General features: G+C 66.5%; 96 protein-coding genes (2 of these 96 running past the window's edge). 36 read left to right on the forward strand and 60 right to left on the reverse strand.

Features of this window, described 5'->3' with window-relative positions; translation table 11 throughout:
• The 5 genes from WJU17_RS09390 to WJU17_RS09410 form a co-directional block, all read right to left on the reverse strand.
• Positions 1–2 carry a 2-nt sliver of a xanthine dehydrogenase family protein subunit M gene (locus tag WJU17_RS09390; protein WP_346327061.1) on the reverse strand. 856 nt of this gene lie to the left of the window's left edge, so only 2 of the gene's 858 nt are visible here; the start codon is cut by the window's left edge — 2 of its three bases fall inside, at positions 1–2; its stop codon lies off the left edge, out of view.
• A 159-nt stretch (positions 3–161) separates the two neighbouring features.
• Positions 162–1,604, reverse strand: coding sequence for a phosphotransferase family protein (locus tag WJU17_RS09395; RefSeq protein ID WP_346327062.1), 1,443 nt, complete (start codon positions 1,602–1,604; stop codon positions 162–164).
• Between the two features lie 101 nt (positions 1,605–1,705).
• Positions 1,706–2,206 carry a hypothetical protein gene (locus WJU17_RS09400; RefSeq protein ID WP_346327063.1) on the reverse strand — a complete coding sequence of 167 codons (501 nt, stop codon included), beginning with the start codon at positions 2,204–2,206 and terminating at the stop codon, positions 1,706–1,708.
• Positions 2,207–2,371: 165 nt separating this feature from the next.
• A complete protein-coding gene (locus WJU17_RS09405) occupies positions 2,372–2,830 on the reverse strand; it encodes a nuclear transport factor 2 family protein (RefSeq protein ID WP_346327064.1) in 459 nt (152 codons plus the stop codon).
• Between the two features lie 138 nt (positions 2,831–2,968).
• On the reverse strand, positions 2,969–3,589 hold the full coding sequence (locus WJU17_RS09410; RefSeq protein ID WP_346327065.1) for a peptidoglycan-binding domain-containing protein: 621 nt from the start codon (positions 3,587–3,589) through the stop codon (positions 2,969–2,971).
• 564 nt (positions 3,590–4,153) lie between these two features.
• Here WJU17_RS09410 and WJU17_RS09415 point away from each other — a divergent pair.
• The 3 genes from WJU17_RS09415 to WJU17_RS09425 all read left to right on the forward strand — a co-directional run bounded on the left by WJU17_RS09415 (position 4,154) and on the right by WJU17_RS09425 (position 7,426).
• On the forward strand, positions 4,154–5,287 hold the full coding sequence (locus WJU17_RS09415) for a type III PLP-dependent enzyme (RefSeq protein ID WP_346327066.1): 1,134 nt from the start codon (positions 4,154–4,156) through the stop codon (positions 5,285–5,287).
• Between the two features lie 9 nt (positions 5,288–5,296).
• Entirely contained in the window at positions 5,297–5,866 is a 570-nt protein-coding gene (locus tag WJU17_RS09420) for an N-acetyltransferase (protein WP_346327067.1), read from the forward strand.
• Positions 5,867–5,992: 126 nt separating this feature from the next.
• The gene (locus WJU17_RS09425; protein WP_346327068.1) at positions 5,993–7,426 is read left to right on the forward strand and encodes a saccharopine dehydrogenase C-terminal domain-containing protein; all 1,434 of its coding nucleotides are present in this window, start codon (positions 5,993–5,995) and stop codon (positions 7,424–7,426) included.
• A gap of 13 nt (positions 7,427–7,439) precedes the next feature.
• On the opposite strand, the gene WJU17_RS09430 is transcribed toward WJU17_RS09425, so the two are convergent.
• From WJU17_RS09430 to WJU17_RS09450, 5 genes are all read right to left on the reverse strand, one after another.
• Positions 7,440–7,775, reverse strand: a complete 336-nt coding sequence (locus tag WJU17_RS09430) for a MerR family transcriptional regulator (protein ID WP_346327069.1) — start codon at positions 7,773–7,775, stop codon at positions 7,440–7,442.
• Positions 7,776–7,778: 3 nt separating this feature from the next.
• Positions 7,779–8,705 (reverse strand): DnaJ C-terminal domain-containing protein, encoded by a 927-nt coding sequence (locus WJU17_RS09435; RefSeq protein ID WP_346327070.1) that lies wholly within the window; start codon positions 8,703–8,705, stop codon positions 7,779–7,781.
• A gap of 141 nt (positions 8,706–8,846) precedes the next feature.
• Complete coding sequence (locus WJU17_RS09440; protein ID WP_346327071.1) at positions 8,847–11,225, reverse strand: TonB-dependent receptor; 2,379 nt, start codon at positions 11,223–11,225, stop codon at positions 8,847–8,849.
• 80 nt (positions 11,226–11,305) lie between these two features.
• A complete protein-coding gene (locus WJU17_RS09445) occupies positions 11,306–12,328 on the reverse strand; it encodes a hypothetical protein (protein WP_346327072.1) in 1,023 nt (340 codons plus the stop codon).
• Entirely contained in the window at positions 12,325–13,551 is a 1,227-nt protein-coding gene (locus tag WJU17_RS09450; RefSeq protein ID WP_346327073.1) for a phosphotransferase family protein, read from the reverse strand. Before WJU17_RS09450 ends, WJU17_RS09445 begins: the two co-directional genes overlap by 4 nt.
• A 144-nt stretch (positions 13,552–13,695) precedes the next feature.
• On the opposite strand from WJU17_RS09450, the gene WJU17_RS09455 reads away from it, so the two are divergent.
• Positions 13,696–14,427, forward strand: coding sequence for an SDR family oxidoreductase (locus WJU17_RS09455; protein WP_346327074.1), 732 nt, complete (start codon positions 13,696–13,698; stop codon positions 14,425–14,427).
• Here WJU17_RS09455 and WJU17_RS09460 read toward each other — a convergent pair.
• A complete protein-coding gene (locus tag WJU17_RS09460; RefSeq protein WP_346327075.1) occupies positions 14,424–15,137 on the reverse strand; it encodes a LuxR C-terminal-related transcriptional regulator in 714 nt (237 codons plus the stop codon). The genes WJU17_RS09455 and WJU17_RS09460 overlap by 4 nt on opposite strands.
• 129 nt (positions 15,138–15,266) lie before the next feature.
• Here WJU17_RS09460 and WJU17_RS09465 point away from each other — a divergent pair, with 129 nt between their 5' ends.
• The 10 genes from WJU17_RS09465 to WJU17_RS09510 all read left to right on the forward strand — a co-directional run bounded on the left by WJU17_RS09465 (position 15,267) and on the right by WJU17_RS09510 (position 29,025).
• Positions 15,267–18,239 carry a YdbH domain-containing protein gene (locus WJU17_RS09465; protein ID WP_346327076.1) on the forward strand — a complete coding sequence of 991 codons (2,973 nt, stop codon included), beginning with the start codon at positions 15,267–15,269 and terminating at the stop codon, positions 18,237–18,239.
• A 76-nt stretch (positions 18,240–18,315) separates the two neighbouring features.
• Positions 18,316–18,519, forward strand: a complete 204-nt coding sequence (locus tag WJU17_RS09470; RefSeq protein WP_346327077.1) for a YnbE family lipoprotein — start codon at positions 18,316–18,318, stop codon at positions 18,517–18,519.
• 43 nt (positions 18,520–18,562) lie between these two features.
• Positions 18,563–18,910 (forward strand): YdbL family protein, encoded by a 348-nt coding sequence (locus WJU17_RS09475; protein ID WP_346327078.1) that lies wholly within the window; start codon positions 18,563–18,565, stop codon positions 18,908–18,910.
• A 167-nt stretch (positions 18,911–19,077) separates the two neighbouring features.
• Positions 19,078–22,377 carry a transglutaminase family protein gene (locus WJU17_RS09480; RefSeq protein WP_346327079.1) on the forward strand — a complete coding sequence of 1,100 codons (3,300 nt, stop codon included), beginning with the start codon at positions 19,078–19,080 and terminating at the stop codon, positions 22,375–22,377.
• Between the two features lie 9 nt (positions 22,378–22,386).
• The gene (locus tag WJU17_RS09485; RefSeq protein ID WP_346327080.1) at positions 22,387–24,873 is read left to right on the forward strand and encodes a circularly permuted type 2 ATP-grasp protein; all 2,487 of its coding nucleotides are present in this window, start codon (positions 22,387–22,389) and stop codon (positions 24,871–24,873) included.
• Positions 24,874–24,876: 3 nt separating this feature from the next.
• Positions 24,877–25,791, forward strand: coding sequence for a transglutaminase family protein (locus WJU17_RS09490; protein WP_346327081.1), 915 nt, complete (start codon positions 24,877–24,879; stop codon positions 25,789–25,791).
• 103 nt (positions 25,792–25,894) lie between these two features.
• Positions 25,895–26,539 (forward strand): hemerythrin domain-containing protein, encoded by a 645-nt coding sequence (locus WJU17_RS09495; protein WP_346327082.1) that lies wholly within the window; start codon positions 25,895–25,897, stop codon positions 26,537–26,539.
• 44 nt (positions 26,540–26,583) lie between these two features.
• Positions 26,584–27,447 carry an oxygenase MpaB family protein gene (locus WJU17_RS09500; protein WP_346327083.1) on the forward strand — a complete coding sequence of 288 codons (864 nt, stop codon included), beginning with the start codon at positions 26,584–26,586 and terminating at the stop codon, positions 27,445–27,447.
• A 122-nt stretch (positions 27,448–27,569) separates the two neighbouring features.
• A complete protein-coding gene (locus WJU17_RS09505; protein ID WP_346327084.1) occupies positions 27,570–28,781 on the forward strand; it encodes an acetyl-CoA C-acetyltransferase in 1,212 nt (403 codons plus the stop codon).
• A gap of 7 nt (positions 28,782–28,788) precedes the next feature.
• The gene (locus WJU17_RS09510) at positions 28,789–29,025 is read left to right on the forward strand and encodes a tautomerase family protein (protein ID WP_346327085.1); all 237 of its coding nucleotides are present in this window, start codon (positions 28,789–28,791) and stop codon (positions 29,023–29,025) included.
• A gap of 74 nt (positions 29,026–29,099) precedes the next feature.
• On the opposite strand, the gene WJU17_RS09515 is transcribed toward WJU17_RS09510, so the two are convergent.
• Together WJU17_RS09515 and WJU17_RS09520 are read right to left on the reverse strand one after the other, a co-directional pair.
• A complete protein-coding gene (locus tag WJU17_RS09515; RefSeq protein WP_346327086.1) occupies positions 29,100–29,504 on the reverse strand; it encodes a hypothetical protein in 405 nt (134 codons plus the stop codon).
• A 13-nt stretch (positions 29,505–29,517) separates the two neighbouring features.
• On the reverse strand, positions 29,518–30,477 hold the full coding sequence (locus tag WJU17_RS09520) for an alpha/beta hydrolase (protein WP_346327087.1): 960 nt from the start codon (positions 30,475–30,477) through the stop codon (positions 29,518–29,520).
• A gap of 129 nt (positions 30,478–30,606) precedes the next feature.
• Here WJU17_RS09520 and WJU17_RS09525 point away from each other — a divergent pair, with 129 nt between their 5' ends.
• A complete protein-coding gene (locus WJU17_RS09525) occupies positions 30,607–31,704 on the forward strand; it encodes an NAD(P)-dependent alcohol dehydrogenase (protein WP_346327088.1) in 1,098 nt (365 codons plus the stop codon).
• Positions 31,705–31,879: 175 nt separating this feature from the next.
• Here WJU17_RS09525 and WJU17_RS09530 read toward each other — a convergent pair whose 3' ends face one another.
• From WJU17_RS09530 to urtA (WJU17_RS09630), 21 genes are all read right to left on the reverse strand, one after another.
• Entirely contained in the window at positions 31,880–32,401 is a 522-nt protein-coding gene (locus WJU17_RS09530; RefSeq protein WP_346327089.1) for a HupE/UreJ family protein, read from the reverse strand.
• A gap of 13 nt (positions 32,402–32,414) precedes the next feature.
• Positions 32,415–33,053: an urease accessory protein UreG gene (ureG, locus tag WJU17_RS09535; protein ID WP_346327090.1), complete on the reverse strand. Its 639-nt coding sequence runs from the start codon at positions 33,051–33,053 to the stop codon at positions 32,415–32,417.
• 10 nt (positions 33,054–33,063) lie between these two features.
• Entirely contained in the window at positions 33,064–33,993 is a 930-nt protein-coding gene (locus WJU17_RS09540) for an urease accessory protein UreF (RefSeq protein WP_346327091.1), read from the reverse strand.
• Complete coding sequence (ureE, locus tag WJU17_RS09545; protein WP_346327092.1) at positions 33,887–34,417, reverse strand: urease accessory protein UreE; 531 nt, start codon at positions 34,415–34,417, stop codon at positions 33,887–33,889. Before ureE ends, WJU17_RS09540 begins: the two co-directional genes overlap by 107 nt.
• An 11-nt stretch (positions 34,418–34,428) precedes the next feature.
• Positions 34,429–36,144 (reverse strand): urease subunit alpha, encoded by a 1,716-nt coding sequence (gene ureC, locus WJU17_RS09550; RefSeq protein WP_346327093.1) that lies wholly within the window; start codon positions 36,142–36,144, stop codon positions 34,429–34,431.
• A gap of 4 nt (positions 36,145–36,148) precedes the next feature.
• Positions 36,149–36,460, reverse strand: coding sequence for an urease subunit beta (locus tag WJU17_RS09555; RefSeq protein WP_346327094.1), 312 nt, complete (start codon positions 36,458–36,460; stop codon positions 36,149–36,151).
• A gap of 8 nt (positions 36,461–36,468) precedes the next feature.
• Positions 36,469–36,771, reverse strand: coding sequence for an urease subunit gamma (locus tag WJU17_RS09560; RefSeq protein ID WP_346327095.1), 303 nt, complete (start codon positions 36,769–36,771; stop codon positions 36,469–36,471).
• 19 nt (positions 36,772–36,790) lie between these two features.
• Complete coding sequence (locus WJU17_RS09565; RefSeq protein WP_346327096.1) at positions 36,791–37,606, reverse strand: urease accessory protein UreD; 816 nt, start codon at positions 37,604–37,606, stop codon at positions 36,791–36,793.
• A 25-nt stretch (positions 37,607–37,631) separates the two neighbouring features.
• Complete coding sequence (gene urtE, locus WJU17_RS09570; RefSeq protein WP_346327097.1) at positions 37,632–38,327, reverse strand: urea ABC transporter ATP-binding subunit UrtE; 696 nt, start codon at positions 38,325–38,327, stop codon at positions 37,632–37,634.
• A 2-nt stretch (positions 38,328–38,329) separates the two neighbouring features.
• Positions 38,330–39,109 (reverse strand): urea ABC transporter ATP-binding protein UrtD, encoded by a 780-nt coding sequence (gene urtD / locus WJU17_RS09575; RefSeq protein WP_346327098.1) that lies wholly within the window; start codon positions 39,107–39,109, stop codon positions 38,330–38,332.
• Positions 39,106–40,275, reverse strand: coding sequence for an urea ABC transporter permease subunit UrtC (urtC, locus tag WJU17_RS09580; protein ID WP_346327099.1), 1,170 nt, complete (start codon positions 40,273–40,275; stop codon positions 39,106–39,108). Before urtC (WJU17_RS09580) ends, urtD (WJU17_RS09575) begins: the two co-directional genes overlap by 4 nt.
• Positions 40,276–40,285: 10 nt before the next feature.
• Positions 40,286–41,899, reverse strand: a complete 1,614-nt coding sequence (gene urtB / locus WJU17_RS09585; RefSeq protein ID WP_346327100.1) for an urea ABC transporter permease subunit UrtB — start codon at positions 41,897–41,899, stop codon at positions 40,286–40,288.
• Positions 41,900–42,072: 173 nt separating this feature from the next.
• Positions 42,073–43,401, reverse strand: a complete 1,329-nt coding sequence (urtA, locus tag WJU17_RS09590) for an urea ABC transporter substrate-binding protein (protein WP_346327101.1) — start codon at positions 43,399–43,401, stop codon at positions 42,073–42,075.
• Positions 43,402–43,431: 30 nt separating this feature from the next.
• Positions 43,432–44,562, reverse strand: coding sequence for a porin (locus WJU17_RS09595; RefSeq protein ID WP_346327102.1), 1,131 nt, complete (start codon positions 44,560–44,562; stop codon positions 43,432–43,434).
• A 625-nt stretch (positions 44,563–45,187) separates the two neighbouring features.
• Positions 45,188–45,538 (reverse strand): zinc ribbon domain-containing protein, encoded by a 351-nt coding sequence (locus tag WJU17_RS09600; protein WP_346327103.1) that lies wholly within the window; start codon positions 45,536–45,538, stop codon positions 45,188–45,190.
• A 10-nt stretch (positions 45,539–45,548) separates the two neighbouring features.
• The gene (gene fmdA, locus WJU17_RS09605) at positions 45,549–46,778 is read right to left on the reverse strand and encodes a formamidase (RefSeq protein WP_346327104.1); all 1,230 of its coding nucleotides are present in this window, start codon (positions 46,776–46,778) and stop codon (positions 45,549–45,551) included.
• A gap of 48 nt (positions 46,779–46,826) precedes the next feature.
• Entirely contained in the window at positions 46,827–47,516 is a 690-nt protein-coding gene (urtE, locus tag WJU17_RS09610) for an urea ABC transporter ATP-binding subunit UrtE (protein ID WP_346327105.1), read from the reverse strand.
• A 10-nt stretch (positions 47,517–47,526) separates the two neighbouring features.
• Positions 47,527–48,282 (reverse strand): urea ABC transporter ATP-binding protein UrtD, encoded by a 756-nt coding sequence (urtD, locus tag WJU17_RS09615; RefSeq protein WP_346327106.1) that lies wholly within the window; start codon positions 48,280–48,282, stop codon positions 47,527–47,529.
• An 11-nt stretch (positions 48,283–48,293) separates the two neighbouring features.
• On the reverse strand, positions 48,294–49,523 hold the full coding sequence (gene urtC, locus WJU17_RS09620; protein WP_346327107.1) for an urea ABC transporter permease subunit UrtC: 1,230 nt from the start codon (positions 49,521–49,523) through the stop codon (positions 48,294–48,296).
• 12 nt (positions 49,524–49,535) lie between these two features.
• A complete protein-coding gene (gene urtB, locus WJU17_RS09625; RefSeq protein ID WP_346327108.1) occupies positions 49,536–50,462 on the reverse strand; it encodes an urea ABC transporter permease subunit UrtB in 927 nt (308 codons plus the stop codon).
• A 146-nt stretch (positions 50,463–50,608) separates the two neighbouring features.
• Positions 50,609–51,859, reverse strand: a complete 1,251-nt coding sequence (urtA, locus tag WJU17_RS09630) for an urea ABC transporter substrate-binding protein (protein WP_346327109.1) — start codon at positions 51,857–51,859, stop codon at positions 50,609–50,611.
• Between the two features lie 411 nt (positions 51,860–52,270).
• Here urtA (WJU17_RS09630) and WJU17_RS09635 point away from each other — a divergent pair, with 411 nt between their 5' ends.
• The 3 genes from WJU17_RS09635 to WJU17_RS09645 all read left to right on the forward strand — a co-directional run bounded on the left by WJU17_RS09635 (position 52,271) and on the right by WJU17_RS09645 (position 59,086).
• Entirely contained in the window at positions 52,271–55,651 is a 3,381-nt protein-coding gene (locus WJU17_RS09635) for an ATP-binding protein (protein WP_346327110.1), read from the forward strand.
• Entirely contained in the window at positions 55,641–56,558 is a 918-nt protein-coding gene (locus WJU17_RS09640) for a response regulator (RefSeq protein ID WP_346327111.1), read from the forward strand. The genes WJU17_RS09635 and WJU17_RS09640 overlap by 11 nt, the downstream gene beginning before the upstream one ends.
• Before the next feature lie 179 nt (positions 56,559–56,737).
• Positions 56,738–59,086, forward strand: a complete 2,349-nt coding sequence (locus tag WJU17_RS09645) for a heavy metal translocating P-type ATPase (RefSeq protein WP_346327112.1) — start codon at positions 56,738–56,740, stop codon at positions 59,084–59,086.
• On the opposite strand, the gene WJU17_RS09650 is transcribed toward WJU17_RS09645, so the two are convergent.
• The 6 genes from WJU17_RS09650 to WJU17_RS09675 form a co-directional block, all read right to left on the reverse strand.
• On the reverse strand, positions 59,057–60,241 hold the full coding sequence (locus WJU17_RS09650; protein WP_346327113.1) for an MFS transporter: 1,185 nt from the start codon (positions 60,239–60,241) through the stop codon (positions 59,057–59,059). The two genes, WJU17_RS09645 and WJU17_RS09650, sit on opposite strands and share 30 nt — an antisense overlap.
• An 81-nt stretch (positions 60,242–60,322) precedes the next feature.
• Positions 60,323–60,508, reverse strand: a complete 186-nt coding sequence (locus WJU17_RS09655; protein WP_346327114.1) for a hypothetical protein — start codon at positions 60,506–60,508, stop codon at positions 60,323–60,325.
• Positions 60,509–60,514: 6 nt separating this feature from the next.
• Positions 60,515–62,365: an acetyl-CoA hydrolase/transferase C-terminal domain-containing protein gene (locus tag WJU17_RS09660; RefSeq protein ID WP_346327115.1), complete on the reverse strand. Its 1,851-nt coding sequence runs from the start codon at positions 62,363–62,365 to the stop codon at positions 60,515–60,517.
• The gene (locus WJU17_RS09665; protein ID WP_346327116.1) at positions 62,362–64,458 is read right to left on the reverse strand and encodes a 3-hydroxyacyl-CoA dehydrogenase NAD-binding domain-containing protein; all 2,097 of its coding nucleotides are present in this window, start codon (positions 64,456–64,458) and stop codon (positions 62,362–62,364) included. The genes WJU17_RS09660 and WJU17_RS09665 overlap by 4 nt, the downstream gene beginning before the upstream one ends.
• A 2-nt stretch (positions 64,459–64,460) precedes the next feature.
• Positions 64,461–65,744 carry an acetyl-CoA C-acetyltransferase gene (locus tag WJU17_RS09670; RefSeq protein ID WP_346327428.1) on the reverse strand — a complete coding sequence of 428 codons (1,284 nt, stop codon included), beginning with the start codon at positions 65,742–65,744 and terminating at the stop codon, positions 64,461–64,463.
• The gene (locus WJU17_RS09675; protein WP_346327117.1) at positions 65,744–68,011 is read right to left on the reverse strand and encodes an acyl-CoA dehydrogenase; all 2,268 of its coding nucleotides are present in this window, start codon (positions 68,009–68,011) and stop codon (positions 65,744–65,746) included. Before WJU17_RS09675 ends, WJU17_RS09670 begins: the two co-directional genes overlap by 1 nt.
• 194 nt (positions 68,012–68,205) lie before the next feature.
• Here WJU17_RS09675 and egtB point away from each other — a divergent pair, with 194 nt between their 5' ends.
• From egtB to WJU17_RS09695, 4 genes are all read left to right on the forward strand, one after another.
• On the forward strand, positions 68,206–69,483 hold the full coding sequence (egtB, locus tag WJU17_RS09680; RefSeq protein WP_346327429.1) for an ergothioneine biosynthesis protein EgtB: 1,278 nt from the start codon (positions 68,206–68,208) through the stop codon (positions 69,481–69,483).
• A 78-nt stretch (positions 69,484–69,561) separates the two neighbouring features.
• A complete protein-coding gene (gene egtD / locus WJU17_RS09685) occupies positions 69,562–70,509 on the forward strand; it encodes an L-histidine N(alpha)-methyltransferase (RefSeq protein ID WP_346327118.1) in 948 nt (315 codons plus the stop codon).
• Positions 70,510–70,563: 54 nt separating this feature from the next.
• Positions 70,564–71,421 (forward strand): SDR family oxidoreductase, encoded by an 858-nt coding sequence (locus WJU17_RS09690; protein ID WP_346327119.1) that lies wholly within the window; start codon positions 70,564–70,566, stop codon positions 71,419–71,421.
• 67 nt (positions 71,422–71,488) lie between these two features.
• Complete coding sequence (locus WJU17_RS09695) at positions 71,489–71,800, forward strand: plasmid stabilization protein (protein WP_346327120.1); 312 nt, start codon at positions 71,489–71,491, stop codon at positions 71,798–71,800.
• Positions 71,801–71,845: 45 nt separating this feature from the next.
• Here WJU17_RS09695 and WJU17_RS09700 read toward each other — a convergent pair whose 3' ends face one another.
• The 4 genes from WJU17_RS09700 to WJU17_RS09715 all read right to left on the reverse strand — a co-directional run bounded on the left by WJU17_RS09700 (position 71,846) and on the right by WJU17_RS09715 (position 75,510).
• Complete coding sequence (locus WJU17_RS09700; RefSeq protein WP_346327121.1) at positions 71,846–72,451, reverse strand: superoxide dismutase family protein; 606 nt, start codon at positions 72,449–72,451, stop codon at positions 71,846–71,848.
• Positions 72,448–73,038: an MgtC/SapB family protein gene (locus WJU17_RS09705; protein WP_346327122.1), complete on the reverse strand. Its 591-nt coding sequence runs from the start codon at positions 73,036–73,038 to the stop codon at positions 72,448–72,450. Before WJU17_RS09705 ends, WJU17_RS09700 begins: the two co-directional genes overlap by 4 nt.
• A 6-nt stretch (positions 73,039–73,044) precedes the next feature.
• On the reverse strand, positions 73,045–73,647 hold the full coding sequence (gene wrbA, locus WJU17_RS09710) for an NAD(P)H:quinone oxidoreductase (protein WP_346327123.1): 603 nt from the start codon (positions 73,645–73,647) through the stop codon (positions 73,045–73,047).
• A 129-nt stretch (positions 73,648–73,776) separates the two neighbouring features.
• Positions 73,777–75,510 carry a diguanylate cyclase gene (locus tag WJU17_RS09715; RefSeq protein ID WP_346327124.1) on the reverse strand — a complete coding sequence of 578 codons (1,734 nt, stop codon included), beginning with the start codon at positions 75,508–75,510 and terminating at the stop codon, positions 73,777–73,779.
• A 341-nt stretch (positions 75,511–75,851) separates the two neighbouring features.
• Here WJU17_RS09715 and kdpF point away from each other — a divergent pair, with 341 nt between their 5' ends.
• The 7 genes from kdpF to WJU17_RS09750 are packed head-to-tail and all read left to right on the forward strand — an operon-like array spanning position 75,852 to position 85,097.
• Positions 75,852–75,941: a K(+)-transporting ATPase subunit F gene (gene kdpF / locus WJU17_RS09720; RefSeq protein WP_346327125.1), complete on the forward strand. Its 90-nt coding sequence runs from the start codon at positions 75,852–75,854 to the stop codon at positions 75,939–75,941.
• Positions 75,942–75,950: 9 nt separating this feature from the next.
• Positions 75,951–77,660 (forward strand): potassium-transporting ATPase subunit KdpA, encoded by a 1,710-nt coding sequence (gene kdpA, locus WJU17_RS09725; RefSeq protein WP_346327126.1) that lies wholly within the window; start codon positions 75,951–75,953, stop codon positions 77,658–77,660.
• Between the two features lie 12 nt (positions 77,661–77,672).
• Entirely contained in the window at positions 77,673–79,703 is a 2,031-nt protein-coding gene (gene kdpB, locus WJU17_RS09730) for a potassium-transporting ATPase subunit KdpB (RefSeq protein WP_346327127.1), read from the forward strand.
• A 9-nt stretch (positions 79,704–79,712) separates the two neighbouring features.
• On the forward strand, positions 79,713–80,303 hold the full coding sequence (kdpC, locus tag WJU17_RS09735) for a potassium-transporting ATPase subunit KdpC (protein WP_346327128.1): 591 nt from the start codon (positions 79,713–79,715) through the stop codon (positions 80,301–80,303).
• Positions 80,300–83,005, forward strand: coding sequence for a sensor histidine kinase KdpD (locus WJU17_RS09740; RefSeq protein ID WP_346327129.1), 2,706 nt, complete (start codon positions 80,300–80,302; stop codon positions 83,003–83,005). Before kdpC ends, WJU17_RS09740 begins: the two co-directional genes overlap by 4 nt.
• Entirely contained in the window at positions 83,002–83,700 is a 699-nt protein-coding gene (locus WJU17_RS09745; protein ID WP_346327130.1) for a response regulator transcription factor, read from the forward strand. Before WJU17_RS09740 ends, WJU17_RS09745 begins: the two co-directional genes overlap by 4 nt.
• Positions 83,701–83,711: 11 nt before the next feature.
• Positions 83,712–85,097 (forward strand): amino acid permease, encoded by a 1,386-nt coding sequence (locus tag WJU17_RS09750; RefSeq protein ID WP_346327131.1) that lies wholly within the window; start codon positions 83,712–83,714, stop codon positions 85,095–85,097.
• Here WJU17_RS09750 and WJU17_RS09755 read toward each other — a convergent pair.
• The 3 genes from WJU17_RS09755 to map all read right to left on the reverse strand — a co-directional run bounded on the left by WJU17_RS09755 (position 85,087) and on the right by map (position 88,214).
• On the reverse strand, positions 85,087–86,664 hold the full coding sequence (locus tag WJU17_RS09755) for an MFS transporter (protein WP_346327132.1): 1,578 nt from the start codon (positions 86,662–86,664) through the stop codon (positions 85,087–85,089). The genes WJU17_RS09750 and WJU17_RS09755 overlap by 11 nt on opposite strands.
• A 198-nt stretch (positions 86,665–86,862) precedes the next feature.
• Complete coding sequence (locus WJU17_RS09760; RefSeq protein WP_346327133.1) at positions 86,863–87,378, reverse strand: TIGR00645 family protein; 516 nt, start codon at positions 87,376–87,378, stop codon at positions 86,863–86,865.
• A gap of 83 nt (positions 87,379–87,461) precedes the next feature.
• A complete protein-coding gene (gene map / locus WJU17_RS09765; RefSeq protein ID WP_346327134.1) occupies positions 87,462–88,214 on the reverse strand; it encodes a type I methionyl aminopeptidase in 753 nt (250 codons plus the stop codon).
• Positions 88,215–88,296: 82 nt separating this feature from the next.
• Here map and WJU17_RS09770 point away from each other — a divergent pair, with 82 nt between their 5' ends.
• Positions 88,297–89,115 carry an N-formylglutamate amidohydrolase gene (locus WJU17_RS09770; RefSeq protein WP_346327135.1) on the forward strand — a complete coding sequence of 273 codons (819 nt, stop codon included), beginning with the start codon at positions 88,297–88,299 and terminating at the stop codon, positions 89,113–89,115.
• Here the strand turns inward: WJU17_RS09770 and WJU17_RS09775 are convergent.
• From WJU17_RS09775 to WJU17_RS09790, 4 genes are all read right to left on the reverse strand, one after another.
• Positions 89,076–89,411, reverse strand: a complete 336-nt coding sequence (locus WJU17_RS09775) for a hypothetical protein (RefSeq protein WP_346327136.1) — start codon at positions 89,409–89,411, stop codon at positions 89,076–89,078. The two genes, WJU17_RS09770 and WJU17_RS09775, sit on opposite strands and share 40 nt — an antisense overlap.
• A 64-nt stretch (positions 89,412–89,475) precedes the next feature.
• Positions 89,476–90,288 carry a transglutaminase family protein gene (locus tag WJU17_RS09780; protein WP_346327137.1) on the reverse strand — a complete coding sequence of 271 codons (813 nt, stop codon included), beginning with the start codon at positions 90,286–90,288 and terminating at the stop codon, positions 89,476–89,478.
• 157 nt (positions 90,289–90,445) lie between these two features.
• Positions 90,446–91,000 carry a type 1 glutamine amidotransferase domain-containing protein gene (locus tag WJU17_RS09785; RefSeq protein ID WP_346327138.1) on the reverse strand — a complete coding sequence of 185 codons (555 nt, stop codon included), beginning with the start codon at positions 90,998–91,000 and terminating at the stop codon, positions 90,446–90,448.
• Between the two features lie 90 nt (positions 91,001–91,090).
• The gene (locus WJU17_RS09790; protein ID WP_346327139.1) at positions 91,091–91,252 is read right to left on the reverse strand and encodes a YqaE/Pmp3 family membrane protein; all 162 of its coding nucleotides are present in this window, start codon (positions 91,250–91,252) and stop codon (positions 91,091–91,093) included.
• 95 nt (positions 91,253–91,347) lie between these two features.
• Here WJU17_RS09790 and WJU17_RS09795 point away from each other — a divergent pair, with 95 nt between their 5' ends.
• Positions 91,348–92,031, forward strand: a complete 684-nt coding sequence (locus WJU17_RS09795; RefSeq protein WP_346327140.1) for an extensin family protein — start codon at positions 91,348–91,350, stop codon at positions 92,029–92,031.
• Here WJU17_RS09795 and WJU17_RS09800 read toward each other — a convergent pair.
• The 9 genes from WJU17_RS09800 to WJU17_RS09840 form a co-directional block, all read right to left on the reverse strand.
• Positions 91,946–92,863, reverse strand: a complete 918-nt coding sequence (locus WJU17_RS09800) for a hypothetical protein (RefSeq protein WP_346327141.1) — start codon at positions 92,861–92,863, stop codon at positions 91,946–91,948. The two genes, WJU17_RS09795 and WJU17_RS09800, sit on opposite strands and share 86 nt — an antisense overlap.
• Positions 92,836–93,777 carry a hypothetical protein gene (locus WJU17_RS09805; RefSeq protein WP_346327142.1) on the reverse strand — a complete coding sequence of 314 codons (942 nt, stop codon included), beginning with the start codon at positions 93,775–93,777 and terminating at the stop codon, positions 92,836–92,838. The genes WJU17_RS09800 and WJU17_RS09805 overlap by 28 nt, the downstream gene beginning before the upstream one ends.
• Positions 93,774–96,878, reverse strand: a complete 3,105-nt coding sequence (locus tag WJU17_RS09810; RefSeq protein WP_346327143.1) for a hypothetical protein — start codon at positions 96,876–96,878, stop codon at positions 93,774–93,776. Before WJU17_RS09810 ends, WJU17_RS09805 begins: the two co-directional genes overlap by 4 nt.
• Positions 96,879–96,899: 21 nt before the next feature.
• On the reverse strand, positions 96,900–99,185 hold the full coding sequence (locus tag WJU17_RS09815) for a hypothetical protein (protein WP_346327144.1): 2,286 nt from the start codon (positions 99,183–99,185) through the stop codon (positions 96,900–96,902).
• Between the two features lie 25 nt (positions 99,186–99,210).
• Positions 99,211–101,397, reverse strand: a complete 2,187-nt coding sequence (locus tag WJU17_RS09820; RefSeq protein WP_346327145.1) for a hypothetical protein — start codon at positions 101,395–101,397, stop codon at positions 99,211–99,213.
• Positions 101,398–101,442: 45 nt separating this feature from the next.
• Positions 101,443–102,096, reverse strand: a complete 654-nt coding sequence (locus tag WJU17_RS09825) for a hypothetical protein (protein WP_346327146.1) — start codon at positions 102,094–102,096, stop codon at positions 101,443–101,445.
• A complete protein-coding gene (locus tag WJU17_RS09830) occupies positions 102,093–103,922 on the reverse strand; it encodes a hypothetical protein (RefSeq protein ID WP_346327147.1) in 1,830 nt (609 codons plus the stop codon). Before WJU17_RS09830 ends, WJU17_RS09825 begins: the two co-directional genes overlap by 4 nt.
• A 7-nt stretch (positions 103,923–103,929) precedes the next feature.
• Entirely contained in the window at positions 103,930–106,086 is a 2,157-nt protein-coding gene (locus WJU17_RS09835; protein WP_346327148.1) for a hypothetical protein, read from the reverse strand.
• Between the two features lie 652 nt (positions 106,087–106,738).
• Positions 106,739–108,139 carry an aromatic ring-hydroxylating dioxygenase subunit alpha gene (locus tag WJU17_RS09840; protein ID WP_346327149.1) on the reverse strand — a complete coding sequence of 467 codons (1,401 nt, stop codon included), beginning with the start codon at positions 108,137–108,139 and terminating at the stop codon, positions 106,739–106,741.
• 244 nt (positions 108,140–108,383) lie between these two features.
• Between WJU17_RS09840 and WJU17_RS09845 the strand changes: the two genes are divergently transcribed.
• From WJU17_RS09845 to WJU17_RS09865, 5 genes are all read left to right on the forward strand, one after another.
• The gene (locus WJU17_RS09845; protein WP_346327150.1) at positions 108,384–109,004 is read left to right on the forward strand and encodes a biliverdin-producing heme oxygenase; all 621 of its coding nucleotides are present in this window, start codon (positions 108,384–108,386) and stop codon (positions 109,002–109,004) included.
• Positions 108,988–111,177 carry an ATP-binding protein gene (locus tag WJU17_RS09850; protein ID WP_346327151.1) on the forward strand — a complete coding sequence of 730 codons (2,190 nt, stop codon included), beginning with the start codon at positions 108,988–108,990 and terminating at the stop codon, positions 111,175–111,177. Before WJU17_RS09845 ends, WJU17_RS09850 begins: the two co-directional genes overlap by 17 nt.
• Positions 111,178–111,193: 16 nt before the next feature.
• Complete coding sequence (locus WJU17_RS09855) at positions 111,194–111,643, forward strand: response regulator (RefSeq protein ID WP_346327152.1); 450 nt, start codon at positions 111,194–111,196, stop codon at positions 111,641–111,643.
• Positions 111,644–111,648: 5 nt separating this feature from the next.
• Positions 111,649–114,381 (forward strand): response regulator, encoded by a 2,733-nt coding sequence (locus WJU17_RS09860; protein ID WP_346327153.1) that lies wholly within the window; start codon positions 111,649–111,651, stop codon positions 114,379–114,381.
• 110 nt (positions 114,382–114,491) lie between these two features.
• On the forward strand, positions 114,492–115,343 hold the 5' portion of the coding sequence (locus tag WJU17_RS09865; protein ID WP_346327154.1) for a GMC family oxidoreductase N-terminal domain-containing protein. It continues 768 nt past the right edge of the window; the window shows 852 of its 1,620 coding nt (coding positions 1–852); it begins with the start codon at positions 114,492–114,494; its stop codon lies beyond the right edge, outside the window.

Below are 115,343 nucleotides of genomic sequence, written 5' to 3' on the forward strand. Positions count from 1 at the left end.
ATTGAGTTTATCCCACCCTGAGCTTCACTGAATCGCGCCATCCCCAGCGCGATCATCACATCTTCCGATCACGGCCGGTTGCACCCGGGCCTTGTGGCGCGCTTATCAGGCCCTGGAGCCGTGCCGCCTGACGCGAGTATGAGTCCCTTTGCGCCGCCGGATCAAGTGTCCTGCCGCGCCCACTCCCGCCGCAGCCTTTCCGCCGTGTCCCTGACATGGCGGCGATACAGCGGGATGCCGCGATAGGCCATGTCCAGCGCCGGATAGGCGCCACTGGTGAAACCACGCCAGGCGATGCAGCAGCACACGGCGTTCCGGACACCGCGCCAGATGGCGTAATAGGCGCTGCTGGCGGGGTCGGGATCCTGGCCGCCGGCGGAACGATAGGCCCTGAGAAATTCGGGCCAGGCGACAAGCGGCTCGACCCACGGCCGGCACGCGGCGAGATCCTCTGCCGGATCGCCCGGATGGGCGAATTCCCAATCCAGCAGGGCGGCGATCCGCGTCCCGTCCACGGCCAACGAACCGGCGCTCAGATCGCCATGCAGCAGCGAGGTGCGCGCGGCCCCCGGCGGCGTATGGTCCAGCAACCACAGGAACGCCGCCTGCAGCGTCGGCGACGGATGGGTTCGCAGCGCCAGCCAGCGGTCGCGCCAGGTCTCGACCGCCGCGCGGATTTCCCGGCGAGGATCGTCGGCCGGCGTGAACCCGGCCGCCGCGACCACACGCGCGTCGAGACTGTGCAGCCGTCCGAGGATGCGGGCAAGGGCGAGGCAGGCCTCGGCGCGGCTGTCGTCATCATCGGACTCGCTCCAGCGCGAATCGGCGCCCGGCGGCAGCGCGGCGGACAGCATGAAGGGCTGGCCCAATGGCGCCGCCTCGGTTTCGCACCAGAGCGGCTCCAGAACGGGAAAGCCCGCCTGGTGAAGAATGCGCAGCACCGCGAATTCACCGCTGACGGACATTCCCGGCGGCGTGAACGGATAGTCCCGGCGCAGCAGCATCTCCCGCCCGCGGCCGATGCCCGATGTCAGGAGAATCTGGGAGGTTTCCCGGCAATGGCCACGCGGCACGGCCCTGATCCGCGAGACCGAGGCCCCGGCATCGGCTGGAAACACCTCGCGCGCGTAGGCGGTGAGCCGTGTCTCCGACAGGGGCGTCAGTGATTCGGCGAGCCGGATCGGGGCGCGCTCGCGTTCCGAGCCGAGGAGACTGGCCTCCCGGTCGAACAGCAGCAGGTCGGCGCCGACCGCCTGGCTGATCGCGGTCTCGCGGCCACCGTCGCCATCCAGCGCCGCCAGTTCCGCGTCGAGCGCCCGCAGCAGGCCTTCGTAGTCCGGCAGAGAGCCAGCGATATCGGATGTCAGCGCCGCATCGCCGGTCGCGGCGGGCATGGCGGACTCCGGGCCGCGCAGGCGCGCGAGGGCTTCCGCCTGGGCGCGCGTCAGCGGCTCGACCTGTCCCGGCAGGTCACGCTGCCACACGGTGAGATAGGCCAGCAGCTCGCTCATCATGGCCGCGGCCTCGCGCGCGGCAGGCAACGCGAGCTCGGGCGCGATCACCGCGTCGAGGTCGCGGCGAATCGCGCTGAGCAGCGCAGCCATCGTGCTATTCCGATCCGACAATCCCGCCCCCAGAGACCGGCCAACTTATCCACAGACACTAGACGAGTTGCGAAACCGGCCAAAGCCCTTTGCGCAGGCGCTCAGGAACCGCCGGTCAAGGGCGCGTGGAGCGGGGCTTCGCGGTCGGCCTGCCGCTTCATGTAGCCCCGCAACGCCTTCACCAGACGCTGCGCCCGGCGCTCGCCCAGCGGCTCGGGGTCCGCCTCCGCGGTCGCGAGCGCCTTGTCTATCAGCGCACGCAGCCGCCGGTTCTCGGCCTGCAGCACGGCAAGCGCGGGATAATGGGCGGGCGTGTGCCAGACCCGGTCCAGTTCCTTGGCGATCTCCGCCGCCAGCCCGGACCAGTTCGGCGCGGGCAGATGGCCGGTTTCCTGCGCGATGGCCGCGAGCAGCAGGCGCTGATCGGCGATGTCGTTCCAGATGATCTCGCCCTCGCACTCGATTCGCACGGCGAGCGCGTCGAGCTGGGTGTTGATCTCGCGCAGATCGGCGGCAAGGCCCGGATCGCCCATGGCGGGCAGCACGCGCTGGCGGAGCGTGCGGGCGATGTTCTCGATGATGTCCCTGCTGGTCGTCTTCATGGCAGCCGCGCCCCGATGCCGGCGCGGCCTTCTAATGAATAGCGACGATCCCCGCCCATGCGGATCATCATGCCCTCCTCTGAAACGCTGGCGCGTTTCGCCCAATATCCGGCGACAGTAGCGCCGCCGCGCGAGGGGCAGCAACGAAAAAGCGGCGGGCGCCCGTCAGCCGTTCACGCCAGGCGTGCGGTAGCCGAAGAAGCTGCGGTTGGGCCACAGGAAGTCGATGCGGGTGCGGGCGATCAGCCATTTGCCGTCCACCTTGCGGTAGACGTCGTCATAGACACCGAACAGCGCCAGCGGATTCGCCGCGTCCTCGCGCAGGTTGAGATCGAGCAGATACCAGCGGCCATTGGCCTCGGTCGGCCCCAGCAGCCTGATCCACGGATTGGTGTTGGCGTGCATGAACGAGAACGGCCGGTCCGGCGCGGCGAACTTGGCGTAGTTGGTCCGGATCGTCTCGCGGCCGACCCAGTTGCCGCCATATTCCTCGGTGAACTCGCACACGGCGTCCTCGGTGAACAAGGCCGCGAGGTCGTCGATCTGCGCGCCATCGAAATAATGCGAGTACATGATGCGCAGATTCTTGATCTCTTCGATCTCGAGCAGTTCCTCGATGGTCATGGCATTCCCCGTGCTGAACGCGGCCACCCCGCGGCCGCGGCAGGAAGACTAGCGCGCGGCGCCTGCACAGTCACGCGCGCTTCCAACGAAAAAGGGCCGCCTCGCGGCGACCCTTTCCCGGTGTCGGATGTCCGGGTCTCAGGGCTTCTTGGCCCCGGTTTCCTTCTGGATGAAATGCGCCAGCGTGGTCGAATCCGGCACGCCGGTCTCGGCGATCTTGTTCGCCTTCTGGTACGCCACCAGCGCATCCTTGGTGCCGGCGCCGTAAAGACCGTCCGGCGTGCCCTTGAAGAAGCCCTGTTCCTTCATCTTCTGCTGCATCCACATCAGCGTCGACTGGCGCAGCGCCGCGTTGGCGTCGCCCACCGTGACCTCGACCAGCTGGGACTGTACCGGCACCCGGTACGGACCGAGCACCTTCATCAGTTCGAGAACCGCGGTCTCGAAGCGGAAGCTGGGCTGCAGGTTGCAATAGTTACGCACCATCTGGCCGATCACCGCCGCCGACGTGAACGGCGCCACGTCATAGGTCTGGGCCTGCAGCGCGTTCAGGCCGCTGAGATAGCCGTCCATCCACGACAGGAAGGGCCGCACGTCCTCGGCCGTGCCGCCCACCGCCTTGAGAAAATCCGAACAGGGCCGCGCGCCGACACCGCGCACGATGTAGTTCCCCTTGGCGTCGGCGGCCATGGCCTGCTGGCCGGTCATGGCAACCACCATCAGGAGGGCGGCGGCGGTGGTCCGGGAGAAAATGTTCATGTAGTCAGCACTCGCGCAGTGGGAATTCGGGGACCGCGCCGCCCCGGGAAAACACCGGAAACGCCGCGCGCCGCGTGTTCCGGAGGGAGTACAACGGCGGCCGGAGTGTATCCGCTGCCCCGCGGCGAAACAAGCCGAGCCGGGGCCGCGCTGGCCGTCGCGCGGTCCCCCGGGCAAAGCGTTGGGCGGCTTGGAAAATTGTCATAATTTTTTCGTTGATTTCGGGGGTCGAAACTCATATCTCACTGTCTGCCCATAGTCGCACGTGCCCATAGACGCCGGCACAACGTTCCGACAGGAATGAGGCGTCATATAGCAACGACGGTGAGGGCTTTTTTGGTCTCAGTCGGCTGTCCAAAAGCTGGCGACACTGAAGAGGCACACCATCCTTGCCGACGTGCGGAACGGTTCTCCCGCTCCAACCTGAAGGCACCCACCGGAGTTTTCGCCATGGTGTGGCGGGTTCTCCATTTCGGTCTGTAGGAATCTTCCCAGGTTCGGCGCCTCCATCGCGTCCCCTGTGCGGAAGCCTGCCGGCAGCAATGAAGGTAGGGGTTCGAGCTCATGGCCACCCAACGCGTTCTTGACTATCTCGCCACCGCACGTCCGGAAGGCCCGTGCCTCGTCGTCGATCTCGACGTCGTCCGTGACAATTACCGTGCGTTCGCGCGCGCGTTGCCGGAGACGCGTATCTTCTATGCCGTGAAGGCCAATCCGTCGCCGGAGGTCCTTCAGGCGCTGGCCGAGCTCGGCTCGTGCTTCGACACCGCGTCGGTGCCGGAGATCGAAATGGCGCTGGCCGCCGGCGCGACGCCGGACCGGATCTCGTTCGGCAACACCATCAAGAAGGAGCGAGACATCGCCCGCGCCCGCGCCCTCGGCATCGACCTCTACGCGGTCGATTGCATCGAGGAAGTGGAGAAGATCGCGCGCCAGGCGCCCGGCGCCCGCGTGTTCTGCCGCGTGCTGGCCGATGGCGAAGGCGCCGAATGGCCGCTCAGCCGCAAGTTCGGCTGCGTGCCGGCCATGGCCATCAACGTGCTGGAATCGGCGCGCGACCTGGGCCTGTCGCCCTACGGCATCTCGTTCCACGTCGGCTCGCAGCAGGGCAACGTGGAGGCGTGGGACCGTGCGCTGGCCGATGCCTCCATGGTGTTCCGCACCTTGGCCGAGCGTGGCATTCAGCTGGGCATGGTCAACATGGGCGGCGGTTTCCCGACCAAGTACCTGAAGGACGTGCCGCGCGTCGACGCCTATGCCCAGGCGATCTTCGGCGCGCTCCGACGACACTTCGGCAATCAGCTCCCGGAAACCATCATCGAACCGGGCCGCGGCATGGTTGGCGACGCGGGTGTGATCAAGGCCGAGGTGGTCCTGATCTCGCGCAAGTCGGACGAGGACAACGTGCGCTGGGTTTACCTGGACATCGGTAAATTCGGCGGCCTCGCGGAAACCATGGACGAGTCCATCCGTTATCCTATCCGCACCCCGCGGGATGGTGACGCGATGGCCCCCTGCGTGCTGGCCGGACCGACCTGCGATTCCGCGGATGTGCTGTATGAACGGACTCCGTACCCGCTCCCGATTTCGCTCGAGATCGGCGACGAGGTCCTGATCGAGGCAACGGGTGCGTACACCACCACCTATGCGTCGGTCGCCTTCAACGGATTTTCGCCCCTGCAGGCGATCGTCATCTAAGGCACGGCCATGATTACTATTAGGACCGAGACGGCGCTGGACATTCCGGCGCGGGAGAGTCTGCTGGACCGGGCCTTGCCCGGCCGGCACCTGAAGACCTGCGAGAAAATCCGGCGGGGCCAGAGCCCTGCCGAAGGCCTCGCCTTCAGCGCCTTCAAGGGCGACACGCTGGTCGGCACGGTGCGCCTGTGGCACATCCGCGCCGGCTCGGCCGACGCCCTGTTGCTCGGCCCCATCGGCGTCCTCCCGGAATGCCAGGGCCTGGGCATCGGCACGCTGCTGATGGACCACGCGCTGGCGGCCGCCACCGCGCGCGGCCACGGCGCGGTCATCCTCGTCGGTGACGCGCCCTATTATGAACGCTTCGGCTTCACCACCGAACTCGTCCGGGACCTGACACTGCCCGGCCCGGTGGAACGCGATCGCTTCCTGGCGATCGAGCTGATCGCCGGCGCGCTTGCCGGCGCATCGGGCATGATCGTCGCGGGCGCGGAGCTGGAGGACGACCGATGGAGTCCGCAGGCGCTGCCCGTCAACCCGTATCAAGACACCGAAACGGCGCGGCCACTCGCGGCGTAAGACACCATTTCCGGGCGAAGCGGCCGCAGAGCCGACGTCCGGTAAATGTGACACATCACCGAAATGGAACGGCTCCATAGTCCCCGGAGGACGAAGAGCCGTCCAATAATCATTGAGGAGTCCCCCATGACCGCATGGCCCATTCACGCCCGTTTCGACGGACCCATCGTCATGATCGGCTACGGCTCGATCGGCCGCGGCACCCTGCCGCTGATCCTGCGCCATATCGACGGCGACCGCTCGCGAATCACCGTGATCGATCCCGACGACAGCCATCGCCAGATGGTCGAGGCCGAAGGCGCCAACTTCATCAAGGCCGCCGTCCTGGAGGATTCCTACCTGGAGCTGCTGAGACCGCTGCTGACGGCCGGACCGGGCCGGGCCTTCATGGTCAACCTGTCCGTCGACGTGTCGTCCGTGGCGATGATGGAACTGTGCAAGGACGTGAACGCCCTGTACATCGACACCGTCGCCGAACCATGGCTGGGCTTCTACACCGACACCAGCAAGAGCGTGTCGCAGCGCTCGAACTATGCCCTGCGCGAACGCGTGCTCGATTTGCGCCGGCGCCGCCCCGGCGGCCCGACGGCCGTCAATTGCTGCGGCGCCAATCCCGGCATGGTTTCCTGGTTCGTCAAGCGCGCGCTGCTCAACCTGGCCGGCGATCTCGGCATCGACGCCGGCACGCCGGCGAGCCGCGAGGACTGGGCCGCGCTGATGCAGCGCGTTGGCGTGAAGGGCATTCACATCGCCGAGCGCGACACCCAGCGCGCCCGCACGCCAAAGCCGCGGAACGTCTTCGTCAACACCTGGTCCGTGGAAGGTTTCGTTTCGGAAGGCCTGCAGCCCGCCGAACTGGGCTGGGGCACCCATGAAAAGGCGCTGCCGCCGGAAGGCCGCACCCACGAGGGCGGCTGCGGCGCCGCCATCTATCTGCTGCGCCCGGGGGCCGGCACCCGCGTGCGGTCCTGGACGCCGACCGCCCAGGCCCAGCACGGCTTCCTGGTCACGCACAACGAGTCCATCTCCATCGCCGACTACTTCACCGTGCGCGAGGGCGACAAGGCCGTGTACCGCCCGACCTGCCATTACGCCTATCACCCCTGCGACGACGCGGTGCTGTCGCTGCACGAAATGGCCGGCTCCCAGTGGCAGCGCCAGGACTCGTGGGTGATTCTGGACGAGCACGACATCGTCGATGGCATCGACGAACTGGGCGTGCTGCTCTATGGCCATGGCAAGAACGCCTACTGGTACGGCTCGCAGCTGTCGATCGAGGAAACCCGCGAGATCGCGCCGCATCAGAACGCCACCGGCCTGCAAGTCACCTCGGCCGTGCTCGCCGGCATGATCTGGGCGCTGGAGAACCCGGAACGCGGTATCGTCGAAGCCGACGAAACCGATTTCGAGCGCTGCCTCGAGGTTCAGCTGCCCTATCTCGGCCCGGTCGTCGGCGTCTATACCGACTGGACGCCGCTGGCGCACCGCGACGCCGGACTGTTCCCCGACGAGCTCGATGCCCAGGATCCGTGGCAGTTCACCAACGTGATCGTCCGCTAACCGCCGGAAGGCCTCAGGCCGATCCGCGCAATTCCCGGAAGGTGCGGGCAATCTCCGCCCGCACCGCTTCCGGCTGGCTGTCGACGGCCCGGCCGAGGGTCCGCAGGGCGCTGCGTAGCCCGTAGACCTGATCCATCAGCGACAGGATCACCGGCACCTCGTCGTCGCTGACCTCGAGTTGCTGGGTCAGATGGTGCACGAAACGCACCCGGGCGACGTCCACATCCGTGAAGACACGGCGTCGCCCCTGCCGCGCCGGCTGGATCCAGCCGCGCCGGACCCAGGTCCGCAGCCGGGTGGCCGAGATCTCGCCCACCGCCGCGATCACATCCCGTTCCGTCAGTGTCATGGCTCAGTCCTTCATGCCCGCGCGCGGATTGTAGCCGTGCGCCTCACGCCAGCTTTTCATGAACGCTTCGAGGTCGGCGTCGATGGCGGGCGGCGAGACGATCTTGAGCTTCACCCGCTGATCTCCCGCCGCTCGGTCCTTGCCGGCCGGCACGCCCTTGCCGCGAAGGCGCAGGGTCTGGCCGCTGCTGGCGCCCTTCGGGACGCTCACGCTGACCTTGCCGCTGACGGTCGGCACCTCGACCTTCCCGCCCAGCACCGCTTCGTCGATGGAGATGGGCAGCTCGACGACGATGTCGTTGCCGTCGCGCTCGAACACCGGATGCGGCCGGACCTCGATCTCGACCAGCGCGTCGCCGTCCGGGCCGCCCGCCCCCGGCATTCCCTTGCCCCTGAGGCGCAGCGTCTGCCCGCCTCGCGTGCCCGGCGGAATCGCCAGGTCGAGGGTTCGGCCGTCCGGCATGGTCACCCGCTTCTTGGCGCCATTGACCGCCTCGAGGAAGTCGACCGCCATGTTGTAGCGCAGGTCCTGGCCCTTCATGCGCGCGCTCCGGCCACCGCCGCCGGGTCGGCCGGAGCGCTGGAACATGTCGGAAAACAGGTCCGACAGGTCGGCGAAATCCTCGAAACCCGCCGAGGATTGATAACGTCCGCCGCCCGCGCCATCGGCATACTGCCGATAATAATCCTGTTGCGGGGCGCGTTCGGTGCCCGAGGCATCGATCTCGCCCCGGTCATAGCGGGACCGCTTGTCGGGATCGCCGACAATGTCATAGGCGGCCGAAATGGCCTTGAACCGGTCTTCGGCCTTCTTGTCTCCCGGATTCAGATCGGGATGGGCCTCCTTCGCAAGCTTGCGGTAGGCCTTCCGGATGTCGTCCTGCGCGGCGTCCCGGGCGACGCCGAGGACCTTGTAGGGATCTTCACTCAAGGGGCGATACCTCTTTGGGACTCAACGTTTGCCAAGCATATGGTGCCTGATGCGCCAGACCCAAGAGGCGATGCGCCGCCGGAATAAAATCAGGCCCGCAGTGCTCGCGCTGCGGGCCTGAAATCCGCCGGTTTCGGAGGCCTAGAAGCGGTACTGCGCCTGCAGCACCAGTTCGCGGCCCCGTTCCAGGGTACCCAGCAGGTCGTTGCGCGACCCGCCCGGCTTGTCGGTGGCGCTGAGGATCGCCATCTCGTTGGTGAGGTTGCGGCCGATCAGCGCCAGTTCCCAGGTATCCTCCGGATTGTGGAGCCGGACGCTGGCATTGAGCTTGGCATAGCCTTTCTGTCGGCTGCCCGGTGCCTTGATGTCCTGCGCCCAATAGGCGCTGACATACTTGACGTCGCCGGTGAAACCGATGTTCAGCCAGTCGGCGATGGGCGTGTCGTAGCTGAAGCCCAGCGAGCCCGCGATCCGCGGCGCCAGGGCCAGCGGCGTGCCGCTGAGATCCTGGGTCCGCGACGTGGTGGAGCCGCCGACGCCGACGCAGCCCTCGGCGGCGGTCTGACCGTTGAAGCAGGGCGCGTTGGACCAATCGCTGAAGTTGGCGACATTGTAGGTGAACGACGCCCGGAAATTCAGGTCATCGGTCGCCTGGAAGAAGGCCTCGGCCTCGAAACCCTTGCTGACGGCGCTTGCCGCATTGAGCGTGCGGAACGAGGTCGTCGCGATGTCCAGCGAAGAGCGTTGCAGGCCCTTGAACTCGTAGTAGTACGCGTTCATGTCCAGCCGCAGCATGCCGTCGAGCAACAGGGCCTTGTAGCCGATTTCGCCGCCTTCCGCGGTTTCAGCCGCGAACGACAAGCTTTCGGCGGTGTTGAGCGGGTGCCGGAGCAGAATGGCCGTTTGCGAGACGCCGCCAGACTTGTAACCGGTACGGTAGGCCGCGTAGACCGACTGACCGGGCGTGAAGCGCCAGCTCAGCGTGGCCTCCGGCGACCAGTTGTCTTCCTTCAGGTCGATCAGCAGCGGATCGCCGGTCGGACGCAGCGCCGTGAAGGCCGGATTGGCATAGATGTTCACGTTGACGGCATTGAGTGTCTCGCGCGTGTAGCGAACGCCGCCCGCCAGTTCGAGAGCGTCGGTGATATCCCACAGGATCTGGCCGAATCCCGACCAGGTTTCCCGCTTGGCCAGATCGTTCGGCCAGTAGCCGATGATGAAATCCACGTTCGGGTCCACCGGTACGCGCGGACCGAAGCCGCCCCGGCCGACCGTGAAGCTTTCGCGTTCGTTATTCTCGTAATAACCGCCGATGACGAAATTGACCGGCCCATCGAACTGGGAGTTGAGACGCAGCTCCTCGCTCCATGTCGTCGTCTTCTCGCCGTTGACGCCGGGGAAATGGACTTGCGTGGTCATGGCGTAATTGCCAAGACCGCTCGTATCCAGATGATAGTAGCCGGTGACAGAATTGATCGAGAAGCTGCCGAAGTCGTATTCCAGATCCAGCGAGCCCAGCACCGTCTTGGTATCGGTGAAATACTCGCCATTCTTGGTCAGCGGATAGTTCTGAGCGATCCCTGCCGGCAGCGCGCCCGAGGAACGGTACTTGTCGGGTTTGCAGTCGTCATAGATATCCACCGCCGTGATCGTGCCGGCCGTCGTCGTCGGATGGGCCGCGCCTTCGCGGCACGAGACCACCTGCTGCCCGCCGGTCAGCTCGTTGTCCTTGTACTGGCTGCCCAGGATCTTCAGCGTCGCCTTGAACCGGTCATTGGGCGTCAGCACCGCGGTGAAGCGGCCGACCAGCGTTTCGGCGGCCGGCGTGCGCTTGTTGTTGGTCGCGCCGGGAAACGGAAACTCGGGCTCCCACGGATTGGCGATCGGACCCGAGGTGTTGTGCAGCCAGCCATCCATCTTGCTGGCGCGCACGGCGAGGCGGATACCGAGCACGTCGTTGATCGGTCCGCCGATGCCCGCCTCGATGAAGCGCTCATCGGCGCGGAACTCGAAGCCGCCCTTCACGAAACCTTCCCACTCGTCGCCTGGACCCTTGGAGCGCAGCGAGATCACGCCCGCCGGACTGTTCTTGCCGAAGAACAGCGCCTGTGGGCCCTTCAGGACCTCGACCTGCTCCAGGTCGAAGAAGGCAGCGCTGGCGATGTAGCCGCGGCTGACCTGGACGCCGTCCACATTGATGCTGACCGCCGATTCGATACCCGGATCGGTGGCCGCCGAGGAAATGCCGCGAATGGCGATGGTGCCGCCATTGCCCGACGACTGGCGGGTGATCTGGACCTGGGGAATCAGGTCGCCGATCTGCGCCAGATTGGTCGAGCCGTAGCGCTCGATTGCCGTGTTGTCGACGACGCTGACGGCCACGGGCACGTCGAGAATGGTCTCTTCCTGCTTTCGCGCCGTGGTGGTCACGGACTCGATGGCGGTGTTCTGGGCATAGGCCGGTCCGGCCACGCTCAGGGCCAGGCAAACGCTGCCCAGCAGCCTTGTCTTGTGGTTCATTGCGTTCGATCTCCCCTTGAAACGATCTGTTGTTGAGATTCCCGTTATCCTCGCCGGCGCGTTGAGTGGCCGGCGTTCGTCTAGAACCGGGCGAACCGGCGCACGAATTCGTTGTACTGAATGTCCTGTGTGTCGCCCCAGCCGATCCGGCCGTCGCATTCCCAGCGCGTCAGGCAGAAATAGACGTTCATGTTCTGCCAGGTCTGCCAGGGCATGCGGGCGTCGACGGTGCCCCGGATGCGGTGCACCTTGCCGCCCGCATCCTCGACCTCCATGGTCTTGGTGCGCGGCGCCAGGCCATCGGGCTCGCGCACCGTCAGCAGGCCGGCCCGGGTGACCGGAAACGTCTCGCCGTCCCGCCGCACATAACCCCAGATCAGGTTCTTGCCCGGCGGCGGTGAGGTGAACGTACCGGCCCATTCGGGCTCGAGCGCGGCATCGTCATAGGCGAGCACGTGGAACGCGAAGTCATCGCCGAACACGCCGACCATCCAGCTGATCGGCGGCGCGATCCGCGCGACCTCATGCCTTTCCTGTCCCCAGGACCGGTCACGGCTGAAATAGCCGTCGATGGTGAACGCCTCGCCGTGCAGGTTGAGCTCGCCATCCACCTTCATCGCCTGGGTGAAATGAAACCCGCCCGGCCGTCCCGCCGGCGGCATGATCGCGGTCTGCGTCATCCGGAACGACACATCCCTTTCCGGGTCCTTGCAGGTGATCTCGACGGATTTGAGCGGCTCGATGACGCGGATGCGCAGGCCCAGCGGCGCGATGGTGTAATCGTCGATATCCCCGTCGGGAAAAGGCAGGAAGTGAAAATGGTTGACGTACTCGCACGCGAGCGTCGACCGCTTGATGCCGCGCCAGATATAGACGCTGGCGCTCATCACCCGCAGCGCCGGGTGAAACCAGACATAGACCTCGCCATTAAGCCGCTTGTCCGGAATGTTGAACCCGAAATAGGACGTTTCCGTGCTGGCGTAACCGGCATCGGGTGCGACGGGATGGAGCAACTCGTCCTTCGGCGAGACCGTCGTCAGCGGCGCGCCGGCCATCTGGGCGGCAGGCTGGCCCCCCGCCGAGACCACGCGGGTTTCGCTCATGCGTTCATCCTTTCCAGCTTGTCGGCGACGTCCAGCACGAAGCGCCGATAAAGTGGTACGCCCTGATAGCCCATCTTGAGGGCCGGATACCGGTCGGTGAGAAAGCCGTTCCACGCCACCGAGCAGGAGACCGCGTTGCGCACGCCGCGCCACACTTCGTAAAAGCGCGCACCCGCGTCGCTGTAGCCGCCGCCACCGGCGGCCCGGTAGGCGGCGAGAAACGCGTCCCACGGCATCAGCGGCTCGACGAACTGGCGGCAATAGCCCAGATCCTCGGCCGGGTCGCCCAGATGGGAAAACTCCCAGTCCAGCAGGGCGGTGATCCGTCCCTCGTCCGTCAGGATGTTATGAAAGCCCACATCCGAATGGATGATCGACAGGCGCTCGAGATCGGCCGGCACGTTCGCGCGCAGCCAGGCGAACCCCCTCTCCAGGATCGGCGACTCGTGGATCTTGTGCCGCCGCCAGCGATCCTCCCATTCGGCCACATAAGCGAGGATCTGGGCCGCGGGATCACGATCCGGCGCCGCGCCCAGCACATCCGGCGAAATGGTGTGCAGGCGCGCCAGGATGACAGCGAGTTCACCGCATACCGAACGGCGGACAACCTCGTCCTGCTCCCATGCCCCGGTGCCGTTGTCCCCGGCCATCCGGCGGGACACGATGAAGGGCTGGCCCAGCCAGTGCGGGTCTGGCTCGCACCACAAGGGCTCCGCGAGCGGCAGGCCACGGCCTTCCAGCGCGCGCAGCAGCGCGAACTCGTCCACCACCGTATTCTCTCCGGGACCAAAAGGCAGGTCGCGACGGATCACCGCGTCCAGCACGTCACCGCCGGGCCGCGTCGCCCGGAACAGGAAGGTATCCTTCGAATATCCCGCCGTGGCCCGGTCGATATGCTCGACCACCGCACCGCCCCAGCCGGGAACCTTGGCGGCAAGGAAAGCCGCCAGACGCGTCGGGGTCACCTCGACTTCCAGCGCCGACAAGCGTGCGGGCGCCTCCGCGGCGTCACGGCGTGCCGACGTGAAATGTCCGCTGTAGCGGGCCTGCTCGGCGGTACCGGATTGCTCCTGATGCCAGGCGACCAGATGCCCCAGCATGTCGCTCATCATCGCCGCCTTCGTCCGCGATTCGGGCGAGGAAAGCTCCGGCTGAAGCACGAGCCCCAGATCGCGCCGGATGGCGCTGAGCGTCTGCGCGATGATGGCGCGCTCTTCGATCACATTCTCTCCCCTTGTCGCGCGTATGGCTCGCGCTTGAGGCAGCAATTATTCGGTGAGCGGGCCGTGACGCCTACCTGTCAACCCTGACAGGTCCGCGCCAGATGATCGGCCGCTAGAGTCGGCCCAGGGCAAAAGGAGACGGGCATGCGGATCGACGGCGCGTGCGTGCTGGTGACAGGCGCCAATCGCGGGCTGGGCAAGGCGCTGGCCGATGCCTTCGCCGCCCGCGGCGCCGCGTGCGTTTATGCGGCCGGACGCGATCGGGCGGCGCTCGAGACGGTCTTTTCGGGCCGTGACCGGATACGGCCCATCTCCCTCGACGTCACGTCCGACGCCAGCGTCGCCGAGGCGGCGCGGCTGTGTCCCGACACCACCATCCTCGTCAACAACGCCGGGATCGTCAGCCACTCCACGCTGATCGGGGCGCCCTCGCTCGACGATGCCCGGCTCGAGATGGAAACCAATTATTGGGGCATGCTGCGCCTGTGCCGCGCCTTTGCCCCCGTTCTGCGTGCCAACGGCGGCGGCGCCATCGCCAACATTCTGTCCATGGGGGCCCTCGCCAGCATGCCGTTCGTCGGCACCTATTGCGCCTCGAAAGCGGCGGCGCTGTCGCTGACCCAGGGCATTCGCGGCGAACTGGAAGGCCAGGGAACGCTGGTCGTGGGCGTCATCGCCGGCCCGATCCAGACCGACATGGCACGCGAGCATGAAAAGGACGGGCGTTTTCCGGCCGGCATGATCGCCGCGGCAACGCTGGACGGGATCGAGGCAAGGCAAACCACCATCTACCCCGATCCGAGGTCCGCCGATGTGGGCGCCGTCCACGCCCGTGATCCCGCCGCCATCGAGGCCGCGTTCGGCCTGATCCGCTAGACCCGGATCAGCCCCCTGCTCGCGGCGCGCAGCGTGGCCTGATGCTTGGAGACCGCGTTCAGCTTGGCGCAGGCATTGCGGATATGGAACTGCACCGTCCGCTCCGACACCTCCAGCAACCGGGAGACTTCCCAGGCGGTCTTGCCCTGCGCCGTCCAGTGCAGGCACTCCAGTTCCCGCCGGGTCAGCTCGGCCTCGCTCCCTTCGGCCGGATGCAGGACGCTGTGATACGCCGAGGACATGTAGGCGCCGATCAGCATGAACTCGTTTTTCCACAGATCCTTGCCGCGCGAGAACTCCCGCTCGCTCTGGCGCGACAGGCCGACGAAGATGTCGCATCCCCCCAACGGTCCGCGGACCGGCGCCGAGATGCCCCGCTCATAACCATGCTCCAGCGTCGATTCGAACAGCTGGACCTGATCCCTGCTGCAATGGGTGAGATAGTCCCTGGCGTCCCACGTGACAGGCAGCCAGCTTGATCGGACCTGCCGCGAGATGGGATCGACCAGATGATAGTCGTTCTCCTGGTAGCGCATGTACAGGTCCTGACCGCAACTGCACATCACGTGGGTGTGTGACTCGCGGTTAACGGAAAAGATGAAGCCTTCGAAACCATGGCTCGCCAGGTAGCCGGCGACGAGACGGCGCAACGCATCGTCATCGGCGACTTCGGTCAGATAGGCAAGCAGCGCGTCCAGCGATCGGTTCATCGGTCTCCACCCCGGAAAACTGTAACATGATTAAAATTCCAGCGCCAAGACCGGCGAACCGGGCGCGGTGATCGGCGTTCGTGCAGACACGTCCTATCGTGTCGATACCAAGCCGGATATTGTTGCCCCATGACGTTTCGCACCTCCTGGCATGCCAGACCCCGCGCCGCCCGCATCGCCATCGTCACGGCGGCCGGGTTGCTGCTCGTGCTGTTTCTGTTGTGGTTGACGCGCGCGGGCATCGCCGAATGGGCCATCGAGGGCGCCATCGACGATTTTGGCCTGGGCCCCGCCGAGGTCGAGATCACCCGGCTCGGCGCCGACGGCGCCGAGATGCGCCTCGCCGCCTCGGGCATGGGCACCATCGACCGGATCGAGCTGCGCTATGGGATCGGGCGGTTGCTCGGCGGGCAGGTCGACAGCGCGCGCATCGAAGGCGCGCGTCTGGCCTTCGCCTGGCGCGATGGCGCTCTGGTGCCGCCGTTCCGCTCCAGTGGCGGCCCCATCGTCCTGCCCGTCGCCACGGTCGAGATCGTGGATTCCCGCCTGACGCTGGACCTGGAAGGTCAAGAGGTCGTCGTCGACGTCGGGGGTACGCTGACCAGCGGCGACTCCATCGCGGCCGATCTGGCGCTGGCCCTGCGCGCGCCGCAGGGCGCGTTGACAGGCCGGCTCGCCGGCGTTCTGGCGCCATCCGGCGCGTTGTCGGGCGATTTCTCGGTGAAAGACGGCCATTTCGCCATGGGGGCGGTGAAAGCCGATGCCCTGTCGGGTCGGCTTCGGGTGTCCGGTAGCGCCGAGAGGATGGATCTGATCGAGGGCAGGTTCGCCTTCGAGCAGATTCAAAGCCGCGACACGCCGCTGGGGCCGGGAACGCTGACCGCCGCCCTGCGGCAGCCGGAGAACGTCCTGAACGTGGCGCTCGAGTCCAAGCCCATCACGGTCGCCTTTCGCGCGGACGGCCGGCGGCCCGACGCCGGCGTGCCGTTCACGGTCGCCGCGACGGCGGACACGGCATTTCTGGCCAGCTTGGCCGGCGCGGCGCAGGGCGCTGGCGGAACGCTGCGGCTGGACGCGTCCGGCACGTCCCCGGCGGCGGCGGACCTCGCCGGGGTCGGCGCGCTGGGCCTCGGCGACTGGCTGCGTCAGGGTACGGCCAAGGGAACGTTGACCGGCAGCGTGTCGGACCTGAACATTCCGGAGACACTCAGTCTGAACAAGGCGGCGCTCTCGCTCGAGGTCGCCCTGGCCTCCGGCACGCTGACCATGACCACCGCCGACGGTCTGTCCGTGAGCGGCTTGGAATGGGCCGATACCGCCGGAGACAGCCTTCTCGCCGGAGGCCTGAACCTCTCGATCCTCAAGGATGGCGACGCCCCCTTCCTCGCGATCACGCCGGGAACGGGCGACGATGCACTGGCCGTCGCCGGCCATGTGACCCTCGACACGCCGGCCCTGTCGCTGCGCGGCAGGATGCGCGGCGACGCCACGCTCGATCCCGCCCAATGGCAGGCCGCGTCGCGCGAAACGACGGCGGCCGGAACCTTTGCCCTGCGCGGCGACGGCGCGCTGAAGCTCAGCGAAAACCGGTCGCTGCCAGCCACGAATGTGACCCTCGCCGGGCGCTATTCGGTCGGCCCCGAGACGATCAGCCTGGCGCTGGACGAGGGGACTTTCAGCGCCAGCAAGATTCGCTGGGGCGACGGCCTGTCCATGCCCGGACCGGCGCGGGCGGAACTGGAAAGCGGCGCGGTCTTTCACCAGGATCGCGCGACCGGCACGGTGACGGGGACCGCCGTGCTGCGCCCGTTCTCGTGGAAGGGCACGATTGCCCGGGAAGACGCCGAGCCAGCGAGCGTCACGATCGCCGCGCGCCGCATGACCGTCGCGGCGGACGCGGACGGTCAGCGCCTCGTGCTGGACAATGGCCGCGTCGACTTGCCCGGCAACGAGATCGCGGCCACCGGTATCGCCGCCACCATCGCTCTTGGCGCGGAAACGATCACCGCCAAGGCCTCCATCGCCGAGCTCCGCAGCACCGCCGAGCCCGCGCTTTTTCCCGCGCTCCGGACGACCGTGGACGCTCGGGTGGCCGGCGACCGCGCCACCTTCAGCGCCACGGTCGCCGACAAGTCCCGGAAGCTCAACGCAACCGCCAAGGGCCGTCACGATCTGGCCAGCGGCAAGGGTGAGGCGAACGTGACGCTGCGGCCCATCGATCTGTCGGGTGAAGGCACCATCGAGACACTGTCTCCGTCCTTCGCCGAGGGCGTGAATTCCGCGACCGGCACGATTTCGGGCGAAGGCACCATTCATTGGGGCGAGAACGCCGCGCCCGGCACGCTGACCGTCACCATGGACGGCGTGGGCGTCGACGCCCGGTCGATCAAGGCCTCGTCCTTCAACGGCACGGTCCGGCTGGACAGCCTGATGCCGCTGACCACGCCCACCGGGCAGCGCATCACCGGCACGCTCCAATTGCCCACGGTCGATCTGGTGCCGATCGACGTCTCGTTCCGCCTGGAGCCGGGCAAGCTGATCCTGGAAAACGCCAGCGCCAAAGTCTTCGACGGCACCTTCAGCACGGAGAACGCTGTTCTGGATTCAGCCACCGGCGACGGCTCGCTGGAGCTTAAGATCAGCGACATGAACCTGGAGACGGCCTTTGCCGTGCTCGACCTCGAGCAGCTCAAGGGCACGGGTCGGATCGGCGGCACGTTGCCGCTGCGTATCGAAAACGGCGACGTGTCCATCGAGAAGGGCCACCTTGAATCCTCCGTTCCCGGCACCGTGCAGGTAGGCGTGACGGCGCTCGCCGACCAGTTGCAGGCCTATGGCGAGAACGTGGACATGGCGTTCCGCGCCCTGACCGACTTCCGCTACACCCGCATGACCATTGACGCCTCGAAGCCCTATGAAGGCGCCGGCACCGCGCTCTTCCGGCTGGAAGGAAACAACCCCGCGGTGATGGAGGGCCAGCCCTTCATCTTCAACATCAGCCTGGAGACCGACTTCGATTATCTCACCAGGCTGTTGCTTGAGTTGTCGGGCGCCGCAAACACCGCGCTCGGCTGGGGCGCGCGCGAACTGGTCGGCGATTGAACGGCCAATGTTGGCGAAGCGTATCGAGTTACCCTATGTTCTGGGAGAAGACCTTATGCAGATGAGAATGAAGCCCATGAATGGATTGGCGAAACGAGGCGGAATCATCGTGGCGACGGCGGCGACGGCCCTGTCGCTGCTGGCGTGCTCGCCCACGGTGAAGGTCCAGGCCCCCAAGGAGCCGATCACCATCAATCTGAATATCAAGCTCGACGCGGATGTCCGCGTGAAGCTGGAGCAGGAAGCGAAGCAGGATGTCGCCAGCAAACCCATCTTCTAGTTCGCCCGTTACTGCTACGCCTGTTGTTCGGAAGGGAATTGCCATGCTGAAGATCATCGCCTTGTGTCTCGTCGCCGCGGGCGGCATCGCCGTCTATCAGGCCGCGCCCGCCTACGCCCAGTCCCGTCCTCTCGATGCGCCGCGCGCCGCCGGCGTCATCGGCGAGCGCTATGACGGCTTCGCCGTGGTCCGCGACGCCAAGGGCGGCGCCGACATGCGCGCGCTGGTGGAAAGCACCAACGAGCAGCGCCGCGCGCTGTATGCCGAGAAGGCCAAGGAACAGGGCGCTCCCGTGGAAGAAGTCGGCAAGGTCTATGCCAAGGAAATCCTGGCCAAGGCGCCGGCAGGCACCTGGTTCCAGGGACCGGACGGCGGCTGGAGCCAGAAGTAGGCCTCGCCCGACCCGTCGCGTGGCCCCGGAAGGACGCGGGCCACGCGCGGCTTTTCGCTTATGCACAATAAACTACGCTGTCGTGACAAGATTCCCGTATCTGCGGGACGGCTTCGGTCAGTACACTTGCTGGCAACAATCGTGCGGCAACCGGAGCGTTCTTATCCATGGGCATCAAGGCAGCGATCCACCACGTCACCCGGTACAGTTACGATCGCCCCGTTACCTTGGGCCCGCAGATCATCCGTCTGCGCCCCGCCCCCCATTCCCGCACCCCGATCCTCAGCTATTCGCTGAAGGTCAGCCCCGACAATCACTTCATCAACTGGCAGCAGGACGCGCACAGCAACTGGCAGGCGCGGTACGTCTTTCCCGAAAAGGTGACCGAGTTCGCCATCGAGGTCGATCTTCTGGCCGACCTGTCGGTGGTCAACCCGTTCGACTTCTTCGTCGAGGAATATGCCGAGGAACTGCCCTTTACCCTGCCCGACGATCTGAAGGTCGATCTCGCGGCGTTCCTTGAGCCGGAGCCCGCCGGACCCGAGCTCGCGCGCTTTCTCAAGACCCTGCCCCGCCACAAGGTGCGCACCGTCGAATTCCTCGTCGAGCTCAACGCGCGGCTCCAGCGGGAAATTCGCTACCTGATCCGCCTCGAACCGGGCGTGCAGACGCCCGAGGAAACCCTGACCCTCAAGTCCGGTTCGTGCCGCGACACCAGCTGGCTGCTGGTGCAGGTCCTGCGTCATATGGGGCTGGCCGCGCGCTTCGTCTCCGGCTACCTGATCCAGCTCAAGCACGACCTTAAGGCGCTGGACGGCCCGTCGGGCACCGATGTGGATTTCACCGACCTGCATGCCTGGTGCGAGGTCTATCTGCCGGGCGCGGGCTGGATCGGCTTCGACCCCACCTCCGGCCTGCTCGCGGGCGAAGGCCACATTCCTTTGGCCGCGACGCCGCACTACCGGTCCGCCGCGCCGATCTCCGGCGGCGTCGACGAGGCCAAGGTCGAGTTCTTCTTCGAGATGACGGTGCGCCGCGTCGACGAGCGCCCGCGCATCACGGCGCCCTTCTCCGACGAGGAATGGGAAAAGCTGAACAAGGTCGGCGAACTGGTCGACCGGGACCTCGAGGCCCAGGACGTCCGCCTGACCATGGGCGGCGAGCCCACCTTCATTTCCATCGACGATTACCAGTCGCCCGAATGGAACACCGCGGCCGTCGGGCCGACCAAGCGCGACCGCGCCGACGTGCTCATCCGCAAGCTGCGCGAGAAGTTCGCGCCGGGCGGCATCCTGCATTACGGCCAGGGCAAGTGGTATCCGGGAGAATCGCTGCCGCGCTGGACCTTCTCGCTGTTCTGGCGTCGCGACGGCAAGCCGGTCTGGCGCAATCCCGACCTGATCGCCCGCGAAGGCAGGCGCGGCCACGTCACCACCGAGGACGCCCACCGCCTGTCCTCCGACTTCGCCGTCCGTCTCGGCCTGACGCCCGAATACGTGCTGCCGGCCTACGAGGATCCAGGGCACTGGCTGCTGAAGGAAGGCGAGCTGCCGCCCAATGTGGACCCGTCCAATTCCCGGCTGGAGAACCCCGAGGAGCGGGCCCGGATCGCCCGGGTGTTCGAGAACGGCCTGACCAGGCCGAGCGGCTACGTGCTGCCCATCCAGCGCTGGAACGCCAAGGCCGGCGAAGGCTGGATCAGCGAACGCTGGCACTTCCGGCGCGGCAAGCTGTTCCTCGCGCCGGGCGATTCTCCCGTGGGCTTTCGTCTGCCGCTCGCCTCGCTGCCCTATATTTCGCCGGGCGCGTATCCCTACATCTATCCGGCCGATCCGTCGGAGGAACGGCCGCCCCTGCCCGATCCCGACGACATGCTGCAGGCCTACCAGCGCGCCGCCGTGAGCGACCGGGTGCGCGAGCGCATGGTCGAGCAGCAGATGACCGGCGCGGCGGTGCGGACCGCCATGTCCTTCGAGGTGCGCGACGGCGTGCTGTGCGTGTTCATGCCGCCGGTCGAACGGCTCGAGGACTATCTCGAGCTGCTGACCGCGGTCGAGGCGTCCGCCGAGGAGCAGAACCTAACCGTCCATATCGAGGGGTACCTGCCGCCGCACGACCCGCGCCTCAACGTCATCAAGGTCGCGCCTGATCCGGGCGTGATCGAGGTGAACATCCATCCCGCCGCCTCGTGGCGGGACTGCGTCGAGACGACCAACATCGTGTACGAGGAAGCCCGCCAGAGCCGCCTCGGCACCGACAAGTTCATGATCGACGGCCGCCACACCGGCACCGGCGGCGGCAACCACGTGGTGATCGGCGGCGCGACGCCGAACGACAGCCCGTTCCTGCGCCGCCCGGACCTACTCAAGAGCCTGATCCTCTACTGGCAGCGCCATCCGTCCCTGTCCTACCTGTTCTCGGGCCTGTTCATCGGACCGACCAGCCAGGCGCCGCGCATCGACGAAGCGCGCCATGACGGGCTGTACGAGATGGAAATCGCCCTGGCCACCACGCCGGGACCCAATGACGGCCACGGCATCCCGCCATGGCTGGTCGACCGGCTGTACCGGAACCTGCTGATCGATGTCAGCGGTAACACCCACCGCTCGGAAATCTGCATCGACAAGCTCTATTCGCCCGACTCGCCCACCGGACGGCTCGGCCTGATCGAGTTCCGCTCGTTCGAGATGCCGCCGGATGCGCGCATGAGCCTGGCGCAGCAACTGTTGCTGCGCGCGCTGGTGTCCTGGTTCTGGCACCAGCCGCAGACCGGTGGTCTGGTCCGCTGGGGCACCCAGCTGCACGACAAGTACCTGCTGCCCCATTTCCTCTGGGCCGATTTCCAGGACGTGCTGGGCGACCTCAACCAGGCCGGATATCCGCTGGAGAGCACCTGGTACGAAGCTCAGCGCGAGTTCCGCTTTCCCTATTTCGGCGCGGTCAACTATGACGGCGTGCACCTCGAACTCCGCCAGGCGCTGGAGCCTTGGCACGTGATGGGCGAGGAAGGCGCGATCGGCGGCACCGTCCGCTTCGTCGATGCCTCGGTCGAGCGTCTGGAGATGCGCGCCGAGGGCTTCAACCCCAAGCGGCACGTGCTGGCCTGCAACGGCCGCCGCATGCCGATGACTTCGACGGGGCGGCACGGCGAGTACGTCGCCGGCGTTCGCTTCAAGGCATGGCAGCCGGCCTCCGGCCTGCATCCGACCATCCCGGTTCACGTGCCGCTGACCTTCGACCTCTACGATCAATGGAACGGACGCTCGCTGGGCGGCTGTGTCTATCACGCCGCCCATCCGGCCGGCCGCAACTATGAAACCTTCCCGGTGAACGCCTACGAAGCCGAGGCGCGGCGCCTTGCCCGCTTCCAGCCCCACGGCCATACGCCGGGCTGGTTTTTCCCGCAAGCCGAGAACAGGACAGAAGAATTTCCGATGACGCTGGACCTGCGGCGTCCGCCGGAATAGTGAAGAGGCATGAGCGCCGTCGAAAAATCCCTCGCCGATGAACCGGCCGTCAAGCGGAGCAATCTGCTGGACGGCTACGTCCCGCTGGCGGACACCTATGACGAGCTGATGGATGGCGAGGGCACCGTCAGGCCGCACTGGCGGGAACTGGTCGCCGCGTTCGAATCGCTGGAAAAGTCCGAGCTGGAGCGGCGCTTCGCCACCGCCGACCGCCACCTGCGCGACGCGGGCGTGTTCCACCGGGTCTATGGCGCCGACGAGGGCGAACGTATCTGGCCACTGAGCCACGTGCCGCTGGTGATCGACCCGGACGAATGGAGCGCGCTGGAAGCCGGCATCGCCCAGCGGGCCGAGCTGCTGGAAGCCCTGGTCGCCGATTTCTACGGTCCCGGCACCCTGGTGCGCGAAGGCCACCTGCCTGCCGCCGTCGTGGCCGGCAGCGACGATTTCCTGCGTCCGCTGGTGGGCATCGAACCCAAGGGCGGCTACCATCTCCGGGTCTACGCCTGCGATCTGGGCCGCGGGCCCGACGGGCGCTGGTGGGTGCTGTCGGACCGGACCCAGGCGCCGTCCGGGATGGGCTATGTGCTGGAGAACCGCATCGCCCTGTCGCGCTCGCTGCCCGACATCTACCGCAACATGCAGGTCAGCCGCGTCGCGCCCTTCTTCCAGGCCCTGCGCGACACGCTGAACTCGCTGCACGAGCGCGAGAACGCGCGCGTCTGCCTGCTGACCCCCGGTCCGCTCAACGAGACCTATTTCGAGCACGCCTATCTGTCGCGTTATCTCGGCTTCCTGCTGGTCGAGGGCGCCGATCTGGTGGTGCGCGACAGCAAGCTGGCCGTGCGCACGGTCGAGGGCGCACAGCCGGCGGACGTGATCTGGCGCCGCGTCGATTCCGACTTCATCGATCCGCTCGAACTCAATCCCCGCTCGCGGCTGGGCGTGCCCGGCCTGGTCGAGGCGGTGCGCGAGGGCAACGCCACCGTGGTCAACGCGCTGGGCTCGGCCGTGCTGGAATCCCGCGCGCTGATGAGCTTCCTGCCGGCCCTGTGCCAGCACGTCCTGGGCGAGGAACTGGCGCTGCCCAACGTGGCGACCTGGTGGTGCGGCCAGGAGCGCGAGCGTAACCACGTGCTCGAGACCTTCGACGATCTCGCCATCGCCCCCGCGTTCCACCCCTCCGCGCCCGGTCCCTTCGCCCATGGCCCGGTGATCGCCGCCGATCTGTCGCGCGGCGATCGCAAGACCATCATGGACGCCATGAAGCGGCGCGGCGTGGATTTCGTCGGCCAGGAAGTGGTGCGGCTCTCGACGACCCCGGTCTGGACCGGCGAGAAGCTGGAGCCCAGGCCCTGCGTGGTGCGCGCCTACGCGGTGCGCACGCCGGATGGCTGGACCGTCATGCCCGGCGCGTTCTCGCGCGTGTCCGAACGGATGGACGCCCGCGCCGTGACCATGCAGCAGGGCGGCCGCGCCGTCGATGTCTGGATCCCCGCCGAGGAAGAGGCGCCGCAGACCACGCTGCTGACCGAACCGGACGAGGTGCAGATCACCCGGCGCACCGGCACCCTGCCCGCCCGCGCCGCCGACAACCTGTTCTGGCTGGGCCGCTACATGGAACGGGCCGAGACCTGCCTGCGCCTGATCCGCGCCGTCGCCCAGCGCATGGCCGACCGGGACGAACTGGACGATCGGCTGATCGCGCGCCTGCGCGGCGCGTTGGTCGGCCTGGGGGCGGTCAAGCTGGCCGAGCGCCAGACCCTGACCAGCGCCGACATGGTCGGCGCCCTGTTCAACGCCGAATTGCCAGGCAGCGCCATTTCGCTGGTACGGTCCGCCCGCACCGCCGCCTCGGGCATCCGCGAGCGCCTGTCGCCGCAGGCCTGGCGCGAGCTGGCCAAGCTGGCCGGCCTGTTCGAGAAGCCGCTGCCGCCGACCGCGACCGATGGCGACATCATCGACGCCGCCGACGAAAGCCTCGACCTGCTGGCGGGCTTCGCCGGACTGAGCCAGGAGAACATGAACCGGCTCCTCGGCTGGCGTTTCCTCGAAATGGGCCGGCGCATCGAGCGGGCGAGCGCCACCTGTTCGGTGGTCGAGCGCTTCATTCGCGGCGAGATCGTGCGCGGCGGCCTCGACGTGCTGCTGGAATACGCCGACAGCCAGATTTCCTACCGGGTTCGCTACGCCACCTCGGCCGGGCGCCCCGCCGTGCTCGACATGGTGGTGCTGGACGCCAACAATCCGCGCTCCATCGCCTTCCAGATCGGCGTGATCGCCCGCACCCTCGACGCGCTGCCGATCCAGAAACCCGATGGCCTGCCGACGCCGGAGGAAAAGATCGTCGCCCTGCTGGTCGCGGAACTGGCGACCACCGCCGCCGCCGACGTGGACGCGGCCGCCCTGGGCTGGGTACGCATGCAGGTGATGAAGCTGTCCGAGCTGCTGACGTCGCGCTTCTTCGTCCAGGGCAACGTGGCGGCGCAGGGATAGATCATGACCGGCGTGCGCTACGAGATCAGCCAGACCACCCATTACGAATACGCCAACGACGTCGCCCTGTCGTCGCAGCTGGTGCGCCTGTCGCTGGTCGACCGGCCCGGCCTGACCGTGCTCCACCAGCGCGTCGATATCGACCCGACACCGACCACCCAGCGCGCCTATCTGGACTTCTTCGGCAACGAAAACCTCTGGCTGTCCTTCCTGGAGCCGCACGGCGCGCTGATCATCGAGACCCACGCCATCGTCGAGCGGGACGCGCCCGCGCCGCCGGCCGCCAAGGACACGCCGGCCTGGGAAGAAGTGCGCGATACCTGCGCCACCCAGTTCGACCCGGGTCCGGATTCCCCGGCCCACTTCCTGTTCCCCAGCCGCCGCGTCTCGCTGGATCCTCAGATCACCGCCTATGCCGCGCGCAGCTTCAAACCGGGCCGGCCGATCCTGGAAGCGGTGACCGAGCTCTCCAACCGCATCTATACCGGCTTCGAATACGCGCCGGGCGTGACCGACGTGGCCTCCGACCCGCGCGAGGCGTTCGACCTGCGCAAGGGCGTGTGCCAGGACTTCGCCCATGTGATGATCGCCGGCATGCGCGGCCTCGGCCTTGCCGCCGGCTATGTCAGCGGCTATCTGCGCACCATTCCGCCGCCCGGCAAGAAGCGGCTGCAGGGCGCCGACGCCATGCACGCCTGGGTGGCCGTCTGGTGCGGCGACGATCATGGCTGGGTCGAGATCGACCCGACCAATGCCCGGCTGGCCGGGAACGATCACATCCCGCTGGCCTGGGGCCGCGACTATGTCGACGTGGCGCCGGTCAAGGGCGTCATCCGCGTCTCCGGCGCCCACACGCTCAAGGCGACCGTGGACGTGCTGGAGCTGGAAACCGAGAAGCCGCTCATCCTGCCGGCGTAAATCCCGTCGGCTTCGGAACATCCCGCCCCGCGATTCAGTTAACGGGGGACAGGGCGTGTGCGCACGCCTGCATCCCGAAGACTGAACATAGCCGGAGCCAGACATGACCGCGAGAGCCGACGCGACCGCCAAGACCGCCAATCCGAAAGCCGCACAGAAGACCGCGACGACTGAAACCCGCGCCAAGCAGGCCGCCATCGCCGAGGCCCGCTCGGTCGCGCCCGATCTCGCCGCCCGCATCGGCAGCACCCCCGCGACCACGTTCCGCGGCAATCCGGACATTTTCGGGCGGCTGGTGGAGGATCACGACCGCCACCGCGCGCTGTTCGCCATGGTGCAGGACACCGACGCGAAATCGCCCCAGCGCGAAGCGCTGTTCGAGGAGCTGGTCAAGGAGATCCAGAGCCACGCCGCCGCCGAGGAACAGGCGCTGTGGTCGACGGTGCTGCGCAATCCCGAGACCACCGAGGACGCGCGCCATGCGGTCCACGAGCACAAGCAGATCGACGAGATGGTCGCCGACTTGGCGGCTCGCGATCCGGCGACGGCCGCGTGGATGACCCGCTTCGGCGAACTCAAGGAAAAGTACCTGCACCACATTCGCGAAGAGGAGCAGGAGCAGTTCGTCGCCGCCGAGGAGCATCTGTCCGCCAGCGACATCAGCCATATGAAGAGCGTCTTCAACCGGCGAAAGAAAGCCGAAAAGGCCGAGGCCGTGATCGAGGAAAAGATCCGGCTGAAGCACTGACCGTCGACTTTTCCATACATCTGGACCAAGCTGAGGGCTCCGCCATGCTGGCGGAGCCCTTCCTCATTCAGCATCTTGGGTCCATGCGCCTGGTGAAGGACATCCTGATCGGCCGCGTCCGCGCCGTCTTCAACGACCGCGCCCGGGGCGAGCGTCCGGTCCAGCGCCGCGAGGACGGGCTCTTCGGCTCCCGCGCCGTCGCCTGGCGCGTGAATGGGGACGTGACCTCCATGATGGTCGGCGGCGTCGCGGCCCTGCTGCTGCAGATGCTGCACCCGTCCGTGCTCGCGGGCGTGTGGGATCATTCCAACTTCCGCGAGGACATGCTGGGCCGGCTCCGCCGCACCGCCCGCTTCATCGCCCTGACCACCTATGGCAGCCGCGAGGAGGCCGAGGCCGCCATCGCCCGGGTACGCGCCGTGCACGGGAAGGTGCGCGGCACGCTGCCCGACGGCACGCCCTATTCGGCCGATGACCCCGAATTGCTGACCTGGGTCCACGTCACCGAGGCCCTATGCTTCCTCGACGCCTGGCGCCGCTATGCCGAGCCGGCCATGTCGCCCGCCGACCAGGACCGTTACTTCGCCGAGATCGCCGTGGTGGCGCACGGTCTCGGCGCGGCCGAAGTGCCGACAAGCCGCGCGGCGGCGCTCACCTATCTGCGGGACATGCGGCCCCGCCTCCGCGCCGACCAGCGCACGCGCGACGTCTCGCGCATTCTGCTCCATCACATGCCGGAGCACTGGGCCGCCCTGCCGGTCCAGCAGCTGACCTTCCAGGCCGCGATCGATCTGCTGCCGGACTGGGCGCGGCGCATGCACGACCTGCGCGCCTCCAGCCTGACCCGCCCCCTCGTCCAGGGCGGCACGCGCGGCGTCGCCGAAGTACTGCGCTGGGCGTTCCGCTAGGCGGCCGCGAAATACCCGGCGGATATCGAATTCTCGTCTCTCTTTCCGGCTCCATATGGGTCGACGACGGAGCTTCCCGGCGATAGGATCGCGCCCTCCACGATCAGACCGAAGGAAATGTCATGCGCGACGTAGTCATCTGTGAACCTCGGCGGACCGCCGTCGGCGGCTTCGGCGGCGCATTCAAGGCCACGCCGCTGCATGAACTGGGCGCCGCCGTCGTCAAGGACATCCTGGCGCGCACCAAGCTGAACCCCGAGCTGGTCGAAGACGTCATCTTCGCCAATTGCTACCCGACCATGGACGCGCCGGCGCTCGGCCGCGTCGTCGCGCTCGACGCGGGCCTGCCGATCACCTCCGGTGGCATCCAGATCGACCGCCGCTGCGGCTCGGGCCTGCAGGGCGTCATCTACGCCGTCATGCAGGTCGGCTCCGGCGGCAGCGACCTCGTGATCGCCGGCGGCGCCGAATCCATGAGCCGCGCCCCGTTCTATACCAACGAGACCCGCTGGGGCGTGCAGGGCCAGGGCATCATGCTGGAAGACGCGCTCGCACGCGGCCGCGTGACCGCCGGCGGCAAGAATTACCCCGTGCCGGGCGGCATGATCGAGACCGCCGAGAATCTGCGCCGCGACTATCAGATCAGCCGCGAGGCCCAGGACGAGCTGGCCGCCCGCTCGCACGCCCGCGCCGTCGCCGCCATGGAAGATGGCCGCTTCGCCCAGGAGATCGTCCCGGTCACCCTGAAGAGCCGCAAGGGCGACATCGTCGTCGACAAGGACGAGCATGCCCGCCCCGGCACCACGGTGGAAAAGCTGGCCACCCTGACGCCGATCCGCATCAAGCAGGACCCGGAATCAACGGTCACCGCCGGCAACGCCTCGGGCCAGAATGACGGCGCCTCGGCCTGCATCGTCACTACCCGCGAGATCGCCGAGCGCGAAGGCCTGAAGCCCATGGCACGCCTGAAATCCTGGTCGCTGGCCGGTGTCGGCCCCGAAGTCATGGGCATCGGCCCGGTCCCCGCCTCGCAAAAGGCGCTGGAGCGTGCCGGCCTCGCCCTGAAGGATCTCGACCTCATCGAGCTGAACGAGGCCTTCGCCGCCCAGGTGCTCGCCTGCACCAAGGCGCTCGGCCTGACCGACGAGGACCACGCCCAGCGCATCAACGTCAACGGCTCGGGCATCTCCATGGGCCACCCGGTCGGCGCCACCGGCGTGCGCATCCTGACCACCATGCTGATGGAAATGGAACGCCGCGGCGCCCGCTACGGCCTCGAGACCATGTGCATCGGCGGCGGCCAGGGCCTCGCGGCCATCTTCGAACGGGTCTGAGGGGGCAATGCCGCACGTCATCATCAAGCTGTGGCCCGGCAAGAGCGACGAGCAGAAAGCCCAGCTGTCGGAGGCGATCACCGCCAGCTTCGCCCAGATCATGGGCTCGAAGGAAAGCTCCGTCTCCGTCGCCTTCGAGGAAGTCCCCTCGGACCAATGGATGGACCAAGTCTACGGCCCCGACATCCAGGCCAAGTGGGACAGCCTGCAAAAACCGCCGGGATATGGGCCGGGACGGGAGTAGGCGAGGAAGCGGACTGTCTATGGCCCTCCCATGAAACTTAGGCTTGAAGAATCTATGGCCGGAAGTCAGCGGGACTACCGATCAAATCCGACATAGGCAATCAGCCCCTCCACGGAGGAGGGCAGTTCTCCGCGTTCCTCGAAACCGGCCAGCACTGCCTGCCCAAGCAGCGCCTTGGCACCACGGCTCGCAAGAACGGCGTGCGCATGCGCGGTCAGCCAGCCATGGACGATGTCCGGCCCATCGGGTGACGACAGCCGCTCGGCGACCACCACGCGCTGATTGCTGTCTACCGCCAGAATCATGCGGCGGCCCGTCGCGTCGAAGGCGCCCCCCTCGTCATTCTCGACCCACCAGTGCTCCAACTTGGCGCAGGCCTCGCCCTCGCTTCGGAATACGGACACGTCTCCAGGCTCGGCGAGGACAGCACTCTCGTTCACCACCACGATGTCGGCGAGCCATGACTGAACAGCCTTCATGTTGCCTGTCACCTCACGCCGGATACTTTCGCCCCAGCCAGTCCAGCATCGCCCGGGTCACTTCCTCCGGGTGCTCCTGCTGGATGCAGTGGCCGCAATCCTCCACGCGGTAGCGCTCGATGTCGTCGATATACTCCGCCATGTCGTCGCCGAATCCCGGCGGCACCGCCGGATCGTCGGCGGCCTGGATATAAAGGCACGGCACGTGGATTTCCTGCGTCACGTCGGCGGTGCTCTCCCAGTTCCACGACCAGTTGCGGTACCAGTCGATGGTCGAGGTGAAGCCGGTCCGCCGGTAGGTGTCGATATAGACCTGGCGCTCGGCATCGCTGAGGAAGACGCGGCCCGGGCGCGGGTCGATGCGCTTCTGGATGGTCCGGTTGCGCTCCTCCTTGGGCAGCGCCTGGTATTCGGCATAGGTGCGCGTCAGCTTGCGGAACTGGTTGGTGAAGATCGCCTCCACATTGGTCAGCATGGCCTCGTCGGCGCGGCGGGAATCCTGGAAGTCGCAGATGTACCAGTCCGGCCCCCACGCCTCGCGCATCACCTGTTCCGGATCGCGGCGGCTGCGCGGGAAGAACGGCACGCCCGCGCCGATCACGCCGGCGACGCGCCCCGGGTGCAGCAGCGCCATCTGCCAGACCATGATGCCGCCCCAGTCATGGCCGGCGAACACCGCCTTGTCGTGGCCGAAGGCGTCGAGCAGTCCGGCCATGTCGGCGGTCAGATGGTGGATGTCGTAATGACGCACCACACAGGGCTTCTCGGTCAGGCCATAGCCCCGCTGATCCGGCGCCATGACGTGATAGCCGGCCTCGCCCAGCGCCTTCAGCTGGTGGCGCCAGGCATAGGCCAGCTCGGGCCAGCCATGGGCCAGCACCACGGGCGGGCCGTCCTTGGGCCCGGCCTCGTAGACCGCCATGCGGATGCCGTTGGTGGTGATGAACGTTGGTTCCGGAAAATCCGCCGGCATGATCTGTCTCCTCTCCCCAGGAGCGCCCATCCTAACGGGCCGCCGCACCGACAGTCACGCCTGCATTTTGCTGATGCGCCGCGCCCGGGTTGCGGTAGGCTGCACGCCACAGCAAACGGGGAGGATGCCATGAAGGCGCTGGCGGCGGTGGTGCGTGAGGCGAAGGGCGATTTCATCATCGAGGAAGTGGACGTGGACGATCCGCGTCCCGACGAGGTGCTGGTGCGCATTGTCGCCAGCGGCATCTGCCACACCGACATCGCGGTAAAGAACCAGGACATCAACATTCCGCTGCCCATGGTGCTGGGCCACGAAGGCTCGGGCGTCATCGAGAAAATCGGCAGCGCGGTGACCCATCTGAAGGTGGGCGACCACGTGGTGCTGAGCGGCGACAGCTGCGGCCATTGCCACAGCTGCCTCGAGGCCAAGACCGCCTATTGCGACGAGTTCGTCGGCCGCAATTTGATGGGCCTGCGCGGCGACGGCACCTCGCCGCTGAACCAGCACGGCAAGCCGCTGCGCGGGCGGTTCGTGGGCCAGTCGTCCTTCGCCACCTATTCACTCACCCCGGCGCGCAGCGTGAACAAGATCCCGTCCGACCTGCCGCTGGAGCTGATGGGGCCGCTGGGCTGCGGCCTGACCACGGGCGCGGGCACGGTGCTGAACGCGCTGCGGCCGCCATCGGGCTCGTCGGTGGCGGTGTTCGGCGTCGGCACGGTCGGTCTTGCCGCCATCATGGGCGCGCGCCTTGCCGGCTGCGCCACCATCATCGCCGTCGATGTGCGCCGCTCGCGCCTCGACATGGCGGCCGAGCTGGGCGCGACCCACTGCATCGACGCTGGCAGCCAGAACCCGGTGTCGGAAATCCGCCGCATCACCGGGCGCGGCGCCGATTTCTCGGCCGAATGCTCGGGCGTGCCTGTCGCGGTGCGCCAGGCCGTCGACTGCCTCGCCCGTCCCGGCTGGTGCGCCCAGGTCGGCGCCACGCCCGGCGGCATCGAGATCCCGTTCAGCATGGACAATATCGGCCTCGGCCGAGGCATCAAGGGCGTGGTCATGGGCGACAGCGTCACCCAGACCTTCGTGCCCTATCTCGCCGAGCTCCACCGCAACGGCCAGCTACCGTACGACAAGTTCGTGAAATATTACGACTTCGCCGACATCAACCAGGCCGTCCACGACAGCGCCGTGACCGGCGAGGTGATCAAGCCGATCCTGCGGATGTAGCTGTTACACATCAATAATCTCGTCATCCCCGCGCACGCGGGGACCCAGATGGGGAAAGGGCGAACCGTTCACCACCCGCTCGGTCCACGAAAACTTCTTTGGTTGCCGGGACCCGTCCGCGGTCAACCAGCGCTCCGAAGAGCTGGGTCCACGCGCGCGGGGATGACGATAAAGGTTAGGCCAGAGCCCTGATCTTGAACCGCCGCGACACGCCCCCGGCAATCGCCGCGATGGCCAGCGTCGCGACCGTCAGGCCGGCGATGAAGTTGACGCCATAGCCGACCTCGGACGCCGCCATGCCATGGATGAAGCCCTGCATGCCGGCGGCGACCAGCACCAGCGCGGCGACGATCCAGTCCCGGCCCTTCATCATCCCCGCGACGACCGCGCCGAAGGCCGAGCCGACCAGCACCATGTCGAGCGCCGCGTTCTCGCCGCCCAGCCCGAGCAGCCCGGCGACGGCGATGCCGCCGCCATACAGGCCCAGCGCCAGCGCGGTGGACTTGAATGGCCGCCACGCCGCCCACAACCCGACGAGGACGGCGACGAACACATGATCGAGGCCGGTCGCGGCATGGGCGAGACCATCGGCGAAACTGTGATAATGGCCATCGCCCGGCACCACATGGGCGAAGGCGGCGGCGGGCGCCAGCACGGCGACAAGGGCGGCAGCGGCGAACAGACGGTTGCGGGACATGGCGGTTTCCCCCTCAGAGAATGGCGACGGGCGCCGGCGTCAGCCCGCCCATGCGAACGATGAAATCGATCACGGTCTGGACGCCCTGGCCCGACCGCAGATTGGTGAACACATAGGGACGCTCGCCGCGCATGCGGCGCGTGTCGGCCTCCATCACGTCCAGATCCGCGCCCACATGGGGCGCCAGATCGGTCTTGTTGACGATCAGCAGGTCGGACCGGGTGATGCCCGGGCCGCCCTTGCGCGGCACCTTCTCGCCGCCGGCCACATCGATGACGTAGAGCGTCAGGTCGGCCAGTTCGGGGCTGAAGGTGGCGGCCAGATTGTCGCCGCCGGATTCGATGAAGCACAGCTCGGCCTTGGGGAAGCGGGCCGACATCTGATCGATGGCCACCAGATTGATCGACGCGTCCTCGCGGATAGCGGTGTGCGGGCAGCCGCCCGTCTCCACCCCCATGATCCGGTCCTCGGGCAGGGCCTGGGCGCGGTTGAGGATCATCTGATCCTCCTTGGTGTAAATGTCGTTGGTGATCACGAACAGGTCATGATGGGCGCGCATGCGCTTGCACAGCACCTCGACCAGCGTGGTCTTGCCGGCGCCGACCGGACCGCCGATGCCGACGCGGAGCGGACCTCGATAGGAATGGGCCATGGGGTTCTCCTCAGGATCTGAAAATGCGGCTGTACTGGGTTTCATGCCGCATGGACGCGACGTCGATGGACAGGCTGGCCGACCCGATATCCTCGAGCGACGCGGCCAGCGCCTCGGCCGCTGTCTCCATCACCGCGTCTTCCAGCGCGGCGATAGCATGCTGACCGTCGGTCTGCCCCATTTTCATCAGCCGCAGCGAGGCGCTGACGTAATTGGCGACGATGGCATGCAGGGTGAATTGCAGCGCCAGCGGCAGCGGCACGCCATGGGCGGCGCAAGCGGCGCCGACGACCACCGGAAAGGTCGGCGCGATGTCGCTTTCGGCCAGCAGGCGGTGCAGGCGGTCCAGCGCCGGATGCGGCCAGGCCTTGCGGAGGGTGGACAGGAAGGAGATGCCCTGCATCGTCGATTCCAGCGCCAGTTCCGCCGTGCCGCGCAAGGCGGCGGCCAGTTCGGCGACCTCCAAAATTCCTTCGTCATCCCCGCGCACGCGGGGACCCAGCTCTTCGCAGGGCTCGGTCGGTACCGGTTGCTCGGAAAGAAAGTTCGTTCGCGATTGAGCGGCCGAAAGAGCAAGCCCCTGCCCCGCCTGGGTCCCCGCGTGCGCGGGGATGACGGACAGGGAGAGGGTCGCCCGATACGCCGCCGCCAGCAGGATCGCGTCGGTGCGGCCCGCGCCGTGCCGCAAATCCGTCTCCAGCCAGTCGATCAGCGTGTCCCGGTCGTGCACCCAGCCCCATTGCGCCGCCTGTTCCAGCCCATGGGAATAGCTGAAGCCGCCGATCGGAAAGGACGGCGACAGCCAGGCCTGGAGCCGCAGCAGATGCAGGCGGTCAGTGGTCATGATGGGCGTGGCCGTGATGATGGTGGCCGTGGTCATGGTCATGATCGTGGTCGTGATCGTGATCGTGCGCATGGCCGTGGCTGCGCTGGCCCGCATAGGCGCCGCTTTCCGGCTGGAACGGTCGGTCCACATAGCTGACCTCCGCGCCCAGATCGCGCACCATGCGCTCCAGCACCGCGTCGGGACGGATGCGGATCGCCGAGGCGTGCAACTCCGTCGGGATGTGCCGGTTGCCCAGATGCCAGGCGACGCGGATGAGTTCCTGGGGCGAACTGCACCAGATCTCGACAATGCGCTCCATGGCCGCGACGACCATCAGCCAGCTGCCGTCATCAAGCTGCAGGCCATCGCCATCGGCCATGGCCACGGCCCGTTCCAGGTCCAGCAGCACCTCCTCGCCATTGTCGGTGCGCAGCAGGGTCCGGCGGCGATGGCGGGCATCGAAATCCAGCGTCACCGCGTTCGCGGCGCGGGGCGTCGGCCACATGCCGGCGGGAAAATGGGAAACGGCGCGGCGCATCCGGTGTCCTCTCAGTACATGAAATAGCGCTGGGCCATGGCCAGCACCTTGGCGGGCTCGCAGGTCAGCAATCGGCCATCGGCCCGCACCTCGTAGGTCTCGGGATTGACCTCGACCTTGGGCGTCAGGCTGTTCAGCTTCATGGAATGCTTGCCGATACCCCCGCGCGTGTTGACCACCGGCAGCAATGGCCGCTGGAGCCCCAGATCGGCGGCCAGGCTGCTGTCCGCCGCCGCCGCGCCGCTGACGAAGGTGACCGAGCTGGATTGCAGCGCCCGACCGAACGCCCCGAACATGGGCCGGAAATATTGCGGCTGGGGCGTCGGGATGGACGCGTTGGGATCGCCCATGACCGCGGCGGCGATGGTGCCGCATTTCAGGATCATGTCGGGCTTCACGCCGAAAAAGGCCGGCGTCCAGATCACAAGATCGGCCAGCTTGCCGACCTCGACCGAGCCGACATGTTTGGAAATGCCCTGGGCGATGGCCGGATTGATGGTGTACTTGGCCACATAGCGCTTGGCGCGCAGATTGTCGTTGTCGCCGGTCTCGCCGTCGAGCGCGCCGAACTGTTTCTTCATCTTGTCGGCGGTCTGCCAGGTGCGGATGATCACCTCGCCGATGCGGCCCATGGCCTGGCTGTCCGACGAGATGATCGAGAACGCGCCCATGTCGTGCAGCAGGTCCTCGGCCGCGATGGTTTCCTTGCGGATGCGGCTCTCGGCGAAGGCCACGTCCTCGGGGATCTTCTGGTCCAGATGATGGCAGACCATCAGCATGTCCAGATGCTCGTCCAGCGTGTTCACCGTGTAAGGGCGCGTCGGGTTGGTGGAGGACGGGATCACGTTCGCCTCGCCGCACACCTTGATGATGTCCGGCGCATGGCCGCCGCCCGCGCCCTCGGTATGGAAGGCATGGATGGTGCGGCCCTTGAAGGCGTTGATGGTCGTCTCGACGAAGCCGGATTCATTCAGCGTGTCGGTGTGGATCAGCACCTGCACGTCCATCTCGTCGGCGACGGACAGGCAGCAGTCGATGGCGGCGGCGGTGGTGCCCCAGTCCTCATGCAGCTTCAGGCCGCAGGCGCCGGCCTTCACCTGTTCCACCAGGCCGGCGGGCAGGCTGGCATTGCCCTTGCCGAAGAAGCCCAGATTGATCGGGAAGCCTTCCGCCGCCTGCAGCATGCGGTGGATGTGCCACGGGCCGGGCGTGCAGGTGGTGGCGTTGGTGCCGGTGGCCGGGCCGGTGCCGCCGCCCATCAGGGTGGTGACGCCCGAATACAGCGCTTCCTCGATCTGCTGCGGGCAGATGAAATGGATGTGCACGTCGATGCCGCCGGCGGTGACGATCTTGCCCTCGCCCGCGATCACCTCGGTGCCCGGGCCGACGATGATGTCGACCCCGGACTGCACGTCCGGATTGCCCGCCTTGCCGATGGCGTGGATGCGGCCATCCCGGATGCCGATATCCGCCTTGATGATCCCCGACCAGTCGAGGATCAGCGCGTTGGTGATGACCGTGTCGACGGCTCCTTGCGCCCGCGAGACCTGGGACTGGCCTTGACCGTCGCGGATGACCTTGCCGCCGCCGAACTTGACCTCGTCGCCGTAAAAGGTGCGATCTTCCTCGACCTCGATGAACAGGTCTGTATCGGCAAGGCGGATCTTGTCGCCCGTGGTTGGCCCGTACATGTCCGCATAGGCGGCGCGGCTGATCTTCGTCGGCATGTCCTCAGCCCTCCAGCTTGCCCATCACGGCCTGATTGAAACCATAGACCGTCCTGCTGCCGCCATACGGCACAAGACGTACTTCCCGGCTCTGGCCCGGCTCGAAGCGCAGGGCCGTACCGGCGGCGATATCGAGCCGCATGCCACGCGCCGCCTCGCGGTCGAACTGCAGCTCGGCATTGGTTTCAGAAAAATGATAATGGCTGCCGACCTGGACAGGTCTGTCTCCACCATTGGCGACGACCAGCATGATCGCGGTCTGGCCCGCATTGAGCTCGATGTCGCCGGCGGCCGGGATGATTTCACCTGGGATCATGGCGGGCCTCAGCGGATCGGGTGATGGACGGTCACCAGCTTGGTGCCGTCCGGAAAGGTGGCTTCCACCTGCACGTCGTGGATCATCTCCGGGATGCCCTCCATCACCTGATCGCGGGTCAGGATGGTCGCGCCGCTGGCCATCAGCTCGGCGACGCTACGGCCGTCGCGCGCGCCTTCCATCACCGCATTGGTGATGATGGCGATACTTTCCGGATAGTTCAGCTTCACGCCGCGCGCCAGCCGGTCGCGGGCGACCATGGCGGCAACGGCGATCATGAGCTTGTCCCGCTCGCGGGGTGTCAGGTTCATGGATCCTCCCGAGTCAGCATCAACATGTCCAGAGCCTGGGTGGCCAGGGTGCGAAGCCCGTCAGACCGGCGCGGAACGCCTCCAGGAAAAAACTCACGCTCTTGTGCAGCGCCAGGCCGTCGGGCGCAAGGAAACGGCCGACCAGCACGCCGCCCACCACCGTGACGCCGGCCTCGCCGCATTCTTCGATCAGGCCGCGCGCCAGCTCCAGCCGGTCGGCGGCGTCCGGCCCGGCATAGACCAGCGTGGCGAAGGCGCGGTTGCCGCCCAGGCTGGCACGGCGCGCGCCCAGCCCGGCCAGATCGCCAGTGAGCCGCAGCGCGTCGGCCCAGACCAGCCGGCCATCGCGGCGAACGCGCCACTCATCGCGCAGCGCGCCCCGGTTCATGGTCTCGCCCCGCGCCTGCCGGCCCATGACCAGCCAGTCCAGCGCCAGCAGCCGGGCATTGCCGGTGATGTCGATGCTGGTCTGGCGGCGCAGGCGGGCGCCATCGAAGGCGATGGTCTGCTGCGGCAGCCACTCCAGCGTCGCGCCGTCGCCGGCCGACAGCGCCATGCGCAGCCGGGCGTCCCGGTCGATGGCGCTGTAGATCTTTTCCGACGCCTGGGTGGTCGCCATGGTGGTCGCCGCCCCTTCGGCCCGCACCGCATAGTCCAGGTCGTCGCCGCCGGTGATGCCGCCCGAGCTATTGATGAACACGATCTCGGCCCGGTCGCGGCCGTCGACGCGGGGCATCAGCACCCGGCATGGGCTCTTCTGATACAGCTCGGTGATGTTCACCCGCCCGCCGCCCGCGCGCAGCCCCACTCGGGCCGCGCCGCGTGCCCGCTGCATTCCCACATCGCTGGAATGGGCGGCTTCAGACGGTAAGGTGCCGACGAACATCGTTCTCCGCGAAGTCGGAAGGGGGACCCGCCAGGACAACCTCACCCCGGTCCATGACGACGAAGTGATCGGCCAGTTCCTTGGCGAAATCGAAATACTGCTCCACCAGCACGATGGCCATACCGCCCATGTCGCGCAAGTGCGCGATCACATGGGCGATGTCCTTGATGATCGACGGCTGGATGCCCTCGGTCGGCTCGTCGAGCACGAGCAGCGACGGCTTCATCACCAAGGCTCTGGCGATCGCGAGCTGCTGCTGCTGGCCGCCGGACAGGTCGCCGCCACGGCGCGCCAGCATGCTCCTCAGCACCGGAAACAGCGTATAGATCTCGTCGGAGATGGCGCGCTCCTTGGCGGGCAGCGCCGCGAAGCCGGATTTGAGGTTTTCCTCCACCGTCAGCAGCGGAAAGATCTCGCGCCCCTGCGGAACCAGCGCCACGCCCGACGAGGCCCGCGCGTAGGCGGGCATGCCGGTGATCTCCTTGTCCTTCCAGACGATGCTGCCGCTGCGCGGGGCGACCTGCCCGGCGATGGCGCGCATCAGGCTGGTCTTGCCCACGCCGTTGCGGCCCAGCACGCAGGTGACCTTGCCGATTTCGGCGGTCATGGACACGCCGCGCAACGCCTGGCTGGAGCCGTAGAACAGGTTGATATCGCTGCACACAAGCATGACTAGCGTCCCAGATAGACGTCGATGACCTGCTGGTCGTTGCGGACGAAATCGAGCGGGCCTTCGGCCAGCACCGATCCTTCATGCAGCACCGTCACCTTCACCCCCAGCGCCTCGACGAACACCATGTCGTGTTCGACGACCATGACCGACCGGGTCCTGGCGATCTCGCGCAGCAAAGTGGCGGTCTGCTCGGTTTCGGCGTCGGTCATGCCGGCCACCGGTTCGTCGACCAGCAGCAGGGTCGGCTCCTGCATCAGCAGCATGCCGATCTCCAGCCATTGCTTCTGGCCGTGCGACAGCGCGCCGGCCAGCTCGGCGCGGCGGTCGAGCAGGTCCACCGTGCGCAGCATCTCGTCGATCCGGTCGCGCTGTTCCGGCGAGGTGCGCGCGAACAGGGTGGCGAACGGACCGCGCTTGGCCTTCATGGCCAACTCCAGATTGTCCCAGACCGTGTGACTCTCGAACACGGAGGGCTTCTGGAACTTGCGGCCGATGCCGAGATTGGCGATCTGCGCCTCGTCCAGCCGGGTCAGGTCGATGTCGCCGTGGAACGCGACCTCGCCGCTGTCGGGCCGCGTCTTGCCGGTGATCACGTCCATCATGGTGGTCTTGCCCGCGCCGTTGGGACCGATCACCGCGCGCATTTCGCCCGCGTCGATCACCATGCTGAGATTGTTCAGCGCCTTGAAGCCGTCGAAGCTGACCGACACGCCGTTCATGTAGAGCGCCGGCTTGGCCGCCTCGATGGCGTCGATGACGTCTTCCACCTCCTCGCTCATGGCTGGCCCTCCAGCCTGGCGGCGGGCGGCGGATCAGGCTCCTTCACGGGCGGCCTGAGGCGCGACAGGATCGCCGCGCCGCCCTTACCGAGACCGCCGACCACGCCCTTGGGCAGAAACAGGGTGGTGAGCACGAACAGGGCGCCGAGGGCGAACAGCCACAATTCGGGAATGGCGCCGGTCAAGAACGTCTTGCCGAAATTGACCAGCACCGCGCCCAGCGCCGCGCCGTACAGCGTGCCGCGTCCGCCCAGCGCCACCCAGATCACGATCTCGATGGAATTGGCCGGCGAGAATTCGCTGGGATTGATGATGCCGACCTGCGGCACGTAGAGCGCCCCGGCGATACCCGCCATGACCGCCGAGACCACGAACACGAACAGCTTGTAGTGCTCGACCCGGTAGCCGAGGAACCGCACGCGGCTCTCGGCGTCGCGGATGCCGACCAGCACCCGGCCCAGCTTGGACGTGACGATCAGCCGGCACAGCAGGAAGGCCAGGATCAGCGCGATGCCCGTCGCCGCGAACAGCGCCGCCCGGGTGCCGTCGGCCTGCAGGTTGAAGCCGAGGATGTCCTTGAAGTCGGTCAGGCCATTATTGCCGCCGAAGCCCATGTCGTTGCGGAAAAAGGCCAGCAGCAGGGCGAAGGTCATCGCCTGGCTGATGATGGACAGATAGACGCCCGTGACTCGCGAGCGGAAGGCGAACCAGCCGAAGACGAAGGCCAGTATCCCCGGCGCCAGGATCACCATCAGCATGGCGAAGGGAAAGCTGTCGAAGCCCTGCCAGTACCAGGGCAGCTCCTGCCAGTTCAGGAACACCATGAAATCGGGCAGTTCGGGATTGGCGTACATGCCCCGGTCGCCGATCTGGCGCATCAGGTACATGCCCATGGCGTAGCCGCCCAGGGCAAAGAACGCGCCATGCCCCAGGCTGAGAATGCCGCAAAAGCCCCAGATCAGGTCGACGGACAGGGCCAGGATGGCGAAGGACAGGTACTTGCCGAGCAGGCTGACCACATAGGTCGGCACATGGAAGAACGAGTCCGGCGGCGTCAGCAGATTGAGCAGCGGCACCAGGATGGTCGCCGCGAGCACGATGCCGAGGAAGATGCGGCTCGGCCTGTCGAGCTGCATCAGGCGGGTGGTGAAAGGTCCGGCGGTCATCGGCCGTCTCCTAATTGTCGACCGCGCGGCCGCGCTGGGCGAAAAGCCCGCGCGGACGGCGCTGGATGAACAGGATCACCGCGATCAGGATGAAGATCTTCGCCAGCACCGCGCCCGCGATCGGCTCCATGAACTTGTTGGCGATGCCCAGCGAGAGCGCGCCGACCAGCGTGCCCCACAGATTGCCGACGCCGCCGAACACGACCACGAGGAACGAATCGATGATGAAGGTCTGACCCAGATTGGGGCTGACATTGCTGATCTGGCTGAGCGCCACGCCGGCGATGCCCGCCACGCCCGAGCCGAGGCCGAAGGTCATGGCATCGACCCAGTTGGAGCGGATGCCGACCGAATTGGCCATGCGCCGGTTCTGGGTCACGGCGCGCATCTGCAGTCCGAAGGTGCTCTTCTTGATGACCACCGTGAGCACCGCGAAGACCACCATGGCGAAGACGACGATCCAGATCCGGTTCAGCGTCAGCGGCAGCCCGGCGGTGATCTCCACCGCGCCGCTCATCCAGGTCGGCGCGCCCACTTCCACGTTCGACGGGCCGAAAATGGTGCGGATGGTCTGTTGCAGGATCAGGCTGATGCCCCAGGTCGCCAGCAGCGTCTCGAGCGGGCGGCCATAGAGAAACCGGATCACGCCGCGCTCGATGGCGACGCCGACGGCGCCGGCGACGAGGAAGGCGGCGGGCAGCGCCACCACCAGCGAATAGTCGAAGGCGCCGGGGAAGTGGGCACGAAAGATCTGCTGCACCACGAAGGTCGTGTAGGCGCCGAGCATGACCAGTTCGCCATGGGCCATGTTGATGACGCCCATGACGCCGAAGGTGATGGCGAGGCCGATCGCCGCCAGCAGCAGCACCGAGCCCAGCGAGATGCCGTGCCAGACATTCTCGACCATGCCCAGAAGATCGAGCCTCGCTTCCAGCTTCTGGCGCGCCTCGAACGCCGCCGCCTTGAGCGCGCCTTCCGACTCGCCCTCGATCTGGGTCAAAAGGGTGAGCGCGTCGCGATTGCCGCGCTCGCGCACCAGCTCGACGGCCTTGATCTTCTCCTCGTCGGCGGCATCGCTCACCAGGGTCGAGGCGGCCTGCGCCTGCAGCAGCGCCCGTTTGACGGCGCCATCCTCTTCCTTGGCGATGGCCTCGGCCAGCAGCTCGGCCATCTCCGGATCGCGGCTCTTGAACACGCTGTCGGCGGCCTCGATGCGGATCGAGGCGCTCTTGCTGAACAGGGTGAGCGAGCCGATCGCCGACCGCAGCGCCCGGCGCACGCGGTTGTTGAGCTTCACCTTCTCCAGCGCATAGGGCTCGAACGTGCCGGCGGCTTCGCCGGTGGCCGCGTCGACGGCCTCCAGTGCCTCGCCGTCGCCGGCGGCGATGACGACGCGGCTGTCCTCCGTGACCACCTGAAGCGTGCCGGCCTCGAGAGCACGGAGAATGATGACCGCCCGCTCGTCGCGGGTGGCGGCCACGGCGCCGATCGCGTCGACCGTATCGCCATAGCCGCCGGCGGCGAAACCGCTGACCGCCGAGGCCAGATCACCCTCCTGGGCTCGGGCGGGATCGCCCCGGCCGCACACGGCCAGCAGGGCGAGGAGACAGATCAGAAATCGCATGGGCGACGACTCCCCCTAATGTCTTTCGAGTGTAACGCGGCTTGTTTGCGTTGCAGCATTTTTCTTGTTGCGCTGCACAATAATTCTCGGCCCGCCGGGACGGGAACCAGGCGGCGGTTCCTGCGAACGCGCCGCCTGGCGAAACGCCCTGGCGATGAGAAGCGGTCAGCGTCCTACTTGGACTTGCCGCCGCACTTGCCGGTCTTGACGTTGTAGTTGCCGCAATTGAGCGGCTTGCGCCAATCCGAGATCAGGTCCTTGGAGTCGGGCAGGAAATCCGACCATTCGTCACCCACGATCAGGCCCGGCGTCTTCAGCACGGTCTCGAACTGACCGTCGGCCTGGATCTCGCCGATCAGGACCGGCTTGGTGATGTGATGGTTCGGCATCATGGCGGAATAGCCGCCGGTCAGGTTCGGCACCGACACGCCGATCAGGGCGTCGATGACCTTGTCCGGATCGGTGGACCCCGCCTTCTCGACCGCCTTCACCCACATGTTGAAGCCGATGAAATGGGCTTCCATGGGATCGTTGGTCACGCGCTTGGGGTTCTTGATATAGGCCTGCCACTTCTTGATGAAGTCGGCATTGGCCTTGTTGTTCTCTGACATGAAGTAGTTCCATGCCGCGAGGTGGCCGACCAGCGGCTTGGTGTCGATGCCCGCCAGTTCTTCCTCGCCGACCGAGAACGCGACGACCGGGATGTCTTCGGCGGAGATGCCCTGGTTGGCCAGTTCCTTGTAGAACGGCACGTTGGCGTCGCCGTTGATGGTCGAGACCACCGCCGTCTTCTTGCCGGCCGAGCCGAACTTCTTCACGTCCGCCACGATCGACTGCCAGTCGGCATGACCGAACGGCGTGTAGTTGATCATGATGTCCTCGGCCTTGACGCCCTTGGACTTCAGATAGGTCTCGAGGATCTTGTTGGTCGTGCGCGGATAGACGTAGTCGGTGCCGGCCAGCACCCAGCGCTTCACGCCTTCTTCCTTCATCAGGTAGTCGACGGCCGGGATCGCCTGCTGGTTCGGCGCGGCGCCGGTGTAGAACACGTTGCGCGAGGACTCCTCGCCTTCGTACTGCACCGGATAGAACAGGATGCCGTTCAGCTCCTCGAACACGGGAAGCACCGATTTACGCGATACGGAGGTCCAGCAACCGAACACCGCCGCCACCTTCTGCTGGGCCAGCAGTTCGCGGGCCTTTTCCGCGAACAAAGGCCAGTCGGACGCGGGGTCGACGACCACCGCTTCCAGCTTCTTGCCGAGCAGACCGCCCTTCTTGTTCTGCTCCTCGATCAGCATGAGCATGACGTCCTTGAGCGTCGTCTCGCTGATCGCCATGGTACCCGACAGCGAGTGCAGGATACCGACCTTGATGGTCTCGGCCGCATGGGCGGCGGTCGAGCCGAGGACGGTGGCGGCGATCACTCCCGCCGCCAGGAGGGCCTTGGCCGGCTTCGCCGCCGACCTGAGCCCCTGGGTGAAGACATGATTGGTGAGCATTGCTAAGACCTCCCTTGTCAATGCAGGTTGTTAAATCTGGAGCTGGACGCCGACCACGATGGAGTCGATGGACGGACCGATCTTGCGGTCCTCGTGGCCGTACATGATCGACAGGCGGGCGTTGTGACCGTCGATGATGTAGTTGAGACCGCCATCCCATTTCTTGCTGTCGGGAATGGCGTCGTCCCGATCGAGCTGCTGATAGCGGATGACCGGCTGGAACTGGCCGAAGCCGATCTTGCCGGGGAACAGGTAGGCACCCTGGACGAAGAAGCCTTCGCCATCGATCAGCGTGGTGTCGAGACCGTCGGCGTCATAATTGTAGTAGGCGCCTTCCAAGCTGATCGCGCCGCCATTGCCGACCGGCTTCTCGAACAGCACGTCGACGCTCCAGGCGGTGTAGTCGCCCCAGAGCAGGGTATCGCCGGTGGCCTTCGCCTGGTGCATGAAGGTCAGGCCGACGGCCAGGATGTCCTTGGTGCCGTAATAGGTGCTGGAATTGTAGTAACCGGGTTCCGGATCCAGGAAGTTGTAGACCAGCCGGGCGGCGAAGAGGGGCGAATCGCTGGAATAGGACTTGGTCGGAAAGACATCGCCGGATTTGGAGCAGGAATTCTTGCCGCTGCTGCAGCCTTCGAACACGCCGACCTGCCACTTGAACTTGCCGCCGCCGGTCTGGCCCCAGATGGCGAGACCATTGTCGCGGCCGGCGAAGATGGCCGGATAGCCCTGCACCATGGGGAAGCCCCAGACATTGGCGTAATACGGGCCACTGAGGTTGGCGCGATCGGACGGCGGCAGGAAGCGGCCGGCCCAGACGTTGAAGTAATCGTTGAATTCGAACTTCACGATGGCATCCATGATGTGGATGTCGTCGTCGCCGTCGATTTCCGTGTTGAACTCGAGCTTGATCCACTTGTGGACCTGGCCGTTCAGGTACAAACGGGCGCTGTCCAGGTCGAAATTGGTGGACCACGAACCGTCGGGCGCGCCGTCCTCGATGGCGTTGAACGAGGTGCGCACGCCGGCGCCGATGCTCACCCACTTGGTGTCATCGATTTCCATCTTGTAGCCGGCGTGGGCCGGGGCGGTGCTCACGAGCATCGCTGCCGCGCCGGCAACGGCGAGCAGACCGGTTTTCAGGGTCTTCTTGATAGGCATCCGGGGACTCCCTTTCTCGTTGAGGCATGCTGAGGCCATGCCGATATTGGCGTTTCCGCGGCAGGCAGTCCGACTGGGGAGAGCCATGACCAGGCCGCGGCGCGCCTGTAACGATCCGGTCATATTGTGCGATGCACCAATACGCAGAATGACGTAGGCATCGGCACTCAGGATGCACTTTTGGATGCACGAGACGCTGCCGAAACGTGGGACGATGCGCCGGAATTCACTGGGCACCTTTAATTTTTACCTTTTAAAATCAGATGATTACTTGTTGGTAATCAGATGCCGCGGGCAGGCGGGATCGTTGCTTTCGCAACCACTTCCGCTTCCCGACCTGCGTTTCTGACAGGGCGCCATGCGTTGCGCGGGGGACACGGCGGGCTGTGTCTTTTGCGCCGCACACACCAAAAATCACCGCGCCGGTCGGGCGCGGTGATCCCGTCGTTCTGGTGGAGAATAATCGGTCACGACGGGTCAGACGTGGCCCGTCGCCGCGGCAACGCCCCGCGACACCGGCCACGTCTTTCCCATCACGAGCGGCGGTCGTCGCCCACGCCGCCAACCGGTTCCGGACCGGGAGGTAAGGCCCGGAGTTGGTCCCTCGTGTAGCTCGCCGTCCAGCCTAGTGGGAAATCATCCACGGCCGGGCGGAAGGAAATGTCTTGCTGCCATCGGCGGTATAGACGGCGCGGCTGGGCTTCTTGCTGCTGGAGCAGCAGGAACAGCCCGCCCCGTGTCCGCCGGAGCTGCGGGAGTCCTTGGTCGAGAAGTCGGGCGCGTGCGACGCCTTCTCGTTGGTCGCATGCGCCTTGCGGGCGCCGGCGTCCATCATGGCCATCCGCGGAGCGGTCAGGATCACCCGGGGCGCGGTCGTGCCGCAGCCCGGGCAATCCGAGGGCTCGGCGCTTTCGGCCATGGGCCGGAAGCGCTCGAACGGTCCGCAATCGGGGCAGATATATCCATAAGTCGGCATGAATGGCTCCTCAGAGGTCCGGCGCCAGCGGCACGTCGATGCCCTTGGTGTCGTAGATGGTCGGGCCATCGGCGCCCGGCTGGATCGAGAACTCGAAGATCTCGGTCGGCAGCCACAGGGTGGCGCAGGCATTGGGAATGTCCACGACGCCCGAGATGTGGCCCTGCACCGGCGCGGTGCCCAGGATCGCGTAGGCCTGGGCGCCCGAATAGCCGAACTTCTTCAGATATTCGATGGCGTTCAGACAGGCCTGGCGGTAGGCGATGTGCACGTCGAGATAATGCTGCTTGCCGCCTTCGTCGACCGAGATGCCCTCGAAGATCAGGTAGTCATTGTAGGTCGGCGTGATCGGGCTGGGCTTGAAGATCGGGTTCTTGATCCCGTATTTGGCCATGCCGCCCTTGATCAGGTTGACGCGCAGATGGATCCAGCCGGCCATCTCGATGGCGCCGCAGAAGGTAATCTCGCCGTCGCCCTGGCTGAAGTGCAGGTCGCCCATGGAGAGGCCGCCGCCATCCACATAGACCGGGAAGAACACCTTGGCACCGCGCGACAGATCCTTGATGTCGCAGTTGCCACCATGCTCGCGCGGCGGCACGGTGCGCGCGCCCTCGGCCGCGGCCGCCTTGGCCGCATCGCCGGTCATCCGGCCCATATGCGCCGTATCGGCGTAGGGCAGCGTGGCCAGCGCCGGGACCCGATCGGGTTCGGTGTTGTAGAGCGCGGCCTCGCGCGTGTTCCAGGTGTTCAGCATGTCCTTCGACGGCAGGCAGCCGATCAGGCCGGGATGCACCAGGCCGGCGAAATTGACCCCCGGAATATGCCGTGACTTGGTGAACATGCCCTGGATGTCCCAGATCGACTTCTGGGCCTCGGGGAAATGCTCGGTCAGGAAGCCGCCGCCATTCTTCTTCGAGAAGAAGCCGTTGAAGCCCCACAGGCTGTCCGAGAACGCGCCGATGTCGAGGAAATCGACCACCAGCAGATCGCCCGGCTCGGCGCCCTTGACGCCGATGGGACCGCTGAGGAAATGCACCTGCGACAGATCGACGTCGCGCACGTCCGAGGCGTCGTCATTGTTCTTGATCTGGCCGCCGGTCCAGTCGACGCATTCCACGATGAAGTCGTCGCCGGGCTTCACCCACGCGACCATGGGGATGTCGGGATGCCAGCGATTGTGAATCATGTCGTTCTTGTAGGCGGAGTCGTTCAGATCGACCTTGATGAGCGTTTCAGTCATGTATGGCTCCTTGCGTGATGCGTCTTGGCGATGTGGTTTCTTGATGGATCAGACGGACAGGAAGCTGGCGACCTTGGCTTCGTCGACTTCGCTGCGCAGGTTCTCGTGCACGATCTCGCCGTTCTCCATGACCAGCACCCGGTCGGCGATATCGAGCGCGAAGCTCAGCACCTGTTCGGAGACGATGATGGACAGGCCGCGTTCGTCCCGGATGCGTTTCAGCGTCCGGCCCATTTCCCGGATGATGGAGGGCTGGATGCCTTCGGTGGGCTCGTCGAGGAGCAGCACCTTGGGCTTGGACGCCAGCGCCCGCGCGATCGCCAGCTGCTGTTGTTGGCCGCCCGACAAATTGCCGCCGCGCCGCTTGCGCATTTCAAGCAGCACCGGGAACATCTCGTAGATATCGCCCGGCACATGGCGCTCGCCGGTGACCGTCAGGCCCACCTCCACGTTCTCCTGCACCGTCATGGTCGAAAAGATCATGCGGCCCTGCGGCACATAGGCGATGCCGCTCGCCACCCGCTGGTGGCTCTTCATGGCGGTGATGTTCTTGTCCTCGATGCTGACCGTGCCGCTCTTGGTGGGAACGATGCCCATCAGCGACTTCATGAGCGTGGTCTTGCCCATGCCGTTGCGGCCCATGATGGCGACGATCTCGTTGGGCTGGACGGCGAAGTCGAGTCCGTGGAGCACCTCGCTCTCGCCATAGGCCACATGCAGTCCGGATACGTTGAGCATTGTGGTTCTCCTAGTGGCCCAGATAGACGTCGATGACGTTCGGATCGGCCTGGACCTTGTCCATGGTCCCCTGGGACAGAATCTTTCCCTGGTGCAGCACGATCACCTTGTCGGCGATGTCCTCGACGAACTTCATGTCGTGTTCGATGACGATCACCGACCGGTCCTTGATGATCCGGTTGAGCAGCTCGGCGGTCTTCTTGCGCTCGCTGACGCTCATGCCGGCGACCGGCTCGTCCAGCATCAGCAGCTCCGGGTCCTGGATCAGCAGCATGCCGATCTCCAGCCACTGCTTCTGGCCGTGGCTGAGATAGGCGGCCTTCAGGTCCAGCAGATCCTCGAGGAAGATGGTCTCGGCGATCTCCTGCACCCGCTGGATCACCTGCTTGTCCCGCTTGAAGGCCAGCGCGCCCCAGACCGACCGGCCGCGCGGGAACGAGATTTCCAGGTTCTCGAACACCGAAAGATCCTCGTAGATGGACGGTGTCTGGAACTTGCGCCCGACACCGGCGTGCACAATCCGGTCCTCGCGCATGGTGGTCAGTTCCTTGCCGCGGAACTTGATCGATCCGGACGTGGCCTTGGTCCGTCCGCAGATCAGGTCGAGCACGGTGGTCTTGCCCGCGCCGTTCGGGCCGATGATGACGCGGATTTCGTTCTCGTCGATGTAGAAGGACAGGTCGTCGACCGCCTTGAACCCGTCGAAGGATACGGTCAGACCCTCGACCGCGAGCAGGAAGTCCTGTTGGGTGGCTGTGGCGTTCATGGCGCTTCTCCTTACGACGCGGGCTTGCCGACGAGGCCGTTGCCCAACAGCAGCCGGTCATCACCGGAGGCCGGGGTGGCGGCGGTCGTCGGCGCGGCCGGCGGCGGACTGGTCGTCTCGGATACGTCGGGCTTGGCCGGGACCTTGGCCTTCCGCTTGTTGAGCTTGTTCACCAGGCTGTCGTAGATGCCGGCCAGACCGTTCGGGAAGGCAAGAACGACCGCGATGAACAGGCCGCCCATGGCGAGCAGCCAGAGTTCCGGGAAGCTCTCGGACAGCGACGTCTTCGCCCAGTTCACCAGCAGGGCGCCGTAGACCGCCCCGTACAGGGACAGACGTCCGCCGACGGCACAGAAGATCACCATCTCGATCGAGGGCACGATGCCGACGAAGGACGGCGACATGAAGCCGACCTGCAGGGTGAACATGGCGCCGCCGATGGCGCACAGGGCCGCGGCGAAGCAGAAGATGAAGATCTTGAAGTTGGCCACGTCGTAGCCGGAGAAGCGGACCCGATCTTCCTTGTCGCGCATGGCGACCAGCAGGCGACCGACCTTGGACTTGCGCACGAACTGGCAGGCGACGAGCGCCGCCAGCAACAGGCCGGCATTGACGAAGTAGAGAATGGTCTTGGCGCTGTCGGTGCGGATGTCCCAGCCCAGCAGGGTCCGCAGGTCGGTCATGCCGTTGACGCCGCCGGTGTAGCCCTGCTGACCGATGATGAGCACGGTCAGGATGGCCGCGAAGGCCTGGGTGATGATGGCGAAATACACGCCACCGACGCGGCGTTTGAACATGGCGGCGCCGATGATGTAGGCGAAGACGGTCGGGACGACGATGATGAGCAGCAGGGTCAGCGGGAACGAGTGGAAGGGTTCCCAGAAGCCGGGCAGCTCGGTGAGCTGATTCCAGTCCATGAAGTCGGGAATGCCGGGCGTGGACTGGATCGCGGTGTTCTCGGGGGTCGACGCCTCGAGCTTGAGGAACATGGCCATGCAGTAGCCGCCCAGGCCGAAGAACACGCCCTGGCCCAGGCTGAGAATGCCGCCATAGCCCCAGCAGAGCACCAGGCCGATCGCCACGAAGGCATAGGTCAGGTACTTGCCGACAAGGTTGAGCCGGAAACCGTCCAGCAGCGCCGGAAAGACGAGGAGGATGAGCGCGGCCAGGATGATGAACGAGATCAGTTCCTTGCGGTCGAACAGCGCGAAACGGGACTTGATGGTCGTGACGCTTTTCATGGATTTGCTCCCCTACTTGCGGACTTTGAGGGAGAACAGGCCTTGCGGGCGCAGCATCAGGATGCCGACGACCGTCAGGAGCGTGAACACCTTGGCCATGGAGCCGGACATGAAGAACTCCAGCGTCGACTGCGCCTGGCTGATGGTGAAGGCCGAGGCGATGGTGCCGAGCAGGCTGGCCGCGCCGCCGAACACCACGACGAGGAAGGTATCGACGATGTAGAGCTGGCCCGCCGTCGGCCCGGTGGAGCCGATCATGGTGAAGGCGCTGCCGGCGACGCCGGCGATGCCGCAGCCGATACCGAAGGTCAGCCGGTCGGTCCATTCGGTGTTGATGCCGACGGCGCCCGCCATGACGCGGTTCTGCATCACGGCGCGGACCTGCTTGCCCCAGGACGAGCGGTACATCATCAGGTAGACGGCGAACGTGATCAGCAGGGTCAGGGTCATGACGAAGACGCCGTTGATCGGGACCTCGATGCTCTCGGTCAGGTTGAACGAGCCCATCAGGTACTCGGGCAGGGTCACGCCGACCTCGCGCGCGCCGAAGGTGGAGCGATAGACCTGCTGCAGGATGAGGCTGAGGCCCCAGGTGGCCAGAAGCGTATCGAGGGGGCGCTTGTAGAGGTGTCGTATCATCGACCACTCGACCAGCATGCCCAGTCCTCCCGACACGATGAAGGCGAGGATCATGGCCACGAAAAAGTAAACCCCGAACAGGGCGGGGGCGTAGTTCTCCACGACGTGGGAACAGAGGTAGGTGACATAGGCGCCCAGGATCATGAACTCGCCATGGGCCATGTTGATGACGCCCATCTGGCCGAAGATGATCGCGAGGCCGAGGGCCATCAGCACGAAGACCGAGAACAGGATCAGGCCGGCGAAGCCCTGCATGGCGAAGATGGAACCGAGTTCGCCCGCCGTATAGCCGTCAAACATCGAGGAGTCCTCCGAGGGGGAAGCACGCCGCGCGGAAAGGCGCGGTAGTCAGGGGAAAGCGGGTTGGCTGCAGCATGGGTCGGTAACCTTCGGGCCAGCTGCCGGGACTTCGTGGGAAGTCCCGGCAGGGCGGCCCTAGCTAGCGATTATTGGTAACCCTTGGGGAACGGATCGGGCTCGACCAGATCCTTGGTCTCGTAGACAACCTTGTACTGACCATCGAGCTGGGCATGGCCGACGCGGGTCTTGGACCACAGGTGGTGATTCTCGTGGACCTTCACGTAGCCTTCCGGCGCGGTCTTGATCTCGATGCCCGGCAGCGTCTTCTTGGTCGCGTCCACATCGAAGCTGCCGGCCTTCTCGACGGCGGCTTTCCAGATCCACGGGCCCAGATAGGCGGCCTGGGTGACGTCGCCGATGACGATGTCCTTGCCCCACATATCCTTGAAGGCCTTCACGAACGCCTTGTTGTTCGGGTTGTCCAGGCTCTGGAAGTACTTCATGACCGCATAGGCGCCGACGATGTTCTCGCCGCCGATGCCCTGGATTTCATCCTCGGTGACCGAGATGGTGAGGACAATCGGCTTTTCCTTGGTCATGTCGATGCCGGCCGCCTTCAGCTGCTTGTAGAAGGCCACGTTGGAGCCGCCGACGACGATCGCGTAGATCACGTCCGGCTTCTTCAGCTTCATCTTGTTGATGACCGAGTTGAACTGGGTGTGGCCCAGCGGATAGTAATCCTCGCCCACCACCTTCAGGCCCAGCTTCTCGATGTGCTTGCGGGCGATCTTGTTGGAGGTGCGCGGCCAGATGTAATCGGACCCAAGCAGGTAGAAGGTCTTGGCGCCCTTGGTCTTCACCACCCAGTCGATACCGGCGATGATCTGCTGGGTCGCTTCCTGGCCGGTGTAGATGACGTTGGGCGACTGCTCCAGGCCTTCATAGAAGGTCGGGTAGTAGAGCATGCCGTTATACTGCTCGAACACCGGCAGCACGGCCTTGCGCGAGGCCGACGTCCAGCAGCCGAACACAGCGGCCACCTTGTCGTTGACCAGCAACTTCTTGGCTTTTTCGGCGAAGGTCGGCCAGTCGGACGCGCCGTCTTCCTGGATGAACTCGATCTTGCGGCCCAGCACGCCGCCCATGTCGTTGATCTGCTTGATGGCCAGCTTCTCGGCCTGCACCGAACCGGTTTCCGAAATGGCCATGGTACCGGTGACGGAATGCAGAATGCCGACCTTCACCGTCTTGTCGGTGACGGCCAGGCCGGTCGTGTTCGCCTTGTCGGCGGCGTTCGCCGCCAGCGGCGCCAGCGCGACGGCGGCGAACAGCGCCGCTTTCGCGGTCTTGCGCAGCGCGGCGCCGAGACCTGAGGGACCTGCTCTTTCGACTGTCATGATGCCTCTCTTGTGATTCGTTGGTTTTGGTTGGAAGCCGGGAACGGCCAGGACACGCCATGACGATCCCGGTTTTTTGTGCGACGCAGCAATACGTCGATATGCGTATGGCGGTACGCGGATCGGCTGGGTAGGGTCGCGCCTGCAGGAGATCCCGAGAGGCCCGGATATCCTGCAATTATCGATATTTGGGCGCTTGATTGAGGAATAGCAGCGGCTTAGGCATCACCAGCACATGTGAGGCATGAAAAAAGTCCGTACCGAAGCGCGCCACCCGGAAGCGCCGTCAGTTGGTTGTAACCTGACGGTAATGCATTTTTGCCGCTTGGCTTTGGCTGGGAATTCCGGTCAATTTTGCATTGCACAAGACCTTCGCGCAGCAAGGCACTTCCCGGGAGCGAGACCGAAGGCATGACTCCGCATCAAAGGGTCATCCGCGAAAGGCGGCAGTACAACCAATGGGTCGCGAACCAGACCCTGGAAGACTACGCCCTGCGCTTCACGGCCAACAGCGCTCGTAAATGGTCGTCGTTCCGCGTCGCCAACACGGCGCTGGGCGCGATCTCATTCCTGGCGCTCGAGGCCATCGGCGGCGCCATCACCCTCAACTACGGGTTCTCGAACGCCGCAGCCGCCATCCTGATCGTCGGCTGCCTGATCTTCGCCGCTGGCCTGCCCATCTGTTACTACGCGGCCAAGTATGGCGTCGACATCGACCTGCTGACCCGCGGCGCCGGCTTCGGTTATATCGGCTCCACCATCACCTCGCTGATCTACGCCTCGTTCACTTTCATCTTCTTCGCCCTCGAGGCGGCGATCATGGCGCTGGCGCTGCAGATGTGCTTCGGCCTGCCGCTCTGGCTCGGCTACCTCATCAGCGCGCTGATCGCGATCCCGCTGGTGACCCACGGCATCACCACGATCAGCCGCTTCCAGATGTGGACCCAGCCCTTCTGGATCATCCTGCAGTTGCTGCCCTTCATCTTCATCGGGGCCAAGGGCCTGTTCTCGCTGGATGAGTGGATGGCCTATCCGGGCCTGCACGGCGCCCGGGACGGCTCGCTCGACCTGCTGCATTTCGGCGCCGCCTCGGCGGTGGTATTCTCCCTCATCGCCCAGATCGGCGAGCAGGTCGACTACCTCCGTTTCCTGCCGCGCACCCGCAAGGGTCGGCGATGGCAGTGGTGGGCCGCCATGGTCAGCGCCGGGCCGGGCTGGGTCGTCCCCGGCATGATCAAGCTGCTCGCCGGATCGTTTCTCGCCGTGCTGGCGCTGAACGCGGGCGTCGCCTTCGAGAGCGCCGCCGAGCCGACCCAGATGTACCTGCTGGCCTTCACCCAGGTGGTTTCTCAGCCCGACATCGCCATCGCGTTGACCGGCGCGTTCGTCATCATCTCGCAGATGAAGATCAACGTGACCAACGCCTATGCGGGTTCCATCGCCTGGTCCAACTTCTTCTCGCGCCTCACCCATAGCCATCCCGGCCGCGTGGTCTGGCTGGTATTCAACGTCGCCATCGCCATCATCCTGATGGAGCTGGGCATCTACAAGGCGCTGGAGCACACGCTCGGCCTTTACGCCAACATCGCCGTCGCTTGGGTCGGCGCCATCGTCGCCGATCTGATCATCAACAAGCCGCTCGGCCTGTCGCCCCGGCACATCGAGTTCAAGCGGGCGCATCTCTACGACATCAACCCCGTCGGCGTCGGCGCCATGTTCGTCGCGTCGGTGCTCTCCATCACGGCCTATGCCGACGTGTTCGGCGACGTGGCCCGCGCCATGGCGCCGTTCATCGCGCTTGGAACCGCGCTGGTCGTCTCGCCGCTGATCGCCTTCGCCACCGGCGGCCGCTTCTACATCGCCCGCAAGCCGACGACCCCGCTCGCCGACAGCAAGCCGGAGCGCTGCTGTATCTGCGAGCACACCTTCGAGCCGGAGGACATGGCGCACTGTCCGGTCTATTCGGGTCCGATCTGCTCGCTGTGCTGCTCGCTCGATGCCCGATGCCGCGACGCCTGCAAGGTATCCGCCCGCTTTTCCGAGCAGGTGCTGCAGTTCCTCGGCTGGGCCTTCCCGCGCCAGCTGGTGGCGCGGCTCAACAGCCGGCTGGGCCAGTATCTCGGCCTCCTTTTGCTCTTCAGCCTGTTCATCGCCGCGATCCTGGCGCTGGGCTACGTGCAGATGAGCCTGACGCCCGAGGCGCCGACGGCGATCATCGCCGACACGCTGTGGAAGGTGTTCTTCATCCTGATCATCGTCGCCGCCATCGTCGCCTGGCCGTTCGTGCTGGCCCACGAGACCAGCCGCGTCGCCCAGCAGGAAACCCAGCGCCAGACCAATATGCTGATGCGCGAGATCGACGCGCACCAGAAGACCGACAAGGCGCTGCAGAAGGCCAAGGAGACCGCCGAGGCCGCCAGCATGGCCAAAAGCAAGTACGTGGTCGGCATCAGTCACGAGCTGCGCACGCCGCTCAACGCCATTCTCGGCTATGCCCAGCTGCTCGAGGCCGATCCCGCCATTCCCGGCCACCGCAAGCACGCTCTGAGCGTGGTCCGGCGCAGCGGCGAGCACCTGTCGGGCCTGATCGACGGCCTGCTCGACATCTCGATGATCGAGGCCGGCCGCCTGCAGCTCTACCGCGACGAGGTGCCGATCAACGATTTCCTCGGCCAGCTCGTCGACATGTTCGCCATGCAGGCGCGCGCCAAGGGCCTCGACTTCGTGTTCGAGCCGCCCGAGAGCCTGCCGGACCTGGTCTATACAGACGAGAAGCGGCTGCGCCAGATCCTGATCAACCTGCTGTCCAACGCCATCCGCTGCACGGAACAGGGCAGCGTCATCCTGCGCATGCGCTATCGCACCCAGCTCGCCACCTTCGAGGTCGAGGACACCGGCATCGGCATCGCCGCCGAGGATCTGGAACGCGCCTTCCGCCCGTTCGAGCGCATCGAGACGCCCGGCATGTCCAAGCGCCCCGGCACCGGCCTCGGCCTCACCATCACCAAGCTGCTGACCGAGGCGATGGGCGGCGAGATCACGGTGAAAAGCACGGTCGGCGTCGGCAGCCTGTTCCGCGTCAAGCTGATGCTCTCCACCGTGCCCCGCCCTGCCCGCCAGGTCGTCGCGCCGCGCCGCATCGGCGGCTACGAGGGCGACGCGCGCACCATCCTGGCGGTGGACGACGATCCCAACCATCTGGACCTGATCCGCGACCTGCTCGCGCCCATCGGCTTCATCGTCATCACCGCCGAGGACGGCCCGTCCTGCCTGGAAACCGCGCGCCACACCTCGCCTGACCTGATCCTGCTCGACATCTTCATGCCCGGCATGAACGGCTGGGACGTGGCGCGGCGGCTGCGCGAGGACGGCGTCAGCCGCGCGCCCATCGTCATGATCTCGGCCAACGCCCGCGAGGAACGGCAGAGAGAAGTTGCCGCGCCGTTCCATGAAGGGTATCTGATGAAGCCCATTCAGCTGGCCAACCTGCTCGACACCATCAAGACCCTGCTCAACCTGCGCTGGGTCTATGACGAACAGGCCAAGCCGGCCCTATCCATCATGCCGACCGACCTGCGGGCCAGCGAGATTCCGGCCAGGACGCAACTCGGCACCCTGATCCAGTTGGGACGCATCGGCCATGTACGCGGCATCCTGTCCAAGCTCGACGAGATCGAGGACGAACAGCCTCACGCCCGGCGCGTCACCGCGCATCTGCGCGGCCTGGTCCAGGAATTCGAGCTGTCGCAATATGACGACGCCCTGAAGGTGCTGCAGAACCATGAGCATTGATCTGGGTTCCTCCTATATCGTCCTCGTGGTGGACGACTCTCCCGAGACGCTCAGCCTGCTGACCGACACGCTGGAGGACGCCGGCATCACCGCGCTCGTCGCCCGCAGCGGCGGCGCGGCGCTGTCGCTGATCGAACGGGTGACGCCCGACGTGATCCTGATGGACGCCATGATGCCCGAGATGGACGGCTTCGAGGCCTGCCGCCGGATCAAGCAGAACAAGGCGACCGCCCACGTCCCGGTGATCTTCATGACCGGACTGACCGACACCGAGCACGTCGTCATGGGCCTGGAAGCCGGCGGCGTCGACTACGTCACCAAGCCGGTCGCGCCGTTCGAGATGCTGGCGCGCATCCGCGTCCATCTGGCCAATTCCCGCATGCAGCAGAGCGCCCGCATCGCCCTCGACGTGGCCGGCCGCACCCTGCTCGCCGTCAACCGGCGCGGCGACGTGCTCTGGAGCACGCCGCAGGCGGCCAAGCTGCTCGAGCGCGTGCTCGGCGTGTTCGACACGGACTCGCCCGCCTGGCAGAAGGATGTCCGGCCCAGGCTCGGCGACGTCGTCGACCAGCGCGCCAGCGACAAGACCCTCGTCACCATGGGCAGCGCGACGGTCCAGGCCTCGTATCTGGGCGAGGCCGGCGCCGGCGAGTTCCTGCTGCATCTGGGCGACGGCGCCGCCGCCAACGACCATCTGCTGCTGAAGCAGCGCCTCGATCTGACGGCCCGCGAGGCCGAGGTCCTGCTGTGGACGGCGCAGGGCAAATCCAACCGGGACATCGCCGAAATCCTGCAGTGCAGCCCCCGCACCGTGAACAAGCACCTGGAACAGATCTATTCCAAGCTGGGCGTGGAAAACCGCACCGCCGCCGCCGCCATCGCCGTACGGCTGCTGATCGACAAGTAGCCGCCCTTTCCCCCGCCCCGACGTCAGGCGACCATTCGGCCGCGCCCGTTCGCTTTTGCCCCCTCCAGCCCCCATCTCCCAAGCGAGAGCATCATCGGACACTTGCCCAAATACCCCCCAGGGGTATATAGGGGACAGACATACCCCCACTGGGTATCTCCGATGGACTGAGGACGGATGTGACCGACAAGCTTCACTCTTCACCGGAATGTCAGGGTCATGGCGGCGCGGGCCATGGTCACGCGCCCGCAAAGGACCCGGTCTGCGGCATGACCGTCGACCCGGCGGCCGCCCGGCACGCCAGCGTCCATGACGGAGTGCCGTACCATTTCTGCTCGGCGCGGTGCCGCGAGAAGTTCGACGCCGATCCCGCGCGCTACCTGTCGCCCCCTCCGGCCGCAGCGCCGCGGCCTGAAGGAACCGTCTACACCTGCCCCATGCATCCGGAGGTGCATCAGGTAGGCCCGGGCGACTGCCCCATCTGCGGCATGGCGCTCGAGCCCATGGTGCCGACCGGGCATACCCCGCGCAGTCCCGAAATGTCCGACATGGGCAAGCGCTTCTGGATCGGCCTCGCGCTCACCCTGCCACTGTTCACCATGGAAATGGGCGGCCATCTGCTCGGCTGGGCCGGCCTGCTGTCCATGCCCACGTCCGGCTTCATCCAGTTCGCCCTGGCGACACCCGTGGTCTGGTGGTGCGGCTGGCCGTTCATGGTACGCGGCTGGCGCTCGCTCGTCAGCCGGCATCTGAACATGTTCACCCTGATCGCCATGGGCACCGGCGTCGCGTGGCTCTACAGCACCGTCGCCCTGGCGTTCCCCGAGTTCTTCCCCGCGACCTTTAGGGGCCATGACGGCCGGGTGGCGCTGTATTTCGAGGCCGCCGCCGTCATCACGGTCCTGGTGCTGGTGGGACAGGTGCTCGAATTGCGGGCGCGCGAGCGCACCTCCGGCGCCATCCGCGCCCTGCTCGACCTCTCGCCGCGCACCGCGCGCCGCCTTGGCCCCGATGGCGAGGAAGAGGTGCCCGTCGACGAGATCGCAGCCGGCGACAGGCTCAGGATCAGGCCGGGGGAAAAGGTGCCCGTCGATGGCACGGTGATCGAAGGCCGCTCGGCGGTGGACGAAGCCATGGTCACCGGCGAGGCCATGCCCGTCACCAAGGGTCCGGGTGACAGGCTCATCGGCGGCACGGTCAACCAGAGCGGCGGCCTCGTCGCCCGCGCCGAAGGCGTCGGCGCGGACACCGTGCTCGCCCGCATCGTCGAGATGGTCGCCGCCGCCCAGCGCAGCCGGGCGCCGATCCAGCGGCTGGCCGACATGGTCGCCGGATGGTTCGTCCCCGCGGTCCTCGCCGCGGCGATCGCGGCGTTCACCGCCTGGGCGCTCTGGGGGCCCGAGCCCCGCCTTGCCCATGCGCTGGTCAGCGCCGTCACGGTCCTGATCATCGCCTGCCCCTGCGCGCTGGGGCTCGCGACCCCCATGTCCATCATGGTCGGCATCGGACGCGGCGCCCAGACGGGCGTGCTGATCCGCGATGCCGACGCGCTGGAGCGCATGGAAAAGGTCGACACGCTGGTGGTCGACAAGACCGGAACCCTCACCGAGGGCCGGCCGTCGGTCACCGCCGTCCTGCCGGCGAAAGGCTTTGACGAGGACGAGCTGCTGAGGCTGGCGGCCGGCGTCGAACAGGCCAGCGAGCACCCCCTCGCGCAGGCGATCCTGCGCGCCGCCGAAGACCGCGCCCTGTCCATTCCGCCCGTCGGCGACTTCGACAGCCCGGTCGGCAAGGGCGCCATGGGAACCGTCGATGGCCGCCGCGTCGCGCTTGGCAATGCCGCCTTCCTCCGGGAACAGGGCATCGCCACGGTCTCGCTGGACGACAGGATCGAGGAATTGGGCAAGCGCGGCGCCACCGCCGTGCTGGTCGGCGTCGACGGCAGGCTGGCGGGCGTCCTCGCCATCGCCGACCCGATCCGCAAGACATCCGCCGCAGTCATCGAGGAACTGCACCGGCGCAAGATCCGCGTCGTCATGCTCACGGGCGACAACCGCGCCACCGCCGACGCGGTGGCCCGGTCGCTCGGCATCGACGAGGTCCACGCCCAGGTGCTGCCCGAGGACAAGAAATCGGTCGTGGACCGGCTGCGGCGCGAAGGGTGCATCGTCGCCATGGCGGGCGACGGGGTGAACGACGCCCCCGCCCTCGCGGCGGCGGATGTCGGGATCGCCATGGGATCGGGCACCGACGTCGCGATGGAGAGCGCCGGCATCACCCTGCTGCATGGCGACCTGACCGGCATTCTCAGGGCCCGCCTTCTCAGCAGGGCAACCATGCGCAATATCCGCCAGAATCTGCTGCTGGCCTTCGTCTACAACGCCGCTGGCGTGCCCATCGCGGCTGGCGTGCTCTACCCCCATTTCGGCATCGTCCTGACACCGATCTTCGCGGCCGCGGCCATGTCGCTGTCGTCGGTCAGCGTCATCGGCAACGCGTTACGGCTGAAGCGGGCCCGGATCGGCTAGCGGGCGGCGCGGCCGGAAATACAGGCTCATGCCCGCGGTCGCCGCGGCCCACACCGCCAGCGCGCCATACGACCATAGATAATCGCCGCTGGCCTCCCGCATCCAGCCGAACAGCACGGGTCCCGCGGCGGCGAGCACGTAGCCGCCCGTCAGGCTCATGGCCGCCAGCCGCCGCAGCGCGTCGGGCCGGTCCTCGTAATCCACCGGCAGAATCAGCGACAGGGGAAACAGCGCGCCGGTCGCCAGCCCCACGCAGCTGACCCAAAGCCAGGGCGCGGCAAGGGGCGCGGCGGCGAGGCCGGCGCAGCCGATGGCGGCCAGGCCCAGGCTGGCGAGCAGCTGCGCCCGCCGGTCGCGCGAGCGCCCCGTCAGCCAGGTCACGCCCAGCGACGCGGCCAGCTGGGTGACCGAAAAGACCAGCAGGAGCGTCCCGGTCTCTGCGGTGCTCCAGCCCGCCTCCGTGTAGGTGGGCGGTATCCAGGTCAGGGTGGTGTAGAACATGCCCGACGAGAGGGCTCCGAGCAGCGTGATCCGCCAGGCGATGGCGCTGCGCAGCGGAAACCCGAAACCGCCCGCGCCGGCACCCGGCGCGGATCGGGGCAACCCGATCACCGCCAGCCAGATCACCGCGCCGAGGGCGGCGGGCGCCGACCACCACGCCAGCGCCGCGGACCACGAGCCGGTCGCCGCCTGCACATCCGGGGTGAGCACCGCCGCAATCCCCGCGCCCGCCGTCATGGCGCAGGCCTGCACCGACATGACCGTGGCCGCGCCGTCGCGGAAACGGCGCTTGGCGATGTCGGGCAGCAGGGTTTGCGCGCCGGCGATGCCGATGCCGGCCAACGCGGCCGACAGATACATGAACGAGGGATATTCGATCAGGCGCAGGAGAATTCCGCCGCCCACGAGCAGCAGGGCCGCCAGTACCAGCCGCTCGCTGCCGGCTCTTGCCGCCGCCATCGCGGCGAAGACGGGGATGATACCCATCATCAGCACGGGAATCGTGGTGATCAGGCCGGCGGCGGCATGACTGAGGCCGAGCCCGTCACGAATGGTGTCGAGCAGAGGCGGAACGGAACTGATGGCCGGCCGAAGGTTGGCGGAGACCGCGATCATGGCGATCAGCACGAAGATCAGACCGGGTCGGCGATCCATTGACATACATCCCATTGCTCAGGATGTAGCTAACGCCTCGCCCGCGATCCCGATAGGGGGAAATCCCGGTTGACGGGATTTTCAGCCGCCACCGCCCCCGAAATAGATCAGCGCGGCCAGCGCGGCGACCAAGGCGATCAGTCCGGCGAGCATGAGGAAACGGGTGCGGCTTCGCCGTTCGTACACCTTGCCCTGGCGAGCCTCACGGCCCTCCAGCACGGGGGGATTCTCGGGGTGCAGGTTCTGGTTGTGGGGTTCCTGTTGCATGCTACGTCAACGCCCCGGCGCCGCACCGGTTCCTGCCCGCAGCGCGCCGCGCACCACGGCGGCGTAAAATCGCTCCCTGATCGAGGCAGGACGATCCAGATCAAGGCGCTCCAGCGCCATGGTCTCGTCCGGCCGGCCGGCGGCCGTCAGGCCACGCCACCAGAAGCCGGCCAGCTGCCGGCGCGACGCGGTCTTGAGCGCGGCGAGCGCCGGCAGCAGCGCCTGCTCCGTATCGGTGAAATCCGTGCCGAAGGGAAAAGCCGGCAGCAACCCCCGCGCCCGGAACGGCGCCAGCGCGTCGGCGATCCTGTCCGGCGTGTTACGCCGGATCGCCGGATCGGGGCGAAAATCACGGGCGATCTTGCCGGCGCGCGCGGCCGACTCCAGCAGCGCGTCCTGGAACGCCGCATCCGCCACCGCCAGCATGGCGGCGATTACCTGCTCATCCGTGCGGCCGCGCAGATCGGCGATGCCGTATTCGGTGGCGAGCAGGTCGCGCAGGTGGCGCGGAATGGACTCATGGCCATAGGACCAGAGGATATTGGACTGCCGCTTCCCCTTGACGGTCCGCGCGGCGTCGAGCGCTAGGATCGACCGCGCGCCGTCGAGCGCGAAGGCCTGCGCCACGAAATTGTACTGTCCGCCGATGCCGCTGACGACGCGGCCATCTTCCAGCCCGTCGGAGACGACCGACCCCAGCAGCGTGGCCATCATGGTGCTGTTGATGAATCGCGCCCCGGCCCGCGCCCGTCGCTTTGCATCCTCGCCGCCCATCAATTCATTGACGTAGCGGACCGAGACCATGCCGATCCGCGCCCGTTCCGCCGGACTCATCTCGCGCAGCGCCGCATAGAAGTCGCGCGAACCCAGGAAGAACGCGGCATGGATCAGGCGCCCCTCCACCGCCCGCCGGATCACCCCTCGGCGCATCAGGGCCAGCATGCCGTCGGCGAGCATCTCACTGGCGCCGTAGAGGCCTTGCTCGAACACACCGTCATGCACGGGCCCCGTCACCCCGAGCGCGCCGAGCACCGCGCGGAAAGCCGGGTTGTCCTCGTGGCGCAGGATAAGGGCATGGGCGACGGCGTCGCCCAGCGATCCGATGCCGATCTGCACCGTGCCGCCATCGGGGACGGTCGCGGCGATCCGGAAACCGATGGCGTAATGGGACGGGCGGATCGGCTGGTTGGGCGGCGCGAACAGCGGGAACTGGTAGCCGGGCCCATCCAGCACATGATCGATCTCGTCATCGGGGACCGCCGCGTCGCCGTCCATGAACGGCATCTCGTCATTGACCTGCGCCGTCATCAGGAACCGGATGCGGCCCTCTCGGCGGGCCTCGAGCAGATCGAGCGTCAGGTCGGGATTGCTCCCCAGGCTGTAGCGGCCTTGCGAGGACGGGCTGACCAGTTGCGCGACTAGGTTCACACCGGCCTCGAGCAGGTAGCCACCGACATGAGTATAATTGGCTGACACGTGGTGCCTTTGGGCACGGGACACGGACAGCCATTGTCCTGCCTGGAAGAAGAACTCGCGCACTTCGACGTTGGCGGGCAGCGACCCGTCACGCAGCCCCTTGGCGTAGGTCAGGGAGGGATAATCGCCGAAAAGACGGGCCGAAAGCGGATCAATGAACCGCCGCTCCAGGTCTGAGCCGCCGCGCGGCGCCTCCAGGGTCAGGCCGGTGACGATGGTCAGGGAAATGCCGGAATCGGCGACAGCGCGGCCCACCAGCTCGTTGGCGATATGATTCGCTTTCCCCAGTCCCAGAGGAAGAGCCAGGACGATACGCGGGCCAAGCGTCCGGAGGATGCCGTCGACCAGATCCGCGACATGGTCATGACGCCGGCTCGTCACGGCGTCAACTGCGCCCAACCCGCATCCGGCTCGAACCTGGGACCATGGTGCGCCGCCAGATCCATCAGCTTGCGCACGATATCCTCGATTCCCTGGCTGCGCGCGTAATGAATGGGTCCGCCCCTGAATGGCGCGAAGCCCGCGCCGAAGATCATCGCCGCATCCAGCGCGTCTTCGTCCACCACGACGCCGTCCCGCAGGCACGCCACGCAGGCATTGACCATCGGCAGGATCAGCCGGTCCGCCGCATCCGTCGGGGGATCGCCGGCCCTGCCCTTGCGGGGCTTCCCGTCGCGCCAGGTGTAGAAGCCCTTGCCCGTCTTCAATCCCAGCTCGCCGCGCTGGACCTTGTCGCGGAGCTTGTCGAGTCCGGGGGTGGTCGGCGTTCCCAGCTTGGCATGCAGCATCTCGGCCACGTCCAGGCAGATATCCAGCCCGACACGGTCGGCCAGTTCCACCGGCCCGACCGGCATGCCGAACTTCTCCGCGGCGGCGTCGATGGTGGCGCCGCTTGCGCCTTCGTGCAGCATGGCCATGGCTTCGGCCATGTAGGGCATCAGCGCCCGGTTGACCAGAAAGCCGGGTTCACTGGCCACCGGAACGGGCAGCTTGTCGATCTGGCGCACGAAGGATCGCGCGCGGCTGAAGGTCACATCGAACATCTCGCGATGGGCGACCACCTCGACCAGCTCCATGCGCGAGACCGGATTGAAGAAGTGCAGGCCCACGAGGCGGCCCGGGTTGTGCAGTTCGCCACTCAGATCCTCGAGCGAGATACTGGAGGTATTGGAGGCGAGCAGCGCGGACGCCTTCATCTTCGGTTCGATGGCGCGGTACAGGTCCCGCTTGATCTCCAGCTTCTCGGGTACCGCCTCGATGACCAGATCGGCCTGCGCGACGCCATGGCCCTGCGGGTCCGGCACCAGCCGGTCCAGCGCGTCGCGGATGTCGATGCGGCTCATGTGACGCTTTTCATAAAGCGCCGCCGCCCGGCGCAGCGCGCCGCCGATGGCTTCAGGCTTCATGTCGGACAAGGTGACCCGGAGACCCTTGAGCGCGCACCACGCGGCGATGTCGCCGCCCATGGCGCCGGCGCCGATCACATGCACATGGGCCAGGGGCCGCGAGGTGTCTCCCATCTTGCGCAGCGCCTCGCGCAGGAAGAACACGCGGATCAGGTTCTGCGCCGAGCGGGTCGCCAGCAGCGCCGCGAAACTCTTGATCTCCTCGTTGCGCATGGCGACGGGACGGTCGGCGAATTTCTCCCACAGGTCGATCAGCGCATAGGGCGCGGGATAGTGCTCCTCGCGCGCGCGCTTCGCCGTCGCGGCGCGCATGCGTTTGGCCAGAAAGCCGCGCAGTGCCGGGAGCCGCTCGATCTTCGCCCGCAGCGAAGGTTGCGGCGGCTTGATCTCTCCGGCAATCGCGGCGGCGACGGCCGCGGCCACATGCCGCTCCTGGGTGACCACGTCGACGAGCCCGAGCGCCTTGGCACGCCCGGCATCGACGGACTTACCCGTGAGCATCAGGGTCATGGCCTCCACCGGCGCGATCAGGTTGACCGACCGCACGGTGCCGCCAAGACCGGGATGCAGGCCCAGCAACACTTCGGGAAATCCCAGCTTCGCGCCATCGATGGCGATCCTGATCTTGCAGGCCAGCGCCAGTTCAAGGCCGCCGCCGAGGCAATGCCCATGGACGACGGCGAGGGTCGGCACGTTCAGTTCGGCGATGGCGTCGACGACCATGTGGCCCTGTCGCAGGCGCTGTTCGATCTCGTCCGGATCATGCTTGCCGGCGAACTGCGCGACATCCGCCCCCGCGCAGAAACCGGCCTGCTTGGCCGATCTGATGACGATGCCCGCAGGCTTGTCGGGAAGAATGCGCCGCAGCACCTCGGCCAGTTCCGAGAGCACTTCCTCGTCGATGGTATTGACTGAGGCGCCCATCTTGTCGAACAGGACCCAGGCGATGTTCCTCTCGTCCAGGCCATAGCGCCAGTGGCGCAGGACCTGGCTGGACGCGCCCTCCAACCCCAATTCCATCTGGCGGGCGTCGAGCACCGCCATCGCACTCTTTGGCAGGGCGCGCATGGTCATATCCTCTCGATCAGCATGGCGCCGCCCTGGCCGCCGCCGATGCACTCGGTCGCGATCCCGCGCCGACCGCCCTGACGGTGCAGCGCGTTGACCAGATGGAGGACGATGCGGTTACCGCTGGCCCCGACCGGATGCCCGAGACTGATGGCGCCGCCATCGACGTTGAGCCGGTCGCGGTCGATCTCGCCCAGCGGTCCTTCCAGCCCAAGCACGGACTGACAGTAATCCGCGTCGGACCAGGCCGCCAGACAGGCGAGCACCTGCGCGGCGAACGCCTCGTTAAGCTCCCAGAGGTCGATGTCGGCAAGGCTCAGGTCGCGGCGCTTCATGATCTCGGTGGCGCAGAGCGTCGGCCCCAGACCCATGATGGAGGGATCGAGCCCCGACCAGGCGCTGTCGAGAATGACCGCGCGCGGCTTCAGGCGGTATTTCTCCAGCGCCTCCTCGGACGCGAGCACCACCCAGGAGGCCCCATCGGTGATCTGCGAACTGTTGCCCGCCGTTACCTTGCCCCAGGGCCGCTCGAATACGGGCTTGAGGGATGAGAGCTTTTCCGCGGTGCTGTCGGGGCGAACGCCATCGTCCAGCTTGAACACCGTGCCGTCGCGCGCCATGGCCGGTTCCACCTCATCCTCCAGCCAGCCCTCATGCTGGGCCAGGGCAAGACGCCGGTGGCTTTCGGCCGCGTAGGCATCGGCCGCGGCACGGGACACCTCGAACAGATGGCCGACGATTTCGGCGGTCTGCCCCATGTTCAGATCGACGACGGGATCGGTCAGGCCGCGTTCGAGGCCAATCACCGGCTTGAGGAAGCGCGGACGGAATCCCGCCAGCGCCTTCAGGCGGTCGGGCACTGACCTGGCCGACATCAGGCCGCCGAACCATGCCGCCGCGTCCTGCCGGAACACCAGCGGCGCGTGGCTGAGGGATTCCGCGCCGCCCGCCAGGATCATGTCGGCATTCCCGGCCTCGATGGTCCGGAACGCGGTGTCGATCGATTGCATGCCGGAGCCGCAGTTGATCTGAACGGTGAACGCCGTCGTCGCGGCGTCCAGACCCAGGCGCAGCGCCGCGACCCGTGCCGGATTCATCTCGTCGGCGATGACATTCACGCATCCGAGAACGACCTGATCGAACGCATCGCGCGGGACGTCGACGCGGTTCAGCAACGGCCGGCCGCACTGGACCGCCAGATCGACGGGCGTGAACGGACCCGGCTTGCCGCGCACCTTGAGGAAGGGCGTCCGCGCGCCGTCGACGATATAGACCGGGCGCGCCATCAGCGGGCCGCCGCCGTCCGCCACGGCGCCTGCCGCTCGTCGGGAGCCTCGGGAACCCGGCCCGTCAGTTCCTCGGCTGAAAAGTCATCGACCGCGACCACGGCGGCGACGGCCTCGTTCATGGCGGTCACTAGATCCGCCTCCTGCTGCGTGATCGCTCCCTGCGCCAGCGCCTGATCCAGATCGCGCAGCTTGGCCCGGCGCATCCCGGCGAGCACCGGCTCGGCCTCCAGGGTGAGCGCGAAGGCCCGGTCGAGCAGCGCCAGGCCATCGCCCTCCCGGCCATGATGGAGGCCGGCAACGAGGCGCTCGCGCGCCTCGGAAGGCGCCAGCAGCAGGTCGGCGCACCGGCGCGCCAGCGCGTCGCTCGGTCCATGCCGGGCCGGGCCGAAGGGCTGCACCGCCACCTTGAGCAGCGCGGCGGCCGGACGATTCGGCAGGTTCGCGAACACATCGGCGAACAGCGTCTCGATGGTGGTCGCCCCCGACGCCATGCAGTAGTCCACCAGCGGCAGATCCGCCTCGTTTCGGCCTTCATCCTCCCAGCGCTTGAGGCACGCCGAGAGCAGGTAGAGTTCGGCGAGGATATCGCCGAGACGCGCGGACAGCATCTCGCGCCGCTTCAGCGCGCCGCCCAGGGTCATCAGGGCGAGATCGGCCGTCAGGGCAAAACCGGCGGCATAGCGGCCGAGCTGCTTGTAGTGATGGCTGACCGCACCGGCATCCGGGGCAGGCGATGACGCGCCGCCGGTCCAGGCCCGGCCCAGGGCGCGGAAGAAGGTCGCCGTGCTGTGGCCCAGATGTTTCCAGAAGACCTTGTCGAAAGCGTCCAGCCCGGCGTCACCGTCCTCGACCTGCAACGCCGCCATCTCGTCCAGAAGATAGGGGTGACAGCGGATGGCCCCCTGGCCGAAGACGATCAGGCTGCGGGTCAGGATGTTCGCGCCCTCGACGGTGATGCCGACGGGCACGGCCTTGTAGAAATTGCCCAGATAGTTGAGCGGTCCATCGATCACCGCCTTGCCGGCGTGGATGTCCATGGCGTCATTGGCCGACACGCGCATGCGCTCGGTGGCGTGAAGCTTCATGATCCCCGAGATCACCGACGGCTTGTGTCCGGCATCCAGCGCCGCGCAGGTCATCCGCCGCGCCCCATCGAGCAGGTAGGCATTGCCGGCCAGCCGGGCCAGCCGTTCCTGGATCCCCTCGAACTGGCCGATCGGAATGCCGAACTGCTGCCGGACCCGGGCATAGGCGCCGCTGGTATGCGCCGAGAAAGCGGCGCCCGCCGCCGACAGCGACGGCAGCGAGATACCGCGCCCCGCCGCCAGCGCGCTCATCAGCATCTTCCAGCCCTTGCCCGCCTGTTCCGCGCCGCCGATGACGTGATCCATGGGAATGAAGACGTCGCGGCCCCAGTTCGGGCCGTTTTGGAACATCTGCCCGGACGGGATGTGGCGCCGGCCGATCTCGACGCCGGGGGTGTCGGTCGGCACCAGCGCCACCGTGATCCCCAGCTCCGGCACGTCGCCCAGCAGACCGTCCGGATCGTCCAGGTTGAACGCCAGGCCGAGCACGGACGCGACGGGCCCGAGCGTGATGTACCGCTTGTGCCAGTTCAGCCGGATGCCCAGAACCTCCTGTCCCTGATGCAGGCCGCGGCAGACCACGCCCCGGTCGATCATGGACGCGGCGTCCGATCCCGCCTCCGGGCTGGTGAGCCCGAAGCACGGAATTTCCTCGCCCGACGCCAGACGCGGCAGCCAGTAGTCGCGCTGCGCGTCGGTGCCGAACTGCATCAGAAGCTCGCCCGGACCGAGGGAGTTGGGCACCATCACCGTCACCGCCGCCACGACGGAACGGGTCGAGATCGTGCGCACCACCTCGGAATGGGCGAATGCCGAAAACCCCAGGCCGCCATACTGCTTCGGAATGATCATGCCGAAAAACCGCTGCGCCTTGATGAAGGCCCAGACCTCGGGCGGCAGGTCGCGCCATTCCCAGTTGATACGCCAGTCGTCGAGCATGTCGCACAGCTCGCGCACCGGACCGTCCAGAAAGGCCTTTTCCTCGTCGGTTAGCCGCGCCGGTGCGGTAGCCAGCAGCCTGCTCCAGTCGGGATTGCCGGTAAACAGGTCCGCGTCCCACCACGTGTCGCCGGCCTCGAGCGCCTCGCGTTCGGTCGCCGACATGGCCGGTAACACGCCGCGGGCCCAGTCGAATATGGGCCGCGTGAGCAATCTGCGGCGTAGTGATCTTAAAGCCATGGTATCGTCCTGTGGGAGGCTGCTGATTTGTGAACGGCAACGCGCCGCCCTTGTTCCGCCCCCAAGCGCATCCATTAGGCCAGGATATAGGAGGCAAAACCGGCAAAGTAGAGGGAACCGAACCGGTAAGAGCGCGTTTTTCAGACAATCCATGCCAGCCGGGGCAGGTTGGCAAGCAGGGGATCATCGTGACCATCCAGTTACCCAAGGCCGCGGAGCCTGACGACCATCCTACTGTGTCATCGGCATTGCGGGATGCTTATGCCCAGGTCCGTGAGACCAGCGTGGCGCTGGCGGCGCCGCTCGCGCCCGAGGATCAGGTGCTGCAGAGCATGCCCGACGCCAGCCCGACCAAATGGCATCTGGCCCACACCTCCTGGTTCTTCGAAACCTTCCTGCTGAAGCCCCGCCTCGACGGCTATCGCCCGATCGACGAGCGGTACGATTACCTCTTCAACTCCTATTACCAGCAGATCGGAGCGCAGTTCCCGCGCGCCCGGCGCGGCCTCTTGTCCCGACCGACCGTTGATCAGGTGCTTGACTACCGCGCCCATGTGGACGACGCCATGCAGGCGCTCATCGCGCGCGAGGGCGACGACGTGGCGGACCTCGTCACGCTCGGGCTCAACCACGAGCAACAGCACCAGGAGCTGCTCGTCACCGACATCAAGCACCTCCTCGCCATCAACCCCCTGGCGCCCGCGCCCTACGGGCCGGCTCTCGCCCTCGCCCAGGACGCGCCGCCCCTGCACTGGATCGATTTCGACGGCGGCCTGCGCGAGATCGGCTTCCACGGCAACGGCTTCGCCTTCGACAACGAAGGCCCCCGCCACCGCCAGCACCTCGAAGCCTTCGCCCTGGCCTCGCGGCCGGTGACCAATGGCGAGTTCATCGCCTTCATGGACGCCGGCGGCTACGCCGATCCCGCGCTCTGGCTGTCCGAGGGATGGGCCAGGGTCCAGGCGGAAGGCTGGACGGCGCCGCTCTACTGGGAACCCGCCGCGACGGGCTGGACCCGGTACACCCTGCACGGCCGCCTGCCGGTCGACCCGGCCGCGCCGGTCTGTCATGTCAGCTATTACGAGGCCGCCGCCTATGCCGCTTGGGCGGGGTGCCGCCTGCCCACGGAGGCCGAATGGGAAGTCGCCGCGTCCGGCGCGCCCGTGGAGGGGCATTTCCTCGATATCGCCCGGCTGGAGCCGTCGGCCTGCGGCGGAACCGGGGCGAAATTGTGGCAGATATATGGCGATGTGTGGGAATGGACCGCCAGCGCCTATTCCGCCTATCCGCGATATCGGCCGGCCGCTGGCGCCATCGGCGAGTACAATGGCAAGTTCATGAGCAACCAGATGGTGCTGCGCGGCGGCAGCTGCGCCACGCCCGCGGGCCACATCCGGCCGAGCTACCGCAATTTCTTTCCGCCCGACACGCGCTGGCAATATTCCGGCATCAGGCTGGCACAGGACAGGTGACCCATGGACAAAAGTGAAAACCTTTTGGGATCAGACACTTCCGCCGGCATGCGCTTGCGGGGCGGCGAACCGGCCTTCATGATTGACCGCCACCCGCCAAAGGACGATTTCGCCGCCGACGTGCTGAACGGCCTGAGCCGGTCGCAGAAGTGGATCCCCCCGAAATATTTCTACGACGCCCGCGGCTCCCGCCTGTTCGAGGACATCTGCGCCACGCCGGAATACTACGTCACCCGCACCGAACTAAAGCTGCTCTCGGACGTCGGCCCGGACATCGCCACCATCACCGGCCGCGACGCGACCGTCATCGAGTTCGGCAGCGGCTCCGACGCGAAGATCCGGCGCCTGCTGGACGCTTTGCGCGCGCCCTGCGCCTATGTGGCCATCGACATCAGCCGCGACGCGCTGGAACGGGCGGTGGAAGACCTGGCACGCGACTATGACGGGCTGACGGTCGGCGGCATCTGCGCCGATTTCGGCACGCCGGTCGAGCTGCCGGACGAGGCCCTGAACGGGTGCGGCAAGCGGCTTGGCTTCTTTCCCGGCTCGACCATCGGCAACATGGACCGCCCGGTGGCGCGGCGCTTCCTCGCACGCGTGCGGGAAATGTTCCAGCCCGGCGACGGCTTCCTGATCGGCGTCGATCTGCGCAAGGACCGGGATATTCTCGAGCCGGCCTACAATGACGCGTCCGGCGTGACCGCCGAATTCAACCTGAACGTCCTGCACCGCATCAACCGCGAACTGGGCGGCACCATCGATATCGGCACGTTCCGCCACGACGCCTACTACAACGAGGACGAAGGCCGGATCGAGATGCATCTGCGCGCCATGGAGGACACCTCGTTCAGGGTTGCGGACACGCCCTTCTCCATGCGCCGCGGCGAGACCATCCACACTGAAAATTCCTACAAATACGCCATTCCGGAATTCGTCGAGGCGGCGGAAGCCGCCGGCTTCTGGGTCGTCCAGAGCTGGCAGGACAAGCGGTCGCTGTTCAGCCTCCACTACCTGACCGCCGTCTGAAGGAACAAAGCCGCGCCTGCCCGGTTGTTTGGATAAACCGAGCAGGAGCAGACCATGACGGATGATCACGGCGGCAAGCCCGCGCAGCATCAGGACCATCAGCCCGGCGACGAACGGGCGATGCACCCCAGGCCGCGCTATGAACCGCGCTTTCCGGGCGCCGGCCGGCTCGAGGGCAAGGTCGCGCTGATCACCGGCGGCGACAGCGGCATCGGCCGGGCCGTGGCGGTCTTGTTCGCGCGCGAAGGCGCGCGGATCGCCATCGTCTACCTGGAAGAGACCGAGGATGCGCGGGTCACCCAGGACATCGTCGAGGCGGAAGGCAGCGAATGCTTCACCATCGAGGGCGATGTCGGCGATCCGGCGTTCTGCTGCCATGCGGCCGAGCAGGTCGCGCAGCGCTTCGGGCGTCTCGACGTGCTCGTGAACAACGCCGCCGAACAGCACGAGCAGGATGACGTACGCGACATTTCCCCGGCGCAGCTCGACCGCACGTTCCGGACCAATGTCTATGGCTACTTCTTCATGACCCAGGCGGCGCTCGATCACATGCGGGACGGCGCTGCCATCGTGAACACCGCCTCGATAACAGCCTATCGCGGCAGCGATCACCTGATGGATTACGCCTCGACGCGCGGTGCCGTGGTGGCGTTCACCCGATCACTGGCGAAATCCCTGGCCGAGCGCCGGATCCGGGTCAACGGGGTGGCGCCGGGACCGATTTGGACGCCGCTGATCCCGGCCAGTTTCGATGGCGACCAGGTCGCGGAATTCGGGACCAGCACGCCGATGGGTCGCCCGGGAGAGCCCAACGAGGTCGCGCCGTGTCATCTGTTTCTCGCCTGCGAGGATTCCAGCTACATGACCGGCCAGGTCCTGCACCCCAATGGCGGCGACCTGATGGTCAGCTAAGCCTTCGGAACAGTCTTTTTGCCGGCACGTTGCAGGTTCACCGTGCATCAAAGACAGGAGACGGATCATGCCTCGCGGTGACAAGTCAGCCTATACGGACAAGCAGAAGCGCAAGGCCGAGCATATCGAGGAAAGTTACGAGAATCGGGGCGTCGGCAAGGAAGAGGCCGAGAAGCGCGCCTGGGCAACCGTCAACAAGGAAAGCGGCGGCGGCAACAAGAGTGGCTCGGGCCGGGGCAAGGCCGATACCCACGAGGCCGCGCGCAAGGGCGGGCGGAAGGGCGGCGAAGCCTCGGCGTCACGCTCGGCGGAGGAACGCTCCGCCTCGGCGCGCAAGGCGGCCGCGACCCGCAAGCGGAATCAGGAAAAATCCGCCTGACGCCGCCCTCGCCCGGCGAGAGCGGCGCCCAGCCGGGTCAGGCGGCTATTCGGCGGCCTTCACGTTGATCACGCCGCAGGCAATGCGGCCGCCAGCATCGCCGGCAGGGTCGCTGACATAGTCGTCGGCGCCCGCATGGATCACGAAGGCAGAACCATCATCGTCGTTCAGGCTAACCTGACTCGACGATTTGAGCGACGCGCCGGCAAGGAACAGCTCCACATCCAGTGCCCCGGTGGAGGGCACCACCAGATTGGGCATGTCGCCGACATGAGAGCCGTCGGGATTCATGAAGCCGTGCTGGGCTTTGGTGGGGTTGAAATGCCCCCCGGCCGACGAGAAATCGCCCTCGCACACGCCCTTCTCATGGATGTGAAAGGCGTGCGGCCCCGGTGGTAAGCCCGTCAGGCGCGCCGTCAGGGCGAGGCCCATGGGCGCTGTCTTGAGCTCGACGATCCCTACGTTCCGCCCCTTTGAATCCTTGAGCAGGGCGCTCGCCATCTGTGGCGCGGGCGCCGCCTGCTCGGCGCGCGCCTTGTCTGCCGCGGCCTTGGCCTCGGCGCTCGGCTCGGCCGCCCAGGACGGTGCCGCAACGGCCACCGCCACGCCCATGGCGCCAGCGAGCGCCGTGAATGATGTACGCTTGCTCATGTCTCTCTCCTTGTCGGTTCGGAAACACCGCGAACGGCGCGTTCCTCGGGGTCAGAGGGGGGATCCGGCACGGGCGCCGGATGTTTGGAATGATCGAGAGGCCGGGTCGCGTCAGTGGGCATCATGCCCTCCAGGACGCGGATGAGGACGAGGATCACCAGCGCCGCGCCAGTGGCGAGCCCGGCGACCGGGTAGAAACCGAGGCCACACGCCAAGCCGACCGCGCCCGTGAGCCATAGCGTGGCGCCGGTCGTCAAACCGGCAACACGCTTGCCTGAGATGATGATCGTCCCGGCGGCGAGGAAGGCGACACCCGCCGTGACCGCCTCGATGACGCGTAACAGGTCGATCTGCGAACTCTCTCCCAGATGCTGCGTCCGGTAGGTCACTTCCAGGGCGATGATCATGAAGGTGCTCGCCGCGAGAGCAACCAGCATATGGGTGCGAAGCCCCGCCGGGCGGTTGCGGTATTCACGCTCGAAGCCGATGGCGGCGCCGAGCACGAGGGCCAGCGTCATGCGGATCCCCATTTCGGAGATCGAAATATACGTTGCGAACGGGTCGAAGATACCGTCGGCGTCGCTCATGGCGGCTTATGCCGACAACCGGCGCGCGATGTCCGTCACATGCCGGCCCTGAAAGCGCGCGCCCTCTAGCTCGTTCCGGCTTGGCTGGCGCTCTCCTTTCGAGCCCGCGATGGTGGTCGCGCCATAAGGGGAGCCCCCCGAGATTTCCTCCAGCGTCGTCTGGCCGGCGAAACTGTAGGGCAGACCGACGACCACCATGCCGAGATGCAGCAGGGTGACATGCACGTTGATCAGTGTCGTCTCCTGCCCGCCATGCTGGGTCGCGGTCGACGCGAACGCGCTGCCGACCTTGCCGACGAGCGCGCCCTTCTGCCAAAGCCCGCCCGTCTGGTCGAGGAAGTTGCGCATCTGGCCGCTCATGCTGCCATAGCGGGTTGGCGTGCCGATGATCAGGGCATCGTAATCGGCCAGCGACGCCGGCTCGATGATCTCGCCGACCTGATCGGTCTTCCCGCCCGCCTTGCGGAACGCGTCCTCGGGCATCAACTCCGGCACCCTGCCGAGGGTCGGCGTACCGCCCGCGTGGGTCACGCCTTCGGCGACCGCCTTCGCCATGGTTTCGACGTGGCCGTACATGCTGTGATAGAGCACCAGAACCCGAACACTCATCAGCACCTCCCGCTATGAACAGAGAGAGGTTAACGCCGACCGGCGCCGCCGGGTTCCGTTACCACATCGGGCGATGAGCCAAGGGGCGCGTTCCCGCGGGGGCACGGCCCGTAGACCCATGCGCCGGAGCTAGGCCGGTTCCATGACGATCACGCGGTCGCGTCCAGCCCCCTTCGCCACGTAGAGCGCCGCGTCGACCCGCGCGATGATCCTGTCGACGGGCTCGTCGGGACCGGCGAGGCAGGCGCCGATGCTCGCGGTCACGTCCACCTCGCGCCCATCCTCCAGCAGGATCGGAGCACCGCTGAAACTGGCGCTGATCTTGTGGGCGATCACCCTCAGCGTCTCCTGACCGCACTCGGAGATCAAAACCACGAACTCGTCACCGCCCCAGCGTGCCGCGATATCATAGCTGCGCAGGTCGTTCCGGAGGCGGCGCGCGAGTTCTGCCAGCACCTGATCGCCCCCGTGATGTCCATAGCCGTCATTGACGCTCTTGAACATGTCCACGTCGATCAGCAGCAGGCCTACCCTGTGGCCGTGGCGAGCGGCGCGGTTGCGCTCGCCCTCGACGGCCTGGACGAAACCGCGCCGATTATAGACTTCGGTGAGCGGATCCATGTAGGCGAGACGCTCGAGCTTCTCGGTTCGCTCCTGCACCCGGCTCTCCAGCAGGCGGGTGTTGTCGCCTACTTCGCGCGCCATTTCGCTGAACGAGCGCGATAGGCGGCCGATCTCATCATTCACCGGGTCGATGGGCGTGGAGAAGTCGCCCTGCTTGACCTGATGCACCGCCGCCTCCAGCCGGGCGAGGCGATTGAGCACCACATGGCGGAACAGCAACGTCACCAACAGGGTAGCCGCCGCGAGGACAACCGCGAGGAACGCCCCGATGGGATTGAACAATTGCCGCTCGATCAGCTGGTCGACATCCATCAGCGTCACGTTGAACCAGCCGATCTGGTCGAGGTAGCCGACCCCGGCGAGCACCTGATGCCCTTCCATCTCGACGAAGCGCGATTCCACCCGGTTCTTTTCGGCCGCGACCCGCTTCATCATCGCCGCCAGGGCCTTGCGGTCCTGCTCTCGTTCGAGCAGCCGGAAGATGGTCTTCTTGGACTTGGCGTCCTTGGTCAGGCTGTGAAAGTCGACCATGCGCGGATCGCGGTGGGCCTGGATGGCGCCGCTCGCGTCGACGAACACGCTGTCGATGCCGCGCTGCGGGAAATCGACCACCTCGCGGATGAAATCGGTGAGGTCGATGCCGGTGCCGATCATGCCCAGCACCTGGTCGCCTTCGCGGACCGGACAGTTCACCCAGACCTTGGTCACCCGGATGTTGTCGTCGTGATCGACATTCAGCTGGCAGACCGCATCGCTCCGGATCGTCTTGTAGTACCAGCCATCGCGGGGATTGTCGGGACTCAGCGTGTAGCGCAGTTGTTGGCCGGCATAGGCGTCATCGCGGTCGTTGAAATAGTAGTTGGCCGACTTGTCGATGACGAAGAAATAGCTGCGGTCCTTGAACGCGAGACGGTAGTGCTCCAGTTCGGCGAGGCCGCGGGCACGCTTGTCAGGCTCGTCCTCATCCATGGCCCATTCGAGAATGGCCGGCGATCTGGCTAATGTCTGGGCAAGGGACGCTTCCCGGAAGAGGGTCTCCAGCCCGCGATAGCGGTCGAACTGGACCTGCTTTTCGGCGAACAGGGTGCCGAGACGCACCACCGCCGTATTCACCAGCCGATCAAACGCCAGGAAGGCCGCCATCGCCGTCACGATGAAGATGGCCCCGGTCAGCAACAGCACCCGGGTATTCAGGCTTGGCGTACGCACCAGCGCCGGACGGCGACTTTTCTCTGCCACGGATCAGGCCCCCTTCAACGACCTGTATCCGCGAAAGCGCAGGGCCGCTCAACATTAAATAGGCGGCCCGGCGTTGATCGTCACAGCGCTTGGCGAATTTATCCGCGCCAGGACCCGCCATTTTCCCGCCCCAGCACGGCTTCCAGTCCCGACCGTGATCGGCATCGAATTTTTACACGGGGGGCGCCTATGGTCAGCCTGAACGGAGCGCCCCCTGAAGGCACGGCTCCCGGAGGAGAACGACCATGCAAGATCTTCTGTGGCTTGGGCTGGGCGCCGGACTGTTCGCGGCGGCCCTGATCTACATCCGCCTGTGCGATGGCGCTTAAGGACATTTCGTCATGACAATCGATCTCTGGCTGGGCGGCGCGGTCGCCCTGGGCCTGCTCATCTATCTGGTCGCCGTGCTGGTGCGGCCGGAAAAATTCTAGAGGTGTTCGATGAACGCTGAAGGCTGGTTGCTCATCATCATCTTCACCCTGATCCTGGTGGCCCTGACGCGGCCCGTGGGCGCTTGGCTCTTCGCGCTCTACGACGGTCGGCGGACGCCGCTGCACCTGGCGCTGGGCCCCATCGAACGCGGTTTCTACAAGGTGGCCGGCATCGACCCCTCAGCCGAGCAGAGCTGGCGGCGCTATGCGCTCTCCATGCTGCTGTTCAACGCATTGGGAGTCGCGCTGCTCTATACGCTGCAGCGCCTGCAGGGCGCATTGCCGCTCAATCCGCAGGACTTCGGCGCCGTCAGCGAACATCTGGCGCTCAATACCGCCGTGAGTTTCGTCACCAACACCAACTGGCAGTCCTATGGGGGCGAGACGAGCATGAGCCACCTGACCCAGGTGGTCGGGCTCACCGTCCAGAACTTCCTGTCGGCGGCGACGGGCATATCGCTCGCCTTCGCCCTGATCCGGGGTTTTGCCCGCCGAGAGGCCGCCGGCATCGGCAATTTCTGGGCCGATCTGACCCGCGTCACCCTCTATCTGCTGCTGCCCGCCTGCGTCGTGCTCGCCCTCGCCTTCATGGCCATGGGCGTGCCGCAGACGCTGGAGGCCTCGGTCGTCGCCACGACCCTTGAAGGCGGCCAGCAGACCATCGCGCTGGGGCCGGTCGCGTCCCAGGAGGCGATCAAGATCCTCGGGACCAATGGCGGTGGCTTCTTCAACGTCAATTCGTCCCATCCCTTCGAAAATCCCAGCGTCCTGTCCAATCTGGTCCAGATGCTGGCCATCTTCGCCATCGGCGCCGGTCTCACATGGACGTTCGGCCGCGCGGTGGGCAACACAAGGCAAGGCTGGGCGATCCTCAGCGCCATGCTGATCCTGTTCCTTGCCGGCGTCGCCGTCGCCTACGCGGCGGAAGCCGCCGGCAACCCGATCCATCACGCCCTGGGCGTCGCCGCGGGCGGCGGCAACATGGAAGGCAAGGAAGTGCGCTTCGGCATCGCCGCCAGCGCCCTGTTTGCCGTCATCACCACGGCGGCCTCGTGCGGCGCGGTCAATGCCATGCATGACAGCTTCACCGCCATCGGCGGCGCGGTGCCCCTGTTCAACATGGAACTGGGCGAGGTCATCATCGGCGGCGTCGGCGCCGGCCTCTACGGCATGCTGCTCTTTGCCATCCTGGCGATCTTCGTCGCGGGCCTGATGGTCGGCCGTTCCCCCGAATATGTCGGCAAGAAGATCGAGGCCCGCGAGGTCAAGCTGGCGGTTCTCGCCATCGCCATTCTGCCGCTGGTCATGCTCGTCTTTACCGGGATCGCCTCGGTCACCGACGCCGGCCTGGCGGGGACCCTGAACAAGGGGCCGCACGGTTTCAGCGAGATTCTATACGCCTTCACCTCGGCGGCCGCCAACAATGGCAGCGCCTTCGCCGGACTGAGCGCCAATACGCCCTTCTACAACGGGCTGCTGGCGGCGGGCATGTGGCTGGGGCGGTTCTTCATCATCATCCCCATGCTGGCCATCGCCGGCTCGCTGGCGGCCAAACGCCACATCCCCGAAACCGCCGGGTCGTTCCCCACCACCGGCGCGCTCTGGGTCGGCCTGCTGACCGGCGTGGTGCTGATCGTCGGCGGATTGACATTCCTGCCGGCGCTGGCGCTGGGACCGGGCGCCGATCACATGGCGATGATCAGCGGCCAGACTTTCTAGAAGGCACGGACCATGACGCAGAAAACACCGTCTCCCTCGCTGTTCAGCGCCGACCTGATCGGGCCGGCCCTCGGCGATTCCTTCCGCAAGCTGGACCCGCGCACGCTGGTGCGCAACCCGGTCATGTTCACCACCGCCGCCGTCGCGCTGCTGCTCACCCTGCTGCTGCCGCTGGTCGAGGATACCGGCTTTCACCTTCAGCTCGTGCTCTGGCTCTGGGTTACCGTCCTGTTCGGCAACTTCGCCGAGGCCATGGCCGAAGGGCGCGGCAAGGCGCAGGCCGCCGCCCTGCGCGCCACCAAGGCGGAGTTGACCGCCAAGAAGCTCGGGCCGGATGGCGAAGCGTTTGAAACAGTGCCCGCCCATGAGCTGAAACATGGCGATCTGGTGCTGGTCGAGACCTTCGATCTGATCCCCGCCGATGGCGAGGTAATCGAGGGCGTCGCCAGCGTCAACGAATCCGCCATCACCGGCGAATCCGCGCCCGTGATCCGCGAGGCCGGCGGCGACCGCTCGGCCGTCACCGCCGGCACGCGGGTGATCTCGGACTATATCAAGGTCCGCGTCACCGCCGGGCCGGGCCATGGCTTCATCGACCGGATGATCGCCCTGATCGAAGGCGCGGAGCGGCAGAAGACGCCCAACGAGGTGGCGCTGACCATCCTGCTGGTCGGCCTGACCATCATCTTCCTGATCGCGGTCGCGACCGTCCCGGCCTTCGCCGCCTATGCCGGCGGCGTCATCCCGGTCGCCATCCTGGCGGCGCTGCTGGTGACCCTGATTCCGACCACCATCGCGGCGCTCTTGTCGGCCATCGGCATCGCCGGCATGAACAGGCTGGTGCGCGTCAACGTGCTCGCCAAGTCGGGCCGCGCGGTCGAGGCCGCTGGCGACGTGGATACGCTGCTGCTCGACAAGACCGGCACCATCACCCTCGGCGACCGGCAAGCCGCCGCCTTCAAGCCGCTGAGCGGCGTTGGCCTACAGGAACTGGTCGAGGCCGCCTGCCTCGCCAGCCTGGCGGACGAAACACCCGAAGGCCGCTCCATCCTGGTGCTGGCGCGCGAGGCGCACGGCATCGCCGACCTGGCCATGCCGGCCGACGCGACCATCATCCCCTTCTCCGCCCAGACCCGGCTGTCCGGCATCGAGACCGGCGGCCTTCTCATCCGCAAGGGCGCCGTCGATGCGGTGGTGAATACGGTCCCCGAGCTGCGCGGGTCGCCGCTCGTCGAGGAACTGCGGCGGATCACGGACGAGATCGCCCGCGCGGGCGGCACGCCGCTGGCCGTGGTGCGCGGCGGTCGCCTGCTCGGCGCCATCTATCTGAAGGACATCATCAAGGACGGCATGCGCGAGCGCTTCACCGAGTTGCGCCGCATGGGCATCCGCACGGTGATGATCACCGGCGACAACCCGCTGACCGCCGCGTCCATCGCGGCCGAGGCCGGCGTCGACGACTTCCTTGCCCAGGCCACTCCGGAGGACAAGCTGGCCTTCATCCGCAAGGAGCAGCAGGGCGGCAAGCTGGTCGCCATGTGCGGCGACGGCACCAATGACGCGCCGGCGCTGGCGCAGGCCGATGTGGGCGTGGCCATGAACACCGGCACGCAGGCGGCGCGCGAGGCCGGCAACATGGTCGATCTGGACAGCGATCCGACCAAGCTCATCGAGATCGTCGGGCTGGGCAAGCAACTGCTCATGACGCGCGGCGCGCTGACCACCTTCTCCATCTCCAACGACGTGGCCAAATACTTCGCCATCCTGCCGGCCATGTTCGTCGTGCTGTACCCGTCGCTGGGCGCGCTCAACGTCATGCAGCTGAGCTCGCCGGAAAGCGCCATCCTGTCGGCGATCATCTTCAACGCCCTGATCATCCCGGCCCTGGTGCCGCTGGCCCTGAAGGGCGTGCGCTATCGTCCGGCGGGCGCGGGCCAGCTGCTGTCACGCAATCTGGCGATCTATGGACTGGGCGGCCTGATCTCGCCCTTCATCGGCATCAAGCTCATCGACCTGGCCGTCAGCGGCCTGGGTCTCGCCTGAGGAGGCATCATGCTTTCGGAACTTCGCCACGCCCTGCGTCCCGCGCTGGCCCTGCTGTTGCTGTTCACCGTTCTTCTGGGGCTCGCCTATCCGCTCGCGATCCTCGGCATCGGCCAGACGGTCCTGCCCTGGCAGGCCAATGGCAGCCTGATCGAGGAGGAGGGCCGCGTCGTCGGGTCCGACCTGATCGGTCAGACATTCACCGAGGCGCGCTACTTCCACGGCCGGCCATCGGCGGCGGGCACGGGCTACGACGCGGCGGCGTCGTCCGGCTCCAACCTCGGCCCGACATCGAAAGTATTGGCGGAGCGTATCGCCACCGATGTCGCGAAAGCACGCGCGGACGGCGCGGATGGTGCCGTCCCGGCCGATCTGGTGACGGCGTCAGGCTCGGGCCTCGACCCGCACCTCTCACCCGAGGCGGCAAGGGCGCAGATCGCCCGGGTCGCGGCGGCGCGCGGCCTTTCCGAAGATGCCGTCGCCAAACTGGTCGAGCGCGCGATCGAGCCGCCGCTGGCGGGATTCATCGGCGCGCCGCGCGTGAACGTGCTGCGGCTCAATCGACAACTCGACCTGCAGGCGGCTACACTCGTCCCGTGAACACGCGGCTTTCCGATCCGGACCGTCCCTCACCCGACGTCCTGCTGCATCAGGCACAGGAAGGCCGCGGGCGCCTGAAGATTTTCCTCGGCGCGGCGCCCGGCGTCGGCAAGACCTACGCCATGCTGGAATCGGCCCAGCGCAAGCAGGCCGAAGGCATCGACGTGGTGGTCGGCGTCGTCGAGAGCCACGGCCGCGCCGAGACCGAGGCGCTGACGCGCGGCCTGAAGATCATCCCCCGCAAGACGGTCGAGTATCGCGGCCGGATCATGAGCGAGATGGATCTGGACGCCATCCTCGCCCGCAAGCCGCAGCTGGTGCTCGTCGACGAGCTGGCGCACACCAATCTTCCCGGCGGACGCCACGGCAAACGCTTCCAGGATGTCGAGGAACTGCTGGCCGCCGGGATCGATGTCCACACCACGCTGAACATCCAGCACCTCGAGAGCCTGAACGACGTGGTCGCGCGCATCACCCGCATCCGGGTGCGCGAGACCCTGCCCGACAAGGTGCTGGAGCTGGCGGACGAGATCGAATTGATCGACCTGCCGCCGGACGACCTGATCCAGCGGCTGCGCGAGGGCAAGGTCTATCTGCGCGACCAAGCCAACCGCGCGGTGAACCATTTCTTCACGCGCGGCAACCTGACCGCCCTGCGCGAGCTCGCCCTGCGCGCCGCCGCCGAGCGCGTGGACCGGCAGATGCTGTCCTACATGGCGTCGCACGCCATTCCGGGCCCGTGGCCGACGCAAGAGCGGATCATGGTCTGCGTCGACGAAAGCCCCGGCTCGGAAAATCTGATCCGCACGGCCAAGCGCATGGCCGAGCGCCAGAAGGCGCCCTGGCTGGCGGTACATGTGGAGACCCATCACGACGACCTGTTGCCCGAGGACGCCAAGGACCGGCTGGTCGCCAACATGCTTCTGGCCGAGCAACTGGGCGCCGAGGCGGTCTCGCTGCCCTCCGATGCCGACATCGCCGAGGAGCTGCTGAATTACGCGGCGCGGCGCAACGCCATGCGCCTGGTGATCGGCCGGCCGCGGCGGTTCCGGCTGCGCCGGCTGGTGCGCGCCTCGGTGACCGACACGCTGATCCGGCGCGCGGTCGATTTCGACCTGACCATCGTGTCGGCGTCGAAGGAGCGATCGGTGGAGACGGCGGCGCCTTTGCCGCCAACCGAGCGCAAGATGGCGCTCCGGCCGTTCCTCGACGCTAGCGGGATCGTCGCCCTGTCCACGCTGGTCGCGTTCGGCGTCGATGCGGTGCTGCCTCTGCCCAACCTGTCGCTGGTGTTCCTGACCGGCGTGCTGGTGACGGCGATCCGGCTGGGCCTGTGGCCGTCGATCTATGCCAGCTTCCTCAGCTTCCTGGCCTATAATTTCCTGTTCACGCCGCCGTTTCACACCTTCAGCATCGACCGGCCGGAAGATTCGCTGACCATCGTGTTCTTCCTGATCGTGGCGACGCTGGTGGGCAATCTGGCCGCGCGCCTGCGCGGCAAGGCGGTGGCGACGCGGCTGACGGCACGGCGCACCGAGAACCTCTACGAGTTCAGCCGCCGGGTGGCGAGCGCCGCCAATCTGGAGGACGTGGCCTGGGCGGTGGTTTCTCACGTGGCCAATTCCCTGCAATGCCAGTCGGTGATCCTGCTGCCGCGCGGCGGGGTGCTGGAAATCGCCGCCGGATTCCCGCCGGAAGACACCCTGACCGCCGGCAACTGGGCCGCCGCCGAATGGGCATGGGCGCATGGCAAGCCGGCGGGCTGGTCGTCGGACACGCTGCCCGGGTCCGACTGGCTGTTCGTGCCCATGACCATGAACAGCCGGACCGTCGGGCTGGTCGGCGTGTCGTTTCCCGGCAGCGAAAAGCAGTTCACCACGGAACAGCGGCGTCTGCTCTTGGCGGTGGTCGACCAGGCGGCACTGGCGGTGGAGCGCACCAATCTGGCCAGCGACATCGAGGAGCAGCGGCTGCTGACCGAGACGGAGGCGCTGCGCCAGGCGCTGCTGTCGTCCATTTCCCACGATCTGCGCACGCCGCTGGTGTCGATCATCGGCTCGGTGACGACGCTGCAGGAATATGGCGACACGCTGACGCCCGCCTTCCGGGGCGAACTGATGAGCACGATTCATGAGGAGGCGGAGCGCCTGAACCGGTTCGTGCAGAACCTGCTCGACATGATCCGGCTGGGTTATGGTGCCGTCGGCCTGCGGCTGGACTGGCTGGACCTGCGCGAAATACTGGGCCGGGCGCGCGAGAAGACCGCGCGGCAACTGGGCGCGCACGAGGTGACCCTGGAGGTGGCCGAGGACATCGGCCTGCTGCAGGCCGACGGGGTCCTGATCGAGCAGGTGATCGCCAACCTGCTGGACAACGCGGCCAAATATTCGCCGCCGGGCGCGCCGATCCGCATCACCGCCGCCCGCGAGGCGAACGAGGCCGTCATCCGCGTGATCGACGCCGGCGCCGGCATTTCGCCCGAGCACCGCGAAGCGGTGTTCGACATGTTCTTCCGGGTCCGGGCCGGGGACCGGCAGCCGGCCGGGACCGGACTGGGTCTTGCCATTTGCCGGGGCTTCGTCGAGGCCCATGGCGGCCAGATCCGCGCCGAGGCCGGACCGGGCGGTCTGGGCACCGCCATCGTGGTGCGGCTGCCGCTGGGCACGGGGCCGCTGGCGCCGGACGCCGAGGATGCCGCATGAGCGCGCCGGTCGCCCGCATCCTCGTCATCGACGACGAACCGCAGATCAGGCGCTTTCTGCGCATCAGCCTGGCGGCGGGCGGCTATGACGTGGTCGAGGCGGGCACCGCGGCCGAGGGAATCTCGCGGCATCTGGACACCCATCCCGACCTGATCGTGGTCGATCTCGGATTGCCGGACATGGACGGCCAGGACGTGGTGAGCCGGATCCGCGCCCGCTCGGAAACGCCGATCATCGTCCTGTCGGTACGGGCGGGCGAGAGGGACAAGATCGAGGCGCTGAACCGGGGGGCGAACGACTACGTCACCAAGCCGTTCGGCATCGGCGAGTTCATGGCGCGAATCCGCGCCACCCTGCGCGCCCGCAACGCGCCTTCCAGCCTGTCGGCGCCCTTCACCGTCGGGCCGGTGAGCATCGACCTGGCGACCCGCAAGGTGAGCATGTCCGGCGCGCCGGTGAAACTGACCCGCAAGGAATTCGAGCTGCTGCGCCTGCTGGTGGTCAATGCCGGCCGAGTCCTGACCCATCAATATCTGCTGCAGCAGGTCTGGGGGCCGGCGCATCTGAACGATTCCCATTACCTGCGCATCTATATCGGCCATCTGCGCCAGAAGCTGGGCGATGATCCGGCCGATCCGAAACTGATCGTGACCGAGCTCGGTGTAGGGTACCGTCTGGTGGACGAGCCGCGGTAATGGAGGGGAACATGGCGGGCTGGCGGATCAAACCTTTCGGCAGCCTGTCCGGACCGGACACGGGCAGCGGCCTGCGCCGCACGCTGGGGCCGGTGCACCTGACGCTGCTCGGCGTCGGCTCCATCGTCGGCACCGGCATCTTCGTGCTGACCGGCGTGGGCGCCGAACGGGCGGGCCCCGGCCTGATCCTGGCCTTCGTCATCGCCGGGTTCGTCTGCGCCATGGCGGCGCTGGCCTTCGCCGAGCTGGCCTCCATGATCCCGGTCTCCGGCAGCGCCTATACCTATACTTATGCGACGCTGGGCGAGCTGGCGGCCTGGATCGTCGGCTGGTGCCTGATCCTGGAATATGCGATCGCCGCCAGCGCGGTCGCCGTGGGCTGGTCGGGTTACGTCAGTGGCTGGCTGGCCGCCGAGGGCCTGGCGCTGCCCTATGTCCTGTCGGTGGGATATAACGAGGGCGGCATCCTCAACCTGCCGGCCATCGCCATCGCGCTCGCCACCACGGCCCTGCTGGTCATCGGCACCCATGAGAGCGCCCGGGTCAACGCGATCCTCGTGGCGCTCAAGCTGGGCGCGCTCACCCTGTTCGTGGTCTTCGCCGGACCGAGCGTCGAGGGCGCGAACTACACGCCTTTCATGCCGTTCGGCTTCGGCGGCGTCATGTCGGCCGCCGCGCTGATCTTCTTTGCCTTCCTGGGTTTCGACGCCGTGTCGACCGCCGCCGAGGAGACGCGCGATCCCCAGCGCACCCTGCCGCTGGGCGTGATCGGCTCCTTGGCGATCTGCACCCTCATCTACATGCTGGTCGCCGCCGTCGCCATCGGCGCCCTGCCGTTCGAGCGCTTCGAGCACAGCGAGGAGCCGCTCGCCCATATCCTGCGCGCGCTGGATCACAAGCTGGTCGGCGACATCGTCGCGGGCGCGGCCATCGTCACCCTGCCGACGGTCATCCTGATGATGCTCTACGGCCAGAGCCGGATTTTCTTTTCCATGTCGCGCGACGGACTGCTGCCGCCGGTGTTCTCGCGGGTGCACGCGACGCGGGGAACGCCGCATGTGGTGACGATCATGACCGGCATCATCGTCGCCCTGCTGGCCGGAATCTTCCCGCTCGACGAGATCGCAGAGTTGTCCAACGCGGGCACGCTGCTGGCCTTCGCCGTGGTCTCGGGCGCCGTGATCGTGCTGCGCGTCACCCAGCCCGACCGGCCGCGCGGCTTCCGCTGCCCGGCGGCGCTGCTGGTCTCGGGCCTGTCCATCGCCGGCTGCGCCTGGTTGTTCGTCAGCCTTCCCGAGCTGACCATGATCCGCTTCGCGGTCTGGATCGTCATCGGGATCGCCGTCTATTACGCCTATGGCTGGCGGCGCAGCCCTCTCGGCGCCGCTACGCCCTGATATCGCGGTCCTTGGTCTCGGGCAGGAAGAACAGCACGACCAGGAAGCCCATGACGACCACGCTGGTCATGTACCAGAGGCCGGCATAGACATCGCCGGTCGAGACGATGATGTACTGGGAGACGAAGGGCAGCAATCCGCCGAACCAGCCCGTGCCGAAATGGTACGGCACCGACAGCGACGTGTAGCGCACCTTGGCGGGGAACAGCTCGGTCATGATCGCCGCGACCGGGCCATAGGCGACCGCGGACAGGAAGATCAGGCACAGCACGATGGCGATCACCAGCACGTAGTTGGTGCCCTCGGCGGTGGACGGATAGCCGGCGGCCTCGAGCGCGGCCGTGATCGCGGCCTCGTCATACCCTGTCACCCTCTCGCCACCGACGGAGATGACGACATCCGCGCCGGCGTCGCCGGGCGCCTTTTCGTAGCTGACGCCGCGCTTGGCGAGGAACGCCATGGCGCGCGCGCAGTCCGCTGTCTGCTTCTCGGCGAAGGCATTGAACGGACAGTCCGTGGCCGCGACGGTGACCGGCGCCCGCTCCATCGCTTCCGACAGGGCCGGATTGGCCGCGCCCGCGAGCAGATGGAACAACGGGAAGACCAGCAGGGCGGCCATGCCGTAACCGGCGAGCAGCACCTTCTTGCGGCCGACCTTGTCGGACACCCAGCCCATCAGGATCATCAGCGGCATGCCCAGGGCGACAGAGGCGGCCATGATCATCTCGGCGTGGCTGGCATCGAGCCGCATGGTGTCGCGCAGGAAATAGAGCACCGAGAACTGGGCCGTGTACCAGATGACCGTATGGCCCGCGGCGACGCCGAACAGGGCGATCAGCACGAGGCGGGCGCGCGGCCAGGTCGAGAAGGCTTCCTTCAGCGGGCTCTTGGAGGTCTTGCCCTGCGCCTTCATCTCGGCATAGACCGGGCTTTCCGACAGCTTCAGGCGGATGTAGAGCGAGATCGCGAGGATCACCAGCGAGAAGGCGAACGGCACGCGCCAGCCCCAGTCGATGAACTCTTCCGGCGACATCGCGGCCTTGACCGACAGGACGACCACGATGGACAGCAGGAACCCGGCGCCCGCCGACATCTGGATGAAGCTGGTGTAGAAGCCGCGCTTGCCCGGCGGCGCGTGTTCGGCGACATAGATGGCCGCGCCGCCATATTCGCCGCCCAGCGCCAGCCCCTGCATCAGGCGCATGGCGACCAGCAGGATCGGCGCCCAGATGCCGATGGTGGCGTAGTCCGGAATGAGCGCGATGGCGAAGGTGGCGAACCCCATCATGGTGATGGTGACGAGGAAGGTATATTTGCGGCCGATCAGATCGCCCAGATGACCGAACACGATGCCGCCCAGAGGCCGCACCAGAAAGCCGGCGCCGAAAACGGCCAGTGATTTGAGGAAGGCCGCGGTGCCGCTGTCACCAGGGAAGAAGTGCTGCGCCAGCAGGGCCGCCAGCGTGCCGTAGATGAAGAAATCGTACCACTCGAAGACCGTGCCCAGGGTAGAGGCGGTGATGACCAGCCGGTTGCGCTTGCCGAGGGAGTCCGCTGAAGTCGACATCGGGGATCCTGCGTAAGTGGACGATACGAATACCGGACCACGTTCCCGCGCGGCGCGTCTTACGCCTTCTTCCCCCGTCCGGACGCCATATCTGCGCCTGTCACGGCGGTTTCCCTGCCCCGGTGATTTCCGTCATACAGGCACGGGGCGGCTTCCACAAGAAGAAGGGCGCCGCCGCCTGCCCGGTGTTGGCCCCGCCTAGTGCTGGCCGTAGAGTCTGTGCGCCTTGGCCGTCATGTAGTCCATCAGCGCCAGCAGCACGCCCGAGACCACGAAGGCCAGATGGACGATCACCAGCCACATCAGGTTTTCCTTGGGCACGTTGTCGATGTCCATGAACTGCTTGAGCAGCTGGATGCCGGAGATGGCGACGATGGAGGCGATCAGCTTCAGCTTCAACCCGCTGAAATCGACCTTGCCCATCCAGTCGGGCTTGTCCTCGTGATTGTCCACATGGATCTTGGAGACGAAGTTCTCGTAACCCGAAAAGATCACGATCAGCATCAGCGCGCCGGCCAGCGACAGGTCGATCAGCGACAGGATGCCGAGAATGGTTTCCGATTCCGTCAGGGTGAAAATGATCGGGATGATGTGGAACAGTTCCTGGACGAATTTCACCAGCAGCAGCGCGAGAGCGATGATCAGCCCGAAATAGAAAGGCGCCATGAGCCAGCGGCTGGCGAACATGATGCGTTCCAGGTTGCGTTCCATCATCGACCCCCTCAGGCGATTCATACAGTTGGCGCAAAGGTATCCGGCGCGCGCCAGAGATAAAGCGGAATTTTCGCAGAGGCGGTCTACGCCAGCTGGGTCACCACCACGGCGCCGCGCGGCGTCGCCACCATGGTGTGCTCGTACTGGACGGTCGGCGCCGCCGGCTGGCTGAGCAGAGTCCATTTATCGTGCGCGGAATCCACCGCCCAGTCCGCGCCCAGCGACAGGAACGGCTCGATGGTAAAGACCAGCCCGTCATGGATGCGGCGCCGTTCGGAACGGTCGGGCCAGGTGGGAATATGCGACGGGTCTTCGTGCAGCGACCGGCCGACGCCGTGGCTGGCCAGGTTGCGCACCAGCGTGTAGCGGTTCTTCTGGGCGAAGGCACCGATGGCGTGGCCGATATCCGCCAGCGGCCGGTCCGACTTCACCTGCCGGATGCCGGTCCACAAGGCGCGCTTGCCGTCGCGGCACAGCCGGTGGATGCGCGGCGGCACGTCGCCCACCGGAAAGGACGCGCCGGTGTCGGCGAAATAGCCGTCTTTTTCCGCCGACACATCGATGTTCACCAGATCGCCGTCGCGGATCACCCGGTCGCCCGGGATTCCGTGCGCGATCTCCTCGTTGACGCTGATGCAGGTCGCGCCGGGAAAGGCATAGATCATCTCCGGGGCGGACACCGCGCCAGCCTCGTCGAGCATGCGGCGGCCCATGGCGTCCAGCTCCGCGGTGCTGATCCCGGGACGCAGCGCGCCGCCCATGGCCTGCAGCACCCGCGCGACGATGGCGCCGATCTCCTTCAGCTTTTCCAGATCGTCGTCATTTTCGATGGTCACCGCGTTTCCTTCCAGGGGCGAATGGGTCTATCTATTTATCGGGCATAAACAATCCGGCCACAATCCTTACAAGAGGCGGCGCGTGACCGATACTTCGACATTCAGCCTGCTGGCGCCCGGCGAACCGCCGGCCTTCGAGATCGTCAACCCGGCGGGGTCGAGCAGCGCCTTCCTGATCTGCGATCACGCCTCGAACCGCGTTCCCGCCCGTCTCGGCTCGCTCGGGCTGACCGAAGCCCAGCGAGCCGATCACATCGCCTGGGATCCCGGCGCGGCGGAGATGGCCCGGCGGCTATCCGTCCTCCTCGACGCACCATTGGTGCTGAGTGGCTACTCGCGGCTGGTCATCGACTGCAACCGCCCCCGGACCAACCCGCAACTGATGGCGTCCCAAAGCGCGGGCGTGCCCGTGCCGGGCAATACCGCGATCACAGACGAAGACAGCGCGGCGCGGCTATCGCAATTGTTCGAGCCCTATCACGAGGCCGTCGAGACACTGCTCGCGGCGCGCGCGGACCGGCCGACCACGCTGCTGTCGATCCACAGCTTCACGCCCGACATCGGCGACGGCGAGCCGAGGCCGTGGCGGATTGCCATCGCCTACGGAAGAGATGATAGGCTCGCGCGGCTGCTGATCCCGGCATTGCGCGCCGACGGCACCATCGTCGGCGACAACCAGCCCTATTCGGTCACGGCGGACAGCGACTATTCCATTCCGGTCCATGGCGAGCGCCGCGGCATTCCCCACGTGCTGGTGGAAACGCGTCAGGACGGTATCCGCACGCCGGAGACCGCATGGCAATGGGCCGAAAAGCTGGCCGCCGCCTACCGGTCCATCGAGGCGGACGCCATCCGGCTTACTCAGAGCGCGGGCGCGGCGCCGCCGGTTGACAGGAGATAACCGCCCACGACCACGGCCTGGACCAGCATCAGCGCGATGGGGCCATATCCCGCCAGGCGCAACAGCGATTCATGGGGCTTGGCCGCCTGCATCAGCGCGACGAAACCCGCCAGCGCCGGCACGAACGCGATGAGCTGCCAGCCCAACATGGCCTGCACGCGGGTCACGCCGCTGGTGAAGCCGGTGCCGTCGGACACGACGGTCGCGAGCATGTAATAAGCGACGGCGGTCACCACGAGCCAAGCCACCGCCAAGCCGTATACCCAGTTGCGCGTCACCATCGATTTTTCGCCCATGACCCGCCGCGACGAGTGGCGGCAGGTCCATCTTCGTTCATCGGCGGCGCGCTGTCACCCCGGCTCAGTCCGTGGGAACCTCGTCGGTCCACACCTTGAACTGCAGCAGCTCGGTCGGGCCGAAGGAGCTGCTGATCGCCACGTCGGACGCGTCGCGGCCCCGGGCGATCAGGATGCGCCCGATCCGCGGCGTATTGTGACGGGCATCGAACGTGTACCACTTTCCGTCCAGATAGACCTCGAACCACGCCGAGAAATCCATGGGGTCTGGCACCGGCGGCACGCCGATGTCGCCGAGATATCCCGTGCAATAGCGCGCCGGGATGTTCAGGCAGCGGCACAGCGTGATCGCCAGATGGGCGAAGTCGCGGCACACGGCCTTGCCTTCGGTAAAGGCGTCGAGCGCGGTCCGAGTGGGCCGGGCCTCGGGATAGCTGAATCGCAGGTGGTTATGGACGAAATCCACCACCGCCTGGACCTTTTCCCAGCCGCCCTCCACATGACCGAAGCGCGCCCAGGCGAACCCGGCGAGACGGTCGGTTTCGCAGTAACGGCTGCCGAGCAGGAACATCAGCGCATCGTCGGGCAATTGCTCGACCGGCGTCTGGGGCGTGCCCGGCGCGACGATATCCGGGAGCCCGGTGTCCTTGACCAGTGCATCGGCATAGATTCGGATCGGTCCAGGCGGGGCGACGAGGCGCGTGCACCAATTGCCGAACGCGTCCCGGTAGGCCTGCAGCGGCACCGCCGGATCCGTGGCCAAACGATCAGGCGTGATAATGTCCCCCGAGCGGGAGGAATGGATGTTGAGGGTCAAAATCATCGGCGTCGGCTGAACGCAATGATAGATCAGCTCATAGCCGACGCGAATCTGCATGACCTGTTCCCTGGTGAGGATTGACGAAACGTCGTTCATCCGAGGAGCCCAAGAGTAGAGGCGCTATCCGCCAGGATGCGCCCGGGTTAAATGATGGAGCGCGTCCAGCCGTGCTGGCTCGCTCCTGGGGAATTACGAGCGAACTGGGCAAAGGTTCCTAGCGGCGGGCGTGCTTGCCCTCGCCCACTTCCTCGACGATCTTGGCGATGAATGCCGGGAGATCGTCCGGGGAACGGCTGGTAATCAGGCCGTTGTCGACGACCACTTCCGAGTCTTCCCAGACGCCGCCCGCGTTCTCCACATCGGTGCGGATCGATCCGTACGACGTCACCGCGCGTCCCTGGATGACACCGGCCTCGGCCAGCATCCACGGGCCGTGACAGATGGCCGCGACGGTCTTGCCCGCGGCGACGAACTGCTGCACCAGTCCCACCGCTTTCTCGTCGGTGCGCAACTGGTCGGGATTGATCACGCCGCCTGGCAGGACGAGCGCGGCATAATCGGCCACCTTCACCTCATCCAGCGACAGATCGACCGGAACCGTGTCGCTCCAGTCGCCGTCTTTCCAGCTCTTGATCTTGCCTGATTTGGGCGAGGCCACGTGAACGGTCGCACCCGCGTGCTTGAGTTCCTGACGCGGCTCCAGCAACTCGGAACGCTCGAAGCCGTCGGTGGCCATGATCAGGATTTTCGTACCGGCGATGTCGGTCATGACATGCTCCTTCAGAATTTCGGGGAGCCCCAAGCCACCGTTCCGCTAACTTCAAGGCTGCCGGAAGGTTCCTGAAAACATGGCGCGCGCTCAGTCGCGGCTCGCGATGATCCAGACCGCGTGAATGATGCCGGGAATATAGCCCAGCAAGGTCAGCAGAATGTTCAGCCAGAAGGCACCGCCGAACCCGACCTGCAGAAACACGCCCAGAGGCGGCAATATAATGGCGATGATGATCCGGACGATGTCCATGGTTGCCTCCTGGCGATTGATCGATAGTCCGTGAACAAAATACGGCGCGACATTGTTCCCTAGGGGCAATCACATGGCAGGGAGGATATGACCGCATGAAATGGATGTTTCTGGCCCTTGTGCTGATCGGAACGGCTTCGTGGGCGGCCATCCATTTCTCGCTGGTCAAGATCCCGCCCAACTGGGCCCCGTGGGGCGCCGTGGAACTGGACGAGGAGCCGGCCTGGTTCGCCCGCATGCAGATCAACAGCCTCACATCCGACCCGGCGGCCTGCTACGGCGCTCTGGACAACTCCAGCATCGAATACCGGCGGCTGGACGACCGGCCCATCGTCGACGGCTGCGGCCTGGAAGCGGGCGCGGAAATCCTGCGGTCGCAGATCGCCTATAGCAGCGGCTTCCGCACCACCTGCGGCATCACCGCGGCGCTGTACTGGTACGAGCGCCGGCTGGACGCGCTGGCAGTGGAACATCTGGGCAGCAAGATCACCCGGATACGGCATCTGGGCACCTATTCCTGCCGCAATATCGGCGGCGGGCAACGGCGCAGCCAGCATGCCACGGCCAACGCCATCGATCTGGCGGGCTTTACCCTGGCAGACGGCACGACGGTGTCTGTCCTGCGTGATTGGGGCGATGGCGGCGACAAGGGCCGTTTCCTGCTGGCGGCCCGGGACGAGGCCTGCCGGTTCTTCAACACGGTGCTGGGGCCGGAGTACAATCAGGCGCATGCCGACCATTTCCATCTGGATCTGGGCCGGGCGCGGATCTGCCGCTGACGAGCCGGCGCGCCTGCCCGACGGCGGAACTGGTCCAGCGCATGAGCCCGTAAGGGCTGCCGCAGATGACAGGCGCGTCGCCGCATGACGCCTGACGCAGGCGACGCCAGAGCGGCGACCGATCCATCAAGGCGCGCATCGGCGCCAGTTCGGACACACCCGCCGCGACCGCCGCCTCGACCGCCATGACCAGCTCGCCCGCCTCCGGATAGAAGGGCGACAGGCTGGCGGCGCGCCCGGCATCGTCCGCGGCCCAGGCGACGCCGTCGGCGATCATGGCGCAGGCCTGCGCATAGCCGGGCACGGAGGGCAGCCCGGCTACCGCCAACATCATCAACACGTTGGCATTGACCGTGCAGTCCATCATCGCCGGTTCGGCGCCGCCGCGCAGCCAGGTCTTGAACGCGCCGATGCGCGGCCAGGACGGCCCCGGCTGCACGCTCGATTGCAGCCGGTGACACACAACGGTGCGACAAGCGAGCCCTCGAAGCTGATCGAGATCCATGCGGCCGCCGCGCCACAGGGCCACGGCCATCAGGGCGGTGTCATCGGCGTCGCAGGGCAGGTTCGGCGCCCAGGCCGGGCGGCGCCCGTTCGGCCAGAACCGAAATCCTCCGGTGAGCGGATCGCGGCACGCTTCAAGGGCGTCCAACGCGGCCTCGTGCCAAGGGCCGAGAATCGCGGGCGCGGTTGGGCCGAGGGTGCGCAGGACGAGCGCCGTCGCGAACCCGTTGCGATCGTCGAGATCGACCCCGCCGCCGGTGACCCGGCTGGAAAAGCAGCCGTCGGCGCCGGGCCGCAGGCTCAGGGGCGCAGGCCGACCTGCATCCATGGCCGGCCATCTCCCGCCACGCCGAAACCGATCATGCCGTGGCGCCCGGGCCGGTCCGACCCGGCCGTGCCGAGGAGCGCTTCGTAGATGGTCGTGTCCCAGCCATAGCGGACCGCCAGTTCGCGCACCTTGGATGTCACCGCGGTGTCGCCGCCGAGGAGCGGCCCGGCATGGACGAAGAAGCCGGCGGCCACGAGGCGCCCGTCATGGGTCGCGAGGCTGAGGCCGGCGGTACCCGGAAGCAGATAATCGTCGCAATTTCGCCCGGTGAGATGGGATGCCACGTCGATGACCGCCGACGCGTCCAGGCCGCATCGCACCAGCAGGCGTTCGATTTCCCATATTTCCGGCTTCTGCAGCCGGCCATAGAGCTCGACGGTCCCGGCGCCGGCATCGACGCCCGCCATGCGCCAGACCATGCGCGACGGGATGGAGCGTTGGATCGAGGGCCGCAGCAACTCGCCCGGCAGCTCGGCATCGGCCATGTCGACATAGAGCTTGTAGCGGTCCCGTTCGCCATCGTGCCGCCCACTGACCCAGGCACCAAAGCGCAAGCCGCGTCCAGCATGGGGCATCAACCATGGCGGCACGTCCGTATCGGCGCCCAGATGGTGCAGGACGCGCTGGGCCGAACCCAGCCGTTCCGGCTCAGGCGTCTCCGGGCCCGCCGCCTCGGCGGTCCAGCGGACCGACGCGTCGCGCGACGACCAGGACATTTCCACGGGATAGCCCGTATTGGTGAGGCTGCTGGCCTTCCACGCCACTTCAGGCCAGCGCGAGCGCCGCGTTGCCGCCAGCGTCGCTCCCAGCGCCCGGCCTGCCCGCCGCACGGCGAGAGGCGCAACGGGACGGAGCCGGCCAAGAACCGCGTCGAGGGGCGCCGCTTCCGGCGCAATGCGATCTGCGAACGTCATACCTGTATGGGCACCACTTCTTCTTCTGAAGTCTCCCAAGCTAGACGCCGGAAATCGCCATTGGTTCCCACCACGGTGAAGCGATAGCGAAATTGTCGCTGGAGCGGGTCGAGCAGGGCGAGCCGCAGGCGGATATTGTCCGCCTGATCGCCCCGGATATCGATCCGCTCGGCCCGGCTGTAGCTGTTCGCCGGATCGTTGTATTCGACGTCGATGAACATCTGGCGGACGGCGGCCGCGTCGAACAGCGGCACGAATTCGATGTTCAGCGCCTGATCGAACGGATCGTGGACGATCAGGGTCGAGGCCTCCAGCGGCGCGGCCGGCACTTCGCGGACGGTCCCGTCCTTCAGATGATGCCTGAGCGCCGCGGTGATCTGCCGCGTCTCGGGCGCCACCGGCTTGGGCGCGCGCAGGCGCCAGAGCTGGGGTGGCGAGTCCGGCAGCACCACGAACACCTTGCGGCGCGCGAACGCGCCCGGCCCCGCCGCGGCCAAGGTAACCTCGGTCGAGTTCACCACCCCAGCGTCGATGTCGCCCGGCGCGACGGCGATTTCGAGGAAGTCGAGCACGTCGTAGGGATTGACGAACAGGGTGCGATCCTCGGTCCGGGCGGCCGGCACCTCGATGCTGAAATCCTCCGCGTCCCAGCCCGAATCCGGGCTGAAATGGAACTGCTGCTGCTGCGCATAATCCACGTCATGTGTGGAGTTCAGGAACACCGCGAACTCCTTGGGTCCCTTGTCGTCTGGCCGGAACACGAAGTCCCCGTGCTTGTGGTCGCGCGCGTTGGCGGGATCGCCATAGTCCAGCGCCACCTGCGCCGACAACAGGCCGATCTTGTCGAAATCGATGGGCGCTTCCGCCATCACCCTGAACTCGCGGAAGAACGGATCGTCCAGATCGACCTCGGTGAAATAGCTGTCCTTGTCGTCGAGATCGCCCAGCATCAGCCCGAAGAAGCCCTGCGGCGCGTAGACGCGGCGCACCGCCTCCGACCGGTTGTAGCGGAAGGTCATCTTCTTGCGCTCTTCCTGGCGGATGAACTTGAGCTTCAGGCTGACCACGCCGGGCATGCTGCTGGGCGCGGCGGGCGGCGTCTCCTTCTTGTCTTCCTTCTTCGGCGGCACGGGATCGATCTTGGGCGGCTCGATGACGGTGGATTTTCCGCGCGCCAGCGTGCCCCGGAAGGCCGAGGTCTGGCCGCCCGCGACGCGCCCCTTGATCTTCACCACCCGGTCGTTGGGGTCGCCCGTGTTGGGATTGCCGGCGGTGCCGCGCGCGTCCACGTCGCCATGTGAGCGCGCCGGCGTGGAGAGGGATGCGCCCGCGCGGGCGACCAGCGCCACGGCCACGTCCGAGCGCCGCATGGACAGGCGCATGTTGTGCTCGCGCTGCTGGTCGCCGGTCAGCGGCGTCTGGCCACTGCCGGGCTGGGCGGCGGTCTCATAGCTGGCATGGGCGTCCAGTTCGACCGTGCGCGGCGCGGCAAGCGTGGACAGCCAGCGGTTGAGCCTATCCCGGCCCCGCTCGGCGCCGCTCCAGGTCGCACCGTCGCCCTGGGCGATGCCGCTGGCGCTCTGGTAGCGCTGATCGGTGGTCGAGTTCTCCACATAGGCGCGGTACTGGGCGCTGGGCGGATTGGTGCTCCAGCCCGCCATGTCCGGCTTGTCGAAGTCGAAGAACAGGTGAAACGTCTCTTCCTGGGTCGCGGCCGGCCAGTCGACCTCGATCGGCACCGAGCCTTCCGGCGGCACGTCGATGGTGAACTGTCCCTGCGGGTTCAGGGTCTGGGCCGCGCCGCCCGCCTTGACCACCGCGCCCGCGCCGGTGACCGTGATGGTCTCGCGCGTCCCGTTCGCGGCGGGCACGTGAACGACGCCCCGTCCGGCCGGCAGAGGCGTCGGCGTCATGCTGGTCGGCGTCAGCACCGCCGGCTGCTGGATGACCTGCCGTGTCGCCGCCTCGCCCGTCGCCGCCGTCGCCTTGGTGTCGCCCGTGCCGCCGGCCTTGGTGTCACCCGTGGCCTTGGTGTCTCCACCGACCTTGGTCTCGCCGCTGGCCTTGGTATCACCGCTGGCCTTGGTATCACCGCCAGCCTTGGTGTCTCCTCCGGTCTTGGTATCACCAGTCTTGGTGTCGCCGCCCGTTTTGGTGTCGCCGCCGGCTTTCGTATCGCCGCCGGCTTTGGTGTCCGGCGCCGGTGTCTCGCCGCGCAGCGCCTCGCGGGTGAACTTGGCGACCTCGGCGAGCGGGTCGGCCTGCGCCGTGGGCGAGGCAAGCTGACCGGGCGTGAAGGTCGGCTCGAACCATTTGGACAGCAGCTCGTCCTTGAAGAAGGCCAGCGCCCAGTCCTCCTGTTCCTTCTCGTCGGCATCGCCGGTGAAGTTGAGGATTTTGATCTTGATCGCCCCGGTCTGCTTCAGGCTTTCGAACGCGGCGTCGATGCCGGCGCGGATCCACTGGTACTGGGCTTCCAGGCTGGCGCTGAAATGGTTGAAGATCATCTCCAGATCGGCGGTGATCTCCACCTCGAGCGCCGGGCGCATGCCGCTATAGACGAAGCTGTAGAGCACGCCGATGGGCGCGAGCCCCTTTTCGAACGCCTGCTCGAGGATGGTCGCGCCTTCCTGCGAGAGGGTCAGGCTGAACGCGGCGCGGTTTTCCGCGTCCATGGACGGCGTCGTCGCGCCCAGGATGGTCTGCACCGCGTTGAACGCGCCCGGCGGCGGTTCGACGGCGACGGCGCCGCCCGAGCCCTGGATGTTGAGGGCGATGCACTGCACCGTGCCGGATTCGAAGATCACCGGCGACAGGCGCGGCTGGGTCACGCCGGGCTCGCTCAGCACCGTGCTGCGGATCCTGCTGGCCAGGCTGTCCGGCAGTTTCAGCGTCGTCTCGAACATGGCGAAGCCGCCGCCCTTGACGCCCGCGCCGGCCACCGCCGGCTTGTACTTGATGAAACTGAACGCGGCCCGGTTGCTGTCGGCGCGCCGGGCCAGATTGACCGGCCCGGGCAGGTACCAGAACTGGTCCGGATCGGCATGGTCGCGGAAAACGGCGATGCCGTCGACGGAAAGCGGCTTGTCGAGACTGAGCATGAGTGTTCCCCTCGCGTCCGGTCAGGGCGCCTTGATCTGCAGGATCGCGGCTTCCGACGCTTGCCAGTCGGTGCCTTGCTCCAGCCCGTTGTCATAGAGATACGTGGTGCGGGTTTCGTAGCGGTCGCGCGCCTCGTCCACGTAGTCGAACTCGAAATAGCCGCGCGCGCTGGCGTCCTCGAACACGAAGCTGTCGTTGAACGACAGTCCCGCCGCGAAATCCTCGTATCGCACCTCGGCGGTCGCCCGCTTCAGGTGCTTGGCGGCGAAGTCGGCCGGCGGCCGGACCTCGACGACGCGGCGTCCCTTCATGTCCGGGCGGACGACGATGCGGCGCTCCAGGGTCATGGATTCGGGCACCTCGACCATGCGGCCATCGACGAACAGGAAGGTGACCTTGAAGAACACCTGCTTCAGTTCCGGGTCCTGCATGTCGACCGTGAACTTCTGCGGCGTGCTGCCCTTGGCGAAATTGAACGAGGCTTCCTCGAAGATGTCGTTCGCCTCGTCTTCGTAGCGCAGGTCGACGAACACCTGGTCGACCTGGTTCCAGTCCACATTGGCGACCACATCCAGCACGCGCTTGCGCGGATAGGGATCGCGGACCGAAATCTGCTCCTCGTCCGTGGTCTTCCAGCCGGCGTCCAGATCGCGGTTGTCGGCGGCGCGGTAGACGAGCCGGTACGAGAACTCCCGTTTGCGCGGATCGAGGATGAAGATGCGCCACTGCGCGTCCTGCGCCTTTTCCGTCAGCTGGAACACCTCGCTCTGGTCCAGCCCGCTGCCCTCGTCCTGATACCGGACGTGAGCCTCGACCATGGGATAGGCCGCCCATGGGAAATTCACCGCGACGATGGGCACGGTGGAAATGGCGTAGAGTTCGCGCGGGTCGATCTCCAGGTTCTCGACCTCGGTGGTGAACCTTTCCGAGACGACCTTGCGCGGCCGTTCGGTGGTATCGACGCCGGTGAAATTGACCTCGTACTGGACCTCGACCGGACGCCGCATGGCGCCGTTGTCGAGCACGCTCATCCACTCGAACGTCCCGGTCTGGGACGCCTTGCCGAGCAGCACGTTCTTCGGGTTGTCGCCATAGCGTGCCTGGACGTTGATCGAGCCGATGGCGTCGGTGTCGAAATCGGCGCGGCTCACCACATTGAGCCGGCGCTTCTGGAACCACGGATCGTCCAGGTCCACATCGGTGATGAAGCGCTCGCGCGGCAGCGGCGTGTCGCGCAGCAGGCGGAACATGCCGGCCAGATGGCCCTGCGGATGAATCGAGCGCTGGATCGCCACCCGTTCCGAGAAATTGACGTTGAGCATCTTCTTGTCGACGCGCTTGTAGTTGTTGTTGGCGTAGGAGAAGAAGGTCGAGGATGTCGCCGCGCCCGCCGGCCCGGCGCCGATGGCGCCGATGACGCCCGAGGCGACGCGCAGCGCCTCCTTCCACTCCTCTTCCTTGCCGGGCTCGTAGGGCGGCAGGCTGGGCGTGAAGAACGCCTCGGTGATCATGGAGCGGACCTGGGCCAGCGCGGCGTCGCGCCGGTCGAGGATGCCCTGGTTCTCCTCGTCCTCGGTGATGAAGGTGTCGGCCTCCAGCACGATGGCGCGCTCTTCCTCCAGTTCGTCGACCGTGTTCGCGATCTCGAAGGACGAGAACAGGAAACCGCCGGCGAACTTCTCGTCCATGTGCTTTTGCACCCGGTCCCAGTCGATGTTGAGACGGACGGAATAGGCCGGGCGCAGGCCGAGATAGTTGAGCGAATACACCACGGCGATCGGCATGATCTCGCCGGCGAGGGACTTTTCGATCACCGTCACCCCGGCCTGATCGAGACGGATGGAGAACGCCGCCTGGTTGTTGCCGTAGAGCGACGGGCTGGCGTGATGGTCCATCTTCAGGACGAATTTCGGCCCGCCATCCGCCGCCGCGTCAGCGACAGCAGGATCATCGCCGGACTGACGGCCCAGCATCAGCAGCTTGACCGTGCCGCTGACCGTGGTGACCGGCGCGAGGCGCGGCATCTCGCGAAGCCGCTCCTCGTTCTGGATCTGCCGCTTGATGGTCTCCAACTTGTCGTCGCTGGCGCCGATATTGACGTCGAAGTTCAGGAAGCCGCCGGCTCCCGCCTCGCCGCGAAAGCGGATCAGCGAGAACTGCGGCACCTCGGCGTTGCCCGCCGCCTGGTCCCGGATGGTGGTCAGGTGCGGCGCCAGCGGCAGGTAGTAGTACTGCAACGGGTCCGCGTGATCCGGGAAGACGGTAATCCCCTCGATTTCCCGCTGCTTGCTGTCTAACAGGAGCATGGTCGGCCTCCCTTCCGCCGGCCCGTCAGGCCGGCACCTCGAGGATCACGGTTTCGCCCTGTCCCGGCTGCTCGGCGACTTCCTTGCGCGAGCCGTCCGCCATGAAGAAGCGCGCGCTCCACTTGTAGTCGCGGGCCGCCTTGTTCTTCAGGTCCACCGTCCAGTTCTTGGCCTGCTCGCCCGACTTGAAGATGAAATCCTTGCGCTCGTCGATCTGGTTGGGATCGTCGGTGTAGCGCAGGCTGACATTGACCAGCTTGACCGCCGCGAAGTCGATCAGGTCCGGCACCACCATGACCTCGAGCCGGTCCGCGACCACGTCACCGAGCTGGATGGTCGAACGCGCCGCCACGGTTTCGGGAATGTCCCGTGTCGTGCCGTCGGCATACTGCACCGTACCGGAATATTTCAGCTCGCCCGCGTTCTCGTCGATCACCGGGAAGACCCAGTCGAAGAACGGCGTCGCCTTGGACAGCGCCATGGACTTGGTCTGGGTGTAGTTGTTGTTCCCCGCGTCCTTGTAGACGAGGTCGACCATGATCGACTGGATTTTGGTGTTCAGGTCGCCAACCGCCCGCAGGCCGACCGTCTTCATGGCCGAGAACGGATCGTTGATGTAGATCTGCGCCGCGTCCTGTTCCTTGCCCTTCACTTCGAACTCGCGGCCATCGATCATGAAGTACTTCACGTCGTATTTGATGGGCTTGGTGCGCGGCTTGAAGATCACTTCGCGAATCTGGAATTCGTTGTTCTGCTCGGTCATGGTGAACTGCCGTTCGACCGGGGTGATTCCGGCATCCTCGTAGCGCACCTTGATCTGCGCCTGTTTCACCTGGGTGAAGTTGATGTCGCCGGGGGCGATATCGACCACCAGAATACCCAGATCGTCCACATTGATGGTCAGCTGGGTATCGTCGGTCTCGATCTCGGGCGACGTGAACACCCGGTTGTCGCCCTTGTAGTTCACCTGATAGACGAACTTGTACTTGCGGTTCTTGTCCTCGACGAAGGTACGGAACTTGGCGACATCGTCGGGCTTGGAGAAATTGTATTCCTCCACCTTGGGATTGGCGCCGAAAGGATAGGAAAGCTTGGCCTCGACGTTGAAGATGGGAAGATTGGTGAAATCCGCGTTGACGCGCACGGCCACTTCAAGCGTCTGGAAGAAGGGATCGTTCAGGTCCACCTCGAGAGCGTAGTCCGCCCAGTTGAAAGTCTTGCCGTCCGGCCCTTTCATGGTGGTGATGTTCGGCAGCAGACCCTGCGGCACGATGTTCCACTCGATGACCTGGCTTTCCTTGAAGTTGATGTTCACGTCGGAAATCTGGGTCTTGGACACGGTGCGCTTGATGTCCTCGATGTCCTGATCCTCGCGCAGGCTCTTGGTGTCCGGGTCGGTCGCCTCGATCTCCTTGAGCATGTTGCGCTCGACCGCGTCTTCCAGCTGCCGGGTGACGGCGGCGCGGATATCGTTCTCCATCTTGCGCTGGTCTTCCGCCGACATGGCCGGATTGCCGACGAAGTTGAACTCGGTGCCCATGACCTCGTTCTTGCGCATGGTCTCGCGGATGCTCTCCTCGTAGCTGTCCTCGCTCCAGAAATTGTCCTCGGTATTTATGGTCTGGACGAAGGAATAGAACGAGCTGGCATGCCACCAGCCGCGTGCCGTCACCGGCGGCAGCTTGGCCCAGATCTGCAGATCGTAGACCACCGAGACGAAACCGCCCTGGCCCTGCAACGCCTGCTCGAAGACGGTGGCGCCTTCCTTGGTCAGCTCGACCCAGAAGGTGGCGACGTTGTTGCCATAGAGCGACGGCTTGCCCGCGCCCCGCACCTTCTCGACCAGCGTGCCGCCCTCCCCGATGTTCAGGTTGGCGGTGCCGCCCGTATAGGTCAGCGGCCCGACGACGACCTGGGGCGGCTGCTGGCCGCGCTGCTGGTACTTCGCATTCACCTGGTTCTGAAGTTCGCCCTTCACCGCCGCCAGCTTGTCCGGCGCGACGACAAATTCAGTGTCGAAGGCGCATACGCCACCGAACAGGTCGTTCCCTTCCTTGCGCAGCTCGCGATACTTGATGAACTTGAAGACCGGCTTGCCATCTTCCAGGCGGAACCGCGGCGTCTGCGGCACGAGGTAGAAGGTGAAATCACTCTTGTCGTCCCCATAGACGGTCACGTCCTGAATCTGCTGAATCTTGTCGATCTGAAGCATGGTGCCCTCCTGCTTTGACTTCCGATGTATGCCGTGCCGTCGCCCTCAGCGGGCGGCGGCCCAATCCGCCGCGTCCAGCCGGACGCTGAGTTTCTCGATCTCTTGCGTGGTTTCGCGGGTGGCCGTGGTCTCGGCCTGCCCTGATTCCGTGCTGCAGAACCCGTCCGGTCCACTGTCCTCGCGCGCCTCGCTGGTCGCCGCGTGCTCGGCCGTGACGCGGGTGACAGGCACCCGGCGCGTGAGGTCGTAACGCAGGGCGAGCACGAGTCGCTTGCCGTCGAGCGCCTCCTGCACGGTCTTCACCTGCGCCGCGTCGAGCATGATGTTGAAAGCCGCGTGATAGGGCGGCACGCCCGACGACTTGGTCTGTTGCAGCACCTTATCGCCATCCGCGCCGTCGCTCATGACCAGCGCCGCGCCCTCCACCGTCTCCGGCACGGGCAACAGCGTCAGCGCCTCCGGACGGCAGCCGAGCCTGCCGGCCAGTTCCTCTTTCAGCGCCGCGACCGAGGCGGCGCTCAATCCCCATGAGCCTGTGATCTGAAGGAACGACACGGTCCCTGCCGCGAGCAGGTTGAACTGGCGGCGTCCTTCGCCATCGGAGGCGATCCCCGGTGCCTTGGGCGCAAAATAGAAAATATCCGGCTCCGTCTCCCCGGCGGGATAGACCAGGCCATTGCTCAGTTCCAAGACGGTCATCGGACGCCCTCCACTTCGCCGGACACGCTGGTCCTGGCGCTGCTTGTCAGAGTGAGCGGGCCGATGGCGGGATCGACCCGTCCCGACCACGGCGCGGGCGGCTCGCCCGGATTGCGGAACCAGCGCCAGCAAAAGCCGTCGCGCAGCGGATTGGTCACGAGCCAGCGCCATTCTCGTTTCGGCATAGCGGGCGTCAGCCTGACAAGGCCGATGGCGGCGGTCTCGTCCAGCCGGTCCTCCGGCGCGCACTCGATGGCCGCGAGCCCGGCGCTATCGTCGAAGGCGCAGGTGATTTCGGCCATGGCAGGCCCGGCTGTCGGGAAGCTGGAGAGATCCAGCCAGCAATCATCGAGCGGCCGCGTATCGAGCCGCAAGGTCCGCCCATGGTCATGGCTCGTGGCCATGACCGACAGGGTGCCCTCGGCGACATCGAGCGGCACGGCGATGGCCAGGGACGGTGTCGCCGCGTCCAGCCCTGCCTCGGCCGACCAGGCCGCATCGCCCCGTTTGCCCTTGCAGCTTATATGCAGAGTGGCGAGCGCAAGAAGCGCGGGGGTTGACTCGATACGCAGAAAGCGAACCGGAAAGCTGGCCGGCGCGATGGTGAGGTGCAGCCCTTCGTGGCGCAGGACAGGACCGGTCAGCCGCTGCGCACCGCCAGCGCCGGTGACGAAGGCGACGGTCTGATAATCGAACGCCACCGGCTCGGCCGGCGATAATCGCAGCGGCAGTGTCCGGGTGGTGTCTCCGTCCCGGAACAGCGCCGATGCGCTCACTGTCTGCGGCCGATCCGGCAGGAAGGGCCGCACGCGGACCTCGGTGCTCAGCATCAGCACGCCGACGCGGCGCGCCGGAAGATTGGGATAGATGCTGAGCACATGCAATCCGGTGGCGAAAGGCACCACCGGCGCGTCGCGCGTCAGCCGGAAATCGTTGGCGGCCGCCTGCCGGGCGGTCTCAAGCGGGTTGGACGCCAGCACGAAGCCGCGCGGCGTCAACGTCTCGTCCGACAGGTCCCAGGTGACGTCGCCATCCAGCATGGCGGCGGTGTCGATCACAAAGACCGGACCCGAGGCCGGGTCGGCGGCGGGCGCCAGGCAGCCATAATGGGCGATCACCCGTTCGGCGCAGGCCTGCGCGGCGGCCAACTTGTCGGCATTCGAAGCGAGCCCGATGAAGCCGAAGGCGGGCGTGTCGCCAAGTCCCATGAGCACCGCCGTGATGGCCTCGACCGTCGATCCGCCGTTCACGGCGGCGGCAGAGATCATCGGCGCCAGCGCCGCAGGATTGAATCGAACCCGTGCATTGGCGCGGCTGGAGAGACCGAGCGCATCCACCTCGGCCAGCGCCGTCACCGTCACCATGCCGTTGGTCAGCGCGTCGTTCAGCAGCGCCGTCGCCGCCTCGCCCAGCTGGGCGGCGAAGGTCAGCGCGCCCGCGCCCGCCCAGACCAGCGGCTTCGGCGTCAGTAACTCCTCAGGGACGTCCAGCGCGGCCGCGGCCTGAAACCTCAGAAACCCGCCACGGGGGATCAGCGGCTCGACCCGGGCGTCGGGGTGTTCGAGAAACACGCTTTCCTGCCGTTCCGCGATCGCGAAATGGCTCGCGAAGCGAATGGTCAGCAGGCCGAACACATGCGGCCCGTCGGCGCCGCCGGTCAGTCGGATCAGCTCCAGCGCCAGCGCCGGCGCGCCGCCGGGCTCGACCGCGACCCGCAGATCGAGCGGCGGCGCGTAAATCCGCCGGGGCTCCTCATGGGCGAAGTACATCTCGCCGCCGCCGGCCTTGACGGGCTGGGACCAGTCTGGGGATCCCTTCAACGACATGACGCCCTCACACGATCGGCAGCACGAGGAGGCTGAAATCCGCCTCGCGCCAGCTGGGGTCGATGACCTGCGACCCGTTCCGACGGATGATTTGTTGACGGAACCCATACTTGCCCTGGGTGTCGCGCCCGAGCAGGAGGTCCATCAGCGGCAGCTGCACCTGCGCCACGCCCGAGGGCTGCTCGCGACTCAGCTTCAGATTGCCGCCGCCCTTGAACTCCACGTTGATGAGGATGATGGAGCCCGGATCGGCGGCATCGCCCAGAAGCTCGGGCATGGTCATCACCTCGATCTGCCGTTCGTACTGGGCCGGTACGGACATGTCGCTGATCAGCGGCAGTATCTTTTCCGGATCCGGCAGGATCTTCACCCAGGAGGTATCGAACAGGGCATCGAGCACGCCGTCGCCCGGCAGTGCCGCCTTTGGCCTGACGGTAAAGGTCACTTCGGCGCCGGGCGCGAGCTCGAGGGGCGGCTCGAAGGCGACGCCCTCGATCTCGGCGTCCACTTCCCGGTCACCCTTGCGGACGCGCACCGGCAGGCCCGTGAGCCGCACGGGACTTTCAATGCCGTTCCGCATGCTGACAGCGATGGTGCCATCCGTGTCCGATGGCTGCTCGCCAAAGGCCAGGATTTCGCCCTGAGTGTCGGCGAAGCGGATTTCCACCGGGATCGGCTCGGGCGTGGCCAGGCCGGTTTCCACCAGCACCTGGCCGGAGAACAGGCTGGTCGCATCCTGGCTGTAGGCCGCCGCGTAGAGCTGCCGGAAGCCTTCGAGGGGCAGGGTCAGACTGTGGACGAAGCCGTTGGCCAGGTCGATGGCCACATCCTTCTGATCGGACAGCGCCGCGCCGGCCACGCCGGGCACCCAGAGCTTCAGCGACGCCTTCGCCTGCAGCGGCCGCAATTCGGGCTCGGGCTGCGCCGAGGTCGCCGCCGGGATCTCCCGCTTCAGCGCGGCCCGCGCTGCGTTCAGCCGCGCCGCATCGATCCAGGGTTCGACCACGTAGTCGATGGTGACCGCGGCATTGTCGATGGCCCCGTCGGGCGCCGCGATGCGCACCACCATCTGCGGCAGGAACGGCGCCACGTCCCGGCGCGAGAGCTTGAAGCGGTCGGGCAGGTAGTAAAACACCCACGGCTCGCTCTTGTCCTGGAGGTAGGCGTGGAACCGTGCATCGGGCGCGCCTTGCGGATGGGGCAGCACGATGCGGCGGAACTCCGCGACACGCGCGCCGCCGCCTACGGCGGCGCCGTCGTAGAGATAGGGGTGCAGGCGCGGGTCGAGAACGAAGGGTTCCGGGTCGGCCACGTCGTCTAGCGCCCTCTGGATCGTCTGATAGCGCGCCTCCGGCTGGGTCTGGACCGGCTCCACCGTCTGGATGAAACCCGGATTGATCATCGCCTCCATGGCCAGCGGTCTGGCCATCATGTGCATCATCTGCGGCTTCGCGACGGGCGGACGGTCAATCGGCGGCGGCGTGACCGCCAGCGTATCGATCCGGGGACGCGCGACCCTCATGGTCACCGGCTCGTTCACCATCAGCAACTCGGGCCTGATCTTATGGATCAGCACCGGCGGCTGGTCCGACTTGGCGTCTTCCGGAAGATTGACCGCCACGCTGATCGCACGCCGCACGAGCAGCGCGGGACGCGCGGCCGGCGTCTGGAGCGCGAACATCAGATTGTCGCGCGCGGCCAGGTCGAGAGTGACCGAGACGGTGATACCCTTGGGATCGTTGGCGACCTCGGTGAAATCGACGCGCTTCTCGATCGCGTTCGATGGGCCGGCGCCATAGCGGAAGAACACCGCGACCTCGTGCGGCAGCTCGGCCGCGCCCTGAGCGGACGCACCCAATTCGGGGGCCGGGAAACGCTCGAGTCCCACGCTCAGCCGCCAGCCGCCCTGCGGCACGGCGGTGACGCCAATCTCGTATCGCCCGCCATGCTCGCGCAGCCGGTAGCGCGGCAAATAGGATTTCTGCGCCGGATCAGCCGGCGCCTCGAACAGGACCGCATCGGTGGGCTCCGCCACCGGCGAGACCGGCACCGTAAGCTGGTCCCGCGCCGATCCCCGGCCGCGCAGCTTGTCGAGGATGTGCGGGCGAACCCGGATCATCTCGGCGGCGAGGCGGGGATTGGCCCGCGCCATGGGCTGGACCATCGCGGCGGCCCGCGCCTGGGCGCCGACGGTGGTGACCCGGGCGGGCGCTTCTTCTATCTTAGGTTGTATTGTCTGTGGTTGGAGACGAACGGCGGACAGATCACCGACCCGCATGAAAATAGGCGCCCTAGCCATGGAGTACGCCCTCCAAGGCCATGAGGCAGTGCTGTTTGCACAGGTGACAGGTCACGCGAGTATCCCCCTCTTACGGATGTCACGCCGACGCGAGGCCCCCACCGCGCGGTTTTTACACAATCAATTTGGCCCCGTAATGCTCTACACCCCTCCGCCGACATCAATATTGCGACGCAAGCAAATCATTCACGAACAAGTCACAAATAACCCGCGCGAAAATACGCCGCCAACCAGCGTGCGATTCACGTGTTTACTCGCTTCGTTCAGATTTCCCTGAGGCGATTCCTGTCAGGATTTTATGGCTAAACTGTGGCCGCGATATCCTGACGCCACGCGAAAGAAGCAACGCCGCCATTTTCCAGCGCCGCGGCGCGGACAGCGTCTCCGGCAACAAAAATGCATCCTAAAGTTGTGTTTGTGTCGCGCGCCCGACTCGCCGGCTAGCTCCGCATGCAAAAAGGCCCCGCCGATGAGCGGGGCCTTGCCGAGGAAGCCTGATCCTCAATCCCTCAGGGGGTTAAGGCCGCAGCGGTTCGCCGGGCGGCGTGGCCACGTAGCGGTCGAGCAGGCGGTGCATGTGCCGCAGCCGCGATTCCTGGTAATTGCCCAGGGTGACGCCCTTCTCCAGCATCTTCATGCCCTTCTGGACGCGCGGCATGTTCGAGACATCCTGCTCGAAGATGGCGGAAATCTGGTCCAGTTCAGGCGCTTCGGTGAAGGACTGGTCCGGCCGCAGGATCTTGAGCGGCGCCGGATCGGGACGCGGCCCCTCGTCCGGCACCGGATGCAGCAGCATCACGTCCATGATCGAGCTGTCGGGATCGTTGCCGTTGGGCCGGAACCGGTAGACCAGCGGCAGGCTGAAGTTGAACCAGGGGAAGAAGTTGGGAAACAGGAAGTACTCGATATTGTCGAGGATTTCCGTGGTCGTCAGGCTGGACAGATCGGCGCCGAAACGCTCCTCCAGATCCCGCCGCAACGCCCCCACATAGCGGCTCCGCGCCGTCTCGCCCGGCGCCAGCGCATCGGTCTCGCCCGGTTTCTTCAGGCGCGGCGACTGCATCATGATGTTGGCGATGTCCTGTTCGGACAGCGGCGCCATATGCGGGCTGGTAACTCCCGGTTGGGTGTAAAGCCGGCTGATCCGGTCGCCGAACAGATCGTACTGGGTGTTGGCGTCGCCGGTCACCGGCATGGCCTGGGCATGCGCCTCGACCACATGATAGGATTCGATGAAGGCTTCCTGCGCGACCTTCCAGTTGCACGGCATGATCCGGCGCACATTAGCCGTCATGTAGCGCCGCTCCAGCGGGAAGGTCGAGAAATGCCGCGGCAGCACGCCCAGCCATTCCTCGAACGGCATGGCGTCCTTGTCCATGTTGATGAAGACGAAGCCGCCCCAGCGGCCCACCTTCACCTGCGGCAGGCTGAACTTCTCTTCGTCCACATGGGGGAAATCCCACTTGCAGGGAATTTCCTTCAGACTGCCGTCCAGGTTCCAGGTCCAGCCGTGGAACGGGCAGCGGAACTGGTTGACGCTGCCATCCTCGGCGCGCAACTGGGTGCCGCGATGCAGGCAGGCGTTCTTGAAGGCCTTGATGCTGTCGGCGCCGTCGCGGACGATGATGAATGACCAGTCGCCGATGTCGTAGACCACGTTGTCGCCGACCTCCGGAATTTCTTCCTCGCGGCAGGCCATCTGCCAGACCCGCGACCACATCCGCTCCATTTCCAGGTCATGGTATTCCTGGCTGATGTAGCGGTCGACCGTGAGGTCACCGTCTCCGAGGAACTCGTACGAGTTTTCGCGAAACCACGCCGGCGGATTGTCGCCGTCCCGGTCGATGATCTGCTGGACGCTTGGTCCAACGCTGCGCGCGTCACCGGGCTTCAGTCCGCCCTTCACCTGTTTATTCACCGTCGTCTCCCCGTTCGGTAAACATGATCCATGGTCCAGAATACGGCGAAGAGCATAACCGCGAAGCCGGCGGCGAGTCACGCAGCGCCATCAGGCGTGATGGTATTCGACCAGTTTGATTGTAGCCGCCGCTGCCGGGGAAAAGCCTCCAGCCCGCAACTTGTCGGCGCCATACGCGTTGACCCGATGGCGGAGCCGCTTACAACGTGCCTTTCCGCCGCTTCGCCGATCTGACAGAGCCGACATGCAGCCTTTCCACGATCCCGCCCGGTCCGAAATCCGTACCGCCGATGTGATGACCGCACTGCGCGAGGGCACGCGCGCCGCCCATGACCGCATGGAACGCGCGCTCGACCTTCCCGGACGGCTCGGCGATCCGGCGCAACTCGTCGCAGTGATCGAGCGATTTCACGGCTTTCACGCCGTGTGGGAACCGGCCATCGGCGCCGCGCTCAGGGACCCCGCGTTCCACGCACCGCGAATGAAGCTGCCGCTCCTGCGCGCCGACCTGCGTGCCTTAGGGCACGCCGACGACGCCATCGACGCCTTGCCGGTGTGTCACGAGGCCTGGCGTCTGGCGTCCGAGCCTTGGGGATCGATCTATGTTCTGGAGGGATCGACACTGGGCGGACAAGTGATCGCCCGGCAGCTGGAGAGGCTGCCGAACGGCATGGTATCACCGGGTTACTTCCGCCCGTATGGCAACGTCACCGGCGCCATGTGGCGCGCGCTTCAGGGGCGCCTGACTCTTGCCGCCGCCTATGTGGGCATCGACGCCATGGTCCAGTCGGCATCGGCGACATTCGATCTTCTGCACGACTGGCTTTCACCCGAGGCGAGGAACGGACATGAACGAGCCGCTTGATCTGGAAAGCTGCGCGCGCGAGCCCATTCACATCCCGGGCGGTATTCAGCCCCACGGGGCATTGCTGGCGCTCGACGCGGAAAGCTTCGCCATAGTGCAGGCCAGCGCCAATACGACCGATATCCTGCACATGGCGGCGGCGCCATCGTCGCTGGCGGACCTGCCCCCGAGCACGCCGTCCCTGCACGAGGAACTGCGGACATGGCTCGCCGATGACGAGCCCCTGTTCCTTCGCTCCATCACCATCGGCGAGACCTCGTTTCAGGTATCCGCCCATCTGACGCCGCAATGCCTTCTCGTCGAGTTCGAGGCCGTCGCCCAATCGGAAATGGAACGGTTCGATCGCCTCATGCCTCGGATCCGCCGGTTTCTCGATGGCATAGAAAGCGTTACCGAACTGGATCAGCTGTATCGCGAGGCCGCCGCCGAAGTCCGGCGGATGACCGGCTTCAACAGGGTGCTGATCTATCGTTTCGACGAGGACTGGAACGGAACGGTCATCGCCGAGGACGGCGACGGCACCCTGCCCTCGTACATGGACCTGAGATTTCCCGCCTCGGACATTCCGGCGCAGGCGCGCGAGCTGTACCGCCGAAACCGCCTGAGACTGATCCCGACCGCGACGTACGAGCCGGTGCCCATGGTGCCGGCATTGCCCGGCGGCGACCCTCTCGACATGAGCATGGTGGCACTGCGCAGCGTGTCGCCCGTGCACCGGGAATACATGCGCAACATGGGCACCGAGGCCTCCATGTCCATATCCCTGCTGGACGACGGCAAGCTGTGGGGCCTGATCTCGTGCCACCACGCCACGGTCCACCTCGTATCGCCGCAGGTCCGCGCGGCGTGCGACTTCCTGGGGCGGATCGTCGCGCAGCGAATCGCGACCCGCGAACGCATGATCGAGGCCTCGGCGCGTCTCGATCTGAAGCAAGTCGAGACCGAGCTCGTCGCGAGACTGTCCCAGGCGGAAAGCTATCAGACGGGTCTGGTGAACAATCCACGCTCCTGGCTGCAACTGACCGGCGCGGAGGGCGCGGCCGTCGTATCGGGCGAGACCGTGCTGGTCGCCGGATCGACGCCGCCATCCGCCAATATCCTTGCCCTGGCGCGCTGGCTGGCGAAACGCGGCACGGAACAGGTTTTCGCGACGGACCGCCTGGCCTCGCTGTGGCCCGAAGGCGAGCTGATCACCGACCGGGCAAGCGGCGTCATCGCAGTGCCCATCTCGCAAATCCGCGCCAGCTTCGTCCTGTGGTTCCGGCCGGAGGTGGTTCGGACAGTGACATGGAGCGGCGATCCCCGGAAATCGGTGGAACCCGGGACGGACCGCCTTCATCCACGCCAGTCTTTCGAAATATGGAAGGAACAGGTCTGCGGCCGGTCATTGCCGTGGTCGCGCAACGAGGTGCAGAGCGCCGCCGATTTCCGCAACGCCATCGTCAATTTCGTCCTGCGGCGCGCCGAGGAACGGGCCGAACTGGCGGACGAGCTGGAGCGCAGCAACAAGGAGCTGGAGGCATTCTCCTATTCCATCTCCCACGATCTGCGCGCGCCGTTCCGCCACATCGTCGGCTATTCCGAGCTGCTCAGCGAGCGCGAGCCCGCGCTCGACGATACGTCGCGGCACTATCTGGACAGCATTCACGGCGCGGCGCTGTCGGCCGGGCAACTGGTGGACGACCTGCTGAACTTCTCGCGCCTTGGCCGATCACAGCTCGCCACTTCCGGCGTGGACATGGAGAAACTGGTGGCGGAAATCCGCCGCAGCGTGCAGGGCGACCTGACCGGGCGGCAGGTCGAGTGGGCGGTGGAGCCGCTGCCGCCCGCCTATGGCGACGCATCGCTGCTGCGCCAGGCGCTGGCCAATCTGATCGACAACGCCCTGAAATACAGCCGCCACGAAACCACCGCGCGCATCCGGATCCGGGGCGAAAGCGGCGACAAGGAGACCGTGTATTCGGTCTCGGACAACGGCGTCGGCTTCGACATGGCCTATGTGGGCAAGCTGTTCGGCGTGTTCCAGAGGCTGCACCGCGTCGATGAGTTCGAGGGCACCGGGATCGGTCTCGCCCTGACCAAGAGAATCATCGACCGGCACGGTGGCTGGATACGCGCGGAGGGAACGCTGGGCGAAGGCGCGACGTTTACCTTTGCGATACCGAAACGCTGAGACGCTAGGAGCCGTCATGGGAACACTCAGGCCCATTCTTCTGGTCGAGGACAATCCGTCCGACCGCGAACTTACCCTGGCCGCGCTTGCCAGATGCCAGCTCGCCAATGAGATCGTCGTGGCGCGCGACGGCGAGGAGGCGCTGAACTACATGTATGCCAGAGGCCAGTGGGAAAACCGCGACGCCGGCGATCCCGCCGTCATCCTGCTTGACCTGAAGCTGCCGAAGATCGACGGATTGGAGGTCCTGGAAAAGCTCAAGGCCGATCCGGAACAGCGCCATGTGCCGATCGTGATGCTCACCTCGTCACGGGAAGAGCGCGACGTGGTGCGCAGTTACGAACTGGGCGTGAATTCCTTTGTCGTCAAACCCGTCGAATTCAATCAGTTCTTCGAGGCGATCCAGGATCTCGGCATGTTCTGGGCCATCCTCAACGAGCCGCCGCCGCTCGGCCTGCGGAGATAATCCTTTTGTCACAGACCGGTAAAAGCAGCGCCTTACGGCTGCTGATGCTGGAGGACAGCGCCATCGACGCGGAGCTGTCGTGCCTGCATCTCGCCAGATCGTCGCTGGACGTGACGACGACGGTCGCGCGCGGCAAGCGCGAGTTTCTCGACGCGCTCGCCGAGGGCGGCTTCGACATCATCGTCGCCGATTATTCGCTGCCGGACTTCGATGGCCTGCAAGCCCTCGACGTCGCCCGCGAGGCCGCGCCGGGCACGCCCTTCATCTTCCTGTCCGGCGTGATTGGTGAGGAATTCGCCGCCGAGGCGGTCAAGCGCGGCGCGACCGACTATGTGCTGAAACGGAACATGGCTCGGCTGCCCGCCGCCGTCGAGCGCGCCGTGGCCGAGGCGACCGAACGCCGCGAACGCCGCGCCGCCGAGATGGCGCTGCGGCAGAGCATGGTCGGCATGCGGCTCGCCATCGATGCCGCGCGCCTCGGCGCCTGGGACTATTCGCCGGTCGACGAAAAGCTCCATTGGGACCGCCGCTGCAAGGCGATCTTCGGCGTGCCCGACGACGCGGCGTTCACGCTCGAGACGGTGTACGCACGCTGTCACCCCGAAGATACCGATCGCATCCTGGAGGGCGTCCGCGCGGCACTGGATCCCGCCGGCACGGGCGAGTTGTCAGACGAATACCGTGTGGTGCGCGACAACGGCGAAGAAGTGTGGGTCGCGGTGCGGGGCCAAGCGTTCTTCGAGGGTGGCGCCTGCATCCGGCTGACCGGCATCATGCAGGACATCACCGATCGCAAGCGGTCCGAGCATGCCATGATGGCGCGCAATCAGGCGCTCGAGGCCAAGGTCCTGGAAAGCACCCGCGAACGCGACCGCATGTGGACGCTGAGCCAGGATCTGATGACGGTGTTCCTGCAGGACGGAACGATGGGCCTGGTCAACCCGGCCTGGCACCGCGTCCTCGGCTGGACCGAGTCCGAACTGCTTGGCCGTCACATGCTGGACATGGTGCACGAGGACGACGCGGCGGGAACCGGCGCGGCCATGCAGGGCCTGCTAGAAGGCGCGCCCTGTCCCGGCTTCGACAATCGGGTCCGCACCCGAGATGGCGCCTACCGGTGGATACGCTGGACCGCCAGTCCGGAAGGCGGCATGGTCTATGCCGTCGGCCGGGACATCACCGAGGAACTGGAGAACGCCGAGAAGCTGCGCCAGACCCAGAAAATGGAAATGATCGGCCAGCTGACCGGTGGCGTTGCCCATGACTTCAACAATCTGCTCACCGTCATCGTCGGCAATCTGGACATGGCGGCCAAGGCGGTCGTCACCCTGAACACGCCGCCAGCGACCGAGCGCGTCAGGCGGCTGCTGGAGAATGCCCGGCGCGGCACCGAGCGGGCGACCGCGCTGACCCAGCGACTGCTCGCCTTCGCGCGCCGTCAGCCGCTCGATCCCAAACCGATCGATTCGAACCAGCTCGTGCTCGGCATGTCGGATTTGTTCAACAGGACGCTTGGCGATCACATCGCCGTGTCCACCGAACTGGACCAGGAGATCTGGCTCACACACGCGGATGGCTACCAGCTCGAGAACGCCCTTCTGAACCTGGCGGTCAATGCGCGCGACGCCATGCCGGACGGCGGCAGGCTGGTGATCCAGACGCGCAACTGTTCGCTTGATGACCGCGACGCCGCCGAACAGGCCGACATCGCGCCCGGGCACTATGTCCTGATCGCCGTTACCGATACCGGCACGGGCATGGACCGGGAAACGGTCGCCCAGGTGTTCGAGCCGTTCTTCACCACCAAGGATATCGGCCATGGCAGCGGGCTCGGACTCAGCCAGGTCTATGGCTTCGTGAAGCAGTCCGGCGGACATGTGAAGATCTACAGCGAGACGGGGCTGGGCACGACGGTCAAGATCTACCTGCCGCGCATGGTCGAGCCACGCGACGATACTGGCGCCGACAACCCGACGGTGCGCGGCCCGGCGGATGGTCAGACGACGATCCTGGTGGTCGAGGATGACGAGGACGTGCGCGTCTACTCCACCGAGCTGCTGCGTGACCTGGGCTACCGGGTTCTTGAAGCGGTCAACGGCGCGGCGGCGCTTGCCGTGCTGCGCGAGCATCCCGAGGTGCGCCTGCTGTTCACCGATATCGGACTGCCCGGCGGCATGAACGGGCGCGAGCTGGCGGACGCGGTCCGCCGCCTGCGGCCCCGTCTGCGCATCTTGTTCACCAGCGGGTTCGCCACCAACGCCGTTGCCCATAGCGGGCGGCTGGACCCGGGGATTCAGCTCCTGCCCAAGCCGTTCACCTACGAGCTGCTCGCCGCGCGGATCGCCGGCGTGCTTGGGGCGCCGACATCACCCGCCCGCGTGCTGATCGTCGAGGACGAGGTTCTGGTCCGGATGGTGGCCGTGGACATTCTCAGCGACATCGGCTTCCGGGTGGAAGAGGCCGGCAATGCCGGCGAGGCGCTGTCGAAGATGAGGGCGGCCGGGGAACGCTTCGACGCCGCGATCATCGATATCGGCCTGCCCGACATGAAGGGCGACCGGCTGGCGGCGGAGCTGCGCGAGATCCGCCCCGACCTGCCGGTGCTGATCGCCAGCGGCTATGACATGGAGGAAATCCGCGCCCGCCTGGACGGCGACAAGGGAATCGCCGTGGTGCCCAAGCCCTATGACGGCAGCGACCTGCGCCGCGAACTGGAGAAGCTCGGCGTGATGGTCTGACCGGCCTCCCCAATCCCGGACGTCCAGCCCCTTCCAACGAACCGCCTGTCGCCTGTAGTGTTGCGGGAGAGAGAGCGGGACACACCGCCGGACAGACCAGGAGAAGACCGATGGAACGATCGGCGGGGTACGAGGGGAGTTACGATTACATCATCGTCGGCGCCGGATCGGCCGGCTGCGTGCTGGCCAACCGGCTGTCCGCCGACCCGTCGAAGAAGGTGCTGCTGCTGGAAGCGGGCGGGACCGCCGACTATCATTGGGTGAACGTGCCCATCGGCTATCTGTTCTGCATGGGCAACCCGCGCACAGACTGGCTGATGAAGACTGAATCCGAGCCTGGTCTCAACGGGCGCGCGCTGGATTATCCGCGCGGCAAGGTGCTGGGCGGCTGCTCGTCCATCAACGGCATGATCTACATGCGCGGCCAGGCGGCCGATTACGATGGCTGGCGTCAGCAGGGCAATAGCGGCTGGGGCTGGGACGACGTTCTGCCCTATTTCATGAAATCCGAGGATCATCACGGCGGCAACAACGACCTGCATGGCCAGGGCGGAGAATGGCGGGTCGAGCGGCAGCGAATTTCCTGGCCGATCCTGGACGCGTTTCGCGAGGCTGCGGAAGAACTGGGCATTCCGCGCACCGACGATTTCAACAAAGGCACCAACGAGGGCTCGGGCTATTTCGAGGTCAACCAGCGGCGCGGCGTCCGCTGGCACACGGCGAAGGCTTTTCTGGACCCGGTGCGACAGCGCCCGAACCTGCGGGTGCTGACCGGCGCGGAGACGGAAGCGCTGGTCACCGAGGGCCGGACGGTCAAGGGCGTGCGGTTCCGGCATGGCGGCGGCATTTTCGAGGCCCAGGCGAGTGGCGAGGTAGTGCTGTCGGCGGGCGCGGTGAACTCGCCCAAGATCATGGAACTGTCCGGCATCGGGCCCGGCGCGATCCTCAACCATCTCGGCATT

The organism is Iodidimonas sp. SYSU 1G8 (genome assembly GCF_039655775.1).
In the GTDB taxonomy this organism is placed as follows: Bacteria; Pseudomonadota; Alphaproteobacteria; order SMXS01; family SMXS01; genus RI-34.

Excerpts from the sequence above, each read along its gene's own strand:
- WJU17_RS09395 (WP_346327062.1), bottom strand. The coding sequence starts at position 1,604 with ATGGCTGCGCTGCTCAGCGCGATTCGCCGCGACCTCGACGCGGTGATC.
- WJU17_RS09400 (WP_346327063.1), bottom strand. The coding sequence starts at position 2,206 with ATGAAGACGACCAGCAGGGACATCATCGAGAACATCGCCCGCACGCTC.
- WJU17_RS09405 (WP_346327064.1), bottom strand. The coding sequence starts at position 2,830 with ATGACCATCGAGGAACTGCTCGAGATCGAAGAGATCAAGAATCTGCGC.
- WJU17_RS09410 (WP_346327065.1), bottom strand. The coding sequence starts at position 3,589 with ATGAACATTTTCTCCCGGACCACCGCCGCCGCCCTCCTGATGGTGGTT.
- WJU17_RS09415 (WP_346327066.1), top strand. The coding sequence starts at position 4,154 with ATGGCCACCCAACGCGTTCTTGACTATCTCGCCACCGCACGTCCGGAA.
- WJU17_RS09420 (WP_346327067.1), top strand. The coding sequence starts at position 5,297 with ATGATTACTATTAGGACCGAGACGGCGCTGGACATTCCGGCGCGGGAG.
- WJU17_RS09425 (WP_346327068.1), top strand. The coding sequence starts at position 5,993 with ATGACCGCATGGCCCATTCACGCCCGTTTCGACGGACCCATCGTCATG.
- WJU17_RS09430 (WP_346327069.1), bottom strand. The coding sequence starts at position 7,775 with ATGACACTGACGGAACGGGATGTGATCGCGGCGGTGGGCGAGATCTCG.
- WJU17_RS09440 (WP_346327071.1), bottom strand. The coding sequence starts at position 11,225 with ATGAACCACAAGACAAGGCTGCTGGGCAGCGTTTGCCTGGCCCTGAGC.
- WJU17_RS09445 (WP_346327072.1), bottom strand. The coding sequence starts at position 12,328 with ATGAGCGAAACCCGCGTGGTCTCGGCGGGGGGCCAGCCTGCCGCCCAG.
- WJU17_RS09455 (WP_346327074.1), top strand. The coding sequence starts at position 13,696 with ATGCGGATCGACGGCGCGTGCGTGCTGGTGACAGGCGCCAATCGCGGG.
- WJU17_RS09460 (WP_346327075.1), bottom strand. The coding sequence starts at position 15,137 with ATGAACCGATCGCTGGACGCGCTGCTTGCCTATCTGACCGAAGTCGCC.
- WJU17_RS09465 (WP_346327076.1), top strand. The coding sequence starts at position 15,267 with ATGACGTTTCGCACCTCCTGGCATGCCAGACCCCGCGCCGCCCGCATC.
- WJU17_RS09470 (WP_346327077.1), top strand. The coding sequence starts at position 18,316 with ATGAATGGATTGGCGAAACGAGGCGGAATCATCGTGGCGACGGCGGCG.
- WJU17_RS09475 (WP_346327078.1), top strand. The coding sequence starts at position 18,563 with ATGCTGAAGATCATCGCCTTGTGTCTCGTCGCCGCGGGCGGCATCGCC.
- WJU17_RS09480 (WP_346327079.1), top strand. The coding sequence starts at position 19,078 with ATGGGCATCAAGGCAGCGATCCACCACGTCACCCGGTACAGTTACGAT.
- WJU17_RS09485 (WP_346327080.1), top strand. The coding sequence starts at position 22,387 with ATGAGCGCCGTCGAAAAATCCCTCGCCGATGAACCGGCCGTCAAGCGG.
- WJU17_RS09490 (WP_346327081.1), top strand. The coding sequence starts at position 24,877 with ATGACCGGCGTGCGCTACGAGATCAGCCAGACCACCCATTACGAATAC.
- WJU17_RS09495 (WP_346327082.1), top strand. The coding sequence starts at position 25,895 with ATGACCGCGAGAGCCGACGCGACCGCCAAGACCGCCAATCCGAAAGCC.
- WJU17_RS09500 (WP_346327083.1), top strand. The coding sequence starts at position 26,584 with ATGCTGGCGGAGCCCTTCCTCATTCAGCATCTTGGGTCCATGCGCCTG.
- WJU17_RS09505 (WP_346327084.1), top strand. The coding sequence starts at position 27,570 with ATGCGCGACGTAGTCATCTGTGAACCTCGGCGGACCGCCGTCGGCGGC.
- WJU17_RS09510 (WP_346327085.1), top strand. The coding sequence starts at position 28,789 with ATGCCGCACGTCATCATCAAGCTGTGGCCCGGCAAGAGCGACGAGCAG.
- WJU17_RS09515 (WP_346327086.1), bottom strand. The coding sequence starts at position 29,504 with ATGAAGGCTGTTCAGTCATGGCTCGCCGACATCGTGGTGGTGAACGAG.
- WJU17_RS09520 (WP_346327087.1), bottom strand. The coding sequence starts at position 30,477 with ATGCCGGCGGATTTTCCGGAACCAACGTTCATCACCACCAACGGCATC.
- WJU17_RS09525 (WP_346327088.1), top strand. The coding sequence starts at position 30,607 with ATGAAGGCGCTGGCGGCGGTGGTGCGTGAGGCGAAGGGCGATTTCATC.
- WJU17_RS09530 (WP_346327089.1), bottom strand. The coding sequence starts at position 32,401 with ATGTCCCGCAACCGTCTGTTCGCCGCTGCCGCCCTTGTCGCCGTGCTG.
- ureG (WP_346327090.1), bottom strand. The coding sequence starts at position 33,053 with ATGGCCCATTCCTATCGAGGTCCGCTCCGCGTCGGCATCGGCGGTCCG.
- WJU17_RS09540 (WP_346327091.1), bottom strand. The coding sequence starts at position 33,993 with ATGCGGGCCAGCGCAGCCACGGCCATGCGCACGATCACGATCACGACC.
- ureE (WP_346327092.1), bottom strand. The coding sequence starts at position 34,417 with ATGCGCCGCGCCGTTTCCCATTTTCCCGCCGGCATGTGGCCGACGCCC.
- ureC (WP_346327093.1), bottom strand. The coding sequence starts at position 36,144 with ATGCCGACGAAGATCAGCCGCGCCGCCTATGCGGACATGTACGGGCCA.
- WJU17_RS09555 (WP_346327094.1), bottom strand. The coding sequence starts at position 36,460 with ATGATCCCAGGTGAAATCATCCCGGCCGCCGGCGACATCGAGCTCAAT.
- WJU17_RS09560 (WP_346327095.1), bottom strand. The coding sequence starts at position 36,771 with ATGAACCTGACACCCCGCGAGCGGGACAAGCTCATGATCGCCGTTGCC.
- WJU17_RS09565 (WP_346327096.1), bottom strand. The coding sequence starts at position 37,606 with ATGCAGCGGGCACGCGGCGCGGCCCGAGTGGGGCTGCGCGCGGGCGGC.
- urtE (WP_346327097.1), bottom strand. The coding sequence starts at position 38,327 with ATGCTTGTGTGCAGCGATATCAACCTGTTCTACGGCTCCAGCCAGGCG.
- urtD (WP_346327098.1), bottom strand. The coding sequence starts at position 39,109 with ATGAGCGAGGAGGTGGAAGACGTCATCGACGCCATCGAGGCGGCCAAG.
- urtC (WP_346327099.1), bottom strand. The coding sequence starts at position 40,275 with ATGACCGCCGGACCTTTCACCACCCGCCTGATGCAGCTCGACAGGCCG.
- urtB (WP_346327100.1), bottom strand. The coding sequence starts at position 41,899 with ATGCGATTTCTGATCTGTCTCCTCGCCCTGCTGGCCGTGTGCGGCCGG.
- urtA (WP_346327101.1), bottom strand. The coding sequence starts at position 43,401 with ATGCTCACCAATCATGTCTTCACCCAGGGGCTCAGGTCGGCGGCGAAG.
- WJU17_RS09595 (WP_346327102.1), bottom strand. The coding sequence starts at position 44,562 with ATGCCTATCAAGAAGACCCTGAAAACCGGTCTGCTCGCCGTTGCCGGC.
- WJU17_RS09600 (WP_346327103.1), bottom strand. The coding sequence starts at position 45,538 with ATGCCGACTTATGGATATATCTGCCCCGATTGCGGACCGTTCGAGCGC.
- fmdA (WP_346327104.1), bottom strand. The coding sequence starts at position 46,778 with ATGACTGAAACGCTCATCAAGGTCGATCTGAACGACTCCGCCTACAAG.
- urtE (WP_346327105.1), bottom strand. The coding sequence starts at position 47,516 with ATGCTCAACGTATCCGGACTGCATGTGGCCTATGGCGAGAGCGAGGTG.
- urtD (WP_346327106.1), bottom strand. The coding sequence starts at position 48,282 with ATGAACGCCACAGCCACCCAACAGGACTTCCTGCTCGCGGTCGAGGGT.
- urtC (WP_346327107.1), bottom strand. The coding sequence starts at position 49,523 with ATGAAAAGCGTCACGACCATCAAGTCCCGTTTCGCGCTGTTCGACCGC.
- urtB (WP_346327108.1), bottom strand. The coding sequence starts at position 50,462 with ATGTTTGACGGCTATACGGCGGGCGAACTCGGTTCCATCTTCGCCATG.
- urtA (WP_346327109.1), bottom strand. The coding sequence starts at position 51,859 with ATGACAGTCGAAAGAGCAGGTCCCTCAGGTCTCGGCGCCGCGCTGCGC.
- WJU17_RS09635 (WP_346327110.1), top strand. The coding sequence starts at position 52,271 with ATGACTCCGCATCAAAGGGTCATCCGCGAAAGGCGGCAGTACAACCAA.
- WJU17_RS09640 (WP_346327111.1), top strand. The coding sequence starts at position 55,641 with ATGAGCATTGATCTGGGTTCCTCCTATATCGTCCTCGTGGTGGACGAC.
- WJU17_RS09650 (WP_346327113.1), bottom strand. The coding sequence starts at position 60,241 with ATGGATCGCCGACCCGGTCTGATCTTCGTGCTGATCGCCATGATCGCG.
- WJU17_RS09655 (WP_346327114.1), bottom strand. The coding sequence starts at position 60,508 with ATGCAACAGGAACCCCACAACCAGAACCTGCACCCCGAGAATCCCCCC.
- WJU17_RS09665 (WP_346327116.1), bottom strand. The coding sequence starts at position 64,458 with ATGCGCGCCCTGCCAAAGAGTGCGATGGCGGTGCTCGACGCCCGCCAG.
- WJU17_RS09670 (WP_346327428.1), bottom strand. The coding sequence starts at position 65,744 with ATGGCGCGCCCGGTCTATATCGTCGACGGCGCGCGGACGCCCTTCCTC.
- WJU17_RS09675 (WP_346327117.1), bottom strand. The coding sequence starts at position 68,011 with ATGGCTTTAAGATCACTACGCCGCAGATTGCTCACGCGGCCCATATTC.
- egtD (WP_346327118.1), top strand. The coding sequence starts at position 69,562 with ATGATTGACCGCCACCCGCCAAAGGACGATTTCGCCGCCGACGTGCTG.
- WJU17_RS09690 (WP_346327119.1), top strand. The coding sequence starts at position 70,564 with ATGACGGATGATCACGGCGGCAAGCCCGCGCAGCATCAGGACCATCAG.
- WJU17_RS09695 (WP_346327120.1), top strand. The coding sequence starts at position 71,489 with ATGCCTCGCGGTGACAAGTCAGCCTATACGGACAAGCAGAAGCGCAAG.
- WJU17_RS09700 (WP_346327121.1), bottom strand. The coding sequence starts at position 72,451 with ATGAGCAAGCGTACATCATTCACGGCGCTCGCTGGCGCCATGGGCGTG.
- WJU17_RS09705 (WP_346327122.1), bottom strand. The coding sequence starts at position 73,038 with ATGAGCGACGCCGACGGTATCTTCGACCCGTTCGCAACGTATATTTCG.
- wrbA (WP_346327123.1), bottom strand. The coding sequence starts at position 73,647 with ATGAGTGTTCGGGTTCTGGTGCTCTATCACAGCATGTACGGCCACGTC.
- kdpF (WP_346327125.1), top strand. The coding sequence starts at position 75,852 with ATGACAATCGATCTCTGGCTGGGCGGCGCGGTCGCCCTGGGCCTGCTC.
- kdpA (WP_346327126.1), top strand. The coding sequence starts at position 75,951 with ATGAACGCTGAAGGCTGGTTGCTCATCATCATCTTCACCCTGATCCTG.
- kdpB (WP_346327127.1), top strand. The coding sequence starts at position 77,673 with ATGACGCAGAAAACACCGTCTCCCTCGCTGTTCAGCGCCGACCTGATC.
- kdpC (WP_346327128.1), top strand. The coding sequence starts at position 79,713 with ATGCTTTCGGAACTTCGCCACGCCCTGCGTCCCGCGCTGGCCCTGCTG.
- WJU17_RS09745 (WP_346327130.1), top strand. The coding sequence starts at position 83,002 with ATGAGCGCGCCGGTCGCCCGCATCCTCGTCATCGACGACGAACCGCAG.
- WJU17_RS09750 (WP_346327131.1), top strand. The coding sequence starts at position 83,712 with ATGGCGGGCTGGCGGATCAAACCTTTCGGCAGCCTGTCCGGACCGGAC.
- WJU17_RS09755 (WP_346327132.1), bottom strand. The coding sequence starts at position 86,664 with ATGTCGACTTCAGCGGACTCCCTCGGCAAGCGCAACCGGCTGGTCATC.
- WJU17_RS09760 (WP_346327133.1), bottom strand. The coding sequence starts at position 87,378 with ATGATGGAACGCAACCTGGAACGCATCATGTTCGCCAGCCGCTGGCTC.
- WJU17_RS09775 (WP_346327136.1), bottom strand. The coding sequence starts at position 89,411 with ATGGGCGAAAAATCGATGGTGACGCGCAACTGGGTATACGGCTTGGCG.
- WJU17_RS09780 (WP_346327137.1), bottom strand. The coding sequence starts at position 90,288 with ATGCAGATTCGCGTCGGCTATGAGCTGATCTATCATTGCGTTCAGCCG.
- WJU17_RS09785 (WP_346327138.1), bottom strand. The coding sequence starts at position 91,000 with ATGACCGACATCGCCGGTACGAAAATCCTGATCATGGCCACCGACGGC.
- WJU17_RS09790 (WP_346327139.1), bottom strand. The coding sequence starts at position 91,252 with ATGGACATCGTCCGGATCATCATCGCCATTATATTGCCGCCTCTGGGC.
- WJU17_RS09795 (WP_346327140.1), top strand. The coding sequence starts at position 91,348 with ATGAAATGGATGTTTCTGGCCCTTGTGCTGATCGGAACGGCTTCGTGG.
- WJU17_RS09800 (WP_346327141.1), bottom strand. The coding sequence starts at position 92,863 with ATGGATGCAGGTCGGCCTGCGCCCCTGAGCCTGCGGCCCGGCGCCGAC.
- WJU17_RS09805 (WP_346327142.1), bottom strand. The coding sequence starts at position 93,777 with ATGACGTTCGCAGATCGCATTGCGCCGGAAGCGGCGCCCCTCGACGCG.
- WJU17_RS09810 (WP_346327143.1), bottom strand. The coding sequence starts at position 96,878 with ATGCTCAGTCTCGACAAGCCGCTTTCCGTCGACGGCATCGCCGTTTTC.
- WJU17_RS09815 (WP_346327144.1), bottom strand. The coding sequence starts at position 99,185 with ATGCTCCTGTTAGACAGCAAGCAGCGGGAAATCGAGGGGATTACCGTC.
- WJU17_RS09820 (WP_346327145.1), bottom strand. The coding sequence starts at position 101,397 with ATGCTTCAGATCGACAAGATTCAGCAGATTCAGGACGTGACCGTCTAT.
- WJU17_RS09825 (WP_346327146.1), bottom strand. The coding sequence starts at position 102,096 with ATGACCGTCTTGGAACTGAGCAATGGCCTGGTCTATCCCGCCGGGGAG.
- WJU17_RS09830 (WP_346327147.1), bottom strand. The coding sequence starts at position 103,922 with ATGTCGTTGAAGGGATCCCCAGACTGGTCCCAGCCCGTCAAGGCCGGC.
- WJU17_RS09835 (WP_346327148.1), bottom strand. The coding sequence starts at position 106,086 with ATGGTCCAGCCCATGGCGCGGGCCAATCCCCGCCTCGCCGCCGAGATG.
- WJU17_RS09845 (WP_346327150.1), top strand. The coding sequence starts at position 108,384 with ATGCAGCCTTTCCACGATCCCGCCCGGTCCGAAATCCGTACCGCCGAT.
- WJU17_RS09850 (WP_346327151.1), top strand. The coding sequence starts at position 108,988 with ATGAACGAGCCGCTTGATCTGGAAAGCTGCGCGCGCGAGCCCATTCAC.
- WJU17_RS09855 (WP_346327152.1), top strand. The coding sequence starts at position 111,194 with ATGGGAACACTCAGGCCCATTCTTCTGGTCGAGGACAATCCGTCCGAC.